The organism is Dokdonia sp. MED134, assembly GCF_000152925.2.
Taxonomy (GTDB): Bacteria; Bacteroidota; Bacteroidia; order Flavobacteriales; family Flavobacteriaceae; genus Dokdonia.
This window is the reverse complement of the sequence record NZ_CP009301.1, coordinates 749,729-865,071: the sequence shown is the minus strand read 5'-3', so window position 1 is coordinate 865,071 and position 115,343 is coordinate 749,729. Positions and strand designations below refer to the sequence as shown.

105 protein-coding genes (1 of these 105 cut by a window edge) are annotated in these 115,343 nt (G+C 37.8%); 49 read left to right on the top strand and 56 right to left on the bottom strand.

The annotated features are described in order from the left end of the window. Positions 1 to 39: 39 nt before the first annotated feature. From MED134_RS03790 to MED134_RS03775, 4 genes are all read right to left on the bottom strand, one after another. Positions 40 to 1,155 (bottom strand): nuclear transport factor 2 family protein, encoded by a 1,116-nt coding sequence (locus tag MED134_RS03790; protein WP_021778688.1) that lies wholly within the window; start codon positions 1,153 to 1,155, stop codon positions 40 to 42. A 90-nt stretch (positions 1,156 to 1,245) separates the two neighbouring features. After that, positions 1,246 to 1,833: an AraC family transcriptional regulator gene (locus MED134_RS15185; protein WP_148305629.1), complete on the bottom strand. Its 588-nt coding sequence runs from the start codon at positions 1,831 to 1,833 to the stop codon at positions 1,246 to 1,248. A gap of 843 nt (positions 1,834 to 2,676) precedes the next feature. Further along, positions 2,677 to 3,189, bottom strand: a complete 513-nt coding sequence (locus tag MED134_RS15355) for an SHOCT domain-containing protein (protein ID WP_021778690.1) — start codon at positions 3,187 to 3,189, stop codon at positions 2,677 to 2,679. Positions 3,190 to 3,355: 166 nt separating this feature from the next. Next, positions 3,356 to 6,664, bottom strand: a complete 3,309-nt coding sequence (locus MED134_RS03775) for an ankyrin repeat domain-containing protein (protein ID WP_021778691.1) — start codon at positions 6,662 to 6,664, stop codon at positions 3,356 to 3,358. Between the two features lie 353 nt (positions 6,665 to 7,017). Between MED134_RS03775 and MED134_RS03770 the strand changes: the two genes are divergently transcribed. The 5 genes from MED134_RS03770 (at position 7,018) to MED134_RS03750 (ending at position 11,878) form a co-directional block, all read left to right on the top strand. Continuing rightward, positions 7,018 to 8,199 (top strand): AIR synthase related protein, encoded by a 1,182-nt coding sequence (locus MED134_RS03770; RefSeq protein ID WP_021778692.1) that lies wholly within the window; start codon positions 7,018 to 7,020, stop codon positions 8,197 to 8,199. A 315-nt stretch (positions 8,200 to 8,514) separates the two neighbouring features. Beyond that, positions 8,515 to 9,069 (top strand): hypothetical protein, encoded by a 555-nt coding sequence (locus tag MED134_RS15175; RefSeq protein ID WP_158407698.1) that lies wholly within the window; start codon positions 8,515 to 8,517, stop codon positions 9,067 to 9,069. A 106-nt stretch (positions 9,070 to 9,175) separates the two neighbouring features. Beyond that, positions 9,176 to 10,255 carry a peptide chain release factor 1 gene (prfA, locus tag MED134_RS03760; protein WP_021778694.1) on the top strand — a complete coding sequence of 360 codons (1,080 nt, stop codon included), beginning with the start codon at positions 9,176 to 9,178 and terminating at the stop codon, positions 10,253 to 10,255. A gap of 7 nt (positions 10,256 to 10,262) precedes the next feature. Further along, on the top strand, positions 10,263 to 11,084 hold the full coding sequence (gene pyrF, locus MED134_RS03755) for an orotidine-5'-phosphate decarboxylase (protein ID WP_021778695.1): 822 nt from the start codon (positions 10,263 to 10,265) through the stop codon (positions 11,082 to 11,084). Positions 11,085 to 11,086: 2 nt separating this feature from the next. After that, positions 11,087 to 11,878, top strand: coding sequence for an ABC transporter substrate-binding protein (locus MED134_RS03750; RefSeq protein ID WP_021778696.1), 792 nt, complete (start codon positions 11,087 to 11,089; stop codon positions 11,876 to 11,878). Here MED134_RS03750 and MED134_RS15170 read toward each other — a convergent pair. From MED134_RS15170 to purU, 3 genes are all read right to left on the bottom strand, one after another. Beyond that, positions 11,867 to 12,037 (bottom strand): Lacal_2735 family protein, encoded by a 171-nt coding sequence (locus tag MED134_RS15170; RefSeq protein ID WP_021778697.1) that lies wholly within the window; start codon positions 12,035 to 12,037, stop codon positions 11,867 to 11,869. The genes MED134_RS03750 and MED134_RS15170 overlap by 12 nt on opposite strands. A gap of 114 nt (positions 12,038 to 12,151) precedes the next feature. Beyond that, on the bottom strand, positions 12,152 to 12,862 hold the full coding sequence (locus MED134_RS03745; protein ID WP_021778698.1) for a DUF4197 domain-containing protein: 711 nt from the start codon (positions 12,860 to 12,862) through the stop codon (positions 12,152 to 12,154). A gap of 81 nt (positions 12,863 to 12,943) precedes the next feature. Beyond that, entirely contained in the window at positions 12,944 to 13,798 is an 855-nt protein-coding gene (gene purU / locus MED134_RS03740) for a formyltetrahydrofolate deformylase (RefSeq protein WP_021778699.1), read from the bottom strand. A gap of 143 nt (positions 13,799 to 13,941) precedes the next feature. Here purU and MED134_RS03735 point away from each other — a divergent pair, with 143 nt between their 5' ends. Further along, complete coding sequence (locus MED134_RS03735; protein WP_021778700.1) at positions 13,942 to 17,367, top strand: methylmalonyl-CoA mutase family protein; 3,426 nt, start codon at positions 13,942 to 13,944, stop codon at positions 17,365 to 17,367. Between the two features lie 73 nt (positions 17,368 to 17,440). Here MED134_RS03735 and MED134_RS03730 read toward each other — a convergent pair whose 3' ends face one another. From MED134_RS03730 to MED134_RS14660, 13 genes are all read right to left on the bottom strand, one after another. Beyond that, positions 17,441 to 18,541, bottom strand: a complete 1,101-nt coding sequence (locus tag MED134_RS03730; protein WP_021778701.1) for a two-component regulator propeller domain-containing protein — start codon at positions 18,539 to 18,541, stop codon at positions 17,441 to 17,443. 94 nt (positions 18,542 to 18,635) lie between these two features. Then, on the bottom strand, positions 18,636 to 19,466 hold the full coding sequence (locus MED134_RS03725) for a DUF6503 family protein (protein WP_021778702.1): 831 nt from the start codon (positions 19,464 to 19,466) through the stop codon (positions 18,636 to 18,638). A 191-nt stretch (positions 19,467 to 19,657) separates the two neighbouring features. After that, positions 19,658 to 21,064: a vanadium-dependent haloperoxidase gene (locus tag MED134_RS03720; protein WP_021778703.1), complete on the bottom strand. Its 1,407-nt coding sequence runs from the start codon at positions 21,062 to 21,064 to the stop codon at positions 19,658 to 19,660. 324 nt (positions 21,065 to 21,388) lie between these two features. Then, the gene (locus MED134_RS03715; RefSeq protein WP_021778704.1) at positions 21,389 to 21,862 is read right to left on the bottom strand and encodes a hypothetical protein; all 474 of its coding nucleotides are present in this window, start codon (positions 21,860 to 21,862) and stop codon (positions 21,389 to 21,391) included. Positions 21,863 to 21,894: 32 nt separating this feature from the next. After that, complete coding sequence (locus tag MED134_RS03710) at positions 21,895 to 22,374, bottom strand: lipocalin-like domain-containing protein (RefSeq protein ID WP_021778705.1); 480 nt, start codon at positions 22,372 to 22,374, stop codon at positions 21,895 to 21,897. A gap of 49 nt (positions 22,375 to 22,423) precedes the next feature. Continuing rightward, positions 22,424 to 22,579, bottom strand: coding sequence for a hypothetical protein (locus tag MED134_RS15245; RefSeq protein WP_158407697.1), 156 nt, complete (start codon positions 22,577 to 22,579; stop codon positions 22,424 to 22,426). Positions 22,580 to 22,599: 20 nt separating this feature from the next. Continuing rightward, entirely contained in the window at positions 22,600 to 23,361 is a 762-nt protein-coding gene (locus tag MED134_RS03705; protein WP_021778706.1) for a type 1 glutamine amidotransferase domain-containing protein, read from the bottom strand. A gap of 200 nt (positions 23,362 to 23,561) precedes the next feature. Further along, positions 23,562 to 24,677: a DGQHR domain-containing protein gene (locus MED134_RS03700; RefSeq protein WP_021778707.1), complete on the bottom strand. Its 1,116-nt coding sequence runs from the start codon at positions 24,675 to 24,677 to the stop codon at positions 23,562 to 23,564. A gap of 3 nt (positions 24,678 to 24,680) precedes the next feature. Beyond that, positions 24,681 to 25,130 (bottom strand): hypothetical protein, encoded by a 450-nt coding sequence (locus MED134_RS03695; protein ID WP_038597036.1) that lies wholly within the window; start codon positions 25,128 to 25,130, stop codon positions 24,681 to 24,683. Between the two features lies 1 nt (position 25,131). After that, positions 25,132 to 25,980 carry a DNA adenine methylase gene (locus MED134_RS03690; protein WP_021778708.1) on the bottom strand — a complete coding sequence of 283 codons (849 nt, stop codon included), beginning with the start codon at positions 25,978 to 25,980 and terminating at the stop codon, positions 25,132 to 25,134. Between the two features lie 140 nt (positions 25,981 to 26,120). After that, a complete protein-coding gene (locus MED134_RS03685) occupies positions 26,121 to 26,504 on the bottom strand; it encodes a VOC family protein (protein ID WP_021778709.1) in 384 nt (127 codons plus the stop codon). A 204-nt stretch (positions 26,505 to 26,708) separates the two neighbouring features. Then, complete coding sequence (locus tag MED134_RS03680) at positions 26,709 to 28,403, bottom strand: gamma-glutamyltransferase (RefSeq protein ID WP_021778710.1); 1,695 nt, start codon at positions 28,401 to 28,403, stop codon at positions 26,709 to 26,711. 15 nt (positions 28,404 to 28,418) lie between these two features. Further along, a complete protein-coding gene (locus MED134_RS14660) occupies positions 28,419 to 28,973 on the bottom strand; it encodes a TetR/AcrR family transcriptional regulator (RefSeq protein ID WP_021778711.1) in 555 nt (184 codons plus the stop codon). Positions 28,974 to 29,250: 277 nt separating this feature from the next. Here MED134_RS14660 and MED134_RS03670 point away from each other — a divergent pair, with 277 nt between their 5' ends. After that, positions 29,251 to 31,587 carry an ATP-dependent helicase gene (locus MED134_RS03670; RefSeq protein WP_021778712.1) on the top strand — a complete coding sequence of 779 codons (2,337 nt, stop codon included), beginning with the start codon at positions 29,251 to 29,253 and terminating at the stop codon, positions 31,585 to 31,587. 83 nt (positions 31,588 to 31,670) lie between these two features. Here the strand turns inward: MED134_RS03670 and MED134_RS03665 are convergent, their stop codons facing one another. Beyond that, positions 31,671 to 32,594, bottom strand: a complete 924-nt coding sequence (locus tag MED134_RS03665; protein WP_021778713.1) for an alpha/beta hydrolase — start codon at positions 32,592 to 32,594, stop codon at positions 31,671 to 31,673. Positions 32,595 to 32,700: 106 nt separating this feature from the next. Here MED134_RS03665 and MED134_RS03660 point away from each other — a divergent pair, with 106 nt between their 5' ends. Then, the gene (locus MED134_RS03660; RefSeq protein ID WP_021778714.1) at positions 32,701 to 32,916 is read left to right on the top strand and encodes a DUF2945 domain-containing protein; all 216 of its coding nucleotides are present in this window, start codon (positions 32,701 to 32,703) and stop codon (positions 32,914 to 32,916) included. Positions 32,917 to 32,990: 74 nt separating this feature from the next. Then, positions 32,991 to 33,608 carry an L-threonylcarbamoyladenylate synthase gene (locus MED134_RS03655; protein ID WP_021778715.1) on the top strand — a complete coding sequence of 206 codons (618 nt, stop codon included), beginning with the start codon at positions 32,991 to 32,993 and terminating at the stop codon, positions 33,606 to 33,608. 85 nt (positions 33,609 to 33,693) lie between these two features. On the opposite strand, the gene MED134_RS03650 is transcribed toward MED134_RS03655, so the two are convergent. The 4 genes from MED134_RS03650 to MED134_RS03635 all read right to left on the bottom strand — a co-directional run bounded on the left by MED134_RS03650 (position 33,694) and on the right by MED134_RS03635 (position 37,140). Next, entirely contained in the window at positions 33,694 to 34,455 is a 762-nt protein-coding gene (locus MED134_RS03650) for a hypothetical protein (protein ID WP_021778716.1), read from the bottom strand. Between the two features lie 241 nt (positions 34,456 to 34,696). Beyond that, complete coding sequence (locus tag MED134_RS03645) at positions 34,697 to 35,560, bottom strand: flagellar motor protein MotB (RefSeq protein WP_021778717.1); 864 nt, start codon at positions 35,558 to 35,560, stop codon at positions 34,697 to 34,699. Between the two features lie 83 nt (positions 35,561 to 35,643). After that, positions 35,644 to 36,633 carry a glycosyltransferase family 2 protein gene (locus tag MED134_RS03640; protein WP_021778718.1) on the bottom strand — a complete coding sequence of 330 codons (990 nt, stop codon included), beginning with the start codon at positions 36,631 to 36,633 and terminating at the stop codon, positions 35,644 to 35,646. A gap of 63 nt (positions 36,634 to 36,696) precedes the next feature. After that, positions 36,697 to 37,140: a type I restriction enzyme HsdR N-terminal domain-containing protein gene (locus tag MED134_RS03635; RefSeq protein ID WP_021778719.1), complete on the bottom strand. Its 444-nt coding sequence runs from the start codon at positions 37,138 to 37,140 to the stop codon at positions 36,697 to 36,699. A 36-nt stretch (positions 37,141 to 37,176) separates the two neighbouring features. On the opposite strand from MED134_RS03635, the gene holA reads away from it, so the two are divergent. After that, a complete protein-coding gene (holA, locus tag MED134_RS03630) occupies positions 37,177 to 38,181 on the top strand; it encodes a DNA polymerase III subunit delta (protein ID WP_021778720.1) in 1,005 nt (334 codons plus the stop codon). A gap of 14 nt (positions 38,182 to 38,195) precedes the next feature. Here holA and MED134_RS03625 read toward each other — a convergent pair whose 3' ends face one another. Beyond that, positions 38,196 to 38,576: a Rid family detoxifying hydrolase gene (locus MED134_RS03625; RefSeq protein ID WP_021778721.1), complete on the bottom strand. Its 381-nt coding sequence runs from the start codon at positions 38,574 to 38,576 to the stop codon at positions 38,196 to 38,198. Positions 38,577 to 38,627: 51 nt separating this feature from the next. Further along, the gene (locus MED134_RS03620; protein WP_021778722.1) at positions 38,628 to 41,417 is read right to left on the bottom strand and encodes a putative LPS assembly protein LptD; all 2,790 of its coding nucleotides are present in this window, start codon (positions 41,415 to 41,417) and stop codon (positions 38,628 to 38,630) included. 181 nt (positions 41,418 to 41,598) lie between these two features. Between MED134_RS03620 and MED134_RS03615 the strand changes: the two genes are divergently transcribed. The 9 genes from MED134_RS03615 (at position 41,599) to bshA (ending at position 51,590) form a co-directional block, all read left to right on the top strand. Continuing rightward, entirely contained in the window at positions 41,599 to 42,720 is a 1,122-nt protein-coding gene (locus MED134_RS03615; RefSeq protein ID WP_021778723.1) for an N-acetylmuramoyl-L-alanine amidase, read from the top strand. 66 nt (positions 42,721 to 42,786) lie between these two features. Next, positions 42,787 to 43,731, top strand: coding sequence for an MlaD family protein (locus tag MED134_RS03610; RefSeq protein WP_021778724.1), 945 nt, complete (start codon positions 42,787 to 42,789; stop codon positions 43,729 to 43,731). A gap of 24 nt (positions 43,732 to 43,755) precedes the next feature. Continuing rightward, positions 43,756 to 45,102, top strand: coding sequence for a 4Fe-4S dicluster domain-containing protein (locus MED134_RS03605; RefSeq protein ID WP_021778725.1), 1,347 nt, complete (start codon positions 43,756 to 43,758; stop codon positions 45,100 to 45,102). Beyond that, a complete protein-coding gene (locus MED134_RS03600; protein ID WP_021778726.1) occupies positions 45,092 to 45,430 on the top strand; it encodes a hypothetical protein in 339 nt (112 codons plus the stop codon). The genes MED134_RS03605 and MED134_RS03600 overlap by 11 nt, the downstream gene beginning before the upstream one ends. Then, positions 45,423 to 45,857 (top strand): hypothetical protein, encoded by a 435-nt coding sequence (locus MED134_RS03595; RefSeq protein ID WP_021778727.1) that lies wholly within the window; start codon positions 45,423 to 45,425, stop codon positions 45,855 to 45,857. The genes MED134_RS03600 and MED134_RS03595 overlap by 8 nt, the downstream gene beginning before the upstream one ends. Positions 45,858 to 45,889: 32 nt before the next feature. Next, positions 45,890 to 46,681, top strand: a complete 792-nt coding sequence (locus MED134_RS03590; RefSeq protein ID WP_021778728.1) for a (Fe-S)-binding protein — start codon at positions 45,890 to 45,892, stop codon at positions 46,679 to 46,681. Between the two features lie 122 nt (positions 46,682 to 46,803). Continuing rightward, positions 46,804 to 47,298 (top strand): hypothetical protein, encoded by a 495-nt coding sequence (locus MED134_RS03585; RefSeq protein WP_021778729.1) that lies wholly within the window; start codon positions 46,804 to 46,806, stop codon positions 47,296 to 47,298. 150 nt (positions 47,299 to 47,448) lie between these two features. Beyond that, complete coding sequence (locus tag MED134_RS03580) at positions 47,449 to 50,370, top strand: glycoside hydrolase family 3 N-terminal domain-containing protein (RefSeq protein ID WP_021778730.1); 2,922 nt, start codon at positions 47,449 to 47,451, stop codon at positions 50,368 to 50,370. Positions 50,371 to 50,462: 92 nt separating this feature from the next. Beyond that, the gene (bshA, locus tag MED134_RS03575) at positions 50,463 to 51,590 is read left to right on the top strand and encodes an N-acetyl-alpha-D-glucosaminyl L-malate synthase BshA (protein ID WP_038597030.1); all 1,128 of its coding nucleotides are present in this window, start codon (positions 50,463 to 50,465) and stop codon (positions 51,588 to 51,590) included. Positions 51,591 to 51,597: 7 nt separating this feature from the next. Here the strand turns inward: bshA and MED134_RS03570 are convergent, their stop codons facing one another. After that, entirely contained in the window at positions 51,598 to 52,092 is a 495-nt protein-coding gene (locus tag MED134_RS03570; protein ID WP_021778732.1) for a hypothetical protein, read from the bottom strand. 86 nt (positions 52,093 to 52,178) lie between these two features. Here MED134_RS03570 and MED134_RS03565 point away from each other — a divergent pair, with 86 nt between their 5' ends. After that, positions 52,179 to 55,091: an FAD-binding and (Fe-S)-binding domain-containing protein gene (locus MED134_RS03565; RefSeq protein WP_021778733.1), complete on the top strand. Its 2,913-nt coding sequence runs from the start codon at positions 52,179 to 52,181 to the stop codon at positions 55,089 to 55,091. Here MED134_RS03565 and MED134_RS03560 read toward each other — a convergent pair. Further along, the gene (locus MED134_RS03560; protein ID WP_021778734.1) at positions 55,088 to 55,924 is read right to left on the bottom strand and encodes a hypothetical protein; all 837 of its coding nucleotides are present in this window, start codon (positions 55,922 to 55,924) and stop codon (positions 55,088 to 55,090) included. The two genes, MED134_RS03565 and MED134_RS03560, sit on opposite strands and share 4 nt — an antisense overlap. 48 nt (positions 55,925 to 55,972) lie before the next feature. Next, on the bottom strand, positions 55,973 to 56,791 hold the full coding sequence (locus MED134_RS03555; RefSeq protein WP_021778735.1) for a UDP-2,3-diacylglucosamine diphosphatase: 819 nt from the start codon (positions 56,789 to 56,791) through the stop codon (positions 55,973 to 55,975). A 171-nt stretch (positions 56,792 to 56,962) separates the two neighbouring features. On the opposite strand from MED134_RS03555, the gene aroC reads away from it, so the two are divergent. The 7 genes from aroC (at position 56,963) to MED134_RS03520 (ending at position 65,321) form a co-directional block, all read left to right on the top strand. Next, on the top strand, positions 56,963 to 58,027 hold the full coding sequence (gene aroC / locus MED134_RS03550) for a chorismate synthase (RefSeq protein WP_021778736.1): 1,065 nt from the start codon (positions 56,963 to 56,965) through the stop codon (positions 58,025 to 58,027). 110 nt (positions 58,028 to 58,137) lie between these two features. After that, positions 58,138 to 59,439: a dicarboxylate/amino acid:cation symporter gene (locus MED134_RS03545; protein ID WP_021778737.1), complete on the top strand. Its 1,302-nt coding sequence runs from the start codon at positions 58,138 to 58,140 to the stop codon at positions 59,437 to 59,439. Between the two features lie 144 nt (positions 59,440 to 59,583). Continuing rightward, a complete protein-coding gene (locus MED134_RS03540) occupies positions 59,584 to 60,273 on the top strand; it encodes an HAD family hydrolase (RefSeq protein ID WP_021778738.1) in 690 nt (229 codons plus the stop codon). A 39-nt stretch (positions 60,274 to 60,312) separates the two neighbouring features. Beyond that, positions 60,313 to 60,711 carry an acyl-CoA thioesterase gene (locus MED134_RS03535; RefSeq protein ID WP_021778739.1) on the top strand — a complete coding sequence of 133 codons (399 nt, stop codon included), beginning with the start codon at positions 60,313 to 60,315 and terminating at the stop codon, positions 60,709 to 60,711. A gap of 101 nt (positions 60,712 to 60,812) precedes the next feature. After that, positions 60,813 to 61,784 (top strand): hypothetical protein, encoded by a 972-nt coding sequence (locus MED134_RS03530; protein WP_021778740.1) that lies wholly within the window; start codon positions 60,813 to 60,815, stop codon positions 61,782 to 61,784. Between the two features lie 3 nt (positions 61,785 to 61,787). Continuing rightward, the gene (locus tag MED134_RS03525; protein WP_021778741.1) at positions 61,788 to 62,717 is read left to right on the top strand and encodes a hypothetical protein; all 930 of its coding nucleotides are present in this window, start codon (positions 61,788 to 61,790) and stop codon (positions 62,715 to 62,717) included. A 105-nt stretch (positions 62,718 to 62,822) separates the two neighbouring features. Next, on the top strand, positions 62,823 to 65,321 hold the full coding sequence (locus MED134_RS03520; protein WP_021778742.1) for a zinc-dependent metalloprotease: 2,499 nt from the start codon (positions 62,823 to 62,825) through the stop codon (positions 65,319 to 65,321). On the opposite strand, the gene MED134_RS03515 is transcribed toward MED134_RS03520, so the two are convergent. After that, the gene (locus tag MED134_RS03515; protein WP_038597025.1) at positions 65,322 to 65,939 is read right to left on the bottom strand and encodes a M15 family metallopeptidase; all 618 of its coding nucleotides are present in this window, start codon (positions 65,937 to 65,939) and stop codon (positions 65,322 to 65,324) included. It lies immediately after the preceding gene. 73 nt (positions 65,940 to 66,012) lie between these two features. Between MED134_RS03515 and MED134_RS03510 the strand changes: the two genes are divergently transcribed. Further along, positions 66,013 to 67,221, top strand: coding sequence for a class I SAM-dependent rRNA methyltransferase (locus MED134_RS03510; RefSeq protein WP_021778744.1), 1,209 nt, complete (start codon positions 66,013 to 66,015; stop codon positions 67,219 to 67,221). Between the two features lie 19 nt (positions 67,222 to 67,240). After that, positions 67,241 to 68,791: a family 20 glycosylhydrolase gene (locus tag MED134_RS03505; RefSeq protein WP_021778745.1), complete on the top strand. Its 1,551-nt coding sequence runs from the start codon at positions 67,241 to 67,243 to the stop codon at positions 68,789 to 68,791. Here MED134_RS03505 and MED134_RS03500 read toward each other — a convergent pair. Together MED134_RS03500 and MED134_RS03495 are read right to left on the bottom strand one after the other, a co-directional pair. After that, a complete protein-coding gene (locus tag MED134_RS03500; RefSeq protein WP_021778746.1) occupies positions 68,781 to 69,212 on the bottom strand; it encodes a hypothetical protein in 432 nt (143 codons plus the stop codon). The genes MED134_RS03505 and MED134_RS03500 overlap by 11 nt on opposite strands. A gap of 116 nt (positions 69,213 to 69,328) precedes the next feature. Next, positions 69,329 to 70,384 (bottom strand): vWA domain-containing protein, encoded by a 1,056-nt coding sequence (locus MED134_RS03495; RefSeq protein ID WP_021778747.1) that lies wholly within the window; start codon positions 70,382 to 70,384, stop codon positions 69,329 to 69,331. A 241-nt stretch (positions 70,385 to 70,625) separates the two neighbouring features. Here MED134_RS03495 and MED134_RS14655 point away from each other — a divergent pair, with 241 nt between their 5' ends. Then, a complete protein-coding gene (locus MED134_RS14655) occupies positions 70,626 to 71,330 on the top strand; it encodes a hypothetical protein (RefSeq protein ID WP_021778748.1) in 705 nt (234 codons plus the stop codon). 1 nt (position 71,331) lies between these two features. On the opposite strand, the gene MED134_RS03485 is transcribed toward MED134_RS14655, so the two are convergent. Beyond that, the gene (locus tag MED134_RS03485; protein WP_021778749.1) at positions 71,332 to 73,158 is read right to left on the bottom strand and encodes an ABC transporter ATP-binding protein; all 1,827 of its coding nucleotides are present in this window, start codon (positions 73,156 to 73,158) and stop codon (positions 71,332 to 71,334) included. 36 nt (positions 73,159 to 73,194) lie between these two features. Next, a complete protein-coding gene (locus MED134_RS03480) occupies positions 73,195 to 74,922 on the bottom strand; it encodes a phospho-sugar mutase (protein ID WP_021778750.1) in 1,728 nt (575 codons plus the stop codon). 94 nt (positions 74,923 to 75,016) lie between these two features. Here MED134_RS03480 and MED134_RS03475 point away from each other — a divergent pair, with 94 nt between their 5' ends. Then, positions 75,017 to 77,665 (top strand): T9SS type B sorting domain-containing protein, encoded by a 2,649-nt coding sequence (locus MED134_RS03475; RefSeq protein WP_021778751.1) that lies wholly within the window; start codon positions 75,017 to 75,019, stop codon positions 77,663 to 77,665. On the opposite strand, the gene MED134_RS03470 is transcribed toward MED134_RS03475, so the two are convergent. After that, complete coding sequence (locus tag MED134_RS03470) at positions 77,660 to 78,601, bottom strand: glycosyltransferase family 2 protein (protein ID WP_021778752.1); 942 nt, start codon at positions 78,599 to 78,601, stop codon at positions 77,660 to 77,662. The two genes, MED134_RS03475 and MED134_RS03470, sit on opposite strands and share 6 nt — an antisense overlap. Before the next feature lie 9 nt (positions 78,602 to 78,610). After that, a complete protein-coding gene (locus tag MED134_RS03465) occupies positions 78,611 to 79,153 on the bottom strand; it encodes a DUF4199 domain-containing protein (RefSeq protein WP_021778753.1) in 543 nt (180 codons plus the stop codon). Positions 79,154 to 79,334: 181 nt separating this feature from the next. On the opposite strand from MED134_RS03465, the gene MED134_RS03460 reads away from it, so the two are divergent. From MED134_RS03460 to MED134_RS03445, 4 genes are all read left to right on the top strand, one after another. Further along, complete coding sequence (locus tag MED134_RS03460; protein WP_021778754.1) at positions 79,335 to 79,586, top strand: type B 50S ribosomal protein L31; 252 nt, start codon at positions 79,335 to 79,337, stop codon at positions 79,584 to 79,586. A 185-nt stretch (positions 79,587 to 79,771) separates the two neighbouring features. Further along, positions 79,772 to 80,845 carry a C1 family peptidase gene (locus MED134_RS03455; RefSeq protein ID WP_021778755.1) on the top strand — a complete coding sequence of 358 codons (1,074 nt, stop codon included), beginning with the start codon at positions 79,772 to 79,774 and terminating at the stop codon, positions 80,843 to 80,845. A gap of 140 nt (positions 80,846 to 80,985) precedes the next feature. Beyond that, positions 80,986 to 82,314 (top strand): signal recognition particle protein, encoded by a 1,329-nt coding sequence (gene ffh, locus MED134_RS03450; RefSeq protein ID WP_021778756.1) that lies wholly within the window; start codon positions 80,986 to 80,988, stop codon positions 82,312 to 82,314. Positions 82,315 to 82,392: 78 nt separating this feature from the next. Continuing rightward, positions 82,393 to 83,286, top strand: a complete 894-nt coding sequence (locus tag MED134_RS03445) for a bifunctional 5,10-methylenetetrahydrofolate dehydrogenase/5,10-methenyltetrahydrofolate cyclohydrolase (RefSeq protein ID WP_021778757.1) — start codon at positions 82,393 to 82,395, stop codon at positions 83,284 to 83,286. Here MED134_RS03445 and MED134_RS03440 read toward each other — a convergent pair whose 3' ends face one another. The 5 genes from MED134_RS03440 to MED134_RS03425 form a co-directional block, all read right to left on the bottom strand. Beyond that, positions 83,287 to 83,496: a hypothetical protein gene (locus tag MED134_RS03440; RefSeq protein WP_148305627.1), complete on the bottom strand. Its 210-nt coding sequence runs from the start codon at positions 83,494 to 83,496 to the stop codon at positions 83,287 to 83,289. A gap of 79 nt (positions 83,497 to 83,575) precedes the next feature. After that, entirely contained in the window at positions 83,576 to 84,268 is a 693-nt protein-coding gene (locus MED134_RS03435) for a hypothetical protein (RefSeq protein ID WP_021778759.1), read from the bottom strand. An 81-nt stretch (positions 84,269 to 84,349) separates the two neighbouring features. Continuing rightward, the gene (locus MED134_RS03430; RefSeq protein ID WP_021778760.1) at positions 84,350 to 84,742 is read right to left on the bottom strand and encodes a hypothetical protein; all 393 of its coding nucleotides are present in this window, start codon (positions 84,740 to 84,742) and stop codon (positions 84,350 to 84,352) included. 391 nt (positions 84,743 to 85,133) lie between these two features. Beyond that, complete coding sequence (locus MED134_RS15315) at positions 85,134 to 85,274, bottom strand: hypothetical protein (RefSeq protein ID WP_021778761.1); 141 nt, start codon at positions 85,272 to 85,274, stop codon at positions 85,134 to 85,136. 197 nt (positions 85,275 to 85,471) lie between these two features. Continuing rightward, entirely contained in the window at positions 85,472 to 85,894 is a 423-nt protein-coding gene (locus MED134_RS03425; protein ID WP_021778762.1) for a hypothetical protein, read from the bottom strand. A gap of 109 nt (positions 85,895 to 86,003) precedes the next feature. On the opposite strand from MED134_RS03425, the gene MED134_RS03420 reads away from it, so the two are divergent. Continuing rightward, entirely contained in the window at positions 86,004 to 86,438 is a 435-nt protein-coding gene (locus tag MED134_RS03420; protein WP_021778763.1) for an Lrp/AsnC family transcriptional regulator, read from the top strand. On the opposite strand, the gene MED134_RS03415 is transcribed toward MED134_RS03420, so the two are convergent. Continuing rightward, positions 86,431 to 87,000, bottom strand: a complete 570-nt coding sequence (locus MED134_RS03415) for a hypothetical protein (RefSeq protein WP_021778764.1) — start codon at positions 86,998 to 87,000, stop codon at positions 86,431 to 86,433. The two genes, MED134_RS03420 and MED134_RS03415, sit on opposite strands and share 8 nt — an antisense overlap. Before the next feature lie 342 nt (positions 87,001 to 87,342). Between MED134_RS03415 and guaA the strand changes: the two genes are divergently transcribed. Next, positions 87,343 to 88,875, top strand: coding sequence for a glutamine-hydrolyzing GMP synthase (gene guaA / locus MED134_RS03410; RefSeq protein ID WP_038600862.1), 1,533 nt, complete (start codon positions 87,343 to 87,345; stop codon positions 88,873 to 88,875). Positions 88,876 to 88,884: 9 nt separating this feature from the next. Next, positions 88,885 to 90,939: a LysM peptidoglycan-binding domain-containing protein gene (locus tag MED134_RS03405; protein ID WP_158407696.1), complete on the top strand. Its 2,055-nt coding sequence runs from the start codon at positions 88,885 to 88,887 to the stop codon at positions 90,937 to 90,939. 76 nt (positions 90,940 to 91,015) lie between these two features. On the opposite strand, the gene MED134_RS03400 is transcribed toward MED134_RS03405, so the two are convergent. Continuing rightward, on the bottom strand, positions 91,016 to 91,789 hold the full coding sequence (locus MED134_RS03400; RefSeq protein WP_021778767.1) for a hypothetical protein: 774 nt from the start codon (positions 91,787 to 91,789) through the stop codon (positions 91,016 to 91,018). 43 nt (positions 91,790 to 91,832) lie between these two features. Here MED134_RS03400 and MED134_RS03395 point away from each other — a divergent pair, with 43 nt between their 5' ends. Further along, positions 91,833 to 92,363, top strand: a complete 531-nt coding sequence (locus MED134_RS03395; RefSeq protein ID WP_038597008.1) for a DUF2059 domain-containing protein — start codon at positions 91,833 to 91,835, stop codon at positions 92,361 to 92,363. Here the strand turns inward: MED134_RS03395 and MED134_RS03390 are convergent. Further along, on the bottom strand, positions 92,356 to 93,066 hold the full coding sequence (locus tag MED134_RS03390) for a class I SAM-dependent methyltransferase (RefSeq protein ID WP_021778769.1): 711 nt from the start codon (positions 93,064 to 93,066) through the stop codon (positions 92,356 to 92,358). The two genes, MED134_RS03395 and MED134_RS03390, sit on opposite strands and share 8 nt — an antisense overlap. Positions 93,067 to 93,089: 23 nt before the next feature. Between MED134_RS03390 and MED134_RS03385 the strand changes: the two genes are divergently transcribed. Next, on the top strand, positions 93,090 to 93,584 hold the full coding sequence (locus tag MED134_RS03385; RefSeq protein WP_021778770.1) for a YkgJ family cysteine cluster protein: 495 nt from the start codon (positions 93,090 to 93,092) through the stop codon (positions 93,582 to 93,584). Positions 93,585 to 93,600: 16 nt separating this feature from the next. On the opposite strand, the gene crcB is transcribed toward MED134_RS03385, so the two are convergent. Both crcB and MED134_RS03375 read right to left on the bottom strand, forming a co-directional pair. Continuing rightward, positions 93,601 to 93,972, bottom strand: a complete 372-nt coding sequence (gene crcB, locus MED134_RS03380; protein ID WP_021778771.1) for a fluoride efflux transporter CrcB — start codon at positions 93,970 to 93,972, stop codon at positions 93,601 to 93,603. Positions 93,973 to 93,978: 6 nt separating this feature from the next. Beyond that, entirely contained in the window at positions 93,979 to 95,010 is a 1,032-nt protein-coding gene (locus MED134_RS03375) for an SRPBCC family protein (RefSeq protein WP_021778772.1), read from the bottom strand. Between the two features lie 87 nt (positions 95,011 to 95,097). On the opposite strand from MED134_RS03375, the gene MED134_RS03370 reads away from it, so the two are divergent. Then, positions 95,098 to 97,125, top strand: coding sequence for a dipeptidyl-peptidase 3 family protein (locus MED134_RS03370; protein WP_021778773.1), 2,028 nt, complete (start codon positions 95,098 to 95,100; stop codon positions 97,123 to 97,125). A gap of 138 nt (positions 97,126 to 97,263) precedes the next feature. On the opposite strand, the gene MED134_RS03365 is transcribed toward MED134_RS03370, so the two are convergent. Continuing rightward, a complete protein-coding gene (locus tag MED134_RS03365; RefSeq protein ID WP_021778774.1) occupies positions 97,264 to 98,664 on the bottom strand; it encodes a fasciclin domain-containing protein in 1,401 nt (466 codons plus the stop codon). A 69-nt stretch (positions 98,665 to 98,733) separates the two neighbouring features. Between MED134_RS03365 and MED134_RS03360 the strand changes: the two genes are divergently transcribed. The 4 genes from MED134_RS03360 to MED134_RS03345 all read left to right on the top strand — a co-directional run bounded on the left by MED134_RS03360 (position 98,734) and on the right by MED134_RS03345 (position 103,436). Next, positions 98,734 to 99,426, top strand: a complete 693-nt coding sequence (locus tag MED134_RS03360; RefSeq protein WP_021778775.1) for a toxin-antitoxin system YwqK family antitoxin — start codon at positions 98,734 to 98,736, stop codon at positions 99,424 to 99,426. Between the two features lie 209 nt (positions 99,427 to 99,635). Beyond that, positions 99,636 to 100,829 carry a tRNA 2-thiouridine(34) synthase MnmA gene (gene mnmA / locus MED134_RS03355; protein WP_021778776.1) on the top strand — a complete coding sequence of 398 codons (1,194 nt, stop codon included), beginning with the start codon at positions 99,636 to 99,638 and terminating at the stop codon, positions 100,827 to 100,829. Positions 100,830 to 100,875: 46 nt separating this feature from the next. Further along, complete coding sequence (locus MED134_RS03350) at positions 100,876 to 102,489, top strand: S8 family serine peptidase (RefSeq protein ID WP_021778777.1); 1,614 nt, start codon at positions 100,876 to 100,878, stop codon at positions 102,487 to 102,489. Continuing rightward, complete coding sequence (locus MED134_RS03345; protein WP_021778778.1) at positions 102,489 to 103,436, top strand: NAD(P)H-dependent flavin oxidoreductase; 948 nt, start codon at positions 102,489 to 102,491, stop codon at positions 103,434 to 103,436. Before MED134_RS03350 ends, MED134_RS03345 begins: the two co-directional genes overlap by 1 nt. Positions 103,437 to 103,538: 102 nt before the next feature. Here MED134_RS03345 and MED134_RS03340 read toward each other — a convergent pair whose 3' ends face one another. The 3 genes from MED134_RS03340 to lysA all read right to left on the bottom strand — a co-directional run bounded on the left by MED134_RS03340 (position 103,539) and on the right by lysA (position 106,568). Next, positions 103,539 to 104,102 carry a PhnA domain-containing protein gene (locus MED134_RS03340; RefSeq protein WP_021778779.1) on the bottom strand — a complete coding sequence of 188 codons (564 nt, stop codon included), beginning with the start codon at positions 104,100 to 104,102 and terminating at the stop codon, positions 103,539 to 103,541. Positions 104,103 to 104,176: 74 nt separating this feature from the next. After that, positions 104,177 to 105,316 carry a serine hydrolase gene (locus MED134_RS03335; protein ID WP_021778780.1) on the bottom strand — a complete coding sequence of 380 codons (1,140 nt, stop codon included), beginning with the start codon at positions 105,314 to 105,316 and terminating at the stop codon, positions 104,177 to 104,179. Between the two features lie 46 nt (positions 105,317 to 105,362). Further along, positions 105,363 to 106,568 carry a diaminopimelate decarboxylase gene (gene lysA / locus MED134_RS03330; RefSeq protein WP_021778781.1) on the bottom strand — a complete coding sequence of 402 codons (1,206 nt, stop codon included), beginning with the start codon at positions 106,566 to 106,568 and terminating at the stop codon, positions 105,363 to 105,365. A gap of 139 nt (positions 106,569 to 106,707) precedes the next feature. Between lysA and MED134_RS03325 the strand changes: the two genes are divergently transcribed. Both MED134_RS03325 and MED134_RS03320 read left to right on the top strand, forming a co-directional pair. Then, a complete protein-coding gene (locus tag MED134_RS03325; protein ID WP_021778782.1) occupies positions 106,708 to 107,358 on the top strand; it encodes an LON peptidase substrate-binding domain-containing protein in 651 nt (216 codons plus the stop codon). A 374-nt stretch (positions 107,359 to 107,732) separates the two neighbouring features. Then, entirely contained in the window at positions 107,733 to 108,605 is an 873-nt protein-coding gene (locus MED134_RS03320) for a M57 family metalloprotease (protein WP_035324577.1), read from the top strand. A 126-nt stretch (positions 108,606 to 108,731) separates the two neighbouring features. On the opposite strand, the gene MED134_RS03315 is transcribed toward MED134_RS03320, so the two are convergent. The 4 genes from MED134_RS03315 to MED134_RS03300 form a co-directional block, all read right to left on the bottom strand. Beyond that, positions 108,732 to 110,231, bottom strand: a complete 1,500-nt coding sequence (locus MED134_RS03315; RefSeq protein ID WP_021778784.1) for a S10 family peptidase — start codon at positions 110,229 to 110,231, stop codon at positions 108,732 to 108,734. 70 nt (positions 110,232 to 110,301) lie between these two features. Further along, on the bottom strand, positions 110,302 to 111,030 hold the full coding sequence (locus tag MED134_RS03310) for a DUF3307 domain-containing protein (protein ID WP_021778785.1): 729 nt from the start codon (positions 111,028 to 111,030) through the stop codon (positions 110,302 to 110,304). Continuing rightward, on the bottom strand, positions 111,030 to 111,722 hold the full coding sequence (locus MED134_RS03305; RefSeq protein ID WP_021778786.1) for a hypothetical protein: 693 nt from the start codon (positions 111,720 to 111,722) through the stop codon (positions 111,030 to 111,032). The genes MED134_RS03310 and MED134_RS03305 overlap by 1 nt, the downstream gene beginning before the upstream one ends. Positions 111,723 to 111,824: 102 nt before the next feature. After that, positions 111,825 to 113,216: an amidohydrolase family protein gene (locus MED134_RS03300; protein ID WP_021778787.1), complete on the bottom strand. Its 1,392-nt coding sequence runs from the start codon at positions 113,214 to 113,216 to the stop codon at positions 111,825 to 111,827. Between the two features lie 137 nt (positions 113,217 to 113,353). Here MED134_RS03300 and MED134_RS03295 point away from each other — a divergent pair, with 137 nt between their 5' ends. Continuing rightward, a complete protein-coding gene (locus MED134_RS03295; protein WP_021778788.1) occupies positions 113,354 to 113,749 on the top strand; it encodes a TerB family tellurite resistance protein in 396 nt (131 codons plus the stop codon). A gap of 121 nt (positions 113,750 to 113,870) precedes the next feature. Further along, positions 113,871 to 114,305, top strand: a complete 435-nt coding sequence (locus MED134_RS03290; RefSeq protein ID WP_021778789.1) for an Hsp20/alpha crystallin family protein — start codon at positions 113,871 to 113,873, stop codon at positions 114,303 to 114,305. A 55-nt stretch (positions 114,306 to 114,360) separates the two neighbouring features. Here MED134_RS03290 and uvrB read toward each other — a convergent pair whose 3' ends face one another. Further along, positions 114,361 to 115,343, bottom strand: the 3' portion of a protein-coding gene (gene uvrB, locus MED134_RS03285) for an excinuclease ABC subunit UvrB (RefSeq protein ID WP_021778790.1). It continues 1,018 nt past the right edge of the window; only the last 983 of its 2,001 coding nucleotides appear in the window; its start codon lies off the right edge, out of view; the stop codon is at positions 114,361 to 114,363.

Here is a 115,343-nt window from a genome sequence, read left to right as displayed (position 1 = left end):
TTTCGCGAAAGCATAATTAGGTGCGTTATATATACAATCTCAATTTAAGACTTTTAACTGTTCAATTATCTTTAAGGCAACGTCTCGAGATGATAGATAATTTTGTCCTGTAATTAATCTTCCATCTACTTCTACGTGAGAATTATTTCTAGGAGAAAATTTAAACACAGCGCCTCTATCTTCTAATGTTTTCTGTATCAAGAATGGGAAATGTTTAAAATAGGCTGCATCCTTTTTCTCAAACGAATCTGGATATCCACTCACGAGTTTATTCTTAAAGAGATAATTTCCGTCTTTTGTTTTGAGATTTACGATACCCGCAGTCCCGTGGCATACAGAAGAAATGATACCATTATGTTGCTCATAAATGGCCATTGCTATTTTTTGAATTTCTTGACTCTCTGGTACGCCGTACATTGCTGCACCTCCACCTATGTAATGTACCGCTTTATAGTCTTGAGGTGTTATCTCGTCTGGTTTATAGGTATGTTTTAATGCATACATAAAATCAGAATTATATAGGTATGACATACTTAACGAGTCTGAAGTATCAATATATGAAAGTGGAATAGTACCCCCTTCTGGACTCACAAAATCTACTGTATAACCAGCACTTTTAAAAGTACTATAGGCATTTACTAATTCTGAGAAGCTGTTTCCTGTAGAAATGTCAGACTTTCCATAATGTGCTGCATTTGAAACTATGAAAAGAATTTTATCAGAAAGAGCAGCGCCACTATCTTTTGTAGCGGCTTTACTTATGATTTTCCATTTATTGTCTATCTTTTTTAATATAAATAGGTCTATGTACCTTGAGTTATCATCAGGAAATAGTATTTCTACCTTTGCTGTTGCAATGTTGTTTGTAGAGTCTATAGATACAATATTGCCTATTCTTCCATTAAAATCTCCTTGCTTTTTGTTTTTATACCAGCTTTGATATTCTTTAATAGGGACAATCCATAAATTGTTTTCTTTGTTGTCTAAAAAGAGATTTGCTTCTGGATAAAAAGCTTTTTCAATAAGTTCGGGTTTATTGTATGATGTACCATTTATGTAATTAAAAAGTACTTCTTTGATTTCGTGTGATTCAGTTTGACCATACGTCACTGAATAGAAAAAGATAAGGATTAAAAATAAAAGTGAATTTTTCATAAAAATTGTAATTTGATTAGGTTACAATTTTAGTTCAAATGGTCACTTTAAGGGTAATACATTTATACTATCATATTCCTGATGTATACATTAGGACATTTTAAGGTTAGATTCTTGGGCTATATATTTTGAGGGTGTGGTTTGAGTTATCTTCTTAAAAGCCGCATAAAATGTACTGTTTGAATTATACCCGCACTCTTCGGCAATGGTTTCAATTTTTAAATGAGGTTTTTCTTTTAATAGTCTTTTTGCCTCTTCAATTCTATATTCATTTATAAAGAGAGAAAAGCTCTTACTTAAATTATTATTGAGCAATTGTGATAATAATTGTGGACGAATATTAATCTTTTTTGCTAGAAGCGGCATCGTGATATTAGGATTCTTATACAACTCTTCGTTTACAAGTGTTGATTCAATTTTTTCTAAAAGATGATTTACCTCAGTTTGTTCTATTTGAGTATTTGCATACTTTTCTTTTTTCATAGATACCACAAACTCTTTTTTTCTTTTATGGTAAATCAACAAACCAGTTAGGTAAAAAACAAATGAATAAGATAAAGCACCTACAATATAAGATGTATATGAAGCAGTATTATAAGCTATCCAAATACATAAAACACCAAAGAAAACACTAACAAGCCAGACTTCATTATAATCTAATTTATGATCTCTTGTCATAAGCTTATGAATTACTGGTTTTAATAAGAATGCAGAAATGATAATATAAACAAGCCATTGTAAGTTTATGATGTAATAAAAATAATCAACCCAAAGGTCTATATTGTTTTTATAAGGGTATATAATCCCTATACATAAAATGAGCACAACAGTAAATAAAAGGTGCGTGTTTGTGAGTTTGTTTATTTTGCCCTTTTTCAGGTATTTAGATTTAATGTAGAGATATAAAAAGGGACCTATGAGAAAACAGGCAGAAAGTCCTATTTGCAAATACACTTTAGAGAGAGATGGGTTGTAATAAAAGAATAAAGACTTCCATACTCTTATGCTTAGGGCTATGAGTAACCCTCCAAGAAAGTAATTTGAGCCTTTTTTGGGTCTAGCAAAAAGTAAAAAGTATATGCTCAATACAATGCTATTAAAAGCACCTAGTGCGCTAAAGAAAAATATTAATTTATTATCCAGATTCAATGTGCTATTTTTTGTGTGACACCTTTTTAATTATAGGTGTTTGCGATGTTTTGTAACTCAGTGCAGTTTTTGTTTTCTTACCATTTATGGCTTAAATATACATTTATTCAGAGGTTTTATGGTTGCTTATGAGTCTATATGGTTATTAAAAAGGAGTTTATGCTTTTGCGAAAGCGTAAAAATCATCTCTTTAAAAATTTATGTATTACTTATCATTTATGAGATACTTTAAACTCGAAATATTTACGTGTATGAGCGTTAAGATTACTCATCTGTATTTGAAGACTACTATTTGTTTGATTTTCGGTAAAGTGAGGGATGAGATTTGAGATAGCGAGATTGTTGACAATAGAACATTAAAAATCTACTTAATCAATTATTTAAAATTTTTTGTTTTTCTAGTTCAAATTCTTCTTGAGTGAGTACGCCCATTTCTTTTAGATCGCCCAGTTTTTTAAGGTCATCCAGTCTATTGTTTTTTGAAATATTTAAAACAGTATTGCTAGATGTTTTTGCTTTTGACATTTTGGACATAATTAACTTATAGATAGTATGAACCTCATTTGATTTTTTTCTAAAAAAAGTAGAATCAATTACAATTGTATGTGGGTCTTTTACCATTGCCAGGTTAGCCCCAGTTATTCCTATTTTACCTTCCTTATTTTCTGTAGAAAAAGGCATATTTATTCTAAAATAACCATCACCCCATATACTAGGTTTTCTGTAATCTATATGTGATATGTCTTTATAATAATAGTACTTTACTCTATCCTTGTGTTTAAAACCAGATAATATCCCACTAAAATTATTTCTATTTATAACTAGACAATCTTCACACACTATTAGATTGCCATTTACCCCTTTTATTTCTGCTATTTTTTTCATAGTCACGCCTTTAGTGTACTACTTGTTAATCTTTATTACTATATGTGAATAGATGAATAAATATACGAGTATTCCTACTTTTAATAGCAAGTTTTTATCTCTGGTAGTACATATGAGTACGCTTTCGCGAAAGCGTACTTATAAATTTTAGAAATGTAATCTCACCTTAAGACTTTTTGCGCGCTTCTTTTTGTGCTTTTTTGATAACGTTTTTTAGAGTCTTGTTAGTGGTGTAATCCAAAGCAGTAAGATTGTTCATATTTGTGAGTAGTGCATTTGCATCTGCCTCAAGTAAAGCTGTTACAGTGGGAAGTGCATTCTCGTTGCCACTAGCAGCTAGGTGTAATGGAGTCTCATCTCTTTTGTTTTGTGCATTTACATCTGCTCCATAAGATATTAGAAGTTTTATCAAATCACTATCTGTAGTTTCATACGTTTCTGTAACCAGATGTAATGGGTAGTATCCATTCCCAAAGGCTTGTGTAGGTGTGACACCTTCTTCTAGAACTAACTTGGTGCCATCTATGAAGTTAAATTTGATAGCTAGTTCTAAGTCATATTGTGTGGGTTTTGCTCCACTTTCTAGCAGTAGCTTTGCAACGTCTAGTTGTTTGTAACGCATCGCGTCTTCTAGAGCGATACTTGTACTTAAACCTCGTTCTATAAGTTTTTGTACAACTTTGAGGTTTCCTTTTCTTGCTGCAGTAGAGATAAACGACGGGTCGATATGCTCTGTTTTTGCTAAGATGAGAAGAATAATATCTTCGTCCTTAGTTTCCATAGCAGCGTTTAGAGCCTCTTCTGTATCTGCACCCTTCTCTAGTAAGTAGCCAGTAATTTCCTTATTACCGGTTTCTGTAGCATCTACAATAGCCTCGCTTACATTAGCCTGTCCTTGTTCTATAAGGATTTTTGATATGGCGAGATTTTCTTTTTTTACAGCTTCTTGTAATAGCGCCGGGTCTGCCGTAGCTGCTCCCTTGGTCACTAGAAAAGCTGTAATAGATTCGTTTTCTCTGGATACGGCTGTTTTAATACCTTGAGATGGGTCTGCATCGTTTTGCACAAGTAGCTCAACCATCTCGAGATTTTCCTTTGAGACGGCAAGGTCTAATGTCTGAGTGGCATCTATAGAGGCACTTTTTGTGCTTATCACAGATTGCGCTAGCATCACACGGTTTTCTTGTACGGCAGCCTCTAGTGCTACAGCAGGAGTACCGTTGTACGTATTAAGGGCATCATTAAAGAGTTGTGTATCTTGAGACTTTGCGGCATATGAGAAAACCTCATCTGCAACGGCTTTGTTTTTTAATGATACTTCTATTGCGGGTTTGTTATCTTTTTCAATAGCATAGGTGAGTATCTCTGTGGCTTGAGCTCCATTTTTAAGCGCCATATCAAGTATGGCTGTGTTACTGTTATCTACCGCAACCTCTGCTGCGAGATTAGAATCAAGTTTTGCTTCTTTCTTAACGAAATAATTAAAGAGATCTGTATCATTTAGTTTGGCTACGACCTCAAGCGTTTCTCCGCTTGCTTCGGTAACAGGTACAATAACATTACGCAAAGCCATATTATCGTGCTGGGTAGCTCTGTCTAGTATGTAGGCATCTGCGGTAGAGCCTAGCTGCACAAATTTCTGAGCGAGATCTTCATCATTATTTTCGGCAGCGAGAAGTAGTTCGTTTTTACCTGCTACAAATTCTTCAAACTCTTCACTCATTAACGCTTTTACAGTAGGGTAGTGGTAGAGCTCGAGTGCATAAGCTAAATCATTGTTTCTCGGTATGGCTCCTTCTCTAAAGAGTGCATAAATTACATCTGCCTCTTTGTAAGCCACCGCTTTATAAATCATATTATTTTTAGGTTTTGCTCCTCGTTCTAAGAGGATGAGTGCTTTTTCTCTCTCAAAATTTCTAGGTTCAAAAGCTACATCCAGATCTTCGGTAGTAGGTGTCACGCCATTATCTAACACAAAGTTAAGAACATCGTTATCTTGTTTATTAGTAATGATGGCTTGTAGTAATCCATTTGCTCCTACGTTTCCATTTTTTTTAAATAAGTCTTTTAGTAATGGGATATTACCGGTCGCAGCAGCAGCAACAAGCTCTGTATCTAGTACATAATTATAAGTAGTCGTGATGTTCTCAATAAGGCCCTCGTCTTTAATAAGCTCTGCGGTATAGGTGATATCATAGATGTCCTTATCAATCGTTTCTAGCTCGATGGTTTTTTCTACTTTTTGCTTTAATATGTCTTTGTAATAGGTTTTTGCGTCTTCTGTACCAGAAACTCGTAAGCGCGTCCTACCGCCTCCTTTCACAAGTTTTTTTGCATCATCCCATACACTTAGGTAGCCTCTTTTAAGGTCTTCGGCTTTTATGGTGATTATGACGTTTCTATCTAGAAGCACTTCTTCGTCTGTAATAAGGGTTTCAAGACGGAGACCACCCAGCTCTATAAGCGGTTTTATATCAAGTATAGCATCGTCTTTTGAAAAGCCACCAAAAAATATATCTCCCGTGTAGTCTGTGCTCGTTGCATTCTCACCTCCCATATTTTTTTTAATAATCTTAGTGAGATCTTGCTTAAAGCGTAGGGAGTACTTTTTATAATATTTACTTGTTACTGGTCGCTGTACGGCCTTTTGAGCATAGGCAGTTGCGACTTCTATAACACTATCTAGCATTCTTACTTTTTTTGCCTTGTCTACAACCTCTGGCATAGATACCGTTCTAAAGAGTTCTGAAAATGTTTGCAATGTGACCTCTATGGGCTTACTATTTTGAGATACGGTACCTTCCCAGTCTGTAAACCATTGTGCATCTTTATTACCTCCTATGGTATAGGTGTTGCTTTGCCCAGCATTTATATATGGATCTGGATCACTAGCTCCTGTATGAGTTGCAATAATATCTTTTACAACCTGTTGTTGAAACTCATCTTTCTCGTAGGGTGAGTATATATAATCTGTATTTTTAATGAGGTTTCTTTTTAAAAATATACCACCGTATACAACTTGGTCTGCATAATGAGTCCCGTATCTATGTATAAAACCCTCTGGTGTAATATCACGCCCCAGTCTTGAAAAATCTGCCACCATCGCACTGTCTAATGTTTTCGTAGAGCTTGTGCGTAGAGATTTACGTTCTATAGGTTTTCTCTTTTGAGTATATACAAAGAGTAGCTTGTCGCTGCCGTCTGCCTCAAAGGCTTCATAATATGCGTGACTATTTATAGCCTGAAAAGGGCTGTCTAGAGAGTCTGTGCGCAAGAGTTCCTTCTCATACTCATAAGGTGTGGTGACAAAATGATAAGACACAGCAGGAGATGAGGTAATCTTACTTGTAGAGGAGCCACCCTTAAAAAGCAGTTTACCTTTTGATGAGGAGCCCCAGTCTAGGGCATCTACATAGCGCACATCAAAGCCGTGCCCCAAAACATCTTGTCGTTTGAGTCCATCATCTTGGCTCATCGCAGAGAGTGAGCTTAAAAGGAGGGCGATATGTAATATGTAGTAACTTTTATTAAAAAGAAAGTTGTTCAAGGTGTATAAGATTTAATAAATAGAATGGTTAATGAACCTTGAAAGTAGACATAAATAAGCAAAGAAAAAACTCAAATAGACTAAGGCATAAATTACTGGAATGAAGAGAGTTTGGTAAAATATTGATGTAAGAAAAAACTGATTTTTAGCGTCTATTTTACGCTTTTGCGAAAGCGTAATAACAACAACCCGCCACATTTTACAAATAGTTTATAACTGCAGGCTAGTCTATTTTACCTCTCATTAATTAATCCCTATTTTTGCGCCATAAAATCTACCTAATGAGCCAAGAAATTTCTAAACGATATGCACAGCGCGGAGTATCTGCTGGCAAAGAAGATGTTCACAACGCGATTAAAAATGTAGACAAAGGCTTATTTCCCAAAGCATTTTGTAAAATCGTACCAGATGCACTTACAGGCGATGATGATTATTGCCTCGTGATGCACGCAGACGGTGCAGGGACAAAATCTGCACTGGCATATATGTATTGGAAAGAAACGGGAGACATCTCTGTATGGAAAGGTATTGCTCAAGATGCGCTCATTATGAATATAGATGACCTACTCTGTGTAGGTGCTACAGACCATATAATGTTATCTTCTACCATAGGGCGTAATAAGAATTTAATACCGGGCGAAGTAATTTCGGCTATTATTAATGGATCTGAAGAGTTACTAGAAGAGCTTAAGTCATACGGTGTAACCATACACAGTACGGGTGGAGAAACGGCAGATGTGGGTGATCTTGTGCGCACGATTATTGTAGACTCTACAGTAACGGCAAGAATGAAGCGTAGCGATGTGATAGATAATGCAAATATCACTCCTGGTGATGTAATTGTAGGTCTAGCATCTTTTGGTCAAGCTAGTTATGAGACCTCATATAACGGTGGGATGGGAAGTAATGGTCTTACCTCTGCTCGTCACGACGTTTTTGACAACTACCTGGCCCAAAAGTATCCAGAAAGCTTTGACGCAGCAGTACCAGAAGATTTAGTGTACAGTGGTTCAAAAAAACTTACAGACGCAGTTACAGATAGTCCTATAGATGCTGGTAAACTTGTATTATCTCCTACTAGAACATATGCACCTATTATAAAAGATATACTATCTAAATATAAGTCAGGTAGTATACACGGTATGGTGCACTGTAGTGGAGGAGCACAAACTAAAATTTTACACTTTGTAGAAAACCTACACATTATAAAAGATAACCTTTTTGATACACCACCTTTGTTTAAATTAATTCAAGAGGAGAGTGGCACAGACTGGAAAGAGATGTATCAAGTCTTTAATATGGGTCACCGTATGGAGATTTATTGCCCTCAAGAGGTGGCAGATGATCTTATTGCCATATCAAAATCTTATAATGTAGATGCACAAATAGTAGGTAGGGTAGAAGATTCACCTTCTGGTAAAAAACTTAGTATACACAGTGTTCACGGTGATTTTACATATTAATAATTTGTAACATTAAGGTTGCTAGCTAGTTAATAGTTAAATAGTGTAGGAAGATTCGTTTGTTTTGAAACTAAAATTAGTATATTTAATACGCTTAGTGCTTAATTTTTAAGGTATCTAAGTTCCCTACTAATTAAGAAATAAATGAAATTCTCGCTAAGTAACTTGTGGAGTAAATTACCGCTGTTAACCATCTTTTTGGTAGCTCTCAATGTGATTTCTCTTTACTATATGAGAGAGGTTAGATTTCTCAGGTATGTCCAGATTTTCACCTTAGTCATCTTTATACTTTACTACCTTGTTCATACCTTAAGAGTGCGCATACTCATAGTTACTATACTTGGGATGTTTTTGCTAAGAGAAATTTCTGTTTTTTACTACGGTAATAGTCTTGGTCAAATTGCCTATATAACTTTAGGATGTCTAGCATATGGTCTCATTTGTGTCAAGCGTTTAGATATGATACAAGTATTGGCCAGGGATAAAATTGCGATTATCTGTACTTTTCTTTTCGTAATACTTAACCTGTTTATGCTCAACGAGCTTATTAGGATGGTTAAGGATAGTTATGATGGATCGTTTCAGGCAAGTTTAATATTTCTTTTAGGCATTATCATCACCTTACTAGGGGCGGTGGCTGTTTTATACAATCAAGTCGTAAATAGTGATAGATCACTCACATTTTTGTTTTTTGTTTTCTGTATGATCATTTCAGACGTGTCCTCTCTTTTAGGATATTATTTTAATATGCGCTTTTTCTACTATATAGACTTTGTAGGTGCAACGCTGGGCTTATCATTTTTCATACATACCGTTTTAGATGTACGTGGAGAACGTGAGGATAAGGAACTCCTCAAAAGTATGCTCTAGATATTGATTCTCTTTTTTTACGCTTTCGCGAAAGCATACTAACGCCCATTTCCCTTTCATACCTTGCTTAAATTATCGTAAATTCGCTACTTATTATAGAAAGTAGATGTTAGAAAAATTACAGATAGTAAAGCAGCGTTTTGATGAGGTAAGTGACCTTATCATACAGCCAGATATTATATCAGATCAAAAACGTTATGTCTCTCTTAACAAGGAGTATAGTGACTTAAAAGCACTAATGGATGTGCGTGAAGAATATATTGAGCTTACAGATAATTTTAAAGAAGCCGAAGAAATCATAGCAGACGGTAGCGATGCCGAGATGGTTGAAATGGCAAAAATGCAATACGAAGAAGCAAAATCTGGTATTCCTGAACTTGAGGAAAAAATCAGAATGATGCTTATCCCAAAAGATCCAGAAGATGCCAAAAACGTCGTAGTAGAAATACGTGCGGGAACCGGTGGTGACGAGGCAAGTATCTTTGCAGGAGATCTTTACAGAATGTACACTAAGTATGTAGATAGCGTACCTGGGTGGAAACACAGCACGGTAGACTACTCAGAGGGTACCTCTGGAGGATTTAAAGAAATCCAGTTTGAGATTACAGGTCAAGATGTGTACGGTACAATGAAGTTTGAGGCTGGAGTGCACCGTGTACAACGTGTACCTCAGACAGAAACTCAAGGTCGTGTGCACACCAGTGCTGCTACAGTAATGGTACTTCCAGAAGCCGAAGAGTTTGATGTACAAATAGAGCCTAAAGATGTACGTGTAGACTTTTTCTGTTCATCGGGGCCAGGAGGGCAGTCTGTAAACACAACCTACTCTGCAGTACGATTAACACACATCCCTACAGGACTTGTAGCACAGTGTCAAGATCAAAAATCACAACACAAAAACAAAGAGAAAGCCTTTAAAGTACTACGCTCGCGTCTATATGATCTTGAACTTGCAAAAAAGCAAGAAGAAGATGCTGCAAAGCGTAACTCACAAGTAAGTAGTGGTGACCGTAGTGCAAAAATACGTACCTACAACTATCCACAAGGACGTGTGACAGACCACCGTATAGGCCTAACCTTATACGATCTCCAAAACATTATAAATGGAGATATTCAAAAAATACTAGAAGAGTTAAGACTTGTAGAAAATACAGAAAAACTCAAGTTCACCGAAGGAGAATTATAAGCACACAATGAAGACAGAAGATCTTATCTCGCAGATTAAAAAGAAACAATCTTTTCTTATTGTAGGTCTAGATACAGATCTTGATAAAATACCTAAGCACTTATTAAAAGAAGAAGATCCCATCTTTGCTTTTAATAAAGCCATTATAGATGCGACTCAAGATCTATGTGTAGGTTACAAACCTAACACGGCATTTTATGAGGCTTATGGTCTTAAGGGCTGGAAGGCGCTGGAGAAAACCATTAATTATATTAATGAAACCTACCCAGAGCAATTCACCATTGCAGATGCAAAGCGTGGTGATATAGGCAATACATCTACACGATATGCAAAAGCCTTTTTTGAAGATCTTAATTTTGACTCAGTTACCGTAGCGCCTTATATGGGAAAAGACTCTGTAGAACCTTTTCTCGCTTTTAAAGATAAGCATACTATAATGCTAGCACTTACGTCTAACCAAGGTGCCTTTGACTTCCAGACCCAGACTATAGAAGGGCAAGAGCTATATAAGCACGTACTTGAGACTTCTAAGAGCTATGAAAATAGTGACCAGCTTATGTATGTAGTAGGTGCGACCAAGGCAGAGTATCTTACAGATATAAGAGCGATCATACCAGAAGCTTTCTTGCTTGTGCCTGGTGTAGGAGCACAAGGAGGTAGCTTGCGTGAAGTATGTAGATATGGTATGACAGAAGATATAGGTCTTCTAGTTAATTCTTCTAGAGGGATTATCTATAATTCTCAAGGAGAAGATTTTGCCATTGCAGCACGTAATGTTGCCCAGCAAATGCAGTCAGAAATGCAAGAGATTTTAGTTCAAAACAGCTAGAGATGCACATAGTAGATCAGATGGGGCGATCCCTTACTTTTGATCATACGCCTGTGCGCATCGTCTCCTTAGTGCCTAGCCAGACAGAGCTACTGGTAGATCTCGGTTTACAATCTTCACTTGTAGGTATTACAAAATTCTGTGTTCACCCAGTGACTTTGCGCAATGAAGTAAGCGTTGTGGGAGGTACAAAGCAAGTGCATTATGATAAGATTAAGGCACTACAACCTGATATCATACTTTGTAATAAAGAAGAAAATACAGAGGAGATGGTTCGCATACTGCAAGATATTGCAACCGTACACCTATCTGATGTTAAGACGCTTCAAGATGCTCACAATCTGATTATACAATATGGTACTATTTTTAATGTGACTCAACGTGCTACAGCAATCACAACTCGCATTAAAGAAGAGCAAGAACGCTTTCGCGAAAGCATAACAAACCCCATTAACACCCTTAAAGTAGGCTATTTTATATGGCAAGAGCCGCTTATGGTTGTAGGTGATGATACCTTTATACATCACATCTTAGAGGAACTCGGTTTTGTAAATGCATTTAAAAATAAAGAAGGAAGGTATCCTACAGTTACCGAACAAGATCTCAAAGACTTAGATTATGTGTTTTTGTCTTCGGAGCCATTTCCTTTCTCAGAAAAGCATATAGAAGCGTTTCAAAAAAAGACCACCGCACAAGTTGTACTTGTAGATGGTGAGTATTTTTCTTGGTATGGGAGTAGGCTCATAAAAGCCTTTCCCTATTTTACGAGCTTATCTAAGCGCTTAAAACTTTAAAAACTTAATCTTTTTATCCAGCTGTAAGGCTTCATAGGTGAGTACGTCACTTTTTTCGTGATCTGTATACATTATATTATAAGACTCCTCTACGAGTTTCTTGTGCTTACGTTGCATAAAAGATTTGAGGCGCTTGTGTTTTGAGGCAACAGTAGTCATACTTGATTAATTAGTTAAGGGGATTTTTTTACATACATTAAATGTAAAAAAAAAAACCAAACCAAAATGTTATAACTACATAAAAATCAAGCGATTAATGTAGGATTAAACTTGTTAATCTTGTAATGCAAACACGCGCTTAAGTAAATCTGTAGTTCTGCTTTGTGTTTTTGTTCTTATTTCTTTCTCCTCTACAGCAATCATTGTGTACACACCTTGTAGCGCTTGTTGCGTTACATAATCTGTAAGATCGGGATTTACATTATTTGTAAGAGGTAAGTCATTATACTTTGTGATGAGGTTTGTCCAGATTTGATCTGCACCTACTTTTGCAAAGCTATTTTTAATAACAGGGTTGAATTTATTATACAATGCCGTGTTTGTTTTTCCTTCTAGATATTGAGTTGCGGCATCATCTGTACCTAGTAAAATGGTACGCACATCATTAAAGGTAATTTGCTTCACCGCGTCTACAAAGATTGGCGTAGCCTCACTTACAGCATCTTCGGCAGCGCGGTTAAGGGCTTTTATGCCTTCGTCTGCTAGTTTACCTAGACCTATAGCTCTTAAGGTATTATCTACTTTTTGTAACTCTTCTGGAAGCAAAATTTTTACGAGTTCGTTTTTATAAAAACCATCTGTAGAAGTAAGTTTTGTCACTTGCTTATCAATCCCAAAATCAAGTGCTTGTTTAAGTCCATTACCTATCATCTGGTTATCTATGCCAGGCAATCCAGACTCACCAGGAAGCCCATCTATAACGCCTTGTAATTCGGCACAAGAAATGAGTGAAAATAAAACGAGTACAGCGATGATCTTTTTCATAATAATGTCATTTAAGTATTGTGGTAAATATAATTGATAATTACGCTTTCGCGAAAGCGTAACCCAGCTTATTCATTTCTTTTATGTGAAAATTATCGTCTTATTACCATACACAAAGCATTTATGCTGTGCGTGTAATTTTATAGCTCTTGAGAGTACGATTTTCTCTAGGTCTCTACCTTTTGCAATGAGGTCTGGAATGGTGTGGCTGTGGGTTACACGTATGGTGTCTTGCTCGATGATGGGACCTGCGTCTAACTCTTCTGTGACGTAGTGGCTGGTGGTGCCTATAATTTTTACACCGCGAGCAAAGGCCGCGTGATAAGGTTTTGCACCCACAAAGGCAGGTAAGAAAGAGTGGTGTATGTTTATAATGCGATGCGGAAATTCATTTATTACCGTAGGCGTTACGATTTGCATATAGCGAGCTAGTACAATAAAGTCTACCTGATGTGCTTTGAGTAGTTTAAGCTGTTCTTGCTCTGCAGCAGCTTTGGTATCTTTTGTCACAGGTATGTGATAAAAAGGGATGTCAAAATTTGACGCAATATGTGCGAGATCGCTATGGTTACTTATGATAAAAGGGATGTCTATGTTAAGCTCGCCAGCGTTGTAGCGGCCTAGTATATCATAAAGGCAGTGATCATACTTTGACACAAAAATGGCCATTCTGAGTTTTTGCGTAGCGGGATAAAGTTGCCATTGCATCTCAAAGGGAGTTGCCAGCTTTTCTTTAAAAGCTGCTTTAAACTGTGCAGTGTTAAAAGAAGCATTTGTAAATACACACTCAAGGCGCATAAAAAATACATTTGCCACCGCATCTACGTGCTGATCTATATAGGTGGTGTTTCCTTCGTTTTCTAAAATGAAATTGGTCACCGAGGCGATAATTCCCTTTTGATCTTTACAGTGTATAAGTAAGGTAAGATGTGCCATATCATTGGTTTTGTGACCCCTAAATTGCACATATTATAACATAAATCTGTTATGTAGATTACTTTTTGTGTAATTCATATTCAACTCGCTTTATTATTGAATATTACGTAAATTTACATCGTTATACATACTTAAAATTACAGATGGAACAAGCCACTCCTTATACTCCTAAGCATAAAGTTAGAATAGTAACTGCTGCTTCCCTTTTTGACGGACACGATGCCGCGATAAATATTATGCGCCGTATTATACAAAGTACCGGTGTTGAGGTAATACATTTAGGTCACGACCGTAGTGTAGAAGAAGTAGTAAATACTGCCATACAAGAAGATGCAAATGCCATTGCAATGACCTCTTATCAAGGAGGTCACAATGAGTATTTTAAATATATGTACGACCTTCTTAAAGAGAAAGGTGCGGGGCATATTAAAATCTTCGGTGGAGGAGGTGGTGTGATACTTCCAGAAGAGATTAAGGAGCTTATGGATTACGGGATTACTCGTATCTATTCTCCAGATGATGGCCGTGCGATGGGGTTACAGGGGATGATTAATGACCTTGTACAGCAGTCTGATTATGCCATAGGAGATAAGCTAGATAATCAAGCTTCTCAACTTAGTGATAAAGTACCTACGGCTATAGCCAGAGTAATCTCTGCTGCCGAAAACTTTCCAGAGGTTGCAAAAGATACGCTTGATGCAATTCATAAAAAGAATGAATCTTCACTCACACCCGTACTTGGTATTACTGGTACTGGAGGTGCAGGTAAATCTTCACTAGTAGATGAGCTGGTGCGTAGATTTCTTATTGATTTTCCTGAGAAGACTATTGGTCTTATTTCTGTAGATCCTTCTAAGCGTAAAACGGGTGGTGCCTTACTAGGTGACCGTATCCGTATGAATGCGATTAACAATGAGCGTGTGTATATGCGCTCGCTGGCTACGAGACAGAGTAACCTCGCACTATCTAAGTATGTAGGCGAAGCTATAGAAGTACTTAAAGCAGCAGAGTATGATTTAATCATCCTTGAGACATCAGGTATTGGGCAGTCAGATACAGAGATACTAGAGCATAGCGATGTGTCGCTTTATGTGATGACACCAGAATTTGGTGCAGCTACGCAGCTCGAGAAAATAGATATGCTAGACTTTGCAGATCTCGTTGCGATAAACAAATTTGACAAGCGTGGATCGCTAGATGCGCTACGTGATGTTAAGAAACAATATATGCGCAACAATAACTTGTGGGATACACCGCAAGATGAGTTGCCAGTTTTTGGAACAATTGCAAGCCAGTTTAACGACCCAGGGATGAACACGCTTTACAAGCGTATAATGGAAAAGGTAAACACGGTAAACGAGGCAGATCTTACGAGTACTTTTGAGATAAGCCAGGAGATGAGTGAGAAGATCTTTGTAATACCTCCAGCGCGTACACGTTACCTGAGCGAGATTGCAGAGAGTAATAGAGGGTATGACGCTTTCGCGAAAGCGCAACAAGAAACAGCACAACGTCTCTACGGAATATTTAAAACCATCGAGACCATAGCAGGAGTTACTCCAGCGCTTGACAAAGCAGGTTTACAAATCACAGACTTCGCCGCCGAAACTACCGAAGAAGATAAAGATCTTGTCAAGTTGTTGCTGGCACAGTTTGACCGTAAAAAAATGGATCTTGATCCGTACAACTGGGAGATTATAACCGGTTGGGATGAGAAAGTAAATAGATACAAAGCGCCTGTGTATACCTTTAAGGTAAGAGACAAGGAGATTAAAATCCCTACGCACAGTGCCTCATTATCACATACAGAAATACCTAAGGTAGCCTTGCCAAAGTATCAAGCTTGGGGAGATATTTTAATCTGGTGTTTACAAGAAAATGTACCGGGAGAATTCCCATACACTGCGGGACTCTATCCTTTTAAACGTACGGGAGAAGATCCTACACGTATGTTTGCAGGAGAAGGAGGACCAGAGCGCACAAACAAACGTTTTCACTACGTGAGTTTAGGAATGCCGGCTAAGCGATTAAGTACCGCTTTTGACTCGGTAACTTTATATGGTAATGATCCAGGTCACCGTCCAGATATTTATGGTAAGATAGGTAACGCGGGAGTGAGTATTTGCTGTCTTGATGATGCAAAGAAATTGTACTCTGGTTTTGACTTAAGTCACGCAATGACTTCTGTAAGTATGACGATAAACGGACCTGCACCTATGTTGCTAGGTTTCTTTATGAATGCCGCTATAGATCAAAATTGTGAGAAGTATATAAAAGAAAACGGACTAGAAGCAGAGGTAGAAGCAAAGATTGCAGCTATCTATAAAGGAAAAACACGTCCTGCATACCAAGGTGATCTTCCAGAAGGAAATGATGGTCTAGGATTAATGTTACTTGGAGTAACTGGTGACCAAGTACTCCCAGCAGATGTGTATAACCGCATAAAAGTTGAAACCCTCACACAAGTGCGTGGTACGGTACAAGCAGATATTCTTAAAGAAGATCAAGCGCAAAATACGTGTATCTTTTCTACAGAGTTTGCACTGCGCTTGATGGGTGATGTACAAGAGTACTTTATCGAGCAAAAAGTGCGTAACTTCTATAGTGTGTCTATCTCTGGATATCACATTGCAGAGGCAGGAGCAAACCCTATCACACAACTAGCGCTTACATTATCTAACGGATTTACGTATGTAGAGTACTACCTAAGCCGTGGAATGGATATCAATAAATTTGGTCCTAACTTATCGTTCTTTTTCTCAAACGGAATCGATCCAGAATATGCGGTCATAGGTCGTGTTGCTCGTAAGATTTGGGCAAAGGCAATGAAGGAAAAGTATAAAGCAAACTCACGTGCACAAATGCTTAAGTATCACATCCAGACATCTGGACGTAGCTTACACGCACAAGAGATTGACTTTAACGACATACGTACAACCTTGCAAGCCTTGTATGCGATTTATGATAACTGTAATTCGCTACACACAAATGCTTATGATGAGGCTATCACAACGCCTACAGAAGAGAGTGTACGTCGTGCAATGGCAATCCAGCTTATTATCAATAAAGAGCTAGGACTTACTAAAAACGAAAACCCAATACAGGGATCATTTATTATAGAAGAACTTACAGAGCTTGTCGAAGAGGCAGTCTTACTAGAATTTGACAGAATAACAGAGCGTGGTGGTGTACTAGGAGCGATGGAGACGATGTACCAGCGTTCTAAAATACAAGAAGAGAGCTTGTATTATGAAACGCTTAAGCATAACGGTGAGTTCCCAATTATAGGAGTAAACACCTTCTTGAGTTCAAAAGGAAGTCCAACAGTACGCCCAGCTGAAGTAATTAGAGCTACCGAAGAGGAGAAGCAATATCAAATCGAAATGCTAGAAAACCTCCACAAGGAAAAAGCAGATAAGATAGAAGCAGAGCTTGCAAAAATTCAAGATGCAGCGATTAATAACCGCAACATTTTTGAAGAACTTATGGAAGCAACTAAGGTGTGCTCACTAGGGCAAATCACAAGTGCGCTCTTTGAAGTAGGAGGGCAGTACAGACGTAATATGTAATACTACGAGATGATAGTTAATAAAAAGGCGACCGTATGGTCGCCTTTTTTGTTTTTGAGTAATCTTGATCTGCTTAATCCTTCCACGGGCCACTTTCTGTGACGGGTATGATCTTATCACCTTTTAACCTAGAAAGCCCCTGATATCCACCTAGCCAGATGGTGCCTGTGGCATCCTCATAAATGGTCTGGATAGCATTGCTTTGTAAGCCATCGTTCTCATTATAATTAGTAAAGCTATTACCATCGTATTTGTATACCCCAGCATTTTCGGCAGGAAACCAGATGTTTCCTTTTGAATCTTCAAAGAGGCTCCACACTTCTTCTCCTGTAATCGCTCCATCTGTAGTAAAGTTTGTAAACTTAGTTCCATCATAACGGCTCACACCTTTATGGTGTGTTGCAAACCAGATATTACCTGTGCGGTCTTCTAGCATATCATTTACATTATTACCTGCGAGACCGTCTTTGGTGCTCAGGGTATCTAGCGTATTGCCATCCCATATAAAAGCACCACCATTTGAGGCAAACCAAAGCTGTCCTTTTGTATCCTCCATTATGCTATGCACAATGGTCGTACTTGAGACACCACGAGAATTATCTACACTGGTTTCTGGTAACGGGAAAGGAGTAAATGTTGTTCCGTCATAGGTGTTTATGCCACTCACAGCGCCTATCCATAAGGTTCCTTTTGAATCTAGTAACATACTCCAGATATTATTTCCTGTGAGTCCCTGCGCTTCTGCATAGTTTTTAAAAGAAGGTGTGTCGGTAGTTGAAGTGGTATTCAAATCATAGCTTACAAGACCTCGATTGGTCCCAAACCAAAGTGTACCATCTTTATCCTCCAGAATTGCTCGCACGGCCTCCCCATTAAAACCTTCGTCTATAGAAAAGTAGTCTACGCTCGTTCCATTATATCGTATTACGCCATCACCATTAGTTCCCATCCATAAGCTACCTTGAGAATCTTGAAAGATCCTACGTATAAATTGGCTTAATGGCGGCGGACTCAAATTAAAGTTATAATCCTGTGCAGGAGCTTGTGTTGAGATACGGCTAGTTTCTTGAGATGGTGTTTCTTCTGGTATATCTCTTTGTTTATTTTGAGAGGTACAGCTATAGCTTAGTACGGCTAGTGAGGTTATGAGTAGGTAAATAGAAAAGCGCATCATTTAAAGAGATTTACATTAAATGTAAGCCAAACTTTAAACAATGCGCTCTTGCAACTGTCAAAAAAGTGTCAAATCTTAGTTGACTGCTTATCTATTATTTTACAAATAAGCTCTTTTCTAGACCATTATCAAAGGTAATATCTGTCCAGTCTACTGTGATCCACGGTGCATCTGTAACTGTAGCGTCCCAATCTGATTTTTTGTAACGACGCTTTGTCGGGATTTGTAAACCATCTACTTCTTCATAACTTACTTCCATAAGGTATGGGTCTGTCACACCAAAGTCTACCACTGTAAATAAAAATTGATCTACACGTTTTGTCTCAGGGTTGATGTACAGTTGGTAGATATCTTTAGGTTTATCTCCAGTGCTTTCAAAACTTACTTTTACCACATCGTAGTTAATGTTGTTTACCATTTGTTGTTTTACATATTCATACACAAGACCTGGATCTCCTAGTTTTTGCATCATTGTAAACCAGTAGTAATTAGTAGGTCTATTAAAGGCTACACGCTTAAGCGCAGCCTCATCTGTAATTATGGTTCCTTCATTTTTAAGCCAGTATTCCTTACCATCATACCCTTGCTCTATGGTGCCTTCTAGTTCTGGAAGTGTGCGCTGGTGGGTGTTATATAATCCATAAGAGTACTCACCGTCAAAGATGTATTTCTCTGTAGAGACGTCCTTTTGTCCGTCTGGAGTTTGGTACGTGTAGGTGTAAACAACATCATTTTTTGCGGCTAGCGTAGCATAGTAGCCTACTTCTTGCATCATCGTGTATACAAGTTCGTGGCCTTTATTTGTAAAAGTGGGTGTTTCTTCTTTTACAACATTTTCGGTTGTTGTTGGGGTTTGCTGTGTTGTGTTATTACACGATATACATATGAGGGCAATGAGAATGCCCAGCGTCGTTTTTAAAGTCATAAGGTTGTTGTTTGCTGTGATTATATGGCGCAAATGTAATAGCCGGTGTAGTGGTGAGGCTTTTTTAAAGGGAGTTTAGCATTTTTTTAGCATTGTGTAGGTGTCCGCTTTCGCGAAAGCGTAAAAAAACCACTGCAATAGTACATCACAGTGGTTGTAGTAAGATATACTGCTAAGCCAGCGGCTATCTTTTAATTAGAAAGATCTAGTGCATTTACAGCATCTGCGATTTCGTAGCCTAGGCGTAATCCCTCTGTTGAGTCCTCTTGTATATGTACTCCCAGCGGTACTCTAGAAAAAGCATTTTCTGAAGCCATCTCGCTGAACGAGGTATAACTACGTGGCGTGCCTATAAAATCTATAATGTAATCAAAACCTAGGTAGGTGTTGTCTGTAAAGTCTATAGCATCTGTGCCAAAAAAGTCTATAAATACCCCTCCCGCTGCTCCTGCAAATGTTGCGTGGCCAGAAGGATAACTAGGGAAAGCCGGATTAGGCGCCACCACAAATCTCGCAAGATTAGTCGTAAAGTCTTCATCTATAAACTCATTAATGTAGGTGCTAGGTCGCTGCGTGTTATACGTGTACTTATCATCCCAAGCAGACACGGCTGCGTCATTTATAGCAAAACTAAGACGCAATAATAACTCCAGAGTTTGGTCAAAATCAAGGTCATATTGCTCTATAAGTTGGTTTGCGATAGAAAACTGTCTTCCAGGTGGGCTTATCATAATACCCTCTACATCATCTGCCCAAAACTCGGCAATCCAGAGGTTTTCATCATCACCATTTGCAGCGGCGGTGGCAATGGTATTTACAGAACTCATACTCATATAGTAGTCACTTGTTGCGTCTTCACTATAAGTAAGTAAGGAGTTAAAGTCTGTACTACTCGTTTCTTCGGGTTCTATTACAAAGGCGCGTACCTCTCTCCAGTACGGAAACCACGCATCCTCATCATCACTAGCCGCCCAGAGGCCATCACCTACGGGAGCTACATAGTCTGCCGGAGTTTGATCTCGCACTTGTTCTTCACCAGCCTCATCTGTCTCGCTGTATGCAATAACGCGTCTTGCCACGTGTCTTCCCCATCTTCTGGAGTTACTTATTACTTCATCACTAAGGCCTTGCTCCAGCTCTTCTTCTTTGTTATTTCTAAATCTAAAGACATCACCACGTGCCTCTGGCGATATGCTAAACATAAAATGATCAAACGCAATCGCATACGCTCGGTTAAGTGCAAGATCTAGATTTACGTTATCCTCAAGCTCATTAATATCTACATCCAGCTCGCCTAGTCTCTCATTATTTGAGGTATAGCCATCCATAAAAGGCACGGCGGTCTCGTAGCCTGTAAGGTGTATGTAGGCTAGGGAGCGTGTGATGGTGTTAGGGCGCATATTATTAGTAAACTGGTCTATGCTCACCCAGAGGTCGCTCCACTCTGTAATGAGCTGTGCGGTTTGATCTGTAAGGGCTATGGGATCATCATCGGCTGGGGTAGTGGTGGTTGTTGTGGTGTTGTCATCATCATCTGCACAGGCATACAGAAAGAGAAATAGCAAGATCGCTAACACTTTGATTTGTGAAGTTTTCATATATAAGGGTTTTTAAAGATTACAAACTAATAGCCCATCGCAGTTGCCGTAGCAGTGCGCACATTTTAAATGGACATATTTGTTTGATTGACCCTTGGTATAGATCTCGGTATTACTAACTACAACTTAGATGTTTGGATAAAAATTGTAGTACATAGGGATGTTACCTCATATACAAACGCTAAAAGTCTGTATAATAATATGTAAGATAGTGTTTTTTTTAAATAAATTGTATTTGGGCGGCGAGGCTAAGTGCTTTTTACAAGCTGTGTAATGGGGGTATTACGCTTTCGCGAAAGCAAGATTCATACCCTTAAAACTCATTTACCAGAAGAGTAACCATATAAAATTACCCACCACAAGCAGCTGAAGCACAAAAAGCAAGATGCTGAGGTCCTTCTTAAAGCGAAATTTAATACCAATGGCTAGCAACAGCAGCAGCGGAAGCACAAACCCAGAGACAAGCCTAAACGAGTAAATGCTGCGATCTTGCGACGGGAGTATGCTATAGCTATTGACTTCTTTACATAGTAAAGAGACGGTATAGCTCATAGATTTACCTTCTGCAGACTTTGCAATATCCTCTGCTACCGAAAATTGGTGTTTTGGCGTAACAACTTCATAAGAGTTGTGTGAGTTGCCACCAGCGTTATAGTACCGCTGTTTCTTTTTTTGTACACGAGTAACCTCTTCTGTATACATCTTGCCTGGCAACGCAAAGTCTAAGAGCGTCACAAGTGCCAGAAGCGCTGTGATGCCGTAGATGGCAAGTGGTACTATAGATGGTTTGTTGTGCATTTATGGGGTAGAAGTTTACCTACTAATTTATATTACTCTTTTCGTTTATAAATCAAGACATATTTTTCTCTATCAGCAATGGTCATTGCGTCATCTGAGTACATAAGTATTTTACGTATAACTGGTTTCTGGTAGTAAAAACCGTCCTTTCTTTTTTTTACTATTTTTGCCTTTTTAAGTGAAGGTAGAAACTTATGGTCTGGTGCAATCTGAAGTTCTAGGTTAATTTCTTTTGTTTTTTTATCGAAATACCAAGTGCCCACAGAGACATTTAATGGGTTAAAACTTTTATAAGTTCCATCTTCTTTAAAAATGTAACTATCTCTATTTACATTTTCAATACCCATATCTCTTCCAAAACGGATAAGCGGAATTTTGGTTTGCTTATCTCCATTCTCATCCTGTAATTCTATGAATTCCCATTCTCCTATTAAATCATCTTCGGTCAAATTTTGAGAGAAGCCGCTGTTATAAATTAGTATGGATATAATTATGAATACTATTTTCTTCATTTTTTGATCTTTTTTGTTAATTTCTCAAGATACTATATTGTTCGTAATTTTAAAATAAGTCTAATTTTAGACTACTTAATTTCCTTCCACTTACCTCTTCTGTATACATCTTGCCAGGCAACGCAAAGTCTAAGAGTGTCACAAGTGCCAGAAGCGCTGTGATGCCGTAGATGGCAAGTGGTACTAAAGATGGGGCTTTGCTCATTTTGTGAGGGGTGAAATTATTCACTCTCTTGTGATTAGTTTTAAAACCTCTTGTGCTACAAATTTTCCGCTATTTGCAAAGGAGGCTGTGACTAGCCTATTTTGTGCATCTATAATCTCATAATTAATTTTCTTGTCGTGATTATAAACTTTTAAATGAGCACCTCTTTTTTTGAGTTGGACCTCCATATCGTAGGGGAGTAGCTTGCCATAGTCAGACTGTACCATTATATTTTTTTCGTTCCAAGAGGGAAAGCTTGTCATAGTTTTGTCTTTTACAAGATACTCGCCATTACTTAAAGTTACATCTATAAGTGTCGCTGTGCCGTGCCCCACACTGCCTATAACCCCGCCAGACTCATAAATTTGAGCAATAAGAGCTTGTATTTCTGGGTTAGTATGTGTGTCCCAAAACTGTCCATATCCTCCAGGTATCATCACGGCTAGATACTCATCTGGATTAATCGAGCTGGGTTTGAGACTGTGCGCTGTCTTGTTTATAAAATGATCTGTTTTTATAATTTCTTTTACAAGGCTTGTGGTATCACCACTATGGTATATGGGAATTGCGCCTCCTTGCGGTGAGACAATGTCTATGTCGAGTTGCTGCTCTGTAAAGGTTTGAAAAGGAATGGCTAGCTCTATGAGGTATGTGCCATTTGGTGCGCCTTTTAGCGTATCTACATTAGTGGTTATAAATAGTATTTTTTCTTTTTTTACGGGCTTTTTACAAGAAAACATTAGGCAAGCAATGATTGCTGTAAGTATACTTATCTTTTTCATAGAGAAGGTGTTGTGAGGGCTTTATAAGGTGGTGGTGTAATGTGATTATGAAGTCAGGTCTGAGAGGTCTATAAGCCGTAGTGAGATGCTCTGAGCTGTTAATGCTATGTGGGTCATTTTAATAATCGCTCTGCGAGTAGGGAGGTGTTTTTTATTAGAAACAATTTGATTTCTTATTCATTTCTTTGATGGCCCAATACCTATAGGCACTCATCAAGAAGTTGTTTGTATAATTTTGATTGTCCGCCAGATCCCGGTAAAAAGTTATCTCTATTAAAATCGCTGTCATCCAACGTTGATTTATCTAAAAGATTTTTATAATATGGCTTTTTCACTATAGCTCCTATTTTATCTGAAGCAATGTAGGCGTCTCTAAAGAATCTCATTAAAGCTAGAAACCCTGTAGATTTATTTAAGATCATTTCACGTTCAACTTTCCACCAAGCATCTGGCCAGCGTTCTTGAACTGCGTCGAAAAATTCCCAAATTATTTTAGCTATATCTCCGTCATTTTCATCTATAAACAAATTCCGTAGTGGTCTTTTTTCTAATTCTTTATCTTTAAATTTCTCAGGAGTTTTTCCTTTTTTGTAGGTGTTTCTATCATCCATAGGGTCCTTAGAGAGATAATCTATTAGCTTTTCTGAAAATGTTGCTTGTGTAATTGTCTCTTTCTCCTTGTCATCAGCTGTTCCAAGAATTTTAATTTTATCTTTAAAAGGAGACCCATCTTTTTGATTTAATGCTCTAACAATATTGTGACAAGTTTTCTGAGGGCTTCTGTATTTAGCAAAAGCGAATAAATCTGCAACTAACGATTTATTTACCTTAGTTTGGGTCTTATTGATCGTTGCAAATACTATCGCTTGATCTTCTAATTCCATTTCTATGAAAATAGTTACATTAACATCAAAATCACTCCCTTTTCCTTCAAAATCTTCTAAACCAGCAATTCTGTGCTGACCATCTAAAACTTTAGCAACATTTTCTCTGAATGGCAATGACATTATATTTTTTTCAGAGTCATAATCTACATCCTCCTCATTGATATGTAATATTACCGAAGAAGGAAAAGTCGCATCAACCAAATTCACATATTTTCCCAACTCTTTTACTCTATTCTTGGACAACTCTCTTTGAATACCTGAATATACTTCAACTTCTCTTTTTTCGTTACCAACTTCTAATCTTCTGATGTCTGCATAAGAAATTTTAACAAGATCTTCGTGAGGCATAACACCAATGTAGAATTTCCCAATTGGTTGTTTTACCTCTAAACACTTAATTTCAATTCTCTGATCTTCTGGTCTTATCATAAGTTATAATTGTTTTAAGATATCTTCAACACCTTGTTTTTGGGAAGCTATTACATCAATTTTGCGATGACTTAGTAGATTCGAATAGTAGTAAAGAACAAGTGTTACTATAAATAAAATTCCAGATGAAGATTTAACAAAACCAATGTTATTATTAGTATTGGAAAGTTTCCAAGCATAAAATAAAGACACAACCAAAATAAGAAGACCGCTAACTAATAAAAGAACAGAGTTTAGATCTGTGTTTCTTACTTTATAAGTATAAAATATATAAGCACTTGCGGTTAAAAGCGAGGCGCTATAAAGGTAAAATTGACCGTCGGTAAAAAATATATTCCATCCTTCCCAAGCGTTGGAATTTGCAACGTAAAATAGCAACCCTAATAGTAGCGGAAGCAAATTTCCGATTAAACTGACAATACAAAAGACAGCTGTTTGTTGGTGTTCTTTCATTCTAAAAATTCTTGATAATTAATTCTTTAACTTTTATTCTTTCTTTTTTGCAAGATATAAATCTATATGCGCTGCATTCGATTATTTCCCAATCTTTATACATAGATCTTATGTCTTCTAAATCTGCATTTGATATTACAACTTTACAACCTTTGTCCGATTGAATTTTAGCAAAGTTGGCTAAATCTTCTTGTGAATTTTGATCGAATTTGTCTAGAGTATAATGGTTGAAGTAAGCAGTATCAGATAATTTGGGATATGGTGGATCTAAATATATTAAATCTCCTTGTTGCGTAAAGTCTTCGATACTATCATAATAGTCAAATGAAAGTGTAGCAGATTGTAATTTTTGACTTACATCTTTAAGATGATCCAAACTTGAAAAAGCAGGATTTGCTTTGCCGAAGGGAACGTTGTATTTTCCGGATTTGTTTACTCTGTATATTCCATTAAATGAAGTTCTGTTTAAAAAAATAAATCTTACGGCTTGTTCTAAAGTTTGATCACCACTGTGTCGATTAAATTCATCTCTTATATCATAATACATCGAATCAGTTACAGGTGTTTTAAATTCTGTTAACTCGTTAAATATTGATTGTGGATCATTTTTTATTTGCTCGTAACAATTTATTAAGTTGGGATTTAAATCAGATAAAAAAGAATGCTTAAAATCACTTTTTAAGAAGAATGAAGCTCCACCAAGAAATGGCTCAAAAAATCGATCAATATTATTTAAATCTAAATTAGAGAAAATTTCATTTATTAATTTTTGTTTTCCACCAGCCCACCTAATAAATGGCTTCAAGCTTTTGTTTTCTTTTTCCAGATTTACTTTTATTTTTTCTTTCATCTTGGTTTTTTCTCCTTGCACCCAAATAGTATATAAATTTAAATGCTAATATAGTGTTTACTATCTCTCCATAGATACGGATTTCCGTAAAGCGGGTCTTAATATTTTCTTAAAATAAGTACTAGTAAAAAACGGAGAGGCTACACATCATCATTTATCTCCACCCAGTAGCCATCTGGATCTTGAAAGTACACCTGCTGTATGCCGTCGTTGCGCACATAATCTTTAGTAGGCGTGCCGCGCCAGTCTGAGTAGTCTATGGCGAGGGTTTTGAGGTGTGTGATAAAACCGCCCAGATCATCTGTGGCTAGGGCAAAGTGTACGGCTTTATTGGTTTTTATGATGGCATCTGGGCGCGGTATGAGGTGTAGTTGTTTGCCATTGCCCATCGCGAGCCAGCGGGTGGGAGAGACAGAGGCGGTGTTTTCTATCTCGGTAAAGCCAAAAACGTTTTGGTAAAAAGCGACAGCCGCCGCCACATCTGTCACAGAGAGCGCTATATGGTTAAAGGTAAAAGTATGCATAGGTGATGATTGTGAGGTTTAAAGATCATCATTTTTTTAGGCACAAGCAAGCCGGTGGTGCGGCCATCTGTCTCGGGGTAGGTGGGGTTGTGGGGTGTTACGCTTTCGCGAAAGCGTACACTAAAACCTAAATGAGTTTAAAGCAAAGCTTAGAAAGATACTGGGTACTACCTACATTTATTACATTTAAAGAGCTGCAACGGTCTAATAACCTACAGCTCTTCCTCCTTTGTTTAATTCTTTTATAGTCGTGCCAGATAGATTGTTTGTAGAATCTCTCATAATCCCTATCCAGTAACCCGGCATCGTAGTATTATGTATAAAACTGTTTGCGTTGAGCTCATTAGCTCTTGTAAATACATTTTCTTTAAACTTAGTGGTATCTACCGTGCGTGAGAACGACCCGTTGGGTAAGGGTAAAATATATCCTAGACTAGGGAGTTCTATAGCTTCTTGAGGTGATAGGTTATATTCCATTACGGCAAGTAAGCTCGTAACAGTTTTTGCGTGAAGACCTGCCCCTATAGAGGCAAAGCCTAAGACGGGTTTGTTATTTTTTAGAACAATACCTGGGTTAGTGGGATCTGGTAATCTATTACCCGGTCCTGCAGCTGCAACCGCTTGCTGCTGAAAAGATGCGGGATCTGGAATTGAAACACCGTCTACAAAAATCCCTGTTCCTCCCCAGCTTACAGCATTAATGCTGTGTGTCATAGCACAAATGTTTCCATTTATGTCTATTGCAACTATTGCGTCTGAATGTTTTGGAGCGGTATCTGTTGCGGCAGCATCACCAAATAAATAACCTTGCTTCATAAGTTCATAAAGTATCGCCGAATTTTCTTTTTTTACTCTTCCTGATGGTGAGAAATCAAGATTAGGGATAGCACTTAAAGCATCTTTGTAGTACGAACCAATCTCGCCTATTTTTATAATATCCGAAAGTTCTTTAAGTACTTTTGGGTCTTCATAGTAACGAGATTTATCTGACAGCTTTGCCTGTTCAATCAAGTTTAAAGCCTCAATGGTATTTACCCCACCTTGAGCTGGAAAACCGTGTACATAAAGACTGTAATCTTTGTAATCTTGTTTGAGAGGTTCACTCCATATTACTTTGTAATTTTTTAAATCATCTAGTGTTATTTTTCCTCCTTCGGCTTGTACAATTTCAACAAATTTTTGAGCCCACGCACCCGTATACATATAAGAACTGCCTTGGTTTGCTACTTTTTTTAAAGTTTTGGCTAGTTCGGGTTGTATAAATGTATCACCTACATTGTAATAAGTTCCGTCATTTTTTGTAAAAACAGCTTTTGTTTCGGGCAATCTAGAAAGTATTTCTTGTCTGTACTTAAATTGCTTTTGTAATCCCTGGTTCCATTCAAAACCATTTTCTGCAATGTGAATGGCATTTTCAAAAATATCGGCAAATGGTAATTTCCCAAATTTTTTGTGTGCTTCTTCTACACCTGCCATAAAACCAGGTACTAACACAGACCGGCCATCTGTATTTACTGCCTTTTTTGTAAAATCAAAACTTACATTACCAGCAATGGATAATGGGTCGTTTTCGTTTTGAGCCGTGTTAAACGAGGCGTTCATATTGTGTACTTTACCAGTTTCGGCATCATAATATACTAGGTTCATAAGCCCTGCATAACTTACCCAAGACCCTCCTGCAAGTGTAATTTGTGCGAGTGAAGTACTCAAAGCCGCATCCATCGCATTTCCACCTTTCTTTAAAATGTCGATACCACCATTAAGCGCTTGTGCTCCAGTAGTACCAGAAATCATAGCCTTAGTAGGAGTAGTGCTTGTTTTTTTCATATCCTTTTCTTTAATTTTTGAAGCACAAGAACAAAGCATTAATAGTGCTGCTAGAATTGTTAGGTTTTTCATTTTGAAATTTTAAATTTACTTATTATATCTCTCTAGAACCATATTTTTTGTAGTTTGAAAAAACTGTTCTCCTACAGTTTCATCATTCATACAATAGGTCATCTCTACGCCAATTAAGATTGAATTCAAATAAATAATTTCATCTTCAACATTAGCTACATTTCCGTTTCTGAAAATAGCTCTTAGGCACTCAAACATTTTTTTGTATTCTTCAATGCTGTTTAGATCGAGTTTAGAAACAAAATTGGGCTCATTCAACATTATACTGAAGTAGAGTTTGTATTTAGATTTATGTTTTTGCAGTCCAGATTTAGTGATTTCAAAAACAAGGTCAATACACTTTTCAAGAGGTAGATCACTCATCTCAATAGTGCTTAAAGCATTCCATTGAAGAATCAACCAGTCTAGAATAATCACACGTATCAACCCTTCCATATTTTTATAATGAAAGAACAGTAAGCCTTTAGAAACATTGGCTTTTTCAACAATCATATCTGCGGTTACATTTTTATAACCGTGTTGATCAAATAAGATTAAAGCACACTCTTTAATGCTATCTTTTTTAGACATATGAAATTTTTATCAATAAAAAATTGACTAATTAGTCAGTAAAAGTAATATACTTTCTCAAACAAACCAAATGGGAAGCTGTTTTTGCCTCATCAAGCTAGCTGGAATTACAATGCATTTGGCTTAATGAGACTAACTGTCTAGTGTTGAAAGACGGTGTGTATTGAGAAGTACGCTTTCGCGAAAGCGTACCCATATCCATTGTTAAAAAAATGGCTATAAAAGTCTCTTTTTGGGTTTTAATTCACGGGTGGAGTCCGTAATTTAGATCCCTGCTATGGATTCAAAATTAGAAGTATATATTGAGGGCTTAAATGATGCCCAGCGTGCACCTACACTACATAAAGATGGTGCCCTTATCGTGATTGCGGGCGCGGGCTCTGGTAAAACACGTGTGCTCACAATGCGCATCGCATACTTGATGTCACAAGGGGTAGATGCCTTTAATATCTTGTCGCTCACCTTTACAAATAAGGCGGCACGTGAGATGAAAAAACGTATTGCCGGTATTGTGGGTAACAATGAGGCAAAAAACCTATGGATGGGAACCTTTCACTCCATATTTGCAAAAATCTTGCGTATCGAGGCAGATAAGCTAGGCTACCCGTCTAACTTTACTATTTATGATACCCAAGACTCACAACGTCTTATAAGTGCCATCATCAAGGAGATGCAGCTAGATAAGGATATCTATAAGTACAAGCAGGTACAAAACCGTATCTCTTCTTTTAAAAATAGCTTGATCACGGTGCGTGCCTATGCAAATAATCCAGAGCTGGTAGAGGCAGATGCAATGGCAAAACGCCCACGTATGGGTGAGATCTATGCAGAGTATGTAGATCGCTGTTTTAAAGCCGGCGCGATGGATTTTGACGATTTACTGCTGCGCACAAATGAGCTGCTCAACCGTTTTCCAGAGGTGCTTAATAAATACCAGAACCGTTTTAAATACATACTGGTAGATGAGTACCAAGATACAAACCATAGTCAGTACCTTATTGTAAAGGCACTCTCAGATAAGTTTCAAAATATCTGTGTGGTGGGTGATGACTCGCAGAGTATATATGCCTTTAGAGGGGCAAACATTAATAACATTCTTAACTTCCAGAAGGATTATGAGAATGTGGCAATGTACCGCCTGGAGCAAAACTATCGCTCGTCAAAAAATATTGTGGAGGCGGCAAACAGCGTGATAGAAAAAAATAAAACCCGTCTTGATAAAACCGTATGGACGGCAAACGAAGATGGAGGCCAGATTATCGTGCACCGCTCACCTACAGATGGTGAGGAGGGACGCTATGTGGCAAGCTCCATTTTTGAAAATAGAATGAATCACCAGCTTAACAATGGTGACTTTGCGATACTGTACAGAACAAATGCACAGTCTCGTGCAATGGAGGATGCCCTGCGCAAGCGTGACATCCCATATCGTATTTATGGTGGACTTTCCTTTTACCAGCGCAAGGAGATAAAGGATGTACTGGGCTACCTGCGTGTGCTGGTTAACCCAAAAGATGAGGAAGCACTCAAGCGTGTGGTAAACTACCCTGCCCGTGGTATAGGCGGTACCACCTTAGACAAGCTTACGGTGGCGGCAAAGCATTATGGCCGCTCTATGTTTGAGGTGATGGATAAAATAGAACAGCTAGGTCCCTCGATGAATATAAATCGCGGTACACAGACCAAGCTTAAGAATTTTGTCACGATGATTAAGAGTTTCCAGATTCTTAATGAAGAGAGTGACGCCTTTACCGTAGCAGAGACGGTTGCAAGAAAGACAGGTCTATTACAAGAACTTAAAAAAGACGGTACCCCAGAGGGAATTGCTCGTATAGAAAATATAGAGGAGCTCCTTAATGGTATGCGCGACTTTGTAGAAGAGCAAAAAGAGCTGGCAGATGCCACTGGCTCGCTGGCAGAGTTTCTAGAAGATGTAGCGCTCGCTACCACACTAGATAATGATACGGGTGATGATGACCGTGTGGCACTTATGACTATACACCTTGCAAAGGGGCTGGAGTTTCCATTTGTATACATCGTGGGGATGGAAGAAGATCTCTTTCCTTCTGGTATGAGTATGAGCACACGTAGTGAGCTAGAGGAGGAGCGACGTCTCTTTTATGTAGCACTTACTAGAGCAGAGAAGCAGGCATATCTCACCTACACAGAGTCTCGCTATCGCTGGGGTAAACTGGTAGATGCAGAGCCTAGCCGCTTTATAGAGGAGATAGATGATAAGTATCTGGACTACCAGACACCTATGGAGAGCTACCGCTATAAACCGCTTATAGATGCAGATATCTTTGGCGATGTAGATAAGAGTAAACTGCGTCTCAAGAAGCCGGTAAGTGGCACACCGCCTAAGGTGGGAACACCTACACAAGACCAACTACGCAAACTCAGAAAGATACGTCCAGCCGCTGGAGATAGCGCTACGCCATCACTGGCAGGTAGCCTAGAACCAGGTACTGTCGTAGAGCACATACGTTTTGGCAAAGGAATTGTAGCGAGTATAGAAGGCAAAGGTCAAGACCAAAAAGCCGAAATCAATTTTGAAAACGGCGGACTTAAAAAACTGCTTCTGCGCTTTGCAAAACTTAAGATTGTAGAGTAGTAGGTGAGGAGTGATAAGGGTTTTTGTTACGCTTTCGCGAAAGCGTAAACAGCCTCATTACACCTTACTTGCAACACAGTTGTTTATTCTTCTATCGCAAGGTAGAGGTCTATATATTGCCCTATCTTGGTTCGTACGTCTAGGTAACTTGTCTCGTCCCAGTTGCCGTGACCACCATCATATACTGTAAAGATGTGAGGTACATTATTGTTAGATAATGCCGTATCTAATCGCTGCCCGTTTGTGAGGGGTACCAGCGGGTCTTCATTACCATAAAACTGTAGGGTAGGGCTGCTATCTACATTTGCTACGATGGCAGGGCTTAATGCTTCGGCAAGGTTTGTATTTGCCGGGTATGCGCTCTCATCTGTAAGTGCATCTAGATATTGCTCAAAACCAGGCTCATCTGCATAAAAAGGATCTGTAAAATCTGATGGTCCCACTATGTTTGCTACAAATTTTATTTGGTCTTGTGTATCATAGGTATAATCATACATCATAGCCAGATGTGCCCCAGCACTAAGGCCTATAAACCCATACTCGTTAAGAAAGCTTAGCTCCTCGTGGGTGTCGTCTAGTTGATTTATTACCGCCTGCACATCTAGAAACTGGTTAGGAAACGCAGGCACATTAGGTGGGTCTGCCAGTACATAATTCATATTTACCACTGCGTGGTCTGGGTGTTGCGATTGCACGAGGTCTATAAAAGCAGTAACATCTTCTTTATCTCCTTCTACCCAGCCACCACCGTGTATAAGGATAATGGTTTTAGTTTTAGTTGCCTTACGACCAGCAGGGAGGTAGATGTCATACACCTGTAATGGGGCATCACCATAGGATACATCTGTAAGTACTAAGGCTTCTAGATCTGCCTCTTCTGTAGGACTGTCATCTGTTGCAACAACATCATCTGTGATAACTTCTGGTACTAGCTCCTCGCTATCAGAACAGTTTATTGTTAAGAATGATAGTAATACAGCAAGTAGGAGTGTGTGTAGCGGTCTCATTAAGATAGTTTTAAGTACTAACGTATAGATGTGCTTTTTATGTTAAGGTTGCGTTAGTTTTTTATAGAGTTTGTGGCAAACTCCCTAACTTTAAATAAAAAAGAAGATGATTAAAGAAGGAACAAAAGTAAAATGGAGCTGGGGAAACGGCACAGCAGAGGGTAAAGTACAGTCTACGTTTACAAAGAGTGTCACCCGCACCATAAAAGGAAACGAAGTTACCCGCGATGGCGAAGAAGGAAATAAAGCCCTCTATATAGAGCAAGAAGACGGTACAAACGTACTCAAGCTAGAAAGTGAAGTAGAGCGCGCAGACGCATAATACCTCCTAATTATACACAGCGTCTTAATGGCGCTGTTATTCTTTGTAATTTTAACCTATCTAAATGTTATGCTATGTCACAGTTTATAAAACTCTACGAGGAAAACCCAAACCCTAAAGATCTCAAGCAAATTGTAAAGATCTTAAAAGCTGGTGGTCTTATTATTTACCCAAGTGATACTGTATATGCATTGGGCTGTGATATCACAAACGCAAAAGCACTAGAAAAGGTGGCGCAGATAAAAGGCGTAAAGCTTGCAAAGGCAAACTTTTCTTTTGTGTGCGAAGATTTAAGTAATCTCTCAGATTATGTGCGACAGATAGATACAAAGACCTTTAAAATATTAAAACGTGCCCTACCAGGGCCGTACACCTTTATATTACCTGGTAATAATAACTTGCCTAGCTCTTTTAAGAAAAAGAAGGAAGTGGGTATACGTGTTCCAGATAATGAGATAACAAGAGCTATTGTACGTGCACTAGGAAATCCTATTGTATCTACCTCTATTTATGATGAAGATGAGGTTATAGAGTACACCACAGATCCAGAGCTCATCTTTGAGAAATGGCAAAATAGGGTAGACGTAATAGTAGACGGGGGTTACGGGGGTAATATACCTTCTACCGTAATTGATCTTACAGGTGATGAGCCTATTCTTATAAGAGAAGGAAAAGGAAGTCCAGAACTATAAATAGAAAAACCTCTTCAAAGGAAGAGGCTCTTAACTAAATCTAATAAAAAGATTTGGGGGGCTTACTAGCTCGTAAGCTAGTAACTTATTCTCCGCCAGCTAGGGCGTCTGTTGCTATTGTAGAGAAGTTGTTATCGTGATAAACTAACTCATCTAAGCTTAATGTGTTGATGCTGTTTGGAAATTCACCGCTAAAATCATTATCAAAAACACTTAGTTTCTTTAATGATGGTAACATTGCGATTCCTTCTGGTAACTCACCAGTAAACTTGTTACTGTTAATTTGTAATTCTTTTAAGTTCGTAAGACTTGTGATTGAACTAGGTAACTCACCTTCTAAATCATTGCTGTAAATACTTAGTCTTTTCAGTTTTTTTAATCCAGAAAGATCTGCTGGTAATGAACCTTCAAGACGGTTAAAGAAAAGATCTAAATACTCAAGCGAACCCATTGCAAGAATATTTGTAGGTATTGTTCCTTCTAGTCTATTAAGAGATAAGTTAATTGTTTTTAACCCTTTTATAGTAGCAAGACTTGCTGGTATTGTTCCTTCTAGTTTGTTGTTGTGTAAGTTAAGTACTTTAAGAGAAGTTAAGTTACTTAATGAAGCAGGTAATGTACCCGTTAAGTTATTGTCTCTTAAACTTACTGCAAGAACTTGATCTCTAAAGATAGTTACACCTTTCCAGTTTTCTGGAGAATCGTTAAGATCCCAAGAGTTTGTCCACTCATTACCATTTGTACTGTTGTATAAATCTACAAGGGCTTGTTTTTGAGCTGGGCTAATTTCTGCAATTGCAAAAGCTGTAAAAAAGAAGCAAAGGATCGTTAGTGTAATTGATTTCATAGTTCTCTTGTTTATGATTGGGTTACTCAAATGTAAGTATGTTTAATCGGTAAACAACACTGTTTTCTCGATTATCGACGAAATACACGATTTTTTAACATTTCATCGTATAATTTGCGTATTTAATCGATGATTTTGGATTTAACAGTGTCTTTAATCGAGTAAAAAATGTGTATATAAACGAAAAAAGGCTACCGTTAATCGGTAGCCTTTGATGAAATCTTGTTAAAATGAAGATGAATTAGTTTCCTTCTTCTTCAGACATATTTTTCATTTCTTCCTCGATCATATTATAAAATTGATCAATTTTAGGAAGTACATAAATCTTAGTTCTTCTGTTTGTAGATTTATTTTCTGGTGTGTCATTTGGTACAAGTGGTACAAACTCGCTTCGTCCAGCTGCAATAAGTTGTGCAGGGTTTGCACCTAGCTCAACAAGCTTACGCACAATAGCTGTTGCTCTTTTTGCACTTAAGTCCCAGTTGTCTATAAGGACACCTCTATTATAAGGTACGTTATCTGTGTGACCTTCTACTAACGCCTCAAAATCTGGTTTACTATTTATAACTGTAGCCACTTTGCCTAAAATCTCTTCTGCTCTAGAGGTAATCTGGTAGCTACCGCTCTTAAAGAGTACTTTGTCAGAAAGAGATATAAATACGACTCCTTTCTCTACATTAATCTCAATGTCTTGATCATTAATACCTACCTCACGTTTAAGGCTAGTTACTAGAGCAAGGGTTACACTATCCTTTTTAGTAAGTGCATCTTGTAGTCTATTAATCTTAAGATCCTTTTCTTTTAGGCTCTCTAGTGATTTCTCAAGATTTACAGCGCCTTGTTTAGTAAGAACTGTAAGGTCTTTAGAACTTTGTATAAGATTGTTCTTATCTTTTCTCATCTCGGCTACACGCTCTTCAAGTGATTTTACACGAGTGGTGGCACTAGCTTTTTCTTCAAGGCAAGCGTTAAGCTTAACCGTAGCAGAGTTTAAAAGGTCTTGAGTTTCTTGCTGTCTTGCTTCTAGCGCAGCATATTCTTTTTTAGAAACGCAAGAAGTTAAGAGTAAAGCGCTGGTGATACCAGCAATCAATAATCGTTTCATATGTTGTTTAACTTTTAAATGTTTGATAAATGTACGAAACCCACTTGCTTGTGGATCATTGTTAACACTTATTTATAGATTTCTTACAGGTCCTTAAAGTACTGCTTTTTTTGAACAAAGTACTTCCAGACTATTGAGAAGGTCTGCGCGTAGGGAGTAGGGTGCTTGAGTGTCATACGGTTAACCAGTAATGATGGTAAGTGGTAATAAAAACTAAAGTGCGCTTTTACAATGGCAAGTAAGTGCTTGGGCTTTCCTGCAAAAAGGTATTTAAGACCAGCAATAGCGTCAAGTATAAGTCGCGAGAAAACGATAAAGAAAGCTCTTATTCCCTTTACGTTCTTCATCACGTTAAACAAGGTATTTCTAAAATTATAAAATGTCTTCTTAGGATTTTCTGATGGAAGTGTAGCGCCACCTAGATGCAATACTTCACTATCACCACTTGCGAGCACTTGATACCCCATATTACGTAAACGCCAGCAAAGATCTATCTCTTCTTGATGTGCAAAAAAAGTTTCGTCTAGCGCCCCTGCTTGCCAGAAGTAAGGTGCTCTTACAAAAAGACAAGCTCCGCTTGCCCACTGTACCTCCCTAGTGTCATTATATTGACCCGTATCTTCTTCACAGGTATCAAAAATACGCCCGCGACAAAATGGATAACCAAATGCATCTAAATAGCCGCCGGCCGCACCAGCATACTCAAAGTGTGTAGGCTTCTTAAGATCTTTTATTTTAGGTTGTGCTGCACCTACTAGTGGATTGTCAAATAATGCAATCATAGGTTTTAACCAGCCTTCGGTAACCTGTACGTCGCTGTTAAGCAAGACATACACATCACTCATAATATGTTTAAGGGCATCATTATACCCCTTTGCATAGCCACCGTTTTCTGAGTTTTGTATGATTTTGGCCTCTTTAAATTGCTCTTGAACATAAGCAACAGAAGTATCTGTACTCGCATTATCTGCGACATAGATTTCGGCGTTTGGGCTATAGGCTATTACAGAAGGTAAAAATCGTTCTAGTAGCGATTTACCATTCCAGTTGAGGATGACGATTGCAATTTTCACGGTGCAAATAAAAGCTTTTTTATGTTAATACGCTTTCGCGAAAGCATAATAAAACCCATTAAGTTATTTATAATCTGGTAGTTCTCTTAAAAAGTCATAACGCTCTGCAACGCTATCTACTTTACAATAGTAATGTGAGAGACCATTTGTAACCATAAGCAGGTCTGCTTGCAACTCTAGATTATACCTGGCTATCTGGTCAAAGGTAGCTTGTGTGATTTGCACTTTTGGCGCCTTGCACTCTACTATGATATACAGAGATCCATCTGGTTTAAAAACGACAATGTCATAACGTTTACGCGTATTTCCTACGCGTATCTCTTTTTCTACATTGATAAGACTTATGGGATATCCCTTATCGTTTGTTAACCATTGTAGTACGTGCTGTCGCACCCATTCTTCTGGAGTTAACACTAAGAATTTTTTGCGTATGAGGTCAAATATATACGGTTTGTTTTCGCTATTTTTGAGCCTAAAGGAGTATGCAGGAAAAGAGAGCTGTTGCATACCGCAATAGTACGAGTTCTACGGGAAAAGCCAAAGGTGAAGCACGCAAAAAACATAGTAGACGATATTAAAAATGGGATCATAAAACCTATCTATTTTTTAAGTGGAGAGGAACCCTATTTTATAGATCAAATCACAGATTACATAGAGCATAACCTCCTTGATGAAGCCGAAAAAGGGTTTAATCAAGTAGTACTTTATGGTCGTGATGTCTCTATAGAAGATATTGTGAGCAATGCAAAGCGATACCCTATGATGGCTGAGAGACAGGTGGTGATTGTAAAAGAAGCACAAGACCTCTCTCGTACAATAGAAAAGCTTGCAGAATATGTAAAAAATCCACAGCCTACAACAGTGCTGGTTGTGGCTTATAAGTATAAGAAGCTAGACAAGCGCAAAGGACTCTCAAAAGCACTTAAAACGCACGGAGTGCATTATGAGAGCAAGAAGCTTTATGAAAATCAAGTAGGTGACTGGCTGCGCCGTGTACTTATAGACGAAGGCTACCACATACAGCCTAAGGCAGCACAAATGCTAGTAGATTACCTAGGTAATGATTTAAGTAAAGTAGTAAATGAGCTCAATAAACTGATGCTTATTTTACCTAAGGGGAGTGAGATTACCCCACAAGCCATAGAGGAGAACATAGGTATAAGTAAGGACTTTAATATTTTTGAGCTTCGTAAAGCCATCTCAGAAAAAGACGTTGTAAAAGCACAGCGCATCGCACAGTACTTTACACAAAACCCAAAAGATAATCCGCTAGTACTTACCGTGGGCCAACTTTTTAGCCTTTTCTCAAGTATATTAAAATATCACGGCTTACCGCAAAAGGATAAAGCAACAGTGGCAAAAACGCTAGGAGTCTCTCCCTTTTTTGTAGGTGAGTACATCACTGCCGCTCGTAATTACCCTATGAAAAAGGTGAGCGCCTGCATCGCCCTCATAAGAGAGGTAGATGTAAAAAGTAAAGGAGTAGGAGCAAGTGCCTTTGCAAGTAATGATTTACTCAAAGAATTGCTCGTAAAGATTATGAACTAAGGGCTAGCCACCTATTATTCGGCGGCGATTACGCTTATTTCTACATTTACGTATTTAGGTAGGTTTGCCACTTCTACGGTTTCTCTAGCAGGTGCTGTTGCCTCGTTAAAGTACTTACCATACACACTGTTTATCTTCCCAAAGTTTTCCATATCACTTATGAAGATGGAAGTTTTTACCACATTTTCAAAGGTCATTCCTGCTTCGGTAAGAATCGCTTTTACACTTTGCATTACAAGCTCAGTTTCCTCTTCTATACTTCCTTTAAAAAGCTCGCCAGTTGCTGGTATGATGGCAATCTGCCCGCTAGTATATAACATTCCGTTTACAAGGGTTGCTTGATTGTACGGTCCTATAGGTGCTGGGGCGTTTGAAGTTGTGATTATTTTTTTCATTAGTATGGTTTTTAGTACGCTTTCGCGAAAGCGTAATTACTACTATCTCTATTATAATTGCTGGTCTGGGGTACGACGTTTGTCATATTTTATATCACTAAGCAGGTTACCGGTAATCCCAATAAAGAAATTCCACGAGGTTCTACTCAGGTCATTATTTACAGGAGGTACCCAGCTAAAGCGCATATTCCAACTCTCAAGATCTCTTGCAAAGTTAAGTGAGGTGTAAGTAATACCAGGGTTTGCAAGGTCATACCCAGTAGATCCTCCTACGGTCCAGCGGTTACCTAGCTTTATATCACCACTTATTACTATAGAGTGGGTGCTTATCTGGTCTTGTCTGGCACTGTTTGCATAACCTACTTGATAGCCAAAACGTAAATTCCACGGCACTTTAAAGGTGTAGAATTCTACTTCTTTTTCTTCCTCTTCCTCATCGGGTTCATCTCTTCCGGCATTTCTATTTCCGGTAATATCTACTCCTTGACCCAGTAAGTCATCTGGACGGCCACCACCAGCAAAGGTTGAGTTTTCTGTACGATCTGTATTACGACCGGGATCTTTTTTACCGCCTTTCTCAAAGTCTCTACTTGAGAAACTGTAACCAAAACTCGCTTGCCCAGAAGTAAGTCTAAAAAGACTACCACCATTATTTATGTTGAGCTTATCTATTCTTTGATTAGAACTATTAAGCGCATAGATATCTAGATTTCCACCAAAGTTGATGTCGAGCTTGTCTTGTATAATAGGTATAGAGCCATTAATATTTATAGGAGAAAGCCTAAGACTTTCTGCTGCAAAATTATAAGAGGTCCTTATGTTAAGATTGTTTATAAGATTTATTTTACGGGGTTCTGTAGCCGTACTGTCTTTGCTTCTCACCTTAGCCTCAAGTGTATTTGCTAGACTAAAAGAAAGTGAGTTAGACACCTGGTTACTAGGTGCTCCAAAAAAACCTCCATCAAAACGCGAGTACTCAACTGTTTCATCAAAAACGTCACTCAATGGATCGTTAGGGTCATTGCGCTCATAAGTGTCATAAAACTGGCTAAAGGCAGGAGTGTATGACCACCCTATAGAAGGACGTACCACGTGGCGTATGGTTTGTATTTTACTACCTTCTTTAAAATTAAAAGTACCATATACCGTTGTACCTAAGCTTATACCTCCTCTATAAGTGCGGTAGGCATCAAACCCGTTTACAGTATCGCGTACCACTGTTTTTGTGTCTTGATCAAAACGCTGATCTATAGTCTTAAAAACCCAGCTTTCTTCAAAATTACCGCTCACAGAAGCACTTATGTAATTAAAGAGTTTAAAATTAGTAGAGATCGGGATGCTGTGCCTTATACCTGTCTGAGCACTCTCAAACATCTCTGAGGTAAAAAACTCATCATCTGTGGTGTTAAAACGATTATCTGCTCGCAGAGCATAGCTTAGGTTTACATTTTTAATAAGTCCTTTTTTAGACCCAGACTTACCTGCAAAGGGATAAATTCTATCTACGTTGAGCTGTGTGGTAGGTAGCGACATTGTAATTTGCTCTGTCTGTGAGTTTTGAGAGTGTGTTGCTGCTACCGTAAGATTTACTGGTACCGTACCCGGGAAGGTACGTGAGTAAGAGACTGAAGAACTAAAGTTGTTATTTAAAAAGTTACCTGTGTTTGCCTGACTTAACGACTGTCTGTAAAAATTACTACTACCTAAGTTTACAGAGGCAGAAAATCTACTGTTAGGACTAGACTTTGTGTCTTGCGAGTGGTTCCAGCGTATGTTATAGGTATTTGTTTCAGAAAAATCTGGTAAGCCTCGCTCACTAAAAAGAATACGCTCAGAGCTAAAACTAAAACGCCCACTAAATTTGTAACGCACCTTATACTCACTATCTGCACGTAGGGCATAACTACCATTTGTATAATAGTCTCCAGTAAGTGCAAGGTTAAAGTAATCGCTTAACGCAAAGTAATAACCTCCATCTGTTACAGAGTAGCCGCGCTCATTGCTCTCACCCACACCAGGTACAATAAACCCAGACACACTACGCTCTTTCTCCATAGGGAAAAAAGCAAAAGGAATCCCAATGGGTGTAGGCACATCTGCGATGTACATATTAGTAAGACCCGCAACCAGTTTTTTACCAGGGACAAACTTTACACGCCTTGCATAAAAGTAATATTCTGGATTGTCTAGATCTTCTGAAGTGGTGATCTTTACATTGCTCATAAACACCACAGAGTCGTTTACACGTTTACTACGTTCGGCTTTGAGGTTTATTTGTTGCCCTCCAGCACCTTCTACGCGTGAGCCATAGATGAGGGCGCGCTGTGTGTCAAAATTAAATTTTATAGAGTCTGGCTGTACTTCATTCACACCCTGTATAAAGACTGGTATTTGAGAATAATTACCAGCAGAGTCTTTTATACCTTTTGCAAACACCGTGTTAGACTCATAGTCAAGTATAATCTCTCCGGCATTAATTTTCATATCCTCATAAAGAATCTCTGCTTCGTTATATAGGTATATTTTCTTTTTGCGCTGTGAGATACGCTGGTAGTCTGTAGCCTTATAGGTTACCTTATCTGTAAGTGTTTCTGGTTTTTTCTTTATAGAATCTTGAGGTGTTGAGAGTAGTTCCTCTACGGTAATATCTTTTGTAGTTAGAGTGTCTACTGGTTTAGCAAGAGTTTTAAAACCTTCTGTGGCACTCTGTATAAGCGTGGTGTCTTGAGGTGGGACACGTCTGGCATCATTCTTGGATGGAACGTCCTGAGCATTTACTGTGAGTATGGGCAGCAAGCAAAGTGAGCAGATAATAAGAAGGAGTCCAGTTTTTGTTTGCAATGGGATTAGCCTATTTTTGTGCGAATATCAATCAATTAAAGTGCCAAAATTACGTATATTTTTTTCGGCTTTTGCCTTAGAAAATATTTTTTGAAAATAACACCCGTATTCAGTACGTTACATCAGTAAACGAGATTAATTTTATACCTAACGCTTAAAAGAGTAAGATTTGATACAAAGGATGCGTAAAAAAGACACATTTAAGATTTATTTAACCATTGGGCTACTCGTGTGGAGTTGTCTTAATGGCGCTTTCGCGAAAGCGCAATCATCCTCAACCAGTAAGAAATTTAAGGTCGTGCTTGATGCCGGTCACGGTGGTGACGATAGCGGAAACCGTGGAAACGGGTATTATGAAAAAAATATTGCGCTAGACATTGTACTAGCCGTAGGTGCCGAACTTGAAAAGCAAAAAGATGTAGAAGTTATCTATACTAGAAAGAAGGATGTCTTTATACCACTAGCAACCAGAGCAGATATTGCAAACGAGGCAAATGCAGATCTCTTTATAAGTGTGCACTGTAACTCACACTCTAGCCAGGCAAAGGGTACAGAGACGTTTGTAATGGGTATCGATAAGAATGAAAAAAATATGCGCATCGCCAAAAAGGAAAATGCGGTAATCCTTCTTGAAGATAATTATGAAGAGCGCTATGCTGGCTTTGATCCTAATAAACCAGAAACAATGATAGGCCTTGAGCTTATGCAAGAGGAGTATCTAGACCAGAGTTTAAATCTAGCGAGTTTTATAGAAAAAGAATTTACTAGTGCTGTAAAAAGAAGCAGTAGAGGAGTAAAGCAAGGTCCCTTCTGGGTACTGCACAGGTCTGTAATGCCTAGTGTGCTTGTAGAGACTGGATTTCTTACTAACAATGAAGAGGGAAGATTTTTAAACTCAAATGCTGGTAGAGTTAAGATGGCAAAGGCTATAAGTACCGCGGTGACTAACTATAAGAAGGCTATACAAGCGACAGAAAGTATTACCGTAGCGGCAGATGCGCCTGTGGCAAATAAACCAGTACGTGTTGAAAAATCAAAGATTTATAAAGATGTTACTTTTAAAGTACAGCTAGCGGCAAGTAAGCGTAAACTTGAGACTAAATCTTACAATTTTAAAGGACTTAAGAATGTGAGCCGTATCAAAGATGGGAGGCTTTATAAATATTTTTATGAAGCAACCTCAGACTATACGCTGGCTAGAAGATTTTTACAAGATGCAAAAGCAAAGGGGTATAAGGAAGCTTTTATTGTACCTTTTGATAAAAGTAACAACAAGTTACAGCTTAAGCAAGTGTTAAATTAGTCTTATCTGTAAGGTAGACCTTTAACAATTCACCTACATTTGTTTTTATAACCATCATCTCAATTAATGTCTAAAGAAATCAAAACCGCCATACTAGTAATTGCAGCATTGCTGTTACTTATTTTTGGCTACAATTATCTTAAAGGAAATAATCTACTAGATAAGAGTAAAATTCTCTACGCAAAATATGATAATGTAGAAGGTCTTGCACCTTCATCACAAGTGACTATTAATGGGTTGCCAGTGGGTAGAGTACTATCTATAGACTTTGCAGACAGTTCTGGTAAGCTTGTCGTAAAGTTTGTGGTTGAGAAAGATTTTGAGTTTTCAAACCAGAGTCTTGCTAGAGTCTACGGTGGAGGATTAATAGGAGGTAAGTCACTAGCCATAGTTCCTACCTATGAGAAGGGTCAAAATGCAAAAACTGGAGATACATTGCCAGGTGAGATGGGTGAGGGTATTATGGAGCTGGTAAACGAGCGCCTTACGCCATTACAAAATCAAGTTGAGAAGGTAATAGGTGACACAGATTCTCTTCTAGTAAACGTAAATTCTGTATTAGATAGAGATACAAGAGCAAACTTAAGAGACGCGATTGCAAACTTTACAACAGCTTCTAGAGAGCTTAAAGGAATATCTGGGTCTGTAAATGCCTTATTATCAGAAAACCAAGTAAAATTAGACCGTACCATAGCAAATCTTGACAAAATGAGTGGTAATTTTGCAACATTATCAGATTCGTTGTCACAGATACAAATGGGGACAATGGTTGCAGATTTAGAAAAGACTATAGCAGATTTTCAAGAAATCTCTAATAAGTTAAATTCTCCAGAAGGAACCGTAGGTAAACTTTTGAATGATGAGCAACTTTACTTAAATTTGGATCGTACAGCAAATCAGATGGGGGACTTACTTCAGGATATGAAGCTCAACCCAAAGAGATATGTTCATTTTTCGCTTTTTGGTAAAAAACCGGGAGCGTATACTCCGCCTAAAGATTCGTTACAGTAGGCGCGAGCTTAACTAACGAATTTTATGCAATACATTCAAAATTTTATTTTCCTTGTAGCCCTAGTTCTTGGGGTTGGTTTCTTTGTAAAAAACATTAAAAAGCTTTCCCGTAATATAAATCTGGGAAAAGATGTAGATCGTTCTGATAACAAGCCACAGCGCTGGAAGAATATGGCAAAGATTGCCTTAGGCCAGTACAAGATGGTAAAAAGACCAGTATCTGGTATTCTACACGTTGTTGTTTACGTAGGTTTTATCATCATAAACATAGAAGTGCTAGAGATCATAATAGATGGTCTTTTTGGTACACACAGAGTATTTAGCTTCTTAGGAGGGTTATATGATTTTCTTATAGGTAGCTTTGAGATTCTTGCATTTTTAGTACTTGTAGCGGTTATCATTTTCTGGTTACGCCGTAATGTGATTAAAATACAGCGATTCTTAAAACCAGAGATGAAGGGATGGCCTAAGTCTGATGGTAATATCATACTCTATTTTGAAGTGGTATTAATGGGGCTTTTCCTCACAATGAATGCTGCCGACTTACAATTACAAACTATGGGAGCTGCTCACTATGCATCTGCAGATGGTAGTATAATGGGTTCTTTCCCTATAAGTAGTTTTATAGCACCACTTTTTGAAGGAATGTCTGAGAGTGCTCTTATAATCGTAGAGCGCGCAGCGTGGTGGATACACATCTTAGGAATATTAGTTTTCTTAAATTACCTATACTACTCAAAACACTTACACATCTTACTTGCATTCCCAAACACTTGGTATGCAAAGCTTAAACCACAAGGTGAGTTTAATAACCTACAAGCTGTTACAGATGAGGTAATGCTTATGATGGATCCAAATGCAGACCCATTTGCCGCACCACCAGAAGGAGCAGAAGAGGCAGAGGTAGGAAAATTTGGAGCAAGTGATGTGACAGATCTTAACTGGGTACAACTTATGAACTCTTACAGTTGTACAGAGTGTGGACGTTGTACGAGTGAGTGTCCTGCAAACCAAACAGGAAAAAAACTAAGCCCTCGTAAGATTATGATGGATACTCGTGATCGTCTTGAGGAAGTTGGTAAAAATATAGATAGCAATAATGGTGTGTTTGTACCAGATAACAAGCAATTGCTTGATGATTATATCACAAAAGAGGAGCTTTGGGCTTGTACTACGTGTAATGCTTGTGTTGAGGCTTGTCCTATAGGTATTGATCCATTGAGTATCATAGTAGATATGAGACGTTATATGGTGATGGAAGAAAGTGCAGCACCTACAGATTTAAATAATGCAATGACTAACATAGAGAATAATGGTGCACCGTGGCCGTTTAATCAGTTAGACAGAGGTAACTGGATCAATGAGGCGTAAACTTTTTATAATAGTAGGAGTGTTTTTTTTCGCTTTCGCGAAAGCGCAAATCCCTACAAAAAATTATAAAATCGATAGTTTACAGTTTAAGATGTACACACGTCTCTTCGTAGGGCCGCAGTTACAAGTAGATAGTATTACCGTCAAAAAGATATTTTGTGATTGGTGTACAGAGACCCAGATGCAAGTCTTAAGAGATGAGGCAATGCGACAATCTATGATAGAGCGTCACAACCCTAGATATAAAAAACCTGGAGAGCATAGACTGGCCCTCTACGTAAGATTTAGTAAAGAAGATTTTAAAAACCTAAACGATACCAATGAATAAAGAAGACGTAGACAAGCTATTAAGCGAGAAGTTAGAAGATGGAGAGCACGTAAGTCCAGTACTTCCAGAAGGGGTTAAAAATTATCTTATAGATATAGATGGTACCATTACAGAAGATGTTCCTAATGAGGAGCCAGAGCGTATGGGTACTTGTGAGCCTTTTCCAGATGCATTAAAAACACTTAATAAGTGGTATGATGAGGGTCACATTATCTGTTTCTTTACTTCAAGAACAGAAGAGCACAGAGATGTAACTACAGAGTGGTTAAATCGTCACGGGTTTAAATTTCATAGCCTTTTGATGGGGAAACCTAGAGGAGGAAATTATCACTGGGTAGATAATCACCTAGTAAAAGCAACACGCTACAAAGGTAAATTTACAGACCTAGTAGAAAAGAAAGTGACCATAGAGGTCTTTGAAGATTAAATTATAATTAGATTACATAGTAATATACGCATATGAGTGAGACACTTAAAGTACCCACAATGGCCGAATATCTGGCGCAAGGAAAGCAGCCAGAAGTACTCTTTTGGGTAGGTTGTGCAGGGAGTTTTGATGACAGAGCAAAGAAAATTACAAAAGCATTTGCTCGTATATTAAATAAAGCAAACGTAGATTTTGCAGTTTTAGGCGCAGAAGAAAGTTGTACTGGAGATCCAGCTAAAAGAGCAGGAAATGAATTCTTGTTCCAGATGCAGGCAGTTACAAATATTGAAGTGCTTAATGGTTATGAAGTAAAAAAAATAGTAACGGCTTGCCCGCACTGTTTTAATACACTTAAAAACGAGTATCCATCACTAGGTGGAAACTATGAAGTGGTACACCATACACAGTTCTTAAAATCACTGCTTGATGACGGTCGTCTTACAGTAGAGGGAGGTAAGTTTAAAGGAAAGCGTATCACCTTCCACGATCCTTGCTATTTAGGACGTGCAAATGGTGTATATGAAGCTCCTAGAGAATTACTACGTAAACTTGATGTGGAGCTTGTAGAAATGCGCAAGTGTAAGACTAATGGTTTATGTTGTGGAGCTGGTGGAGCACAGATGTTTAAAGAGCCAGAACCAGGTAACAAAGATGTAAACATAGAGCGTACAGAGCAAGCACTAGAGGTGAAGCCAGACGTGATAGCAGCAGGATGTCCTTTTTGTAACACAATGATGACAGATGGTGTTAAGAATAAAGAAAAGGAAGGTAGCATCGAGGTAATGGATGTTGCAGAGATGATTGCTTCTGCAGAAGAATTGTAGAGCTCCTGTCATTTCAAGAAATAAGTAGTGCGGTTATGGTATCGTTTTAACGTGCACTTTAATATCAATTTATTTTCAAAGCGGATGTAACATCCGCTTTTTTTACTTTTAAATAGAATAGTATGCTTGTAGATTTTAATTCACTTTCAGACACATCAAGAATCTGGTTATACCAGTCTGATCAAAAATTTACAGATGAGCAAGTAGCTCAACTAGAGAAAGATTTGAGTACATTTTTAACTGGCTGGACAGCGCACGGAGCAAGTCTTAAAGCAGGTTTTGAAATAAAATATAATCGTTTTATAGCCATAGGCCTTGATCAAACAGAAGCTGCCGCTAGTGGATGCTCTATAGATAGCCAGGTGCGATTTATTATATCATTACAAGAGGAGCTCGGGGTAGACCTTCTTGATAAAATGAATGTGACCTATTATCAAAATGATCGCATACACTATAAAACACTTCTTGATTTTAAAAAAATGATTAAAGACGGTGCCGTAGGTAGGAACACCATAGTGTTTAATAATCTTGTAGCTACTGTAGGTGAGTATAAAGTAAACTGGGAGATTGCTGCAAAAGATAGCTGGCATTCTCGCTTTCTTAAAAAAGGAAAATAGCTAGTCTCTCTTAGTTCATAAGATGTTGTTAAGATTTCTAATTTTTAAGAACAGGGTTACAATAAACCCCCTATTTTTATATTAGTAATTAGAAAGCGCTTCTTGGCGTTATTTTTGATTTCTACAAGACAACTTAAAAACTTAGATTATATGGCGTTTACACGCAATCTTACCATACTATTATTTCTTTTATTTACCACCTTTGCTTTCGGTCAAGAGCGATACCCCTTATATGCAAATGATATTGTGGCTCAACGCGCTTGGGTTGATTCTGTCTATCAACAAATGACTCCAAAAGAGCGAATAGGTCAACTATTTATGGTGGACATATTCTCAAGTGATCCTCAGGTCAAGATAGATAAAATCAAAAAGCTCATTAAAGAAGAGCACATAGGCGGTCTCATATTCTCTAAAGGTGGCCCTATGCGACAGGCAAAACTCAATAATGAGTTTCAAGCAATGTCAAAAACAAAACTCCTCGTGGGTATGGATGCAGAGTGGGGACTTGCAATGCGACTAGATAGCACATATGCTTTCCCTTGGAATATGACACTAGGGGCCATACAAGATAATAATATTGTAAAGAAGGTGGGGAGACGCATAGGCGAGCACTCAAAGCGTCTTGGTGTACACATTAACTTTGCTCCTGTAGTAGATATAAATATCAACCCTGCAAATCCTATTATAGGTAACCGCTCTTTTGGAGAAGATAAAATAAATGTTACAGAAAAGGCAATTGCCTTTATGGAAGGAATGCAAGAGGCGGGTGTCTTAGGCAGTGCAAAGCATTTTCCTGGTCACGGAGATACAGATAAAGACAGTCATAAAACGCTCCCTACTCTCAATTTTACAAAAGAGCGACTTCAGAGTGTAGAGATGTATCCCTATAAACCTATTATAGAAAATGGTATTGCCAGCATTATGGTAGCACACCTCAATGTACCAGCACTTGTGCCAGAAGAAGGTGTGCCCACAAGTATATCACCTACGGTGGTTACAAAAATGCTCAAGGAAGATTACCTCTTTCACGGTTTAATATTTACAGATGCCCTTAATATGAAAGGCGCTGCAAACTTTAAAGAACCTGGAGATATTGACCTCGCAGCCTTTAAGGCAGGTAATGATATCTTACTCATAAGTGAAAATGTTCCTTCGGCTTCCGCCAAAATTTTAAATGCATTACAGCAAGGTGAGATTACAGAAGAGCGGTTAGCCCATTCTGTTAAGAAGATACTATATGCCAAATACAAAGTAGGCTTACACAACCATAAGCCTGTCTCAACTAAAAATCTAGTAAATGACCTGAATTCTAGATACGATGATATCGTATATAGCGAGGCAATCGAAAATGCAATTACTGTTACAAAAAACAATAATAACGTTATCCCAGTTACAAATATTGACCAGAAAAAGATAGCTTATGTAGGTCTTGGTGATGATGACGGTTCGGCTTTTAAACAGCAACTACGCAAGTATGCTTCTATTGAAAATATTACAACAAAAACCCTAGAGGCCACTCAAGAAAAACTAACCGATTTTAACTATGTGATTATTGGTTTCCACAGATCTAATGCAAACCCTTGGAAGTCCTATAAGTTTACAAAAGAAAACATACGCTGGATTAAGGAGATAGCCAAAACTAAAACGGTAGTACTAGATCTTTTTGTGCGTCCGTATGCAATGCTAGACTTGCAAGACACACAAGATATAGAAGCGATAATACATAGTTACCAAAACAGTAAACTAGCACAAGAAAAAAGTGCGCAGCTCATTTTTGGAGCAATCCCCAGTAAAGGAAGATTACCTGTATCGCTAGGTGAGACACCTATACGCACAGGGTTACAGTCTGGAACCTTAAGAAGAATGTCTTACGGTATACCAGAAGAGGTAGGTGTAGATTCAGACACGCTCAATATTAAGATAGACTCTCTTGTTAATTTAGGGATTAAAAGAGCAATGATGCCCGGAGCGCAGGTACTTGTAGCGCGCAGGGGAAAGGTAATTTATGATAAAAGTTTTGGTTATCACACCTATAATAAAAAGCAACCTGTACGTCCAGAGAGTATGTATGACATTGCTTCTATGACAAAAATTCTTGCCTCATTACCGCTCTTAATGGAGCTTGAGAGTGAGGGAAGTATCGATCTAGAAGATAAGTTAGGTACGCTTATACCAGAACTAAAGGGTAGTAATAAAGCAAACATAACACTTAAGAAGGCCCTTTCTCATTATGGTAGATTCAAGGCGTGGATTCCGTTTTACGTGAGCACGCTAGATTCGGTTACAAAAAAACCGCTAGATGATTACTACAGTACCTCATACTCGCCTAATTATAATATTAAAGTGGCAGAGAAGATGTACCTGCGCACCGGATACACAGACACCATCATAAAGAAAATAGCAGACAGTGACTTGCGCTCTCGCTTATCTTATAAGTATAGCGACTTGCCTTATTACCTGATGAAAAAATTTCTAGAAGATTACTATGGGCAAAATCTTGATGCAATTACAAGCAGTCATTTTTATAATGCGCTTGGTGCAAATTACACCGGCTACAGACCCCTTAGAAAGTTTAAAAAAGAAATGATTGTACCCTCAGAAAATGATACCTACTGGCGCAACCAGAAAGTACAAGGATATGTACACGATATGGGAGCAGCGATGCAAAGTAATATGGGTGGCCACGCCGGGTTGTTTTCAAACTCAAATGATGTTGCCAAGTTAATGCAAATGTATCTTCAAGATGGTTATTATGGAGGCAAACGCTATTTCTCAAAAGAAACAATGGACCGCTTTAACACCTGTAATTATTGTGATAATAAAGTGCGCAGAGGTGTAGGCTTTGATAAACCACAACTTAGTGGTGGAGGCCCTACTTGCGGTTGTGTGCCTATGACGAGTTTTGGACATAGCGGTTTTACAGGGACTTACACTTGGGCAGACCCAGAAAATGAGTTAGTTTACGTGTTCTTATCTAACAGAACATTTCCTACTATGGACAATAGAGCACTTATAAAATCAGGATTGAGAACCACCATTCAAGAGGTGATTTATCAATCTTTAATTGATTAAATTTGTAAGGCTATGAGCTACTTGTACTACTTATAAAGTGTATGAGTCCGCTTTCGCGAAAGCGTAAAAGAAACAACCCAAAAAACCGTACTATGAAAATTGCAATTGTCTGTTACCCAACCTTTGGAGGAAGTGGTGTAGTAGCAACCGAACTTGGAATCGCTTTGTCAAAAAGAGGTCACGAGGTACACTTTGTTACTTACAAGCAGCCAGTGAGACTTGCATTGCTTAATGACAATATTCATTTTCACGAGGTAAATGTACCAGACTATGCACTGTTTCATTATCAACCTTACGAGCTTGCTTTGTCTAGTAAGCTAGTACGTATTATAAAAAAAGAGAGCATTGATATCTTACACGTGCACTATGCAATACCACACGCATATGCCGGTTATATGGCAAAAGAAATGCTCAAGCAAGAGGGAATAGAAGTGCCTATGGTAACCACACTTCACGGTACAGATATAACTCTTGTGGGGAGTCACCCTTTTTATAGACCAGCAGTAAGTTTTAGTATTAATAATAGTGATGTTGTTACCTCTGTTTCAGAAAGTTTAAAGCAGGATACGCTACGCTTATTTGATATCACAAAAGAAATAGATGTAGTACCTAACTTTATAGACTACACCGCTGTAGATGATAGTTTTACAGACTGCCAGCGCAGCCTTATGGCAAATGAAGAAGAGCGTATAGTAACTCATATAAGTAACTTTAGAAAGGTAAAGCGTATCTCTGATGTTATAGAAGTGTTTTATCGATTACAACTTGAGATTCCTTCTAAGCTTCTTATGGTAGGTGAGGGGCCAGAACGTGAAGCGGCAGAGCAGCGCGTGAGAGAACTAGGTATAGAGGAGAAAGTACGATTTTTAGGTAATAGTAATGAGATAGATAAAATACTTTGCTTTTCTGATCTCTTCTTACTGCCTTCTGAGGCAGAGAGTTTTGGGCTTGCAGCGCTAGAGGCTATGGTAAACCGTGTACCGGTTATATCAAGTAATGCCGGTGGTATACCAGAAGTAAATGTAGATGGTGTAACTGGTTATTTAAGTAATGTAGGTAACATTGCAGATATGGCTCAAAATGCTATACGCATACTTGAGGATGATACTACCTTGGAACAGTTTAAAACTAATGCCAAAAAAGAAGCGGCCAAGTTTGATATTCAAAACATTGTACCGCTTTATGAGGAGTTATATGAAAGAGCTTTAGTAAAAGCTTAGATTTCTCTTAAAAAAGGTATCTAATACCTAGTGCTACGTCAAACTCAAGACTATCATCAAAGTCATTAAGTATTGCTACCTCTGGTCTAAAATCTAGAGAGAGTAGTAGTGGGAAGTCAAACCTATATTCAATCCCGATATCACCAGCTGCGTTGAGAAAAAACTCACTGTCGTTATTGTCAAATCCAGGAAAATCGTCATCTACATCAAAAGACCCTACAGATGCACCTGCTCCGGCATACCAGTTTAAGCCACCATCTATATTCCATACCCACTGGTAAATACCTGTACCTTTTATAGCATCAAAATTATTACCCGTTCTCCACGAGAGGCCTAGCTCTAGTCTATTATTCTCACTTAGTGCTCGCTGGTAGTTTACCTCTGTGCTAAAACCGTTATTATCGCCCAGTCTTAAACCTATAGCATTTGGAGAGATCTCTTGCCCTATGGCTGTTGCGCTAAGTCCTATAAAGAGAAGTAGGGTATATATTGTATGTTTCATAGTTATTTATTTTAAGTGTAAAATTATTAAGAACACTATCTCTATAACGTTAACGACTGCATAAAATTTTATCTATTTTTAACCTTGTGAACTTACAATTACAAAAACTACAGCAGCAGTTAGAAGGAGAACTTTACTATGATAACCTTCATAAAACTATTTATGCGACAGATGCATCTGTATATCGTAAAATTCCGCTAGCTGTTGCTCTTCCTAAAACAGCGCAGGATATTAAATTTTTATGTGAGTATGCTTTACAAAATAGCATCACACTCATACCACGCACCGCAGGAACATCCCTAGCGGGACAGTGTGTAGGAGATGGGATTGTGGTAGATGTGTCAAAACACTTTACAAACATCATCTCTTTTGATAAAGAAAAGAAACAGGTTGTCGTACAGCCCGGAGTGATACGCGATGAGCTTAATTTATTTTTAAAGCCTCACGGCTTGTTTTTTGGACCTAATACATCTACTGCAAACCGCTGTATGATAGGCGGTATGGTAGGTAATAACTCTTCCGGAACCACTAGTATTCAGTACGGTGTGACCAGAGATAAGACGGTAAAACTTAAAACTATTTTATCTGATGGTAGTGAGGCTACTTTTGAAAATTTAGATGAAGTACGCTTTCGCGAAAAGTTGACACACACCACCCTAGAAGGAAGTATATACAACACAATTTATACATCACTAAAAGACGAGGAATCAAGAGCAGAAATTGCAGCACATTTTCCAAAACCTGAGATACATAGAAGAAATACGGGCTATGCCTTAGATTACTTGGCACAAATGAACCCTTTTCACGTAAGTGGAAAAGATTTTAATATGTGTAGTTTACTCGCAGGAAGTGAGGGTACGCTTGCTTTTACTACAGAAATCACTTTACAACTTGACGAGTTACCTCCTGCATATAATGTACTTGTAGCCGCGCATTTTGAGGATTTAACTAGTTGTCTTAAAGCTGTTGTACCTGCGATGCGTCATAATCTCTTTACCTGCGAGATGATGGATAAAGTGATTTTAGACTGTACAAAAAACAATCGTGATCAGCTCAAAAATAGATTTTTTGTAGACGGTGATCCGGCAGCAATATTAATGCTAGAAGTTTGCGACCATACACTAGAAGGAGCAAGAGCACAAGCCAGTGCTGTTATTACAGATTTACAAAAGGAGCAAATAGGTTATGCCTTTCCAATACTGGAAGGAGCTGAAATAGCTCAAGCTATGGAGTTGCGGAAAGCAGGCCTGGGGCTCTTAGGAAATATAATAGGAGATAAGAAGGCAGTAGCTTGTATAGAAGACACGGCAGTGGCTCTAGAAGATCTAGCGGCTTATATAGACGAGTTTACAGCTATTATGGACCGTTATGAGCAAGATGCAGTGTATTATGCACACGCGGGCGCTGGAGAGTTGCATTTACGACCTATACTTGATTTAAAGAAAAAGGAAGATGTATCGCTCTTTAGACAGATTACTACAGATGTAGCGCATCTGGTTAAAAAATATAATGGCTCAATGAGTGGTGAGCACGGTGATGGTATTGTACGTGCAGAGTTCATACCACTTATGGTGGGTAAAAAAAATTATGAGATGATGAAAGCAGTTAAGAGTGCTTTTGACCCTCATCATATTTTTAATGCCGGAAAGATAATAGATGCTTTTCCTATGGATCAAAATTTACGCTATGAAGTAGGTCGTCAAGAAGCAGAGGTAGAGACGCTATTAAATTTTAATGACAATCAAGGAATACTACGCCTAGCCGAAAAATGTAATGGTAGTGGTGATTGTAGAAAGATGCCTAGCGCTGGAGGTGCTATGTGCCCTAGTTATCGTGCGACTCGTGATGAGAAAGATACAACTAGAGCGAGGGCCAATACCTTACGTGAGTTTTTAACAACTTCAGAAAAGGCAAATAAGTATAATCACAAGGAACTTAAGGATGTTTTTGACTTATGCCTTAGTTGCAAAGCGTGTGCAAGCGAGTGTCCAAGTAATGTAGATGTTGCTACGCTCAAAGCAGAGTTTGAGTATCAATATCAAAAATCTAATGGGAGTAGTTTACGCACCAAATTATTTGCGCATAACACAAAGATTAATAACCTAGGAGCTGTAGCTCCTAGGTTTTATAATACAATGCTAGCGGTAACTGGTGGTGTTGCAAAAGCCACTTTAGGTATTGCAAAAAAGCGTAGTTTGCCTAAACTTGAGGTGTTTTTAAATCCTCAAGAGAGTAATGTAGCTCGCTGTACTAATGTGAGTACTCCAGCTATATCCAAAACTAAAGTTGTTCTTTATATAGATGAGTTTACACAATATCTAGATGGATCAATAGCGCAAGATGCTGTTGTACTTTTAACTAAGCTTGGATACGACTTGCAGGTAATTACAAACCACGATAGTGGTCGTTCTTACATCTCAAAAGGATTTTTAGATGAAGCAAAAGTTTTGGCAAATAAAAACATTGCGGCGTTTAAAGATATTGGTGATGATACTGTTATAGTGGGTATAGAACCTTCGGCTTTGCTTACGTTTAGAGATGAATATATTCGACTGGCAGATGACGTTCAGATAGCAAAACAAATAGCTGCAAAGGCATTTCTTATAGAAGAGTTTTTACATAATGAAATTAAAAAAGGAGTCATTACCGCAGAGCAGTTTTCCGCGAAAGCGAAAAAACTCAAAATACACGGGCATTGCCATCAGAAGGCACTCTCATCTGTATCACACACATTTGCAATACTTAATTTACCGGTAAACTATGTGCCTACCATTATACCATCTGGCTGCTGCGGTATGGCGGGCAGCTTTGGGTATGAGAAGGAGCATTATGAAGTGAGTATGAAGGTAGGTGAGCAAACCTTATTTCCCGCAGTGCGTAAGGCAGGTAATGACACTGTTATAGTTGCAAACGGGACTAGCTGTAGACACCAAATAAAGGATGGTACACAACGTGTAGCTTTGCATCCTGTTACGGTTTTAAGACAAGCGCTTATTTAATCATCACCAGCGACATCATAAGTAGTAATCACTTGATTAGTAAAACTAGAAGTACTCTCAGGAAATGGGAGTGTTACACCAAAGCTGCTTAAGTCCTCAAATTCATATTGAAAATCAAGATCAGAATTTACAAGACCAATATTTTGAGCATAGGTGTTAGTAGTTACGATAACATCTTGTGACTCAAGAAGTGTTACTTGTACACCTAGTATAGATGCACTTATAGTAGCATTAATAGTAAGTGTTGCTGTCAGAACACGCGGGAATGTCACTCCATTTATACTACTATTTTCTATTGTATTACCACTAGTAGATGTAACAAATGCATCTATAGTAACAGGGATTCCTTCTATTTCTTGAGTAATAGTTTGTGTAATCTGGTCTACTTGTGTGCCTGCTGTCGTAATGGATTGATCATAAAGTTTTATTACTGGTATAAGCAGCGAGATATTATTAGTCTCATCTAGTGGTATAGTCACTTCTCCAGAGTAACGTAGGGTACCTTCACTTTCTACAAGTCCACCAGCAGCGATAAGATTTGTAATAAAGCCTGCGCTATCTACATTTGACTCAAAGTCTGTAAAGCTTGATCCATTAATTTCGGTAAGTCCTATTACCTCAAGATTGTCTTGTGTAGTGTCCATATCATCTGTGGTAACGTTATACTGCCAGTTATCTCCAGTGGTTAAAGAGTAGTAGCTATAAACCGGAGTATCTTCCATCTGGTCCTCACTCTCACTCATATCTGTAGTGCTCTGAGTATCCTCATCTGAGTCACTGCAACTTATAAAAGTTATAAAAAGGGATAAGGCGAGGAGTGTGTAAAATTTCATAATGTACTTATTTGCTTTAAAACAAATATAGTAAACAATGCCTAGCTGCTATTTTAAGACATTAGGCAACAACGCGCTAAGATCATACATAGGGTCTAAGGCTTCTTCAATGTAAGAGGTTTTATCAAACTCTGCTCTGTAGTTTTTGAGGCTCCACTCTTTATCGTGATATTCTAGGTATGTTAGATTTTCAATCCAGTCTCCACTATTAAGATATATGGTACTTCCTTTATGATTTTTTACTTTACGTATAGCTGGCTGATGTATGTGACCACAGATTACATAATCAAACTTGTTTTCTATAGCCAAATCTGTGGCCGTGTTTTCAAAATCATTTATAAACTTAACAGCTCCTTTTACACTGTTCTTTATTTTTTTAGAGAGCGAGTATTTCTCTCTTCCCATTTTTACAAGCCATTTATTAAGTAGCCTATTAAAGAGTATTAAAAAGTCGTAACCCCATCCGCCTAGTTTTGCAATCCACTTGGTGTGCTGTATGGAGACATCAAAAACATCTCCGTGAAAAAACCACGCTTTTTTACCATCTAGGTTAAGTACTAACTTGTCTATGAGATGGATATTACCCATAACAGCATCGCTAAATTTACGAAGCATCTCATCGTGATTACCCGTAATGTAGTACACCTGTGTACCCTTTGAGGCGAGTGTGATGATCTTTTTAATAACCTTAAGATGCTCTTTTGGGAAAAACCGTTTTCTAAACTGCCAGATGTCTACAATATCACCGTTAAGGATAAGAATTTCTGGTTTTATTGAGTTTAGATATTGAAAAACCTCTGTAGCGTGACAGCCGTAAGTGCCTAAATGTATGTCTGAAAGTACAACTATTTCTACAGGTCTCTTCAATGTATCGTTTTGATTGCAAGTTCTTTATAAAACACAATGTAATTGTTAATAGGCGGTTAAGTGGTTTAAAAGTTTTTGTTATGATTTGAGAGCTACTTTAATTAATCATTAAGTGAGTTATTAGTTTTTGATTATGAGCTTTTCAATTTACATTTGTTGAAAACAAGTACAATGGCTGGTAATACCTACGGAACGATATTTAAACTCACCACTTTTGGCGAGTCTCACGGTAAGGCAATAGGAGGAATCATAGATGGATGTCCTGCAGGTCTTGAGATAGATTTTGATGCAATACAAAGAGATCTAGATCGTCGTAAACCAGGACAATCTAAAATTGTAACCCAGCGTAAGGAACCGGATACGGTAGACTTTTTATCTGGTATTTTTGAAGAAAAGACTACAGGGACTCCTATAGGTTTTCAAATTGTAAACACAAATCAGAAATCTAAAGATTACGGTCATATAAAAGACACCTATAGACCAAGCCACGCAGACTATACGTATGATAAAAAATATGGTAATCGCGATTATCGTGGTGGTGGAAGATCTTCGGCTAGAGAGACTGCGAGTAGAGTAGTAGCTGGAGCGATTGCAAAGCAATTTTTAAAAGGCATTACCTTTCACGCATTTACAAGTGCGGTAGGAGATTTATCGATGGATACTCCATATCAAGAACTTGACTTTAATGAGATTGAAAAAAATGATGTAAGATGTGCTGATCCCGCTTTCGCGAAAGCGTGTGAAGAAAAAATTAAAGTAATTAAAAAACAAGGTGATACCATAGGAGGTGTTATAACCTGCGTGATACAAAACGTACCCATAGGGTTAGGAGAGCCTGTGTTTGATAAACTACACGCAGAGTTAGGTAAGGCTATGCTTTCTATAAATGCTGTAAAAGGCTTTGAGTATGGAAGCGGTTTTGAGGGAGCAAAGATGAAGGGCTCAGATCATAACGACCATTTTAATAATGACGGTACTACAAAGACCAATCTTAGTGGTGGCGTGCAAGGCGGTATCTCAAACGGGATGGATATTTATTTTAAAGTAGCGTTTAAGCCGGTAGCAACTGTAATGCAAAAGCAAGAAACGATTAATGCCGCCGGAGAAACTGTAGAGATGCAAGGTAAAGGGCGTCACGATCCTTGTGTAGTCCCTAGAGCGGTGCCTATAGTAGAAGCAATGGCAGCACTTGTGATTGCAGATTTTGTACTACGAGATAAATCTGTTAGATTGTAGCATAATTTATTTATTCAAAAAAAAGCTCACTTACTAAAAAGTAGGCTTTTGTATAAACTATATCGATATAGCGTGGCTTTACGTCGTGCCTAGTAAATATTAAGACCTTTATGAAAAAACTTGCGTTACACTGGAGAATATTAATAGGAATGGTTTTAGGAGTTGTTTTTGCTCTCATTATGACAAATTTTGAGTGGGGAAAGGACTTTGTAAGTGACTGGATAAAACCCTTTGGAACCATCTTTATTAACTCTTTAAAGTTAATTGCAATACCATTAATACTTGCCGCACTTATTAAAGGAGTGTCAGATCTTAAAGATATATCTAAGCTCTCACAGATGGGAGGGCGTACTATAGGGACGTATGTTGTCACTACGGTTATTGCAGTGTCTATAGGGCTTGTTTTAGTAAATATTGTATCTCCTGGTAAATCTATCTCAGACGAGACGCGTACAGAGCTTGTAGACGGTTATACAGATAGTACAAATAAATATAAAGAAACTGCAAAGGCACAGAAAGAAACAGGACCATTGCAGGCTCTTGAAGACCTTGTACCACAAAATATATTTTCGGCAGCGACAAGTAATCGTAATATGCTGCAGGTAATCTTTTTTGCAGTATTCTTTGGCATAGGGCTTATTTTAATACCAGAAGAAAAGAGTAAGACGGTAAAAAGCTTTTTTGATGGTGTAAATGAAGTGATACTTAAAATGGTAGATCTCATTATGCTCGCAGCACCCTACGGTGTGTTTGCACTTCTTGCAGCCCTTGTGGTAGAGTCGCCTAATGCAGATCTTTTTAAAGCCCTGGGCTGGTATGCATTTACGGTTGTACTTGGTCTATTGTGTATGATAGGCGTTTATATGCTCATCGTTATCATCTTTACAAAAAGAAGTCCAGCATCATTTCTTAATGGTATTTCTCCAGCACAACTATTAGCATTCTCAACAAGTTCTAGCGCTGCTACATTACCAGTAACAATGGAGCGAGTTACAGAACACTTAGGTGTAGAGGAAGAGGTGGCTAGTTTTGTCTTACCTGTAGGAGCGACTATCAATATGGATGGTACTAGTTTATATCAAGCTGTAGCAGCGGTATTTATAGCACAAGCTTTTGGTATGGATCTTACACTGGGTACACAACTAGGTATTATAGCAACAGCAACACTAGCTTCAATAGGTAGTGCTGCAGTACCTGGTGCAGGTATGGTAATGCTTGTGGGTGTACTAGGTTATGCAGGAATACCTGAGGCAGGACTTGCACTTATCTTCGCTGTAGATAGACCTCTTGATATGTGTCGCACAGTAGTAAATGTGACTGGTGATGCTGCGGTATCTATGGTAGTTGCAAAGTCTGTAGATAAGCTAGGTGATCCTAAGGTTAAAGACTGGGATGATAACTACAAGGGATAGAAGCGCTAGCTTTTATTTGTCATTATCAATATCATAATTTAAGAAGGTTTATTGCGTCGTTTTTTGCGAGTCTAGTATTGTAGTTTTAGGAGATTTTCTACTTGTATTCTGTACTTTTATAGTCACTAAGATGATTGTAAAATAATGAAGAATATAAAGACTATTGCTTTTGATGCAGACGATACTCTATGGGTAAACGAAACTTTCTTTAGAGATGCAGAACATACGTTTTGTGAACTGTTAAGCGATTATATAGACTACGATAATTGCCAGAAGCGTCTTTTTGAAATGGAGATGCGCAACCTAGCACTATATGGTTATGGTATCAAGCCTTTTACATTATCACTAATAGAATGTGCGCAAGAGGTGTCTGATGGGAAAGTTTCTAATGCCATTATAGGCGATATTATAGATCTAGGTAAGGATATGCTCAACGCGCCTGTTACCTTACTACCGCATATAGAAGAGGTGCTAGAGGAGCTATCAAAGCATTACAAGCTTGTAGTTGCTACTAAAGGTGATTTACTAGATCAAGAACGTAAGCTCGAGAAATCTGGTCTGTCAAAATATTTTCACCACATAGAGGTAATGTCTGATAAACAACCGGCAAATTATCTAAAGCTTATAAAACATCTAGATATAGACCCTACTTCATTTTTAATGGTTGGGAACTCTTTAAAGTCTGATGTGTTGCCGGTGCTTGAGGTAGGTAGTTATGCGGTGCATATTCCTTTTCATACTACTTGGGCTCACGAGCAGGTAGATATAGAAGTGTCTCACGAGCGTTTTAAAAGTCTTGAAGATGCTAGGTCTTTAAGTTCCATTTTATCTTAGTTTTATACGAGTAGATTAAAAATATAAAAATAAAAACCTATGAATTTTCACACACGCAAATGGATTAAACCAGAAGACTTAAACCCAAATGGAACTTTGTTTGGAGGAAGGTTGTTAGAGTGGATAGATGAAGAAGCTGCATTATATACTATAATTCAGATAGAAAACCCTCGATCTGTCACAAAGTATATGAGTGAGATAGATTTTCGCGCAAGCGCAAAAAAAGGTGACATTATTGAGATAGGTCTTGAGGCTACTAAGTTTGGGACAGCATCTGTTACTCTTAAGTGTGAGGTGAGAAATAAAATGACACGAGAGACTATTATTACTATAGAACGTATTGTGATGGTAGGACTAGATGAAGAAGGTAAGCCCCAACCACACGGTAAGACAGAAATAGAGTATGTAAAAAATAGACTAGGTGCATCTACAGAGTAGAGAAGGTAATTCTTCTTAAGAATGGGTTAACTCTTATCGGTTGCACCTATAAATGAATATTTTACGTTTAGTTTTATTGTGTCAAAATGATGCTTTACTAAATGAAAAAACTATTACTACTTGTATTACTTATTATTATCACATCTTGTGATGAGGGAGATGTCGTCTCTACCGAAACTATTGCAGAGGAGATTACAAGAGGGGCTGTTTTAAGAACGCAGGAGTACATAAATAATGACTACTTAATTACAGATCTACAAAGCGATTTTCACGTTGTAATTGAAGAGCAAGATCTTGAAGATGGAGACTTGCTAGATGAGGTTGAGGTTTATATACAGTACATAGGTAATACTTCGGTCACAGAGGCACTTTCTACACAAGAGGTATTATATGATGTCATACCGGCTTCAGATTTTTATGAAGGCGAATTTGGTTTACCTCGATATGAACTTAATATATCATTTCAAGAGGCACTTTCCTTTGTAGACTTACAGCTTAGCGAAGTTGCTGTAAAAGATCAATTTATATACAGGCTTAATTTAAAACTTACTGATGGTAGAAACTTTACCACGGGTACTTCTAGCTCTATAATAATCGCTTATGATACGTTCTATAGTTCCCCATTTCTTTATACTATTAATGTAGTATCACCCATAGATGATACGGCATATACGGGGGTGTATGCCGTAGAGTCTATACTAGATGGACCAGCCCCAGATGGAGAAACCTTTGTAGATTGCTATACGGTAGAAATTACAAAAGGGCGCTCTAATACCACAAGGCAATTTTATGCCTGGCACTGGAGGTATCATAGGGGAATAGAGCAAAAACGAAGATGGGAGTTTAATGTAGTGGGAGATGAGATTGTTTTTGGTAAAAACCAGCTGTCTTCACCAGAAGGGTATTGTACCTCTACAGCGCCTATTTTACTAGGGCCTGATATAGAAAATGGGAGTGCAGATATTATAGATGATACTGTTTTTGAACTCTGGTTTGTAGAGGGATACCTTAACTTTGATGGGGGTTGTGGATTTAACACTGCACCATCTAGATATAGATTTACAAAACAATAAATTATGAAAAAAATATACTTTATAATCTTAGTAGGCATTTTAACAGCTTGTAGTGATGACGAAAAAGCGATAGAGGTTGTTACTGAGGAAATAGAACGTGGTGCCGTGTTGAGAAACATAAATCGTATAGAAAACAATTTTGAAGCAGGAGATCTTACTAGTGCATTTGCAGTAGAGGTAGAAGAGCAAGATGAAGAAGATGGAGCATTGTTAGACTTTGTACGAGTTTATACAAAGTATATAGATCGTGACGTGTCAAACGGAAATGACACATCTCCAGAGATTATACTTAAAGATATTGAAGCTTCAAGCTTTACCACAGGACCAGTGGGTTTACCTAGGCACACATTAAATGTGAGCTATGAAGAGACTGTCACTGCGCATAATCTAGATTTAAACGCAATACAACCAGGAGATCAGTTTGAGGTAAGGCTAGAAGTTTTCTTAACAGACGGTCGTAGTTATAGTAATGATAGTGGCTCTGCTTCTATACTTACAGACTTTTGTTTTTTTAAATCCCCATATCGTTATGTGATTAATGTGATAGAACCCATCCCTGATGCAGATTTTACAGGCACCTACTTTTACGAAATTATAAGTGATCAAGATGACACGGGCGTAAATTCTGAAGGCTTTATTACCATAAATAGTACCAGTATGTCTAACGTACGTTATATGCCACTCTTTACAGAGGGTGTAGAATTTACTATTGCTGGAACATCTATTTATCCAAAAATTTATGGATCATATAACGGCTTTTGTAGAGACTCGACTTTTCATATTCTTACAGGGCCAGGTGATACGTCCTTTGGACAAGTAAACTTAATAGATGACACTGTATTTGATATGACTATTGTGATAGGTTATGAGGGGTGGGATGGACAGTTAGGTAATAACGTGAGAGAGTTTACTTATAGATTTACAAAGCAATAATATGTTTACGCTTTCGCGAAAGCGTAATACCCAATTGTTAATATTATCTAAATTAAATTAACTCCCAGCGGTCAATTCTTATTTTCGAGTAGAAATAAACTACCGATGAAAAGAATACTACTCCTTTGTTTACTAGCTACTTTTTTTACAACACAAGATTCTTTTGCACAAGGCAAAAAAACACGCCGCAAAAAATCTAAAAATAAGACTGAAACGAAGGCTCCAGAAGAAAAGCCAGATAAGAGTGGTTTTAAACCATACAATAAAGTAATCACAAAAGAAGCGGTTACAGATTCTGGATTATTTCAGGTACATAAAGTTAAAGATGAGTTCTTTTATGAGATTCCTTTCTCACAGCTTAACAAAGATATGTTGTGGGTTACCCGTATTGCTCAAATTCCTAATGGATTAGGAGGAGGTTATATAAATGCTGGCTCAAAGACCAATGAGCAAGTAGTGCAGTGGGAGCGCTTTCAAGATAAAATACTTATTAAAATTAAATCGTATGCCAGTGTAGCAGATAGTACAAAGGCGATAAGTAATTCTGTACGTGTAAATAATTATGAGCCTACACTCTACGCGTTTGACATCAAGACTTTTGATAAAGACTCCACAGCTGCTGTTATTAATGTAACAAAGCTGTTCTCGTCTGATGTAAAGGGTATAAGTGCACTATCTGGTCGTTTACGTAAACAGTATAAAGTAAAAAAGCTAGATGCAAATCGCAGTTTTATAAACAGTGTTAAGAGTTTTCCAGAAAATATAGAGGTAAAACAAGACTTTACATATGATGCGGCAGAGCCGCCTACAGAGAGGGCTGCAGAAAGTATAAGCCTTCAGGTAAACCAGTCTATGATATTACTGCCAGAGCAACCTATGCAACCTAGATTGTACGACCCAAGAGTAGGCTTCTTTACAGTAAAGCAATATGATTACGGTAGTGAGGCGCTCAAGGCAGATCAAAAAACATACATACGCCGCTGGAGACTAGAGCCTAGTGATATAGAAGCTTATAAGCGAGGAGAACTTGTAGACCCTGTAAAACCTATTGTATATTATTTAGACCCTGGTACGCCAGAGTCACTTAAGGAGTATATAAAACAAGGTATAGAGGACTGGCAAAAACCGTTTGAAACAGCAGGTTTTAAAAATGCCATTATAGCAAAAGATGCTCCTACACCAGAAGAAGATCCAGAGTTTAGTCCAGAAGATATACGTTACTCTGTAGTGCGCTACGTAGCCAGTACAACTCGTAATGCCGTAGGCCCTAGCGTGTCTGACCCACGTAGCGGGGAGATTATAGAAAGTGACATTATCTGGTATCACAATCACTTAAGAAGTTATAGAAACCGTTATTTACTAGAGACTGGAGCGGCAAACCCAAGCGCACGCACACTAGATACACCAGAAGAGGAGATAGGGGAGATGATGCGTATGGTGATAGCTCACGAGGTAGGCCACGCACTTGGTTTTCCTCACAATATGGCGGCAAGTTATGCATATAATGTAGAGTCATACCGTGATGGGGCATTTACTCAAAAAAATGGTATCGCAGCGAGTCTTATGGATTATGCTCGTTATAACTATATCGCACAGCCGGGAGACACAAACATTCGCTTTGTGAGACAGATGGGACCTTATGATCACTATGCTACAAACTGGGGTTATAGATGGATACCAGATGCTACCTCACCACTATTGGAGAAAGCCACCCTTAACCAGTGGATTCAGGAAAAAGCAGGAGATCCAATCTATAAATTCGGGAGACAGTCTAGTAGCTTTGACCCACAATCACAAACGGAGGCGATAGGTAATGATCCTGTAAAGGCAAGTACATATGGTATTAAAAACCTACGCTACGTAGCAAAAAACTTACCATCGTGGACATCTAGCAAAACAAACGATTACCAAGACCTAGAAGAACTCTATGGAGAACTCATAGGGGTGTATAGTAGATTTGTAGGTCACGTGGTGACTAACGTAGGTGGCGTATATGAAAACATCAAAACTCCTGCACAGGGAGGCGTGGTGTACACGCACCTAGATGAAGCATCACAAAAGGAGTCTATGCAATGGTTACAGAATAACCTTTTTGAAACGCCTACCTGGCTTGTAGACCCTGCTATCTTACAAAATATAGACCACGCCGGTTATGCAGAAAAAATAAGAAGAACACAATCTAGATACTTAAATAGACTTTTAAGTTTTGATAGACTAGGGAGATTAATAGATGCAGAGACTACACAGACAGAATATTATAGCGCTCTAGAGATGCTTTCAGACCTGAGGTCTGGTATCTGGTCTGAGACAAGAAGAGGTGCTTCTGTAGATATCTATCGTCGTAACTTACAACGATCGTACTTAGATCGTATGGCATTTTTAATGACAGATAAAGGGCCAAAATCAAGATCTGGAAGACCAGGTTTTGAGGGAGTTTTACGTTATGATATAAGCGCATCAGATGTAAGACCCCTTGTACGTGGAGAGTTGCAAAAACTTAAAAAGATATTAAGGTCAGCACGCAATGCAAGTGTAGATACAATGACTAAGTACCATTATGAAGATGCAATTGCTCGTATAGATCAATTACTTGATCCAAAATAATTACTCACAGTCAAAGTCTATGTCGAGCACTTTTAACCCGTAATTTTTTGCGTCATAGTTAAAGTGCCACCATTCGGTGCGTATGGGTGAAAAGCCAAATTTTTTCATCACAGACCACAACTGTTTTCTATTTGCCGTAATGGTATCGTTATGTGGGTGGTCTATATGAGCTTCTTTTCCAAAAAAGTCATAGTCACTACCCATATCTAGCGGCGTACCATCCAGCTTTACAATGGTCATATCTATCGCTGCACCACGGTTATGTATAGACCCACTACCGTAAGGATTACCTACGTAGCCAGGGTTAGGGTAAATCTCCCACATCTTTTTTTGTACAGAGAGTGGGCGATAGCAATCATATAGCTGTATCATATACCCTAGCTCGCAAAAGTAATTATTTGCCTCAACGAGCGCCTCTGCAACCTCCGGTATAAGGAGACATTGCACACAGTCGTAAACGGTTTGTTCTAGAAAATTATCATCTGTAGCATAGCGCACATCATATGAAAATTTTGAATCAAATTCGGCTATATTGACCAGCGGACTTTCTTGATCGCTTTGCATTGCAAGAAAAAAAAGTGCTGATAGTACTAAAAAAAACGTGCGATATATCTTCATACTGGAAAATTACGATTAATTTGGTTTTTTACGCTTTCGCGAAAGCGTAATTTTAATAATACAACGCTCCTTAATGATTGATTTACCTAAAATTGAAACCAAACGTCTTGCTGTAAAGCTCACTGCTAGAGCCGAAAAGCTTGTTAAACAAGGGCACCCTTGGGTTTTTGATAATAGTATTGCAAAACTCAATAAGGAAGGACAAGCTGGAGATCTTGCCATTCTTTTTGATAACAGGGCAGATAAGGTGTATGGTATCGCTCTTTATGATCCAGATTCACCCATACGTCTTAAGGTACTAAGTAGTACCCCAGCTACTGCAAATGAAGCATTTTTTAAGGATAAAATTCAAGTAGCTTTTAAAAAAAGAGCTAAACTCTTACGTACAGATACTAATAGTTATCGACTTCTTTTTGGTGAGAATGATGGTTTTCCTGGGCTCATTGCAGATGTGTACGATAACGTGATTGTAGTAAAAGTATATAGTGCTATCTGGTTTCCATACCTAGAGTTGGTATTACTCCATTTACTAGCTATTTCTCATACTGAGACTATGGTGTTGAGGTTGAGTCGTAATGTGGGTAAAGGCAATACTTACGGTCTTGCAGATGGACAGGTGATACACGGCGTACTTAAAAACGACGTTGTCACTTTTGTGGAGCACGGTGTAAAATTTTCGGCAAATGTGATTTATGGTCATAAAACAGGTTACTTTTTAGATCATCGCAACAACCGTAAGCGTGTGGGAGAACTTTCTAGAGGAAAGAGTGTACTAGACGTTTTTAGTTATGCCGGAGGATTTTCTATACACGCGCTTGCTGGTGGGGCAAAAGAGGTGGTGAGTCTTGATATAAGCGCACAGGCGCTAGAAGTGGCAGTACAAAACGGAAAGTTAAACCCGCATAAGGGTACACATAAAACGATGGCTATAGATGCTTTTGTGGGATTACAGCAACTCATAGATGAGCAACAGCAGTTTGATATTGTAGTGATAGACCCGCCTAGTTTTGCAAAAAGTGCGAGAGAAGTGCCTACTGCTAGAAATAGTTATGCAAGACTGGCGCAACTGGGAGCACAGCTCACTAAGAGAAATGGGTTACTGGTACTAGCGTCTTGCTCTTCTAGAGTGGAGGCTCAGGTATTTTTTGATATATGTGAGGCACATATAAGAAAGTCTAATAGAACTTTTAATGTAGAAGATAAAACATACCACGACATAGATCACCCTATAGGTTTTCCAGAAGGTGCTTATCTCAAATGTGGGTACTACAGGCTTAATTAATTACACTAAAAATAAACATATGCGTTGCCTACTGGTTCTTTTTGTATCGATAGCTATACTTTCTTGTAAAGAAGAAAAACCGCTTGTAGAAACCACTATAGAAGATGTAAATTTTATCCCTATACCTAATGAGGTAAAAGCGCACGCGTATGGTTTTCTTTTTGATATAGAAACAGTAATAGTAAGTGACACGCTCACAGAAGTTAGAAATGTGGCTAGTGATTTTAAAAAGTACTTTAAAACAACACCATTTTTAAAAGAAGCCGTACAAACCACCCAGAAAGAAGAAAATGTCATCTCATTTTCTCTGGTCTCTCCAGATAGTATTCAATCTGAAGAGGGTTATGTGCTAGACATAACGCATCATAAAATTGCCCTTGCAGGATCTACAGAAGCGGGAATTTTTAAAGGTGTGCAAACATTAACCCAGCTACTTCCAGACAGTCTTATAGCTGCTAAGCCTATGGATAGTCTTGTTATACCGGGTATACGTATTGTAGATGAGCCTAGATTTGCATATAGAGGGATGATGCTTGATGTAGCCAGACACTTTTTTACCGTAAACCAAGTAAAGCGTGTCATAGATCAAATGGCGTCTTATAAGCTCAACAAATTACACTTGCACCTTACAGATGATCAAGGATGGCGTATTGAAATTAAATCTTGGCCCAAACTTACAGAGATAGGAGGAAGCTCATCTGTACGTGATGAGAGCCCAGGCTTTTACACACAAGAAGATTACAAGGAAATAGTGGCTTATGCACAAAGCAAATATATTACGGTAATTCCCGAAATAGATATGCCAGGTCATACTAATGCAGCTCTTGCATCATACCCAGAGCTTAATTGCAATGGCAAAGCAACAAAACTTTATAGAGGTATGCGTGTAGGCTTTAGTACGCTATGTGTAGATAAAGAAATCACGTATAAGTTTATAGATGATGTAATAAGAGAAGTAACAGAAATAACTCCTGGAGAGTATATACACCTAGGTGGTGATGAATCTCACGTTACTTCAAAAAAGGACTATAATATATTTTTAAATAAGGTTTTTCCTATCGTAAAAAAGTATGGTAAAAGTGTTGTGGGCTGGGAAGAAATACAAAGTGCAAATATAGATAGTACCTACGTAATACAGCACTGGCAAAAAGAAGCTACCGCTCAAAAAGGAATCGATAAAGGGGCAAAAGTGATTCTCTCACCGGCTAAGAAGATGTACTTAGATATGAAATATACAAAACTGTCTCCCATAGGTCTTACTTGGGCGGGTATGGTAGAGGTAGATAGTGCTTACATCTGGCAGCCGTCTTCCATATTTAAGGATATAGATACCTCGCAATTACTAGGTTTAGAATCACCATTATGGGCAGAGACAATACAAACATCAGACGATATTGAGTATCTGGCTTTCCCTAGAGTTATAGGACACGCAGAATTAGGCTGGAGTAATCCAGCAAATTATAATTGGGATAATTACCGAGTGAGATTACAAAAACACTATGCTAGAATGGAGATATTAGGTATAAATTTCTATAAATCTCCACTTATTCATACTTCCCTTAAGCAGTAGTTCTGCGATTATCATACTTTAGTTGCTCACTTATAGCCCATTTTACAGCTTCTTCTAAATCAAAGAATTTTTTAATTTTTGATTTGAAAAATAAACGTTCTAGTAAAATATTAGATCGTTCTTGCTGGCTGTATGATACCACAGCAAATGCACTAATAGAGTTTCTTGCTTTAAAAAACTTAAGCCAGTCTTGAGGAACAAGTGAGTATGGATGTACTCTGTTAGAAATATAAGCTACCTTTTGACCTACACCATAGTATGACTCTGCAATAGCAATAATTTCTTGAGCCATCTCCCAGTCAAATAACACACCTTCTTTTATTTCTGAGATAATAAAATTATCAAAGAAGTAAAAAGTGCCGTTATCAAGAATGTAGATGTCTTGTAATTCGTAATTAAGATTTGATTCGGATACTAACATATGTCAAAATTAAATCTTTAGTAATAATCTTAAATTTAAAGATTTTAAGTGAGTATGTCAATAGATAATAGGTTTAAAGTTATCGATAAAGTACTATAAATGAGTAAAATATTGTGTTATTCACAGCCACTAGTGAACCCTGTTGCATCAAAAGAGGTTTGAACAATACCATCTCTGTCACCAGTTATGACTTGTATAATAAGATCATTATCACCACTACCATCACGTTTTGGGCTACAATATTCAAAAAGATAGAAACTATTTGCCTGCCCAGCGACTCCGTTTGATATGTCATTAAAAACAGCTTCCAGTTCGTTACTATTTTCGGCAAAAGCGCTACCCGTTTTACCTATAGCTGTGAGAACCTCCTCATCTATTTCTGAGCCTAAACCTATGGTAAAAAAACTTATTTCTTCTCCGGCGTTACTTACAGCGTCTAGTGCTTCTTGCTCACTATATCTAGCAGCTTGATCTGTTCCATCTGTAAATATTACGACAGATGCAGCTGCAAATAAATCTTCATTTTCTAAGGTTTCTACAATATTTTCGGCATTTGTAGCTGCTTTTATTACCGCTCCATACAAATCTGTAGAAGGGTCATTACTTATATCATCTGTAACGCCATCTATAGCCTCTTGAAGTTGAGTAGCGCTCGTAGTGAGTGGTTGTAACTCGTGTAGTACATCTTCTCCATCAAACCAATATATAGCCATTTTAAAAGATTCTGTAGGTACGGCTGGCATCACATTAGTAATAAAACTGGTAGAGGCCTGCTTTAATTCTTGTAGACTTGAACTCAACACGCTGTTACTTAAATCAAGTACAAGGAGTGTGTTGTTTGAAAATATTTGAGCATTAGGAGATATCGCGGCAGATGCTTCTGAGCTAGAAATCTCATTATAACAATCATCATTACGACCTTGTTCAAATATGGTAAAGTTAGAAGGAGTTAATCCGGCCACAGGGCTTCCATCTGTGCCATTTACTTTAAAAAACACAGAAACCTTAGAGGGTAAGGTTGTGTATGATTCTTGAATTGTAATATCTAATTCTTGAGTGCCTAAGTTAAGGCAGGCTATGCTATCATCACCACCTCCGTCATCGTCTCTTGAGCTACAAGAGGTGAAAATTGAAATACTTAAAAGGGCAAAGATTGCGATGTATAATTTCATAATTATTCATTTGGGATTGATGCTTAGAGAACGTCTTACTTTTCTATTTATTTCTTCCATTCTGTAATGTATACATCTTTTTCACTACTCAATTAAGGGCTAATGAGTTGTAAATATTTTATATTTGAATGTTGGTAAAAGTGATTACGCTTTCGCGAAAGCGTACTAATAGTAACTAATGGCACACTTTGTGTAATACCCTAAATACATAAAGTCATATTGTAAAAACGTATTACATCCCTTGAAAACCTTTTCTCCCATAACGTTATCTCTCATTGTAGCATTGCTACTTGTATGCGTTACAACCACTGCCACAGCACAGATAGATGCGCCCAGAGCCTCTATAGAAATAAAAGGAGAACAACCCAATGAGGTGCCTACAGAGGTTTTTATGTCACCTACAGCTCCAAAAAAGGATAACACGATACAGTCTGGATCTCTTGTTTTTAAGAGTAAGATAAAGTTAAGCGACCCTTTTGCTGCAAAAGAAAAACGTGAAATCAATCTTATAAAAGGAGACGATTTTGCAAAAAAAGACTTTAGTGCACTTGAGAATAAAATGAATAACTCAAATGCAAAAGATAAAGAAAAGTTAAGGCCAGAGTATTATAGAGATCAATATCTAGGAGATTTTAAAAGTGGTTCTAAGTTTGTAAACTTTACATATCGTGATCACGGTACTGTAGATGGTGACCTTGTGAGTGTAAGCGTTAATGGTACAGTGGTTCACCCTCGTATCTTTTTAGAAGGAGAGTTTCAAGGTTTTTATCTTGATCTTGTAAAAGGGTTTAATAAAATAGAAGTAAAGGCTTTAAACCAAGGTTCTGTAGGAGCAAATACTGCACAGTTTGTGATGTATGATGATGAGCGACAGGTCATCTCGTCAAACTCTTGGTTTCTTGCTTCTGGATTTACCGCTACCGTTATTATTGTAAAAGAAGAGTAGTCTACTCCTCAAAAGATTGCATAGATACCAGTTTGTGGTACATTCCTTTCTGATCTATTAATTCTTGATGTTTTCCTTGTTCTACAATTTCACCTTTTTGCATTACCACAATCTCATCTGCATTTTGAATAGTTGAGAGTCTGTGAGCAATCACAATAGAGGTGCGATTCTTCATCATATTTTCTAGTGCCTTTTGCACGAGACGCTCACTCTCTGTATCAAGAGCAGAGGTAGCTTCATCAAGTATCATAATAGGCGGATTTTTAAGCACTGCTCTCGCTATAGACAGTCGCTGCTTTTGTCCACCACTTAGTTTATTACCACTATCACCTATATTAGTGTCAAGACCCTCTGGAAGCTCTTTTACAAACTCCCAAGCATTTGCAATTTTAAGTGATTCTATAATTTCCTCATCTGTTGCAGTTGCTTTACCTACAATCATATTATTGCGTAGAGAATCGTTAAATAGAATAGCATCTTGTGTTACAATACCTATATTTTTTCTTAAGTCTTTAAGAGACATATCGCGTATGTCTACCCCATCTACTGTAATATCACCAGACACAACATCATAAAAACGGGTAAGTAGGTTTGCAATGGTACTCTTACCAGAACCAGATTGGCCTACCAGTGCAACTGTTTTGCCTTTTGGGACATTAAGTGTGAAGTTCTTAAGTACTAGTTGCTCTTCATACTTAAATGAAATATTATTAATTGCAATAGCCTTTGCAAAGCCTTCTACTGGTGTTGTTATGTCTTTATTTGTAATCGTATTTTCTGTTTCAAGAATTTCTAGAATACGTTGCGCAGAGGCATTACCACGTTTTACACTGTAACTAGCTTTAGAAAATGCTTTAGCCGGGGTTAATATCCCATAAGCGAGTCCCATAAATGCGATAAATGTAGGGCCATCTAGTGTTTCTTCTGTAAGCACCATATTACCACCAAACCAAAGTAAAACACCTATCACCACAATTCCTAAAAACTCACTTGTAGGCGAGGCAAGAGCCTGGCGTTGCATTAAACTGTTTGCATAATCATTAAAGCGCTTTGTGCTCGTGTTAAAACTATTTTGAAAACGATCTTCGGCATTAAAACTTTTTATGATTTTGAGTCCGCCTAGAGTTTCTTCTAGTTTTGATAAAATCTCTCCTTGCTCACGTTGCACACGGTCAGACTTCCTTTTGAGTCTTTTACCTATAAGTGATATTACAAATCCCATAATAGGTATAAATGTAAGTACAAATACTGCCAGCTGCGGGCTGAGTAAAAACATAGTTCCCAGCGCAAATGTGATGGTAAGAGGCTCTCTTACAATGAGCTCTAGTATGCTTAAAAATGAATGCTGTACCTCCTGAACATCTGATGTGACACGAGCAATGGTGTCACCCTTGCGTTTTTCTGTAAAGTATGCCACAGGTAGTGAGACAATTTTCTCATACATAGCATTTCTAATATCCATCAAGACGCCATTTCTTAAAAAGGTAATGAAGTACATCGCTAGATAACCAAAAAGGTTTTTGAGTAAGAATACCGCAATCACAAAGCCTATCATTAGCGTGAGGGCTTGCACTTTATCATCTTTTGCAATTTCTGTAACATAATACCCCAGAGAGTCTTCCATAAAGTCTTTTGCTTTGAGGAGGCCGTTCCACTCTGGTTTTTCGGTAACTGTTTTTGTTTTATCAAAAAGGACCTGTAGCATAGGTATAAGTGCTACAAATCCTAAGGTGCTAAATAATGCATAAAAGACATTACAAATGATATTGAGAATCCCATATCCCTTGTAAGGCATTGCGTAAGAAATAATCTTCTTAAAATATTCCATAAAGTATGTGTGCGCTTTCGCGAAAGCTAAAAAAGTTTAAACCCCTAATGCAGTTTTTATACCAGCAATGCGTTTTTCTAGTATAGCAGAAACACTGTCATACTCTCCTAGTGTAGTAAGCGGAGTATGGACGCTTATATAAAATTTGATTTTGGGTTCTGTACCACTTGGTCTAGCAGCTACTTTACTACCATCTTGAGTGTAATAAATAAGTACGTTAGACTTAGGTATGTCAATGGTAGTAGTCTTTCCCGTGGTTAGATCAAGTGATGTAGACGCTTGATAGTCTTCTACGCGAGTTACCTTACTGCCATTTATTTCTTGCATAGGGTTCTCGCGTAGGTCTTTGAGCATTTGTTTTATTTCGGCTGCGCCAGATTGTCCTTTTTTTACAAGTGAGATAAGCGTTTCTTGATAAAAGCCGTGCTTTAGGTAAAGCGTTTTAAGTTTTTCAAACAGTGTTTGTCCATTTTTCTTTGCTTCTGCTGCAATCGTACAAGCGAGTAGGGTAGCAGTTACGGCGTCTTTATCTCTCACAAAATCACCTACCATAAAGCCAAAGCTTTCTTCACCACCACCTATAAAGTGTTGCTGTGGGTAGTCTTCAATCATTTTTGCTATCCACTTAAAGCCAGTAAGTCCAGTTTTACACTCTACATCGTAAGAGGCAGCAAGTACGTCCATCATAGGTGTAGATACGATTGTACTCCCTACAAATGGTTGTGGGTGCTGGTTTGCGCTTTCGCGAAAGCGTTCTAATAAATAATCTGTCATTAAGATCATAGTCTGGTTACCGTTGAGTATGGTAAGTTTACCATTATCACCTCTCACAGCTATACCCAGGCGATCACAATCTGGATCTGTACCTATCACTATATCTGCTCCTTCTTTTTCTCCTAGCTCTAAAGCCATTTTAAGAGCAGCAGTCTCTTCTGGGTTAGGAGATACCACGGTAGGGAAGTTACCATCTGGCACTTCTTGTTCTTTTACAATAGATAGGTTTGTAAAACCAGCCTGCTTTAACGTGTCTGGTACTAAAGTTATAGAAGTCCCGTGTAAAGAAGTAAATACGATACCTAAATCTTCTTTGGTTTTATTGTCAAGACCAAAAGATACCTTTGCAACACTTGCGTCTATAAAAGCTTTATCTACTGTGGTGTCAATACGTTCTATGAGATCATCATTACCCTTAAACTTTATATCACTAAAGTCTAATGCATCTATGGTTTTAATTATTGCAGCATCTTGTGGTGGCACTAGTTGTCCTCCATCTTGCCAGTATACTTTATAACCGTTATACTCTGGTGGGTTATGACTCGCAGTGAGCACGATACCACAGTGACAGTTTAAGTGTCTCACAGCAAAGCTAAGCTCTGGTGTAGGTCTCAGGTCTGAAAATAAGAAAACCTTAATGCCATTTGCCGAAAATACATCTGCTACAACTTGTGCTAGTTCTTTACTATTGTGACGACAGTCATAAGCTATGGCGACACTTATTTGCTCATCTGTAAACTGAGTATATAGGTAATCTGAGAGTCCCTGAGTGTTTTTACCTAGGGTATACTTATTAATTCTATTGGTTCCTGCGCCCATAACACCGCGCATACCTCCTGTACCAAATTCTAGATTTTTATAAAAACTATCTGCGAGCTCATCTGGGTTATGAGCTATGTTATCTTTAATGCTTTGTTGTGTCTGTGCATCAAAAGTATCAGTAAGCCAGGCATTTGCCTTTTCTAAAATTGCAGGATCGTGGTATACCATAATATTCTATTTGTTAGAGTAACAAAAGTACGGTTTTGTGTTAATTTTTATCGGGAAATACCAATTTCTCATAAATAGATTTGATATTTGACAGATGCCACTTAAAAGTCTAACATTAGTTTTTCTGTTATTTACCACTGTTGCGTTCAGTCAACTAGAGGCATCAAAGTGGCATTTTGGTAATGGGGCAGGGTTAGATTTTCTGCAGGGTTGTGCAATGTCATTTAACGGCAATGCGATGAATACTATAGAGAGTAGTTCCTCTATGTGTGATTCATTTGGAAATTTACTTTTTTATACAGACGGAGTTACAGTTTATAATGCTAGTGATGGTATTCTGGCAAATGGCGAGGGTTTACTAGGGCAGTTTTCTTCTACTAATGGGGCGTTAATAGTACCAGAGCCAGGTAGTACTTCAAGATATTATATTTTCACGGCAGATGCGGTTCAAAATTATCAAGCCACAGGTCAAGGTTTAGGAATTAATTATTCTATTGTTGATATGAATGCTTCTGGAGGACAAGGTGCAGTAGTTATAAAAAATATAAACATTCTTAATGAAGGTTCAGAAAAACTGACAGCCGTGAGGAGTCAAGACGGATACTGGATTTTAACGCATTATGAAGATCGGTTTTATGCATACCCGTTAACCGTGAGCGGTGTAGGTAGTCCTGTTGTTACCAATATAGGTCCAGATGTATCAGACTACAATAATATAAGGGGTGCTCTAAAGTTTTCGCCAGATGGGTCTAAAGTAGCAATTTGCCATACTTATTTTGAGCCAGAGCTTATGGGAGAGATATTATTATATTCATTTGACCAAAATACAGGAGTCTTAAGTAATGAACAATTGCTGGGGGATGATATTGTATACTATGGCGCGTCATTCTCTCCAAATTCCCAAGTGCTCTATAGTACTGGAAAGGAACCTATTAATGGGGGACAAGATACTGGAAACTCTAAGGTATTTCAATATGATTTACAGGCAGCAGATATAATTTCATCTCGAATAGAACTCGCAGATTATCTATCAAGTCCATTTGTGAATCTAGCAGGATTATTGCAACTAGCAATTGATGGAAAATTATATCACAGCCTTGGGGGGGCAAAATTATCTGTTATTTCATTACCTAATAGAGTAGGGCAACAATGTAATTTTCAATTTAGGGCTGTAGGTGTAGGGATTAACTCATCATCAATAGGTTTACCAATTACTAATGAGATGTACTATAGAAATATTATTGAGTATGAGGAATTGTGCGGCGGTGATGAAACCTCCTTCACTCTCAACTCATCTCAAAGCATTAGTAGTGTACTTTGGAATTTTGGCGACCCAGGATCAGGTTCTTTAAACTCCAGTGTTGATATGACACCAATTCATATTTTTTCAGAGGTAGGAACTTTCACTGTGACTGCACAGGTGACATATACTTCAGGAGAAGCAGAAGTGTTTAGTGTAATTATAAAAAATGTTATTGCACCGCTACTTGCTCCGGCAACGCTGTTTCAATGTGATGTAGATGGCAGTCCAGATGGTATTAGCCAGTTTAATTTACTTGAGGCGTTAGATGTTATTTTTGTACAAGATGTGTCTGATACTTCAGGTTTAAATCTTCGTTTTTTTGAAACTCAACTTGACGCTGAGCTTTCTCAAAACCAAATAGAAAACGCTACTAGTTACTCAAACTTATACAGTGGTCAAATAATTTATGCGAGTGTTGCACTGACCCTAGATTGTACCAGAATTACAGAAGTGACACTTAGTGTTGATGCTGGAGATCCGCTTGAGGATTTAGAGGTTTCAGTGTGCGTATCCTCTCAAGGTGAAAACTCGGCTGTTGTAGAAGTGTCAAATATTATTGATGTAATAGCATTGATATATCCTGACACTCTCATAAGGCTTTACGAAACTCCAGAGTTTGCAGGCTTACAAACAAATGAAAAGGAGGGGTCGATATTGTATGATTATACTAACCCTAACATTTTATATTATAGACTAGGAGAGCCAGATGAGTGTATAGGTATAGGTAAAGCTGTAATAACATTAGGTGAGCCTCTAGACTTAGAAAACCAGGAACTCGTGGTTTGTTTTACAGAAGAGGGCACTATATTAGAAGGTCCAGAAGGGTTTATGGAGTATGAGTGGAGTACGGGAGAGACCACAAAAGATTTATTTATAACAGAAGCTGGAGTTTATACACTAGATGTCACCTTATTTGCAGGTTGTAGTGGTTCACTATATTATGAAGTTGTAGCAGGACCTCAGTTACAAGTAGAGGTTAACGTTAATGACTTTTTACAGAGCAATACAATAACTATAGATGCTTATCTAGCAGAGGGAAATATTTATTACAGTATAGATGGAGGTAGTACTTTTAGTACGTCTAATGTATTTACAGATTTGCCTCCCGGTATCTATCAAATTGCTGTGAGAGATGAGGTGGGTTGTAATTATATTACAAGAGAGGTAGAAGTAAGGGGAGCGCCTAAGTTCTTCACGCCTAATAGCGACGGCTACAATGACACTTGGCACGTTATAAATGCTCAAAATTATCCAGGATTGACCGTAGAGGTATTTGATAGATTTGGAAAACAAATGACCTCACTCACAAGTAACTCACCAGGATGGGATGGTACCCACAACGGTAAAAAGCTAGAAACCAATACCTACTGGTATAAAATCACCTATGAAGAAAGAACTACTTATGGTTTTTTTACTTTAATAACAAGAGGTGATTTATAGAGTTTCTTTTATGTGATATCGCTGCTTTTCTCTCTTTGTACGTAAGATGAGTTCTCCTATAAAACCAGCTATAAATAGTTGTATACCTATAAGCATAGAAACAAGAGAGATATAAAACTGTGGTCTTTGTGTAATGAGCCTCCCGGCTTTATTTAAGAATAGCTTATCAATACCTAAATATGCTGCAAAGCCAAAACCTACTATAAACATCACCACGCCCAGTGCCCCAAAGAGGTGCATAGGTCGCTTACCAAAACTACCTAAAAACCAAATAGTCAACAGGTCAAGAAAACCGTTTAAAAAACGTTCCATCCCAAACTTAGTCTCCCCATACTTGCGAGCTTGATGCTGTACAACCTTCTCACCTATGTTAGAAAAACCAGCATTTTTTGCCAGTACAGGGATGTATCTGTGCATCTCACCATATACATCCACCGTTTTTATAACTTCATTTTTATAAGCTTTAAGACCGCAGTTAAAGTCGTGTAGTTTAAGACCACTTGTTTTACGAGCGGCGGCGTTAAAGAGTTTTGAAGGTAAGTTTTTTGCAATTACAGAGTCGTAGCGCTTCTTTTTCCAACCAGAGACAAGATCATAATTTTGTTCTGCAATCATTTTATAGAGCTCAGGGATCTCTTCGGGGTTATCTTGAAGGTCTGCATCCATTGTGATAATTACATCACCTTCGGCAGCTTTAAAACCAGCGTGTAGCGCTTGCGATTTCCCAAAATTGCGATTAAAACGTATCGCTTTTATGTTGTTACGCTTTCGCGAAAGCGTACTTATCACCTCCCAAGAGTCATCTGTACTGCCATCATCTACAAATATGATTTCATAAGAAAAACCATTGGAATCCAGGGTTTCTGAAATCCAATGGTGTAATTCATTTAGTGATTCTTCCTCATTAAGTAGAGGGATAACAACAGATATTTGCATATGTATTTTCTAAGCGTCTGCGTGTGGGTTCTCTTTCTTTAATATTAATCCAGCTATAAGCGATATGATAAAACCAAAAAACAGAGACATCATTATAGCTACTGGTAACATAAAGCTAATCTTTGTGAAAGGCTCTTGAAAAGAAATAGATTGTTCTAATTGTGCATCACTCATATCTGGGTACATCTCGATTATTTGATCACGAGTCGCATCTAGCGCAAGTTCAGAATAATTAGGTTCTAGCACTTGGGTGAGTATAAGAATCCATATACCTCCTAGCAGTGCTGCTATAAGTGATACACCAAGTCCAATTTTTATCGCTTGGCCAAGCTTCATAAAGCCACCATTACCTTGTTTAAAAGCTTTTAGAGCCATTACGATTATAATGATTGTAATCACAAAGTTTAAAACACCTAGTGACCAGTGTGGTGCAAGAAAATTATCTGTGACATAAAGTACAACATTGAAGAGTATAGATATTACACCAAGTACGACACCGAATTTAATCATTACATCTTTGATAGTAGTCGTGTTTGTAGTTTCAATTTTCATAATAGTATGATGGTTTGGTTATGACTAGTTAGTACACAAAGATACAATATCGTTACATCGAGCCTATAAAAATCGTAACTTCGTATAATAGGTGAGAATTATTTTAAATAATAGTTGTAGTTTTTTAAAAATTATGTAAATTTGCACCTCGAAAAATCGAATATTAAAGCACTGAATTAAGATGAAAGCAGGAATACACCCAGAAAATTTTAGAGTAGTAGCATTTAAGGATATGTCTAACGATGAGGTGTTCTTAACTAAGTCTGCTGCAGATACAAAAGAAACAATTGAGATAGAAGGAACTGAGTATCCTTTAATCAAACTTGAAATCTCAAGAACGTCACACCCATTCTACACTGGTAAAGCTAAGCTAGTAGATACAGCTGGACGTATTGACAAGTTCAAAAACAAATACGCTAAGTTTAAGAAGTAATTCTTATACTTTAATTTATAAAAAAGCCTCTTTATTCAAAGAGGCTTTTTTTTGTGCAAAAAATTAACATATTTAGCACAATAATATTTTTCTATAGATATTAGTAAAAATAACGCAACCTATAAGTAGATAGCAGTCTTATAGATATAAACAAACATTCAATAATCATCAATTAAATTTTATTTATGAAACAATCACACATAATCCTCTCAATTTTATTACTTCTATTTTTAGTGAGTTGTAATAATGAAGAATTAGACGACTTTAATTTTATAGAAGATGTAAGTGAAGAAATAGATAATGAAGATACTACAGATGATCAAGAGGTGAGCGATGACCCAAATACTGGTGATGATAACGATTCTAACGATGATCAAGAAGAAGAAAATCAGGATGAAGAAAATCAAGATGAAGATGATACAGATCAAGATTTCTTTCTTGAAGAATTTGTCACGCCAGAAGGCGATATATATTACACAGGTACTACAGATTGTACAAGCACAGGCGAATATGTTATAGACCCAAATAAAGTCTTAGAAAGTCTCACTATCTCAGATGATTTACCAGAAGAACAAGATTTATCATCCTACCTTCCACCTGTAGATACTCAAGGGCAACAGGGTTCTTGTGCATCTTGGGCAACAACCTATTACCTTAAATCTTTTCAAGAACGCATAGCAGCAGAAACTACTGGGATCAATGAATCTATTGTATTTAGCCCTTCATATACTTATAACCAGATAACCCAAGGCATTTGTGAGGGTACAAGTTATGAAAGCAACTTAGAAATACTTAAAAATAAGGGAGCCATTTCTTTAGGGTTATTTCCATATCAAGACAACACTTGTTCTATACAGCCTACAGATGCTGAAGATCAAATTGCACAAGACTATAAAATTTTAGATTATTTTTATTTAAGTGGCAATAATATGGTGCTTGAGATGAAAGAATTAATATATACTCAAAAACCCATTCTTATCGCTGCATTCTTAACAAGTGATTTTGGTGAAATAGATGATTTTGGTCTTACTGCTTATCGAGAACATATTGTAGATTATAGCGTTCCCGGTGCTTGTCACGGTATGTTGGTCGTGGGTTACTCAGATCAATATAATGCTTTTAAGGTTGTAAACTCTTGGGGCCAAGATTGGGGTGATGCTGGCTTTGTATGGATAGATTATGCGGCGTTTGAAAATGTGAGTAATCCATCATCTACATTTAGAGTCATAAGTCAAGCAATAGTGGTAGAAGATCTTTAATCGTAGGATACAATATATTTAGATAACCTAACCGTCTTGTAAAATATTATGGTTCTTTTTTATAGAATCTACATCTGTTAATCTGTGCAAAACCGCTTCAAATTCTTAAATTTGCAACCTTTACATACTACCAGAAAACTATGTTTGATAATTTAAGTGATAAGTTAGATAAAGCCCTCCACGTCTTAAAAGGACACGGAAGCATTACAGAAGTAAATGTAGCCGAAACTCTTAAGGAAGTACGTCGTGCGCTTATAGATGCAGATGTTAACTTTAAAACTGCCAAAGAATTTACAAATCGTGTAAAACAAAAGGCACTAGGATCTGACGTATTAACGACTCTTCAACCGGGTCAATTAATGGTTAAGATAGTAAAGGATGAGCTTACAGAGCTTATGGGAGGTGATGCTGCAGGCATAAACCTTTCTGCAACTCCGTCTATTATCCTTATGTCTGGGCTGCAAGGTTCTGGTAAAACAACCTTCTCTGGTAAACTGGCAAACTTTCTTAAAACTAAGAAGACTAAAAAACCACTTCTAGTAGCCTGTGATGTATATCGTCCAGCGGCAATAGACCAGCTACACGTAGTGGGAGACCAGATTAAGGTAGATGTATACTCAGACCGTGATGAGAAGAACCCTGTAAAAATTGCTCAAGATGGTATCGCTTTCGCGAAAGCAAACGGTCACAACGTAGTAATCATTGATACCGCAGGTCGTCTAGCAGTAGATGAAGCAATGATGAAAGAAATAGCAGATGTACACACTGCTATACAACCACAAGAGACACTCTTTGTAGTAGACTCAATGACAGGTCAAGATGCTGTAAACACAGCAAAAGCCTTTAATGATATTCTTAACTTTGACGGAGTTATACTTACAAAGCTAGATGGTGATACACGAGGTGGAGCAGCAATCTCAATAAAATCTGTAGTAGATAAACCTATTAAGTTTATAGGTACAGGAGAAAAGATGGAGGCTATAGATGTCTTTTATCCTTCTCGTATGGCAGACCGTATCTTAGGTATGGGAGATGTTGTCTCACTAGTAGAGAGAGCACAAGAGCAGTTTGATGAGGAAGAAGCTAGAAAGCTTCAAAAGAAGATAGCAAAGAACCAGTTTGGTTTTGACGATTTCTTAAAGCAAATCCAGCAAGTAAAGAAAATGGGTAATATGAAGGACCTAATGGGTATGATCCCAGGTGCCGGAAAAATGCTCAAGGATGTAGATATAGATGACGACGCTTTTAAACATATAGAAGCAATTATACATTCTATGACACCAGGAGAACGTGAAAACCCTTCTACTATAAACGCAAGTCGTAAAAAACGTATAGGAAAAGGATCTGGTACCTCTGTACAACAAGTAAACCAGTTGCTCAAGCAGTTTAACCAAATGAGTAAAATGATGAAAATGATGCAAGGCGGCGGTGGCCGAAAGATGATGCAGATGATGAATCAAATGAAATAGATTATAGACAAAGGCATCCTTAAAGGATGCCTTTGCTCTTTTATATACCTAACTAATCAAAATAATAAGTAGTCACTTATGGTAATTCTCGACGGTAAAAAAACCTCAAACGACATTAAAAACGAAATCAAAGCCGACGTTGATAAGATGAAGGCAAATAACGAGAAGGTGCCTCACCTTGCTGCAGTAATTGTAGGTAATGATGGTGCTTCTCTTACTTACGTAGGTAGCAAAGTGCGCGCTTGTGAGCGTGTAGGCTTTGAGTCTACTATGGTGCGTATGCCTAATACCACTAGTGAGATAGAGTTGCTAGATAAGATTGAAGAACTTAATGATAATGATGATATAGATGGTTTTATCGTACAGTTACCATTACCACCACAAATTAATACTCAAAAAGTACTATTAGCAGTAAATCCAGATAAGGATGTAGATGGTTTTCACCCTACAAACTTTGGAAAGATGTCACTAGATATGAGTACGTTTATACCTGCAACACCATTTGGGATATTAGAACTTATGGATCGTTATGGTGTAGAGACTAAGGGTAAGCATACTGTGGTTATAGGTCGTAGTCATATAGTAGGAAGACCTATGAGTATACTTATGGGGCGTAAAGGTTTTCCAGGAAACTCTACGGTGACATTAACCCACAGTCACACAAAAAATATAACTCAGATTACTTCACAAGCAGATATTATTATCACCGCATTAGGTGTCCCTGGTTTCCTTAAGGCAGAGATGGTAAAAGATGATGCAGTAATTATAGACGTAGGTATCACACGTGTGCCAGACGAGTCTAGAGAGAGAGGGTATTACATCACTGGTGATGTAGATTTTGATGCTGTAAGTAAGAAAGCTAGTTTTATTACCCCAGTACCTGGTGGAGTAGGACCTATGACTATTGCTATGTTACTTAAAAATACATTACTAGCAAGAGAGCGTCACAGAGCAATGTCTAAGAGTAAATAATTAATTATGCTTTGCTGCCCCAAAAAATATGGGGATAGCAATCATAAGCATAGTAGCAATGCCTAGTAGCGTTACAATCCAGTTGTAACGCTTTGTAAACAGTCTAGATATTGCATATATAATAATGGTCGCAATGCCTATAATGATAGGTATGTAAACAATAGACTGTGAAGACTTCTGTAGCGTTCCATAATCGCTGTATGATAGCATTAAGGAACTTAGAAATATAAAAAAGCCCAAGGTGATTAGATTCCACTTTGGGCTTTTGCTTTTTTGATTAAAACTCATATTAATTGTATGCTTTTACATCTGTAAAGTAGAGCCTAAAACTACCATCTTCACTTTTATGATCTGTAGCAATCTGTAAGCCATTTATATCTTCATAACCCTCAAAAGTGGTAATCATAGACGGCTCGCTAGCATTTGCTTTTCTAAAAACCCACTCTGTGATACGGTAATCATCACCGTAGTAAAAATCATAAGCATCTCCTGGTGTATAACCACCTTCATCTCCATAAAGTAGGGTTAATTTATGACTACGCTTTCGCGAAAGCGGACTCATAACACTATCATTTACAGTTACTGTTGTCCCTTCATCCCATAATATCTGGTAAGGTGCTAGTAGCCAGTATTTGTCATTTATAAAACCTTGGTCTGCCGCCATAGAGGTGCTGTCTACGCTTGCACGATTGTAAGTAACAGTATCGCTGGCAGCGGTCATTGTGACTTCATTTTGTTTTGGTTTCCAAGACCAAGAACGTTTTGCAACGGTATTACCACCGCGATCTACATTAAAGGTAAAGTCTAGCTGGGTGATGTTATCCCAGTTTTCTATACCATTTGCATAGGCAATTTTTTCGGCTTCGGTAGTGGGAGTAAATGTTACTTCTGCTTCATCTTGAGTAGCTGTTGCTGTTTTTGAATTTTCATTACAACTTATAGTTATAGCAAAAAGAGATAGTAATGCGATGTATTTTTTCATAGTGGTAGTTATCTGATTCAAAAATAACCAAAAAAAAGCCCCAATACATTATGTATGGGGCTTTGATAGCTGTAGAGTACCTTATTCTACTATAAGAACGTTATCTGTAGCTGTTTTGTTAAGTGGGCAGAAGTATACGTACTCACCTTTTTTAAGTGTGGTAGCGTTTGAGCTACCTGTCGTATTGTTGGGTACAACGGCAGTTACATAAGCTGTTTTAATGTGATTTTCTGGATTTGAAATGTCTTTACCTTTGGGTACTAAAACAAACCCTACATCTGTACCTACGTTGTTATTTGCAATAGAGAAGGTGTAAGTTCCCTCATTTACAACAATTTGTTTTTGAGTAAACTCACCTTTAGTTTGCTCTAGGGCAATAACTTTAGTAGGAGCGTCTTTCATCATTTTATCTTGCGCTTGTGCTGCAAATGTTACAGATAAAAGTAAAACGAACATTGAGATTAATTTTTTCATAGCAATTTTTTCTTTTTTTTTGATTTTTAGCCTTCAATTAGGAAGCTTTGTTATTAATAACCTCTTTGACGCTGGTTTTACAATGCACTTACAAGTTTTATAGAATTTTAAGAGTAAAACGCTGTAACCTATTTAAAATGAGTGTATTTAATTTTTATTTTTTTTTTAATGTAAGATCCATAACAGGTGTTTGTATCGTATAATAATTGTAAATGCTATTTGAGCGTATAAGGTTTCGTTTATAATAGATTAATAAATAGCCATCATTATCTATACCCTCCTCTGGATAACAAAAGGTCTTAGCACTATATGCTAAGACCTTTTCTAATTTTAAACCATAAAAAAAGCCTTTCTTATTATAGAAAGGCTTTTTGTTTATATGTATAGATGATTAGTCTACTGCGTTCTCAACATCGTCTACTGCATTTTCAACAGCATTACCTACTTTTTCTCCAGTTGTTTTTTCTCTACAGCTAGAAAATGAAAGTGTAAATATGGCTACGGCTACTAGTGTTAAAAATTTCTTTGTCATAATGTTTGATTTTAATGGTTACTTGTTTTTTTTTTGATAATGTACTTCTATGTAAAAAGGAAGTTGTCATTCATTATCTTAAATTAAAAGTACATTGGTTTTTGAGCAACCCGTTTTGACTTAACGATATTTAACATCAAAATCATAAAAAAAGAAAAAAGACGCTAGCAAGGTAAATGCTAGCCTTATTGACATTATTAATTTTGAGACGTTAGATGTAGTGACCATTTTTTTACACCTGCTTGTAGTTTATTTGCGGCTCTATATAACTGCTTTGCCCTTTTGTCTTTAGGTTGATACACGTCCTCAAGGTTATTACATAGAGATAATATCTTTTCTACACGTTCTTCTATGGTGTTTTTAAAAAACAATTTTTTGCCATAATCTACTGTAATAGAAGCTTCGGCGATGGTCATAGGTAATGATAATGCGCTTGTAGAAATATTTTCTGTAAGGTGTGCTGCTAGCTTTCTTTGCTTTAAGCATCTCCATTTACTGGCGCATAAATTGTTTTTAGACAGCTTTCGCGAAAGCGTAAAAAACGCAACAGCATCTCTATAAGCTGTACACTGAGATGCGTCTTTGTGGTTTGCGAGTTGTATGTCTTTTACAGTAAGCATTGTGTACGTAAAAATACAAGCTTGCTTTGAGATGCTTATTTAATTTTTTAAGTCAATAGATGGTATTGCTTAATAATAAGTGTATTTTTAACTATAAACTTTAAATACTATGATTGATTCTTTAAATAATCGCATTTTACAATGTTTGCAAGAGGATGCTAGGCAGTCTAATACTGCTATAGCAAAAAAGGTAGGCGTGAGCTCTCCAGCAGTGGGTGAGCGCATACGTAAAATGGAAGATGCAGGTATTTTACAAGGGTATAAAGCAATAGTTAATCCAGAGGCAATGGGCTATCAACTTAAGGCTATAATAACAATACGAGCATTTATGGGTAAGCTTAAGCCTTTTATAGAAAATGTAAAAAAATGGGAAGAGGTAGTAAACTGTTATCGCATTACTGGAAATGAGAATATAGTGATGGAAGTTGTACTACGTAACCAGAAGCATCTAGAAGAGCTTATAGATAGAGTGATTACCTATGGTGAGTCAAAAACCCAGATTGTATTATCTCACGTAGTGTCTTATAATCCTATTGTTAAATAAGGTCATCATCATCTCCATCATCCCAGTCGTCTTCTAAGTCTCTTAAGAAGGACTTACTGTCAAAACTCATTGTATCTACAGGATCATCATAAGATACTCCAGGTGGATTAAATAATCCCCAGCGATCTATTATAAAGTTTTTTGTACTAAAAGATTGCACCCACTCTGCAAAGAGTGGTCTAAACTCTTCGACTGCATCATAAAGTAGTTCTAAGTACTCTGCTTCTTTATAACCAGAGGCTTGTAATCCCTTACTATCTGCAATAATTTCTTTTGCTGCTTTACGTATAATGGTCGCATTTTCCATTTTATGATCGTAAAGATCAGTACTATCTGCCGTAGCGATTTCTGACGGAATAAGAAGTGCATTTTCCATCATTTGTCTCGTGTATCGTTCGTACAATCTAAGCTTATAGTGAGTGCTAGGATGAGGGTCGTCAAGGTGTATGCCCTCTATAATATGCTCTACAAGGTGCAGTATTACAAGAGCTTGTTTAAAAACAGGTAGTTTTCGCCACTCGTCTAGTTCACTGTTAAAACGTTCATCTTCGTCATTTATCATAAATTGGCTAGTAAAGTTGGTAATATTAGATCCAATCGGTGATAATTACCTCGAGGTTCCTTATAAATGTACGGCTTATTTGGCTTCTAAGTTCCTTGTAATGCCGTATGTAAGGTACTTTTCGACAAGTAGATATAAACACCCGATGAGCGGATAGCTTTTTCTATTTTAAAAAGTATTTGTACGTATTACGACACAGTTGTAACTACTTTATTTACCTAAATATGATATCCTGCAGCTCTCTTGAGTAAAAAACACAACAGATTAATACTGTTAAAAACTCCGTTATTTTTTGTCGAATTATATAGCCGGTATCTTTGTATAATTATGCTATTTTTGCCTATGCAAAATAACGTTCTCATCTTAGACTTCGGGTCTCAATATACGCAGTTAATAGCACGACGTGTGCGTGAGTTAAATATCTACTGCGAGATTAAACCATTTAACAATCAACCTAAAGATCTGTCTTCTTACAAGGCTGTAATCTTATCTGGGTCTCCACACTCTGTACGTAGTGAAGATGCACCGCATCCTGACCTTTCAGAGATAAAAGGGAAAAAACCCTTACTGGGCGTATGTTACGGAGCGCAATACTTAGCACAATTTTTTGATGGAGAAGTAGGGCAGTCTAACACACGTGAGTATGGTCGTGCAAAACTGTCTATGGTAGAAGAGGGTGAAACCTTTCTAGAAGGAGTATCTACGGGTAGTCAAGTATGGATGAGTCACAGTGATACCATAAAAAAATTACCAGCAGGAGCAAAGCGCATAGCCTCTACCCACGATGTAGAAAATGCAGGGTATAAAATAGAAGGTGAAGATACCTATGGTATACAGTTTCACCCAGAGGTATATCACTCTACAGATGGGAAGAAAATATTAGAAAACTTCTTAGTAAAAATCGCTGGTGTAGCGCAAACCTGGACACCAGATGCCTTTGTAGATACCACTGTGGCAGATCTTAAGGATAAACTTGGAGAGGATCGCGTGATACTTGGTCTCTCAGGAGGTGTAGATAGTACTGTTGCAGCGACACTACTACATAAAGCAATAGGAAAAAACCTGTATTGCATCTTTGTAAATAACGGTCTATTACGTAAAGATGAGTTTACTCAAGTACTTAAACAGTATGAAGGTATGGGGCTCAATGTAAAAGGAGTAGATGCTTCGGCACGCTTCTTGGAAGCACTTGAGGGAGAAAGCGACCCAGAGACAAAGCGTAAGGCTATTGGTCGTGTTTTTGTAGAAGTTTTTGATGATGAAAGCAAGCTCGTAGAAAATGCCAAATGGCTTGGGCAAGGCACCATCTATCCAGATGTGATAGAGTCTGTAAGTGCAACAGGAGGTCCTAGCGCTACCATAAAATCTCACCACAATGTAGGAGGTTTACCAGATTTTATGACACTAGAGGTAGTAGAACCTCTTAGAATGTTATTTAAAGATGAAGTGCGTAGAGTAGGAGCAAGTATGGGATTATCTCCAGAGCTTTTAGGTAGACACCCTTTTCCGGGACCTGGTCTAGCTATTAGAATACTAGGTGATATTACTGCAGAGAAAGTACGCATACTACAAGAGGTAGATCATATATTTATAAGTGGTCTTCGTGAGTGGGGATTATATGATAAGGTATGGCAAGCAGGAGCAATGCTTCTCCCAGTAAACTCTGTAGGAGTAATGGGTGACGAGCGTACCTATGAAAAATGTGTAGCATTAAGAGCTGTAGAGAGTACAGATGGTATGACGGCAGACTGGGTAAATCTTCCTTACGAATTTTTACAAAAAGTGTCTAACGATATAATTAATAAGGTAAAAGGCGTTAATAGAGTAGTATATGACATAAGCTCTAAGCCACCAGCCACTATAGAGTGGGAATAAAATATGAATATGACTAAATATATTGCAGCAATAGCGGTTGTTTTTTGTTTCGCTTTCGCGAAAGCGAACTCAACCACAGCAGTTTCAAAAGCATCTAGTAGCTTTTTTCAAAAATTTATATCTCACCAAGTAAAAGGAGGTGAGACTGTAAAGGATATTGCAAAGAAGTACGGTATAAGTGAGAAGGAAATCACAAAGCTCAACCCAGATGCCAAGAAGGAAATTTATGACGGTCTAGTTCTTATTTTACCAGCCTCTTCACAAGTAACCACGCAAGTTGTAGAACAAGATAATCTTACCTTTAAGACACATAAAGTAAAACGAAAGGAGACGCTTTATAGCTTATCAAAACGTTATGGTGTGCCTCAAGATGTTATAAAGAGATATAACAAGCGTTTATATAGTGAGACTCTTAGAAAGGGCGATAAACTACGTATCCCAACTAACTATAAACCAGAAATAGTTACTGAGTCTGTAGTATCACTTCCAGAGTCTACAACAGCCGCACTAGAGCAAACCACACATAAGGTAATTGCAAAAGAGACTAAATACGGTATTGCTAGAAAGTACGGTATCACAATAGCAGAGCTAGAGCAGGTAAACCCACAAGTAAAAGATGGTCTTAAAATTGGCGATGTGATTAATGTGCCTAAGGCAAACTTTGCAGAAAGTACTATTATTAATAATGAAAAGTATGCTTTTTATGAAGTTAAGAAAGGCAATACAATGTATAGCTTGCTACGTTCTTTAAACCTTGAAGCAGATGAGCTTCTAACACTCAACCCAGCACTAGATGAAGGTCTTAAGGAAGGTATGATACTTAAAGTACCTAAGGGAAGCCCAGGGTCAGATAATCCTACACCTGCATATGGCGATACCTCTGCGCAACCAGAGGTGATAATGGTACCTGGAAAGAAAGGTAGTCTTGAAACTAGCCTAACAGATTTTTCTACAAAAAGAATAGCGGTAATGTTACCTTTTGGTGTAAACCGTGTTTCAAGTGATAATATAGAGACTAATGAGGATTTACTTAAAAATGATCGTATACTACGTTTATCATTAGATTTATATAGCGGTATCCTTATGGCCGCAGAAGATGCAAAAAAAATAGGTATATCTGCAAGTATAGATACCTATGACACAGCATATAACCGTAAGGATGGGAAGGCAGTAAATGCTAGAAAAGTAGAGACTATTATACAGTCTAATGATTTTAACGGTGTTAATGCTGTAATAGGACCTCTTTTAGGAAGTAATATAGATCGCGCTTCTTCTATGTTATCCTCGCGTAATATTCCTGTAATATCCCCTATATCTAATAAGGTAATCGGCCGCGGTAATATATTTGTCTCAAAACCTAACGATGTATTGTTAAGAGACAAAATGCTATCATTCCTCAAAGAAAATGGAGAGGGCAAAAATATTGTCATTATTGCAGATGCTAAAAACGGAAGTACAAAATCTAAAATTAAGGCACTTTTCCCAAATTCTAAGACTGTTGCCCCTAGATCTGGAGATAAAGGCTACTTTTTATATCCAGATGATATCCCGAGTCAACTCTCAGACGAGCTTGAAAACTGGGTGTTCTTAGAGTCTAACGATGTACCATTAATAAGTAATGTTACGACTAACCTAAATGCTCAAGTGGGGGTTCGTAAGATCGTATTACTCACAACAAATAGAGGTAGTGCATATAATAGTGACGAGATACAACACGAGCACTTAAAAAATCTTTCATTTCACTTTCCATCAGTAGAGAAGGAATATAAGTATAAAGATGTAAAAGCCTTTGTAGATAATTATGAGACTAAGTATGGAGTGAGCCCAAGTAAAGAAGCCATACGTGGTTATGATCTTATGTATGACACACTACTACGTCTAGCTTATGCTCAAGACTTATATAGTGCAGCTTCTTCTGGAGTAGAGACAGACTATATAGAGAATAAATTTAAGTATGATAGAAGAGGTGCAGGTGGTTTTTCTAACCAGGCAGTGTACTTGATAAAATATACAGACACGTTGCAACTTGAAGAAGTCGTGACAACATCTTTATTAGAAGACTAGTTGAAGTTGATCATAAACTATAATAAAAGGGCGATTGAGTAATCAATCGCCCTTTTATTTTTTTATGTAGTACAATCTATAATCCACCGTTGGCCTGTAGATCTTGAATACATAAATCATCAAAATCTGGTATGCTTTCTATTGAGCTTGTATTAAAGGAATTTGTTACCGTCTGAAAATACATAAGGCAGTCCTCTACATTGCAATGTCTAGTGTTATCTAAATCTTCGTGACCAGATAAATCTGGCGTTCCCGTATTTACAAGGCCAAATATGTGTCCAAACTCGTGACGTATAGTAGAGGTCTCTATAAGTGTTCTATTAATAGGTGTAGTAGAGTTATTTGCAAGTTCAATAAAGGTTTTCTCATAAATAACCATAGAAGTATTTCTATATGCAGAGCCTAGTACTACAGAGTTACCGCTGTCTCCCTCACTGCGCTCGTCAGAAAAGAAAAGCCACACGCCTAGTTCATCACCATTGTTAAACACCGTTCTATTCGCATCCTCAATAGCTACTATCTCGTTTATATCATAAGGTCCTGTTTCATCAGTCGTTATAATAGATTCTACCATTGTAATGCCGTCTGGTTTATCCAGTCTTTCTTCTAAAAATGGTAAGAGTAAATCTAGGGTTTGCTGTGTAGGTCTAAAACCTTGTGGGTAAGCGATCTCTACACGCATACTTGTAAAGTCCTCACTAGATAGTAGTTCTGCAGCAGAGCTTCCTAGAGGTTGTTGGTTTGCGGCATTTTCATTTGTTTCTGGAACAGTTGTTGTATCATCTTCACTACAACCTAAAGCGATAGTAAGGAATACAAATAAAAATGTGAGATATTGTGAGGATTTCATATGTTATATGTTCTATATTTATCGCTATAATTTAATCGTAAAAATGATGAAAAAATTACTTTTAGCCATATTTTTTATTTCTTCTCTGACTATTCAGGCTCAAGATACTAGTTATCACGAAGATGTACTTGCTTATTTTAAAGTAAACGGAACAGAGGCGCAATATAGTAACGCTACAGATGGTCTTTTTGACCTTCTTAAAAAGCAATACGAAAGTCAGAATGTGCCAGAAACAGTCTGGACAGAACTTAAAGCAGAAACACCAAAACAAGTAGAACGCATTTTAAATATGCTCGTATCTGCATACAGAGGTAGCTATAGTCAAGAAGATATACAAAATATGCTTGCCTTTTATGAAACTGGTACGGGACGACAGTTACTTGCAGACAGAACAGCCTTAAGCTATGAGCAGCAAAAAGAGGCCTCTGTATTTTACAATACACCTACTGGTCAAAAAATATTAATGGTAGAACCAGATATCGCACAAAATGTAGGTGAGATTTCTCAAATATGGAGTAGAGATTTATATCGCTCTATGGTAGATAAACTTGCCGAAAAGGGATACTCTATGTAAGCGATAGCCTTGCAAGATAATCATAATGATCACCTTCAAAAATGAGCTCACACTTGAGCTCATTTTTTTTTGCATACCACTCAAGCTTTGCATAATCTAGATATAACCAATCAAAAGTGTCTCCTTGTACACCCTTGTAACTCATACTATAAGTGACCTCACCATAATAATCACGATGGGTGTCTACCCAGAAACCACCATCTTCGTCTTCAAACATATAGGCTATATCAGAACCATCTATGAGAATTTGTCCTTCAGGCAATAGTAATGATTTGAGATGTTTTAAATAGCTATGTATTTTCTGCACTTTTTCAAATATTCCCGTGCCGTTCATTAGTAATAGTAGCGTGTCATAAGTGCCTTTGTGATCAAGTATAGCACCTTGTATAGAATTTTTAAGACCACGCTTTCGCGAAAGCGTAACAGCCCCCTCACTTATATCAATACCAGTGACATCAAGACCTTGCTCTTGTAACCAGAGACTATGGCTACCGGCACCACTGCCTATATCAAGTGTTTTACCTTTAGAAAGTTCTAAAGCTTTCTGTTCAAGTAAGGGCATTTCTTTAAAATCTCTGAATAGATAAGGAACGGGTATCACATCATCTTCGGCTATAGAGGAGTGTACCACAATATCTTCTGTATACTCATCATTCATAAAATCAAGAAGCGCTGCCCCAAAAATATCTGCCTTTGTACCCATACCTTTATTATTACCTTTGCGCGATGGAAGAAGTATTAAAAAGCCTCCCACAGCTGGCCAAAGATAAGCAGAATGAGAACAAAAAATTCTTTGCAAAGCTGCGCAATAAACCGCCAAAAAAACTTGACTACATAATGCAAGAATTGCACGAAGAGGAGTTTGAAAGAACAGACTGCCTTACGTGTGCAAATTGTTGTAAAACCACAGGACCTTTATTTACAGATAAGGACATACAGCGTATTTCAAAACACTTCAGAATGAAGGAATTTGATTTTATTAAAACTTATTTGAGAGTAGATGAAGATAAGGACTATGTGCTACAGGAAACCCCGTGTACTTTTCTAGGAGCAGATAATTACTGCTCTATATATGAGGTACGCCCTAAGGCTTGCAGAGAGTTTCCACACACGGATAGAAAAAAGTTTCAGCAAATCTCTAAGCTTACGTTAGAAAATGTAAAAATGTGCCCAGCTGCTTTTAATATCGTAGAAGAAATGAAAAAGCGTATTAAGTTGTAATAATATAACTTTAAAGCTATAAAGCCTTTGCAATTTCCATACCTCCAAAAACGGCAAGTATCCCTAGCGCAAAACTAGCGATAGCATAAAGTGCAAAAGTCATAAAGTCTCCAGATTTAAGAAATACGTGGTTCTCATAAGCAAAGGTTGAGAAAGTCGTAAACCCGCCACAAAATCCTGTAGCTAGTAGCAAAGCTGTATTACTAGACAGCGAATTGTTTTTAAGCGCCCACCCTAAAATGATGCCTATAAGTAAACTACCCAGCACGTTTGCAGCAAAGGTCCCATAGGGTATTCCCGTTGTTGTGCTGTTAAGGTATTTACCTAATAGATATCTGGCTACACTGCCAGTGCCACCACCTATAAAAACGAGTAAGAGCGATTTCAAATTGGTTTATTTTATATCTTCTATAGGTACATAAATCTCTGTCACCCAGTTTGCAGGGTTAGGGTGATTTTGAGGATCTGTTACGTACACCTCAAATGGCTTTTCGCTTGATAAGGTGTATCCTTGATCTTGTACATATTGCATCGCTGTTGCCCAGGCTTCACCTAGGTTTACATAATTGCCACGTAAGGTTGCCTTTACAGCAGTAACCGTAGGCATATAACCACTAAAGACGTTTGCATCACCTGCAACAATTATTTTTTCTCTTACCGGTAAGGCATTAGTCATAATAACATCACCATTATCTAGCGTCTCATTATATATAGTAAATGGCATCCCACTTATTGCGATGTTGTTTTCATTCATAAAAGCAGTAATACCACCATAATTCTCACCCATTATTTGAGATACTTTATTAGCCTTTGCAGAGGTAGTTCTATAAAGGTAAAAACCGCCGCTATATTGCGTGATACCATCTACATTAACAGTGTATTTTGAGATTTCTTTTCTGGCTGCAGCTTCCAGTCCTGTAAGCCCTTCATCATACATCGCCATCATATCACCATCAAAGTCCATACCTGTGATGGCATAGTACACCTTATCCATAAGTGTATGCTCTCCTTGTATTCCCCAGGTAACGATGGTTGCTAGTTCTGGTGTAGTTTCAAAAGTCCAGTAAACCTCTGGCTTGCGCTCTCCACCTGGAGTTTGTAAAGTCATATCCTGTTTTATAGAAGTATGAGGTATAGCCTCTGTAGTAGTCATACTACCATCCATCTCACCTTGCCAGCTATATGAAGCTCCCTCGCCAGATGTTTTATCTGCATAGTTAAAAACCATTGTAGGCTCTTCTTTTTTCCAAGGTCCCCAGTCCTCCCAAGTTTTATACTCGTTTACAATATCATAAATCACCTCTTTTGGTGCATTCATCGTGCGTGTAGATTCTATTTGATAGGTGCCGTCTTGTGTACCAAAATAAATAGCACCTCCTATAACTACGATAAGAATAAGAAAAAGGAAGAATTTTAAGAATTTCATTGGTGATGGTTTGGTTTATGGGTAAAGATAATAAAATTCATCGTGTGGAATTTCGTTATATTTACGACCATTATTTACACAAAACATATGAAATATAAAGGAGTATACGCACTTGCCATTGCCGCTATGGTAGCAGTAGGATGCGCAGAAGAAAAGAAGGATGATAACGCTTTCGCGAAAGCGGAAAAAACCGCCACCACAGACTTTGATTTTACAGTAGGTCAGTTTGCAGATATTAAAATACTACGTTATCAAATACCAGGATTTGAAGATCTTACACTAAAAGAGCAAAAACTAGTGTACTATATGACACAGGCTGGTCTTGCTGGTCGTGATATTATGTGGGCTCAAAACTACAGACATAATCTTGCTATTAGAGAGGCTCTTGAGACTGTATATACATCAGATAAGGTGGAAAAAACAGGCGAAGAGTGGGCACAGTTTGAAACATACCTAAAGAGAATCTGGTTTGCAAACGGGATACACCACCACTATAGTAATGCAAAGATGAAACCTGACTTCTCACCAGAGTATCTTAAAAAAGTACTCGCAGAGAGCGGTGCTACGCTCGAAGGTGAAGCTTTTGATGTGCTTTTTAATGATAAAGACAGCAAGAAAGTAAACCTCTCTAAAGATGCAGATATTGTACTTGAGAGTGCGATAAACTTTTATGGCCCAGATGTTACCACAGCAGAGGCAGAGCAGTTTTATGACGCCATAAAAGTAGATACAAATGAGCCTATAGAAAAAGGACTTAATACGCGTCTAGTAAAAGAAAACGGAAAACTTGTAGAGCAAGTTTATAAGAGTGGCGGTCTTTATGGAGAGGCCATAGATAATATTATAGGATGGCTAGAAAAGGCAAAAACTGTTGCCGAAAATGAGCAACAAGAAAAAGCTTTAGGATTACTTATCGAGTACTACCAGACGGGAAGTTTAGACACTTGGGATGATTACTGTATTGCCTGGGCAACTTCTACCGAGGGAAATATAGACTGGATAAATGGTTTTATAGAAGTATATAATGACCCTAAAGGATATAAGGGGTCTTATGAAACCATCGTACAAATCAAAGATTTTGATATGTCAAAAAAGATGGCAGTACTCTCTACAGAGGCACAATGGTTTGAAGATAACTCACCACTTATGCCAGAGCATAAAAAAGAAACTGTAAAAGGTGTTTCTTATAAAACAGTAATTGTTGCTGGTGAGGCCGGAGATGCATCACCTTCTACACCTATAGGAGTTAACTTACCTAACAATAACTGGATACGCCAGACGCACGGTAGTAAGTCTGTATCACTAGGTAACATTATAAACGCATATAACAATGCGGGAGGTTCTGGACGTCTTAAAGAGTTTGCGCACGATGAAGAAGAGATTGCGCTAGAGGAGGAGTATGGTCAACTAGGAGATAAACTTCACACAGCGCTACACGAAGTAGTAGGTCACGCCTCTGGTCAAATTAATAAAGGAGTAGGGACACCTAAGGAAACGCTTAAACGTTATAAATCTACCATAGAAGAAGGTAGAGCAGACCTTTTTGGGCTATACTACCTTATGGATCCAAAACTTCAAGAACTAGGTCTTGTAGAAGACTGGGAGAAAACGGGTAAGGCGGCCTATGACGGTTACATACGTAACGGTCTTATAACGCAACTTATACGTTTAGAACTTGGTGATATGGTAGAAGAAGCACATATGGTAAATCGCCAGTGGGTGAGTGCTTGGTCTTACGAGCGCGGTCTAGAAGATAATGTGATAGAAAAAGTTACTAGAGATGGTAAGACGTACTATAACATAAATGACTATGTAAAGCTGCGTGAGATTTTTGGAGAACTTCTTAGAGAGACACAACGCATCACTTCTGAAGGAGATTATGAAGCTGCAAAAAATCTTGTAGAAGATTATGGAGTACAAGTAGATCAAGACATTCACAAAGAAGTGCTTGACCGCAACAGCCAGTTTAAAAGCGCACCTTACAGCGGTTTTGTAAACCCAGCTATTGTGCCTACTATGGATGGTGAGGAGATCACTGGTTTTTCTATCCAGCAGCCAGAAAGCTTTGAGTCACAAATGCTAGAGTATGCATCTAAGTATGGATCACTAAAATAGTGTTATAACGCTTTCGCGAAAAGTAAAAAGGCTCTCTTTCAACATTGAAAAGAGAGCCTTTTTTAATTCTTAAAATAAAGAAAGCCCCACCGTATGAGAAGTACAATGGAGCTTATCTAAACAAAATTTTGAGGGATATTATAAATCTCTTAATACTCTACTTACAGCGTGTATAACGCCATTTGTAGCCTGTACATTTGTAGCAACTATTGGGTTCTCATCATTATCTGGATCAATTGCCGCTGCAGGATCTGCCTGTATCGTAATGTTTGTACCGCCTAGTGTTTCTACCATCATTCCATCAAGACCAGCAAGATCTTCTGCTCTTACATTTGCTCCAGCAATAACGTGTAGTTCTAGTGTAGCAGCGAGTGTAGCAGTATCAATATCATCTAGAGAATCTACACCAAGATCAGTAAGTAAATTTTCAAAAGCCGTGTTTACGGGAGCAAGCACAGTAAACGGCGCAGGATCTGTTCCATTTGGAGTTTGTAAAGCTCCTACGTATCCAAATGATGCATCTGCAGTAAGCGCTGATACTAATGTAGAAAAGTTAGGATCTGCCGTAGCAAATGTTGTTACATCTGGTAACCCTATTACAGTATCTACTACGTGTACAACACCATTTACTGCAACAATATCTGCAATGATTACATCAGACCCACCGTTAAGAGTAACACCGTTATCTGTGTTAATATATAAGCTTAAAGGTGCATCTGCCTCACCATTAAAGGTAGCTGCAGTATTTACATAACTATTAGTAAGTGTCCCAGAGATGGCAACTGTGCCTGGTACCACGTGGTTAGATAATACTTGTACTAGTACATCATTATCTACATCTTCTAGTGCTGAACCATCAAGAAATGTGTCAAACGCATCATTAGTAGGAGCAAAAACTGTAAAGTCTTGTTCTGTGTCGCTTAGCAATGTTGTAAATGTTGTGTTCCCCTCATCTGTGAGTGCCGCAACTAGTGAGGTTAATGCAGGATTTGTTGTGGCAAATGTTGCTATGGTAGGTAAGGCTATTACCGTATCTACAGCGTGTATAACACCATTATCAGTTTCAATATCTGGTGTAGTCACAGATGATTGACCATTTAGAACCACCCCATCTGTTGTGTCTACATATAAACTTATATTAGCATTAGAAGAAGGCTCTGTTGCGAGATTTGTTACATAACCCGTTGTTAGGTCTGTAGATGTAAGTGTCGTGTTAAGAACGTGATTAAGTAGTACTTGTCTTAGTACGTCTGTATCTACGTCTTCTAAGGCTGTTCCATCTAAAAAGGTTTCAAATGCAGCATTGTTAGGAGCAAATACTGTAAATGTTCCATTACCAGCAAGTGTTGCATCTAGATCTGTTTGTTGAAGTGCAGCTAGTAAAGAACTGTAGTCATCATTTGCTGCAACAAAGTCTGCAATAGTGTTGCTTTCTCCTTCGATAATATTTCCATTATCATCATCATCATCACACGATACTGAGACAAATAGCGTTAAAGCAAGAAATGCTAATTTTGTAAGATTAAATAGATTTTTCATAGTTTGTAGTTTTTGTTTAATGTAAAGCTAAAATAGATAAACAAAAAATAATCCCAATAAATAGTTAAAATGTCAAAATTAACAGTTTGCTTATTCTTAATAGTAGTTCATTTTCAGTGTATTACAGCCGCTCAGGAGATTAATCAATATGACGCTGCTGGAAAGCGTCACGGCGTATGGCAAAAAACCTATGAGAGTTCAAAACAATTAAGATATACTGGATCTTTTAACCACGGTAAAGAAATAGGTGTATTTAAATTTTATGATTCTAGTGGTGGCCATCCCACGGCTATAAAAGAATATACGACAGATTCACCTTTTGTAGATGTTACTTTTTATACAACAGAGGGAAAGAAAGTAAGTTCAGGTAAGATGAAGAACCGTAAAAGACAAGGTGAGTGGCTGTCATATCACCAAGACGGCTCCACAATTATGATAAAAGAGCAGTATAAAAATGGGCTTCTTGATGGACAGCGCAATGTCTTTTTTATAAGCGGACTTCCGGCACTTGTCGAGCAATATGTAGATGGAAACAAAAAAGGAAAGGCTATCACTTATACAGAGGAAGGAAAGGTGCTTAAAAGTGTAACCTATAAACAAGATAAGCTAGAAGGGCCAGCCATCTTCTATAACGGTTATGGAGAGAAAGAAGTAGCGGGTAATTATAAGAATAATAGAAAACACGGCCTCTGGAAGTATTACAAAAATGGTCAAGTAGACAAGGAGATTAAATATCCTCGTAATAAAATAGGCGTACAATAGTACTGTTCTGTAAGGAAATCATAGCAGTTACTACTACAATAGACTAGAGTATATAAGTAGTTATACAGTGCGTATAAAAGTAACATTTTGTCATTCTTATAATGGCTTGTTATTTTGTAATTTTGCGCCACAATTTTTTTAAGTGTTTCTAGGCACTTTATGCGAGTCTCAAAAGGGACTATTGAGTATACAATATCTAAGTAAAAGTTATGAAAACGGTAGTAGTAGGTCTAAGTGGAGGAGTAGATAGTAGTGTTACAGCATACTTGCTTAAGGAGCAGGGATACAATGTGATAGGCCTTTTTATGAAAAACTGGCACGATGACTCTGTAACAATCTCTGATGAGTGCCCGTGGCTAGATGATAGTAACGATGCGATGCTTGTTGCCGAAAAGTTAGGAATCCCTTTTCAAACGGTAGATCTTAGTGAGCAGTATCAAGAACGCATTGTAGATTATATGTTTAGAGAGTACGAGATGGGGCGCACGCCTAATCCAGATGTTCTATGTAATCGCGAGATTAAATTTGACGTGTTTATGAAAATTGCACTTTCACTGGGTGCAGACTACGTCGCAACGGGACATTACTGCCAGAAATCATCTATAGAGGTAGATGGTAAGACAGTATACCAACTTATCGCTGGGGCAGATAATAATAAAGATCAATCTTACTTTTTATGTCAGCTATCGCAGGATCAACTGGCAAAAACGTTGTTTCCTATAGGCCATTTACAAAAGCCAGAGGTACGTGACATAGCACTGCAACAAGAACTCGTTACTGCAGGTAAGAAAGATTCTCAAGGACTTTGTTTTATAGGGAAGGTACGTCTGCCAGATTTTCTTCAGCAGCAGCTTAAACCTAAGGAAGGTGTTATCGTTGAGGTGCCAGAGACCGTTATACCGGAAGTTGCGGGTGGTGATAAGGCTAGTAACGCTTTCGCGAAAGCGGAATTAGAAAACCTTGTAAAAAAACCATCATATACCGTAGCCGAAGGAAGAGTAGTAGGGAAGCATCAAGGGGCTCATTATTTTACCATAGGCCAGCGCAAAGGACTAGGCGTAGGCGGAACGGTAGAGCCACTCTTTGTAATAGATACAGATGTAAAGGATAATGTGATATACACCGGTCAAGGAAAAAACCATAGAGGTTTATATCGTAAAGGACTTTTTGTAAAGGAAGAAGAGATACACTGGATACGAGAAGATCTTACACTTGCGGTAGATGAGACAATGCAGGTAGAGGCACGCATACGTTACCGTCAACCTCTTGAGAAAGCCACTTTATATAGAGTAGATGGAGGTATGTATGTCATATTTGACAACCCACAAACAGCCATAGCCGAGGGGCAATTTGTAGCCTGGCATCACGGTGAGGAGTGTCTCGGTTCTGGGGTTATTTCGTAACTTACGTACGAAATCCTACGAGCCCTGGCTCATAAACTATGTCGCTATGAGATCCCTATTATTTTTAAGTCTACTGTTTGTATGCTTTTACACAAATGCCCAAGAGGCACAAGATGCTTGGGTTTATTTTGTAGATAAAGAAAATGTCACCCAAAGCTTAGAAAATCCCATAACGATACTCTCACAAGAAGCACTTGATCGTAAAGAACTACACGGTGTTATTATAGATGAGCGTGATGTCCCTGTGAATGAAAGTTACATTACTGAGATAAAATCACAAACAGGCATTACAGTGCTTGCAAAATCAAAATGGATGAACTGTGTACACGTACGTGGTACAGAAACCCAGGTAGCAACACTAGAAAACCTACCATTTGTTAGTGCTATTGAGTATGCAAATAAGAGTATTACCAGAGATGCGACACCATTACTTTTTTCTAAAGAAGATCCTCTCCAATCTCAAAGTAGAGTAGTTTTTAATTATGGGGCGACAGATAATCAAGTTACTATGCTATCGGTAGATGAGTTACATCTACAAGATTATACAGGTGAGGGGATGGTTATAGCTGTTATGGATTCTGGTTTTCCTGGAGTAGATGAAAATGAAGGTTTTGCACGATTGAGAGATGCAGGGAAGTTACTGGATGGTTATGATTTTGTAAGTCGAGAAGATAATGAGTTTGCATTTTCAAATAGCAGTCACGGTACACGTGTGTTGAGCGATATTGTAGGTTTTATAGAAGATGAGTTTGTGGGAACAGCTCCAGATGTTGCTGTTTATTGTTTTCGTACAGAAGATGTAGCTAGTGAAAATCCCGTAGAGGAGTCTTACTGGGTAGAAGCAGCAGAGCGAGCAGATAGTCTGGGTGTAGATGTTATAAACACCTCTCTAGGCTATCGCACTTTTGACAATCCAGATTATGACTATACGTATGAAGATATGGATGGCCAGTCTACCTTTATATCGCGCGGTGCAAATCTTGCTTTTGAGAAAGGAATGCTTGTGGTAACTAGTGCTGGTAACAGTGGCAATGGGATGATAAGTGCTCCAGCAGATGCTTTTGGGTCTTTTACGGTAGGAGCTGTAGATGAGAATGGCGATTATGCTAGTTTTAGTAGTATAGGTCCTTCTAGTGATGGTCGTATCAAACCAGATGTGGTTGCAAAGGGTGCTAGTAGTGCTGTGATAGATCAAAATAATAACATAACTACAAACAATGGTACGAGCTTTAGCTCACCTATAATGGCGGGAGCTATTACAAGCTTTTGGCAAGCAAACCCGCAACGTACTAATGCAGACGTTATGCAAATAGTGAGGGAGTCTGCTTCTCTATACACGAACCCTACAGCACAGCTTGGGTACGGAATACCAGATTTTGGCGCAGCACTAGATGATTTATTAACTCTAGAAGATTATAATAATAACAGCACGTACCAAATCGTGCCTAATCCTGCCTCGGAGATCGCGATGATAGTATTTCCTGAAGATGTAAGCAAAGTAGATGTACATATCTATGATATTCTTGGAAAACTCGTAGCGACAAAAACAGTAGAGTCTCAGGCAAGTTATCTACCTGTAGCAAATCTAAAAAAAGGAGTGTATCTCATACAGATTAATGATGGTACCACGCTTATTACACAAAAATTTATAAAATCCTAATGAATAGAATTACTTCGTTATTTAAAATAAAATACCCTCTTATACAGGGAGGAATGATTTGGAACTCTGGATGGCGTCTTGCTAGTGCTGTAAGTAACGCTGGCGGTCTTGGTATCATAGGTGCTGCTTCTATGTATCCAGATGTGCTTGTAGAGCACGTTGAGAAGTGCAAGAAAGCTACAGATAAACCTTTTGGGGTTAACATACCTATGTTGTACCCTAACATAGAAGAGCATATGAAAACTGTGGTAGATTATAAGGTGCCTATTGTTTTTACAAGCGCAGGTAATCCAAAGCTTTGGACTAAAGAATTAAAGAAGCACGGTATTAAAGTTGTACACGTAGTAAGTAGTGTGAAGTTTGCACTAAAGGCTCAAGAAGCTGGTGTAGATGCCGTTGTAGCCGAAGGTTTTGAAGCAGGTGGTCATAATGGTCGTGAGGAAACAACAACTTTTACACTCATCCCTATGGTAAAAGATAAGATAGATGTACCTCTTATTGCAGCTGGTGGTATTGCTACGGGTAGAGGTATGCTTGCTGCAATGACACTAGGAGCAGATGGTGTACAGGTAGGAAGTAGATTTGCAGCAAGTGATGAGTCTAGCGCGCATCAATTATTTAAACAAGCTATTATAGATACGCAAGAAGGTGATACAGTATTAACTCTTAAAGAACTGGCGCCTGTAAGACTTATAAAAAATAAATTTTATGAAGAGGTAGCAGCCTTATATACTACAGCACCTACTAAAGAGCAACTAGTTCAACTATTAGGTCGTGCAAGAGCAAAGAAAGGAATGTTTGAGGGAGACTTAGAACAAGGAGAACTTGAAATAGGACAAATATCTGGACTTATAAATGACATAAAACCTGCTGCAACTATAGTAAGCGATATGATAGCTGAGTATACGGAGGCAAAAAATGCATTACTCAATTTTGATAACTGGTAATACTACCATTATAGATTAAAAAAAGACCAACTATCTAATGTGATAGTTGGTCTTTTTTTATTGGTTTTATACACTTTTGAGATGTATGAATCTCGTTAGTTACTAGTTGCTCTTCTTTACATATTTTGTTACAATAACAACTTGTTGCCCTTGTATTCTACCTTCTATATGCTCTGCATTATCGTGTACTAGACTTATGTTTCTCATAAATTCTCCACGCTTTGCTGTAAAGTTTGCTCCTTTTACATCAAGATCCTTTATGAGCACGACACTATCACCATTTGCTAGGCGTGTACCATTTGCGTCTTTGTGTATTACTGTATTCTCATCTTCTTCTATATGCTCACCTGTGGCTTTTGCCCACTCTAAGGTTTCTTCTTCTAAATACATCATATCAAGAAGATCTTGTGGCCAGCCTTCTTTACGAAGTCTAGTAAGCATACGCCACGCCACGACCTGTACTGCTGGTACAGTACTCCACATACTATCATTAAGACAGCGCCAGTGATTTACATCTACCTCCTCAGGATTTTCTATCTGAGTAATACAAGTCTTGCAAGCGAGTATATCTTCTTCTTTAGGAACTACTATAAAAGGGGAGAGGTCATACTCATTACTACAAAGTTCACAAATGATGGTACGTTTATTAAGTTCTCTTAAGCTCACGGCAATTAGTTTTTATTGATAAAAAGAATATGTAGGGTAATAGCGCGAAGAAACAAAATTTAGCCGTAAGCTAGTTATTCCTTTCGCTCTTTTTCTTGCTCGTAAAATTCACGTCCTAATTGAGCGAGAAAGGGAATACCTATTTGCTCATACTCATAAGTGTCGTCATTAAAAATTTGATTTTCATTAACAAGTATGGTGGCAGAGAGTATAAAGCGTATATCATTTTGAGTATCCTCAATATAAGCTGTTTCTGTAAGCGTGCCGTATGCAAACCCTACTTTGTTATAGATATGTATATTATCTGGGATGGGTGTTGTTACATCTCCATACATAAAGAATTTTACATAGCTGTCGTAGTATTCTTCTTGATTATACTTTGCATCACGTGGGAGCGTTTTCATAGCCTTAAGTACTCTTTGTCTAGATGTTTCAGATAGTTCTAATCTTTTTGAGGTTTCAAAAGAGTGTGGGAATACCAGACTTTTTACAAAATGATGTTGCTCTTGTAATGGGAAGTGATTTTTTAAACCAAAATCCATAGGCTCATTTACAAGTTTTCCATTTTCAATATAGCCCTGTCCTTTTTTATTACCTCCCACATTATTAGGAATGAGGTCTTTGTCTTCTTTATTTGTGATAATAACACTTTCGGCTGTATAGCTTGGGAAAAATTGAATTGTTTTTCTAGCATTAACTGCTGCTTCAGGTGTAGCTAGTCTATGTTGTATGGTAGTTTGTGTGTAGTCTTTTTCGCGTAAGCGGGAGTTTATATAATCTCTACCTAGTAATTCATAAAGACGGTTATAAGCTTTATTATCGCTTACGGCAAAAATCTGTCGTAGGTCATCACTTATGCTATGCAGCTCCTCATCACCGTCTATGATGTAAGGTGTATCTAGGGTTATATCTTCTCTAGCATCTGCATATTCTGCGGCGAGTACGGCAACTGGAAGTTTTACAGTGCTTGCTGGGTAAAAGTAATTCTGTTCATTGAGTCCATAACTGTAATCTGTAAACTGCACTTCACCACTATCTGTGGAGTCAATCTGAGTAAAAAGAATCTGGACTTCGTATTTGTCTATACTATCTGTAACCCTTGTGATAAGCGGGCTAGATGAGTTAAGGGCTTTCTCTATGGGTGTAGAGCAGCTTGCCATAAATAAACATAATATAAGTACATATCTCATATTATAAATGTAGTTAGTATTCATAAAAAAGACCAGCTTAGGGCTGGTCTTTTTATAAAATATATCATTACTATTCTTCTATGAGAACTTGATTTGCAATAAGATCATCAAAGGTCTCTCGCTTGCGTATAAGGTGAGCTTTACCGCCTTTTATGAGTACCTCTGCAGGTCTGTAACGGCTATTGTAATTACTTGCCATTGTAAAGCAGTAAGCACCTGCGTTATCAAAAGCGAGAATGTCTCCTTCAGAAATTTCGGCGATGCGTCTATTATTTGCAAAGGTATCTGTCTCACAGATGTAGCCTACTACGCTATAAAAGCGCTCTCTTCCGTTTGGATTGCTTATGTTATTTATCTCGTGCTGGCTACCGTATAGCATAGGTCGTATAAGATGGTTAAAACCACTGTCTACTTGTGCAAATACTGTTGAGGTAGTTTGTTTTACTACGTTTACCTGTACCAGAAATTTACCAGACTCACTTACTAGAAACTTACCTGGCTCAAAGGTGAGGGTTAATGGTTTTTTATACGCTTTCGCGAAAGCGTTAAAACGTTTCCCTAGTTTTTCTCCTAGCTCCTCAATATTGGTTTCTATATCTCCTTCTTTATAAGGCACTTTAAAACCACTACCAAAGTCAATAAACGTAAGGTCGCTGAACTGCTTTGCCGTCTCAAAAAGGATTTCTGTAGCATACACAAAGACATCAATATCTAGTATGTCACTACCGGTATGCATATGTATACCGTTTATATTCATACCTGTGTTTTCTACTATGCGCAGTACGTGTGGTAGCTGGTGGATACTAATCCCAAATTTACTATCTATATGTCCTACAGAGATATTTGTATTACCTCCTGCCATCACGTGAGGGTTGATACGTATACATACAGGTGTCTCTGGGTGCTTTGTCCCAAACTGCTCTAATATAGAAAGGTTATCTATATTGATTTGCACGCCCATTGCTGCAACTTCTTCTATTTCTCCCAGAGATACTCCGTTAGGAGTAAATATGATACGATCTGGTGTAAAGCCAGCCTTAAGACCAAGTTGCACTTCTTGTATAGATACCGTGTCAAGGCCTGACCCCAGTCCTTTTAAGTGTTGAAGAATAGACAAGTTACTTAACGCTTTTACTGCATAGTTGAGGCGTAACTGTTTTACACTTTTAAAGGCGTTTGTAAGTCTATTATATTGTGCTGTAATTGTGTCTGCATCATACACATACACAGGGCTTCCGTAGCTTTTTACTACGTTTAAAAGGTCTTTATTAGTCATCACTTTATATTTAAAGTAAAATTAACTGTCTTCTATAAATAGAGAGAATACTTTTGTTATAAATGTTGAACAATAAGGTTAAAAAATGTTCATTATATAACAGCCTGCACAGGCTTTTGTACATTTCAAAATAAAAACAATGACTACAGCTGTTTTACCTATGTTTCCTCTTGAGATGGTTGCCTACCAAGGTGAGCTACTTTCTTTGCATATTTTTGAAGAGCGATACCAGCAATTACTTAAGGACTGTGAGGAGAGTAATATCACCTTTGGCATTCCTACTTATATTAATAACACCTTATCTTATGGCACAGAGATGCAGGTAATGCAGGTTGTAAAGCGATACCCATCCGGGGCTGCAGATATTATATGTAAAGGATTGCGCGTGTTTAAACTAGTGGACTTTTACAGCACGCTAGGTGAGCGGCTCTATGCTGGAGGTGAAGTGGTATACGTACCTTTTGAGCATAATGCATCTCTAGATCTCAAAAATGAATTTGTAGAACTACTTACTACATTTTATGACTTACTTGATGTAAACACACCAGAGGTTGCTGTACAAACTATAAGTGCTTTTAGGTTTGCACAAAAAATGGGACTCGATATGCAGCAGCAATATGAATTATTACAAATTGCTTCAGAAAGTGATTGTTTTTATTATCTCATAGCACATTTAAAAGCGGCTATACCTACACTTAAATCTGTAAATAGAACAAAAGAGCTTATTAAACTAAATGGACATTTTAAAAATTTTGATCCATTAGACTTTAAAGATTATAAGTTAGAATAGGTTTTTCTTATTGAATATACAGGATTATAACAAAATGTCTGATAAATTATCAAATCCTTAAAAATGATATTTTCTTAGCACTTTCTTAATAGTCACTTTACACTCATCTCAATGTAATTATTGGCGTTAACGGGGGTAATCTCTACCAATTTACTAGATTAATCACGACTCCATCACCCTTGAAGTAGTTGTTAATCAGATTGTTAAAATTCAATAAAGGATTTCCTTTATTGAATTGTTAATAATGCAATAAATAACATAATTATATGATAAAAATAATCACGAAAACGTTGTAGTCTTGATTATTGGTGATTATTAATGTTAAAATAAGTTAATTTTGGATCATATATTAATCCTAAAATATGCAACCCAAAATGAAAAATCAATTCAAATTTAGTGCGATGGCACTAGCACTAGTAGCTGTATCATTTACCTCTTGTGAAAAAGATGAGGCAGATGCTATTCAAGACGATCAAGCAAATGTAGAAGTAGTAATCGAAAACAATCGTGTTGAGGTTACAGATCAAGCTATTATTGATCAAGTGCGTGGTATGGCTATAGATATAGCTGCTATCACAAAAGGAGATTTCCACCTTCCAGATGGTACTGTAGAGCAGCGCATCTACATAGGTGATGACATTGTTACTACAGAGAAAGAACTACAACAAATGCAGGTTAACGACCAGCGCCAGTTTAGAACTTTTAACCTAGTAACTGGAGCAAACAGAACAATAGACATTATAGGTTATACAGGTAATGATCAATTTGGTCTTACTAATAAAGGTAGAACAGCTTTACAGTGGGCGGTAAATAACTTTAACCGTATCTCAGGATCTGCACTACGTTTTAGACTTACGTTTGGAACAAACTTCTCAAACAGCGATATGGTTGTTTATGATAACTCTGCAAATAACTCTGGTTCTGGAGGTGTAGCAGGTTTTCCAGATGCACAAGGACGTCCTAATAAATTTGTACAGATTTACAACCTTGAAGGTTCTAGTACAAATGTAAATGAGCACGTAATTACTCACGAGATAGGTCACTCTATAGGTTTCCGTCACTCAGATTACTACGATCGTCAGAGCTGTGGTAGCGGTGGAGGAGAGTCTGCAGGATCTACAGGTGCTGTGCAGTTACCAGGTACTCCTACAAGAGATTTTGACTCAATAATGCAAGCTTGTTTCTCAAATAATGAGGACGGAGAGTTTAGCAGCAACGATATTACTGCTTTGCGTGCTATGTACTAAGGTTTAAGGTTTTCAAATTTAAATAGTACCTAAGCAAAACGCCCTATCTTTTTTAGATAGGGCGTTTTTATTATTGGTTATTTTTACGCTTTCGCGAAAGCGTAATTCTCATCCATAGGTCATCTCTTATTTATGCATCGCACCTTTTTCAATGCCAATAGATGATTTTTTTATAAATGCACGTATATCATCATTTGCCTTGATTAAGTCCTCATTACGTAAGTACATCATATGTCCAGATCTATAACCTTTAAAGCTTAATCTATCTGCTAGTTTACCGCTAGCATTAAGCTGCCACATCACATACTTAGCATTAAAGTAAGTCGTAGCACCGTCATAATAACCGCTCTGTATCATTACATTAAGGTTAGGGTTTACACCCATCGCTCTGCGCAGACTTGGTCCTGCATTATTGTTTGATCTGTCCCAAGGTCGCACTGGGCCAAACATATTATAAGGTAGATCTGTCTTTAATCCTAGCTCTTGGCTATAGTAGTAATTTATCGCTGGAGTAAATGAGTGTAACCACGAGGTGAGCTCGCTATTGTAATCTGGTCGATCTCCAGATTCTTTTACATCCATTCCCTTATAGCGAGAGTCTAGTCTACCTATAGTAAGGCCATCACGATCTCTTAAGAGATCTTTCCAGAAGTAGTTAAAGGGTACTTCTAGATTATTTTGACGTATTGTTTTTTCAGAAAGGCCAGAATAATAAGCCATCTTTTTGATAGCAGCTTCCTTTTTTGATGCATCTAGGTAACCAGACTTTACAATAAGTGGCAAGAGCTCATTTACAGCATAGTCTTCACTTTCGGCTAGTGCTTCTGTAAGGTCTTTTTGTTGTAATGCTGGTGGTAACATATTGTGGTACCAAGCAGCCGCAGTAAAGTAAGGAAGCCTGTTTGCTACTTCTACAGGACCGTCAAAGTCAAAACCTATTTCTGTAGGCGATACAAGTATCACTCCATTTATAAACATCCATTTACTGTCTTGAAGCTCGGCGGCAAGTCCAGAAACTCTTGTTGTACCGTAGCTTTCTCCTATAAGAAACTTAGGTGATCTCCAGCGGTTATTTCTTGTAACAAAGGTGTTTACCCAGTCTGCTAGGTATTTAATATCTGCATTAACGCCAAAAAACTGTTTCTTATCTGGCATTTCTCCTTTTTCATTAGGTAACATTCTACTGTATCCTGTATTTACAGGGTTTACAAAAACAATGTCTGCCACGTCAAGTATCGAGTTAGGATTGCTTTTTATACCGTAGGGTTGTACAGGGTAGCCCTCATCATCTATCTTTAAGATGCGTGGCCCTGTGTATGCAATGTGCATCCATACAGAGGCAGAGCCTGGACCTCCATTAAAAGAGATTACTAGCGGTCTCTCTTGATCATCTTTTATATCAGATCTTTTGTAATAGGTGTAAAGTAGACTGGCCACGGGTGCACCTTCTTGATCAAAAACGGGTTGAAACCCTGCAGTTGCTGTATAAGGAATGGTTTTTCCTTTTATGGTGGTGGTGTGTTTTGTGACAATTGTGGTGTCTACCGGGACTGGGATTTTTTGAGAATACGCTTTCGCGAAAGCGGAAACAACAAGCAACCCCGTTAATAGGTGTTTGAAATACATATATTGGATATTTTGGTTGTGACTTCTAAAATACCAACTGACTTTTTATTATTTCAAAATTGGGAAATTTTTAACGTGGTAGTAGGGGAAATATAAACAGCGTGGGGATAAGTGCAGAAGCAATCGCAATGGCAAAGCTGAGCATTGTGCCTATTAGTACGTATTCGGTTTTAAGGTAATCACCATCTTTAAATCTTAAGATAGATTTTGCGGTAATTAAAAAGCCTACAGCGCTAAACTGGCCAATAATTATAAGTACAAGCACGAGCCAGCGCTCTGTGATACCTATGAGTCTACCTGCATTAGGTAAGTCTTGTGACTTCTCTGTAAATGATACAGAGAAGAGGGTGAAAATTTCTTTAATAAGGATATTAGCCGGCTTTGTACAAAACAGAAATGCGGCTACTAGGCTTATGTATTTTAAGTGTAGAGTATCTATAAGTATAGGTTGCCACTGTAACAATTGCACAAAGGCAGTACTCACTAGCGCGTATATAAGAATGTGCAATAACTGATCTATAAAAAAGGCTCCTTTATATAGTCTTTTACTAGCAAGCATTTGAGGTTTAAAACCGTCTATCACCCAGTGTAATCCTGCTATAATCAAGGCTACAGGAAGAAATCTATAATCAAAAGAGAGTAGGTAAGAACACACAAAAACGATTAATATGTGCCACTTGAGATACTTACTTTTAAACCCTTTTTTTGCCTTAGATTTTGCTGTTTTCTTAGATTGAAAGGTATAGTCTGCCAGTAGGTGAGCTATAGTCTGTAGGGTAATTAACGTGATAATTTCCATTAAGTAAGTGCGCTTAAAAGATGAGAAAAATAACGAATAGATTTATCCATACCGTTCCACCCAGAGGCGGTTGAGTGCTGGTTTATAGATGACTGACTCACAGATAACAGCTTTGCAATGTTCTTCTCACTGTTACCCATAATTTTTAAAAACAACACTTCATTTTGTCTACTTGTAGCTCTGGCGAGCAGGTGATCTAGTAGTGCTAGTATGGTTTCTATATTAAAAGTGAGCTCCTCGTTATCTGAGCTAAAGAATAGCGTGTTTTTTATAACCATACGCTCCTTGTTGTGCGTACTCTCGTCGCTTATAGCGCGACCACTTCTATAGATGGCGTCGCCATCTATGACATTATTTGCAATGTCAAAACGATCTAAAGTGCCTAGACCCATTGCGAGACGTATACTGTACGTCTGGAATACCTTTGATCTGTTATTATCTGCTTTTTCTTCTATTTCTAGAGACTTAATAAAAGTCTTTATAGCAAGCATCACAGAGAGTCCATTTGCAGGATCTGGCACTACACACTCTAGGTAGTCACCCTTTATGAGTCTAGAGAAGGTGTCAAATTTTTCTTGAAGCTGGTCAAATAGATTGTAAAGTGATTGCTCAAGATTTGTTTTTTCTTCGGTGCTTAAACTCGTGTAAGCAATGAAGTCTCCAGAGATAACGATATGTTGTTTGTCTTTCACTTAGATGGTTTAATTATTCAAATATAAGCATATTTACTTATAATGTATATTTATAAGTGTATTTACTTATAAAAGTATTTTATAAGCTTTTTGGCTTATAGATTAATCTTTGTTACGTACGACTGCTCCGTTTTTAATAACAAGCCAAATATCTTTTGTTGCATTTATATCCTCAAGTGGGTTGCTATTAAGTACTACTAAGTCTGCAATACCTCCCTTAGAAAAGGAGTATGACGTCTTATTTAAAAAACGCGCTCCCTCATACATAGCAGTAAGCGCTGTTGCAGGTTTAATATTTGCTCGTGTAAGTTCTTTAAGCTCTCCGTGCAACGACGGCCCAGGGTAGGTATATGAATTGTAAGCGCCACTATCAGAGCCAGCAAGGAGAGTGACTCCAGCGTCATTAAGTTTTTTGGCTAGCGTTAAGAAGAACACTTGTAAATCTTTTCGGCGTTGTATTGCTTCTGGAGTAGCGTTAAGTGCACTTTGTATTCTTCCTTTATAGGTCGCGATAAAATCTTCTTCTATCAGCGCTAGGTATGTATCATTACTGTGATCTACCTCGTCCATATAGCTCAGAATGTCGCCTATAAAAAGGGTAGGAGTGACATATACATTATTGTCTTTGAGTTTTTTAAAAGTGCGCTGCGCGGTATCTTCATCATAGGTTGCTATGAGTTGCTCCATACTATTCCAGAAGCCTAGTTTACCTTCTTTTATTTGTGCTGTGATTTCTTTTTCTTGAGATGAGCAACCCTTTAAGATGTAATACAGATGCTCAATGTTGTCTATGCCTGCATCTATAGTTTCATCAAGGGTGACGGTAAATGGCATATGTCCCGAAGTTATCATACCGCGAGACTCTGCTTGTTTTATAATCTCTAGATACTGCTCTCCAGATAGTGTACTATCATAAAGCTTTACATAATCTACATTTATAGATTGTAATGAGTCTAGTGCTTTGCTTGTCTCATCACTGTTAGAAACGCCTATAGATCCTGCCCAGCGTGCATTTTTTCCATCTAGCTTAGGTCCAGAAGTATAAATTGTAGGACCTATGCGTGTGCCATTTTGTATCTCTTTGTTCCACTGCTGTACTTGTGGTGTAAGGTCACCACCTGCATCTCTTACAGTAGTGATACCGTACTTTATAAACTGCTTTAAAAAAAGTTCGTTTTGAGTAACCAGTTTAGATCCTCCTCTAAAATGTGTGTGATTATCCCAAAACCCAGGTAAAATATACTTGCCACTTCCATCTATTTCCTTTGTGGCAAATAAGGATTTTGAAGTGTCCAGTGGGTCAATCTCGGCTATTAATCCATCTTTAATATAAACTGTGTAAAGATCGCCATCGCTTATACCTTTCTCATTTATAATCGTGATGTTCTTTATAGCAAGGTCATAGGTGTTTTGAGTGGTTTGCTCTTGACAAGCGTTTAGAATACTAAGACTTACAAAAGCAATTAAATAGTAAAAGCGTACAGATAGATTCATATAATAGGTCTAGATACTAGGTGAGTTACGCTTTCGCGAAAGCGTAATTAATCCCTTAAATCTACAAATTATACAGCAACCAAAACATTTTTATGACTCCAAAATAAAAGTTACATTGCGCCATTAAACCATTATAAATGACTACCGAAAATCTACAAATTATATCAGATATGATTGCTATGGCAAAAGCAGATAGCCACTTGCACGAGCGTGAATATCACTTTATACTCGAGGTTGCAAAGCGTCTTGAGATATCTAAGGAAGCGGTAGATGAGCTTATTGAAAATCCGCTGCAGGAAATGGTTTTTAGTACAGAGTTACAGCGCATCACACAGTTTCATAGATTATTGCTAGTAATGAATGTAGATGAGCAAACACATTTTATAGAGATTGATGCCCTTAGAAATTATGGCCTCAAACTAGGTATACGACCAGAGGCGGTAGAACAAATACTAGGGGAGATGGGTAATTATGATGGTAAACTTATACCGTCAGAACGTCTTGTAGAAATCTTTAAAAGATTCTACAATTAATAAAAAGCGACAAAAAGTCACTATTTAAATCTTAAAATATGCCATAACGTCATATTTTTAATATTGGAACTGAATTTGTCTATAGCTGTACAAATTTGAAAACAATTTAAAAATTATAGTTATGACATTAGTTAGAAAAAATACAGCTCCATACTTACCATCTGTTTTTGAAGAATTACTTAACACAGACTGGCTAGGAGGAAGAACAAACACATTTACAAACGCAACACCTTCTGTAAACATTATAGAAAAAGATGACGCGTTTGAGCTTCACGTAGCCGCTCCGGGCTTAAAGAAAGAAGATTTTAATATAAATCTTGACAATGACTTACTTACAATCTCCTCAGAAATTAAGAACGAGGAAGAAGTAAAAGAGACAGCAAAGTTTACTCGTAGAGAGTTTAACTATGCTTCTTTTAAACGCTCCTTTAATTTACCAGAATCTGTAGATACGGCAAAAATTACAGCAAGTTATACAGATGGTGTTCTTGCGGTTTCTTTACCTAAGCGTGAAGAAGCTCAAGTGCAGCCTTCAAGATTAATTGAGATACAATAATAAATTTGGTTGGTTAGTTTAAGATGGGGTTCCCGCAAGGGAGCCCTTTCTTTATTTATGCTAGCTCCTTAATTTGCTCTTGGTATACTTTAATCTGGTCTCTAAGTTTTGCAGCCTGCATAAAGTCTAGCTCTTTGGCAGCAGCTTCCATTGCCTTTCTAGTGCTTCGTATTTTCTTCTCTATTTGTGGCTTAGTAAGATACTCTTCTGCATCTTCGGCAGCGAGATTTACGAGCTCTTCGGCTTCAATTTTGTAAGTTTCTTTTCGCGTAAGCGCATTGTCAAGACTCTTTTTAATAGCCATAGGAGTGAGGCCATTCTTGTTATTATAGTCTATTTGCTTCTGGCGACGGTAGTTACTATCGTCTATGGTTTCTTGCATAGACTTTGTAATCTTATCTGCATACATAATAGCTTTACCATTTACGTTACGTGCGGCACGCCCTATAGTTTGGGTAAGTGACCTGTTACTACGTAAAAAACCTTCCTTATCTGCATCAAGTATAGCTACCAGTGATACTTCTGGTAAATCTAGACCTTCTCTAAGTAGGTTAACACCCACAAGTACATCATAAACGCCTTTACGTAAATCTTGCATTAATTCTACACGCTCAAGTGTATCTACATCAGAGTGTATGTAGCGGGTACGTATGTCTATACGGGTGAGGTATTTTGTAAGCTCTTCTGCCATACGCTTAGTAAGCGTGGTGACAAGCACGCGCTCATTGCGCTCTGTGACTTTGTTTATTTCTTCTATAAGATCATCTATCTGGTTGAGAGATGGGCGTACTTCTACTATAGGGTCTAAAAGACCCGTAGGACGTATAATTTGCTCAACATAAGTTCCTTCAGACTTTTGTAACTCATAGTCTGCTGGGGTAGCCGAAACATATATAACTTGATTTTGCATCATTTCCCACTCTTCAAATTTAAGTGGGCGATTATCCATCGCGGCGGGTAGTCTAAAACCGTATTCTACCAGGTTTTCCTTACGACTTCTATCACCTCCATACATCGCACTTACTTGCGAGACCGTCA

Coding starts and splice junctions, on each gene's coding strand:
- MED134_RS03295 (WP_021778788.1), top strand. CDS start 113,354: ATGACTACCGAAAATCTACAAATTATATCAGATATGATTGCTATGGCA.
- MED134_RS03350 (WP_021778777.1), top strand. CDS start 100,876: ATGAGATCCCTATTATTTTTAAGTCTACTGTTTGTATGCTTTTACACA.
- MED134_RS03545 (WP_021778737.1), top strand. CDS start 58,138: ATGAAAAAACTTGCGTTACACTGGAGAATATTAATAGGAATGGTTTTA.
- MED134_RS03775 (WP_021778691.1), bottom strand. CDS start 6,664: ATGAGCCAAGATGATGGACTCAAACGACAAGATGTTTTGGGGCACGGC.
- MED134_RS03725 (WP_021778702.1), bottom strand. CDS start 19,466: ATGACTTTAAAAACGACGCTGGGCATTCTCATTGCCCTCATATGTATA.
- MED134_RS03715 (WP_021778704.1), bottom strand. CDS start 21,862: ATGCACAACAAACCATCTATAGTACCACTTGCCATCTACGGCATCACA.
- MED134_RS03385 (WP_021778770.1), top strand. CDS start 93,090: ATGGAAGAAGTATTAAAAAGCCTCCCACAGCTGGCCAAAGATAAGCAG.
- MED134_RS03335 (WP_021778780.1), bottom strand. CDS start 105,316: ATGAATACTAACTACATTTATAATATGAGATATGTACTTATATTATGT.
- MED134_RS03670 (WP_021778712.1), top strand. CDS start 29,251: ATGGATTCAAAATTAGAAGTATATATTGAGGGCTTAAATGATGCCCAG.
- pyrF (WP_021778695.1), top strand. CDS start 10,263: ATGAAGACAGAAGATCTTATCTCGCAGATTAAAAAGAAACAATCTTTT.
- MED134_RS03320 (WP_035324577.1), top strand. CDS start 107,733: ATGAAAAATCAATTCAAATTTAGTGCGATGGCACTAGCACTAGTAGCT.
- MED134_RS03390 (WP_021778769.1), bottom strand. CDS start 93,066: ATGGGTACAAAGGCAGATATTTTTGGGGCAGCGCTTCTTGATTTTATG.
- MED134_RS03635 (WP_021778719.1), bottom strand. CDS start 37,140: ATGCAACAGCTCTCTTTTCCTGCATACTCCTTTAGGCTCAAAAATAGC.
- MED134_RS03685 (WP_021778709.1), bottom strand. CDS start 26,504: ATGCATACTTTTACCTTTAACCATATAGCGCTCTCTGTGACAGATGTG.
- MED134_RS03735 (WP_021778700.1), top strand. CDS start 13,942: ATGGAACAAGCCACTCCTTATACTCCTAAGCATAAAGTTAGAATAGTA.
- MED134_RS03525 (WP_021778741.1), top strand. CDS start 61,788: ATGAAAAAAATATACTTTATAATCTTAGTAGGCATTTTAACAGCTTGT.
- MED134_RS03535 (WP_021778739.1), top strand. CDS start 60,313: ATGAATTTTCACACACGCAAATGGATTAAACCAGAAGACTTAAACCCA.
- MED134_RS03720 (WP_021778703.1), bottom strand. CDS start 21,064: ATGAAAACTTCACAAATCAAAGTGTTAGCGATCTTGCTATTTCTCTTT.
- MED134_RS03605 (WP_021778725.1), top strand. CDS start 43,756: ATGCAATACATTCAAAATTTTATTTTCCTTGTAGCCCTAGTTCTTGGG.
- MED134_RS03570 (WP_021778732.1), bottom strand. CDS start 52,092: ATGAAACATACAATATATACCCTACTTCTCTTTATAGGACTTAGCGCA.
- MED134_RS03790 (WP_021778688.1), bottom strand. CDS start 1,155: ATGAAAAATTCACTTTTATTTTTAATCCTTATCTTTTTCTATTCAGTG.
- MED134_RS03560 (WP_021778734.1), bottom strand. CDS start 55,924: ATGAAATTTTACACACTCCTCGCCTTATCCCTTTTTATAACTTTTATA.
- bshA (WP_038597030.1), top strand. CDS start 50,463: ATGAAAATTGCAATTGTCTGTTACCCAACCTTTGGAGGAAGTGGTGTA.
- MED134_RS03395 (WP_038597008.1), top strand. CDS start 91,833: ATGATGAAAAAATTACTTTTAGCCATATTTTTTATTTCTTCTCTGACT.
- purU (WP_021778699.1), bottom strand. CDS start 13,798: ATGGCACATCTTACCTTACTTATACACTGTAAAGATCAAAAGGGAATT.
- MED134_RS15315 (WP_021778761.1), bottom strand. CDS start 85,274: ATGACAAAGAAATTTTTAACACTAGTAGCCGTAGCCATATTTACACTT.
- MED134_RS03375 (WP_021778772.1), bottom strand. CDS start 95,010: ATGAAATTCTTAAAATTCTTCCTTTTTCTTATTCTTATCGTAGTTATA.
- MED134_RS03445 (WP_021778757.1), top strand. CDS start 82,393: ATGGTAATTCTCGACGGTAAAAAAACCTCAAACGACATTAAAAACGAA.
- MED134_RS03510 (WP_021778744.1), top strand. CDS start 66,013: ATGATTGATTTACCTAAAATTGAAACCAAACGTCTTGCTGTAAAGCTC.
- MED134_RS03400 (WP_021778767.1), bottom strand. CDS start 91,789: ATGAAATCCTCACAATATCTCACATTTTTATTTGTATTCCTTACTATC.
- MED134_RS03615 (WP_021778723.1), top strand. CDS start 41,599: ATGCGTAAAAAAGACACATTTAAGATTTATTTAACCATTGGGCTACTC.
- MED134_RS03475 (WP_021778751.1), top strand. CDS start 75,017: ATGCCACTTAAAAGTCTAACATTAGTTTTTCTGTTATTTACCACTGTT.
- MED134_RS03480 (WP_021778750.1), bottom strand. CDS start 74,922: ATGGTATACCACGATCCTGCAATTTTAGAAAAGGCAAATGCCTGGCTT.
- MED134_RS03645 (WP_021778717.1), bottom strand. CDS start 35,560: ATGAAACGATTATTGATTGCTGGTATCACCAGCGCTTTACTCTTAACT.
- MED134_RS03470 (WP_021778752.1), bottom strand. CDS start 78,601: ATGCAAATATCTGTTGTTATCCCTCTACTTAATGAGGAAGAATCACTA.
- MED134_RS03700 (WP_021778707.1), bottom strand. CDS start 24,677: ATGATAAGACCAGAAGATCAGAGAATTGAAATTAAGTGTTTAGAGGTA.
- MED134_RS03660 (WP_021778714.1), top strand. CDS start 32,701: ATGATTAAAGAAGGAACAAAAGTAAAATGGAGCTGGGGAAACGGCACA.
- MED134_RS03650 (WP_021778716.1), bottom strand. CDS start 34,455: ATGAAATCAATTACACTAACGATCCTTTGCTTCTTTTTTACAGCTTTT.
- MED134_RS03745 (WP_021778698.1), bottom strand. CDS start 12,862: ATGAAAAAGATCATCGCTGTACTCGTTTTATTTTCACTCATTTCTTGT.
- prfA (WP_021778694.1), top strand. CDS start 9,176: ATGTTAGAAAAATTACAGATAGTAAAGCAGCGTTTTGATGAGGTAAGT.
- MED134_RS03495 (WP_021778747.1), bottom strand. CDS start 70,384: ATGAAATTATACATCGCAATCTTTGCCCTTTTAAGTATTTCAATTTTC.
- MED134_RS03610 (WP_021778724.1), top strand. CDS start 42,787: ATGTCTAAAGAAATCAAAACCGCCATACTAGTAATTGCAGCATTGCTG.
- MED134_RS03770 (WP_021778692.1), top strand. CDS start 7,018: ATGAGCCAAGAAATTTCTAAACGATATGCACAGCGCGGAGTATCTGCT.
- MED134_RS03430 (WP_021778760.1), bottom strand. CDS start 84,742: ATGAAAAAATTAATCTCAATGTTCGTTTTACTTTTATCTGTAACATTT.
- MED134_RS03690 (WP_021778708.1), bottom strand. CDS start 25,980: ATGAAAGAAAAAATAAAAGTAAATCTGGAAAAAGAAAACAAAAGCTTG.
- MED134_RS03505 (WP_021778745.1), top strand. CDS start 67,241: ATGCGTTGCCTACTGGTTCTTTTTGTATCGATAGCTATACTTTCTTGT.
- aroC (WP_021778736.1), top strand. CDS start 56,963: ATGGCTGGTAATACCTACGGAACGATATTTAAACTCACCACTTTTGGC.
- MED134_RS03665 (WP_021778713.1), bottom strand. CDS start 32,594: ATGAGACCGCTACACACACTCCTACTTGCTGTATTACTATCATTCTTA.
- MED134_RS03435 (WP_021778759.1), bottom strand. CDS start 84,268: ATGAAAAAATACATCGCATTACTATCTCTTTTTGCTATAACTATAAGT.
- MED134_RS03455 (WP_021778755.1), top strand. CDS start 79,772: ATGAAACAATCACACATAATCCTCTCAATTTTATTACTTCTATTTTTA.
- MED134_RS03325 (WP_021778782.1), top strand. CDS start 106,708: ATGACTACAGCTGTTTTACCTATGTTTCCTCTTGAGATGGTTGCCTAC.
- MED134_RS15355 (WP_021778690.1), bottom strand. CDS start 3,189: ATGAAAAAAATAGCAGAAATAAAAGGGGTAAATGGCAATCTAATAGTG.
- MED134_RS03440 (WP_148305627.1), bottom strand. CDS start 83,496: ATGCTATCATACAGCGATTATGGAACGCTACAGAAGTCTTCACAGTCT.
- MED134_RS03600 (WP_021778726.1), top strand. CDS start 45,092: ATGAGGCGTAAACTTTTTATAATAGTAGGAGTGTTTTTTTTCGCTTTC.
- MED134_RS03750 (WP_021778696.1), top strand. CDS start 11,087: ATGCACATAGTAGATCAGATGGGGCGATCCCTTACTTTTGATCATACG.
- MED134_RS03695 (WP_038597036.1), bottom strand. CDS start 25,130: ATGAAAGAACACCAACAAACAGCTGTCTTTTGTATTGTCAGTTTAATC.
- MED134_RS03345 (WP_021778778.1), top strand. CDS start 102,489: ATGAATAGAATTACTTCGTTATTTAAAATAAAATACCCTCTTATACAG.
- ffh (WP_021778756.1), top strand. CDS start 80,986: ATGTTTGATAATTTAAGTGATAAGTTAGATAAAGCCCTCCACGTCTTA.
- MED134_RS03580 (WP_021778730.1), top strand. CDS start 47,449: ATGGCGTTTACACGCAATCTTACCATACTATTATTTCTTTTATTTACC.
- lysA (WP_021778781.1), bottom strand. CDS start 106,568: ATGACTAATAAAGACCTTTTAAACGTAGTAAAAAGCTACGGAAGCCCT.
- MED134_RS15185 (WP_148305629.1), bottom strand. CDS start 1,833: ATGACAAGAGATCATAAATTAGATTATAATGAAGTCTGGCTTGTTAGT.
- MED134_RS03680 (WP_021778710.1), bottom strand. CDS start 28,403: ATGAAAAACCTAACAATTCTAGCAGCACTATTAATGCTTTGTTCTTGT.
- MED134_RS03625 (WP_021778721.1), bottom strand. CDS start 38,576: ATGAAAAAAATAATCACAACTTCAAACGCCCCAGCACCTATAGGACCG.
- MED134_RS03420 (WP_021778763.1), top strand. CDS start 86,004: ATGATTGATTCTTTAAATAATCGCATTTTACAATGTTTGCAAGAGGAT.
- MED134_RS03730 (WP_021778701.1), bottom strand. CDS start 18,541: ATGATGCGCTTTTCTATTTACCTACTCATAACCTCACTAGCCGTACTA.
- MED134_RS03520 (WP_021778742.1), top strand. CDS start 62,823: ATGAAAAGAATACTACTCCTTTGTTTACTAGCTACTTTTTTTACAACA.
- MED134_RS14660 (WP_021778711.1), bottom strand. CDS start 28,973: ATGTCTAAAAAAGATAGCATTAAAGAGTGTGCTTTAATCTTATTTGAT.
- MED134_RS03315 (WP_021778784.1), bottom strand. CDS start 110,231: ATGTATTTCAAACACCTATTAACGGGGTTGCTTGTTGTTTCCGCTTTC.
- MED134_RS03705 (WP_021778706.1), bottom strand. CDS start 23,361: ATGAAAAAGATAAGTATACTTACAGCAATCATTGCTTGCCTAATGTTT.
- guaA (WP_038600862.1), top strand. CDS start 87,343: ATGCAAAATAACGTTCTCATCTTAGACTTCGGGTCTCAATATACGCAG.
- MED134_RS03595 (WP_021778727.1), top strand. CDS start 45,423: ATGAATAAAGAAGACGTAGACAAGCTATTAAGCGAGAAGTTAGAAGAT.
- MED134_RS03415 (WP_021778764.1), bottom strand. CDS start 87,000: ATGATAAATGACGAAGATGAACGTTTTAACAGTGAACTAGACGAGTGG.
- MED134_RS03290 (WP_021778789.1), top strand. CDS start 113,871: ATGACATTAGTTAGAAAAAATACAGCTCCATACTTACCATCTGTTTTT.
- MED134_RS03460 (WP_021778754.1), top strand. CDS start 79,335: ATGAAAGCAGGAATACACCCAGAAAATTTTAGAGTAGTAGCATTTAAG.
- MED134_RS03360 (WP_021778775.1), top strand. CDS start 98,734: ATGTCAAAATTAACAGTTTGCTTATTCTTAATAGTAGTTCATTTTCAG.
- MED134_RS03425 (WP_021778762.1), bottom strand. CDS start 85,894: ATGCTTACTGTAAAAGACATACAACTCGCAAACCACAAAGACGCATCT.
- MED134_RS15245 (WP_158407697.1), bottom strand. CDS start 22,579: ATGAGCAAAGCCCCATCTTTAGTACCACTTGCCATCTACGGCATCACA.
- MED134_RS03515 (WP_038597025.1), bottom strand. CDS start 65,939: ATGAAGATATATCGCACGTTTTTTTTAGTACTATCAGCACTTTTTTTT.
- MED134_RS03500 (WP_021778746.1), bottom strand. CDS start 69,212: ATGTTAGTATCCGAATCAAATCTTAATTACGAATTACAAGACATCTAC.
- MED134_RS03370 (WP_021778773.1), top strand. CDS start 95,098: ATGAAATATAAAGGAGTATACGCACTTGCCATTGCCGCTATGGTAGCA.
- MED134_RS03300 (WP_021778787.1), bottom strand. CDS start 113,216: ATGAATCTATCTGTACGCTTTTACTATTTAATTGCTTTTGTAAGTCTT.
- mnmA (WP_021778776.1), top strand. CDS start 99,636: ATGAAAACGGTAGTAGTAGGTCTAAGTGGAGGAGTAGATAGTAGTGTT.
- MED134_RS03585 (WP_021778729.1), top strand. CDS start 46,804: ATGCTTGTAGATTTTAATTCACTTTCAGACACATCAAGAATCTGGTTA.
- MED134_RS03540 (WP_021778738.1), top strand. CDS start 59,584: ATGAAGAATATAAAGACTATTGCTTTTGATGCAGACGATACTCTATGG.
- MED134_RS03655 (WP_021778715.1), top strand. CDS start 32,991: ATGTCACAGTTTATAAAACTCTACGAGGAAAACCCAAACCCTAAAGAT.
- MED134_RS03590 (WP_021778728.1), top strand. CDS start 45,890: ATGAGTGAGACACTTAAAGTACCCACAATGGCCGAATATCTGGCGCAA.
- MED134_RS03365 (WP_021778774.1), bottom strand. CDS start 98,664: ATGAAAAATCTATTTAATCTTACAAAATTAGCATTTCTTGCTTTAACG.
- MED134_RS03530 (WP_021778740.1), top strand. CDS start 60,813: ATGAAAAAACTATTACTACTTGTATTACTTATTATTATCACATCTTGT.
- MED134_RS03485 (WP_021778749.1), bottom strand. CDS start 73,158: ATGGAATATTTTAAGAAGATTATTTCTTACGCAATGCCTTACAAGGGA.
- MED134_RS03710 (WP_021778705.1), bottom strand. CDS start 22,374: ATGAAGAAAATAGTATTCATAATTATATCCATACTAATTTATAACAGC.
- MED134_RS03310 (WP_021778785.1), bottom strand. CDS start 111,030: ATGGAAATTATCACGTTAATTACCCTACAGACTATAGCTCACCTACTG.
- MED134_RS15170 (WP_021778697.1), bottom strand. CDS start 12,037: ATGACTACTGTTGCCTCAAAACACAAGCGCCTCAAATCTTTTATGCAA.
- MED134_RS03465 (WP_021778753.1), bottom strand. CDS start 79,153: ATGAAAATTGAAACTACAAACACGACTACTATCAAAGATGTAATGATT.
- MED134_RS03405 (WP_158407696.1), top strand. CDS start 88,885: ATGACTAAATATATTGCAGCAATAGCGGTTGTTTTTTGTTTCGCTTTC.